The organism is Lysobacter sp. A289, assembly GCF_054072675.1.
In genome coordinates this window covers 454,358-569,700 of the sequence record NZ_JBSVRN010000001.1, presented here as the reverse complement: position 1 = coordinate 569,700, position 115,343 = coordinate 454,358, and the positions used below count along the sequence as shown (strand labels likewise).

Genomic DNA, 115,343 nt, shown 5'->3' with positions numbered 1-115,343 from the left:
CCAGCCCCGGTTGATCGCTTCGATGAGCCGCACTTCGTACGCAACGTTGTAGTCGCACAGCGCTAGGACATCGTGTCCGTCTTGGCGTTCCGGCGTAGCCGTCAGACCCAGCAGGAACCCCGGATTCAACTGCGCAAGCAATGATCGATACGACGGAGCGGATGCGTGGTGGAACTCGTCCACGACCACGTAATCGAAGCTCCGCTTCATCAGCTTCGCGCTACCGGTTGCCGAGCTCACCGTGGCGAATACGAAGTCGGCCTGTTCGTCGACTCGCCCACCGAACGCATGTCCAAAGGTCCGCGTCTCACCAAACACTCGTCGAAACGTGCGTTCGGCCTGCGTCAGGTGTTCCAATCGGTTGGAGAGGAACAGAACGGATTTCGCGTCCCTGGCCTTTGCGTCAAAGGCGGCAAGAAAGGTCTTTCCAATGCCCGGTGCGGCGACGATTACGGCCCGGCGTTCGCCGGTGTCACGCAGATCCTTCAGCCGCTCCAACGCTTCTGTCTGGGCTTCGTTCGGATGGGGCCGATCCGCGTAAGCAACCGGCGGATCTACGATCCCACGCGCCGGCATCGGCGGCAACTGTATGGGGATCGACCGGCTGTACGCCTCAATCAACTCTTCAGTAAGTGGCTGGGTATCGCGGCGAGACCACAATTGCTCAAACAAGTGCTGGACAGTCGAGACCTCATGCGTGCCGACGTGCCGAAGGTTCGCTTCGACGTTAGTCGACAGGCCACCCTTCGTGAAGTTGGAAGATCCAACCCAGCACTCCGCCGGATCGTCCTCAACCACGTACATCTTGGCGTGAAAGCCTTGATCATTGCCGCCCCCGTTCCGCGCCACATGCAACCGGCTCGTAACGTTAGGAAACGTGAGAACCGCGCGCAGCGCCTCCGGCTGGGTAACGCACATATAAGTCGAGACCAACAACCGCAGACTTCCGCCTCGCTGCTGGAAATTCTTGAGATCCTCGGCGACCAGACCGAACCCGCTGTAGCGGAAGAATGAAACCGCGATGGACACGTGATCGGCTGAGCGAAGCGCTCCACGAACGACATCCAGCATGCGGCGCTGGCCGGGCAGATTGGCGACGACGATATCGGACGCTGGAATGAGCATGGTTCGACTGTTTGGCCAAACCGCTGCGTGCCCCTTGCACCGGCCTGACGTTTCCCCGACATGCCCTCTGTTCGCGTAGCGTCCCTATCCAACGACGAACAACTGGCGGCGATCCCATCCAGCTGGAACTAGCTGGTGTGAGTCGAGCCGCCAGGATAGACGCTCTGCCTCCCTGACGTCGAAGCGTGCAAACCTTAGCCATCTGACCCTGCCGTCTTCGCCGCGCGCGAGAGACGACGTCGACCGCTTCGGAGACGTTGCATCGGCCTGTAAAGCGCAGCTACGCGGCGCAATCAGCGTCATCCAGGAAGACAGCCGCACGATCGATACCGCGCAGTTCGAGTCGAGGACGGCACGTGGGAGTGTCCTGTGTCCTGTGTCCTGTGTCCTGTGTCAGCATGGAGCGGATGGCAACGCAATTCAGATGAATCAGCGTGCAGGAAAAATTGACTCAACTCCTAAGTCTTCTCTGACCCGATTTTTGCCATCAGGCCGCTCGTGCTCCCCCGTGCTCTGGGATTGGTGGCTTCCACCTTGAAGATGCCGAGCGGCGATCTCCTGATACCAACTGGCAGGAGTGTGGACTGACCCGGTTTTTCGACCCCCTTTTTTCGAAGGTGGCTTTTTCCATTGGCGCGGCGCCTACGACCTCAGACGGGCGTCGGTTACGGCACCGGCAACTGCTCAGCGGCTTCGCTACGCCTGCCACGCTTAAAGCGCGTGCCCAACTGCCGACGCAGGTCGTCCAGACTGTGGTTCCCGCTGACCGCTCCAATCCAGAAACTAGTGGCCTGAGGGTTGCTTCTGCTCAAGAAACTTGAAGGGCAGCGCCTTGATATTAAACCTCTCCAACACGGCACGCTTAAGTTCATCTCGAACGGGAAACAAGTAAAACCGCCTCACAATGAAGCGCCTCAGCACAGCGTTCGGAAGATAGCCACCGCTGCGGAGCACGTCCTCTTCATAGTCCAAAATCTCCTTCTTTGGAAAATCAGCAAAATGTTCGAGATGCACAGCAAGCTTTAGCAGCTGATGTGTAGGACTATTGGAAAGCACCTGATCCAACGTCGGCGCCAAATCTTCGGAACCTATGGCATTAGCGATCTTTATCAGGGTCCCCACACTAATCGACGAGATAAATGACGGTAGATAACGCGCGAGCTCATCTGCAAGCTCGATGCCGAGAATCTCTGGCTTCTCTACGCGTATCTGTGCCCCCCGAAAAGCTATCATCTCCTCGCCATGTTCGTTGACCATATCGTAAAGGAAACCCAATAAACGCAATCCAAGTGACACACATGTCTTTGTTATGCGAACTTTTTCTTCTCGCTCAATTTCACCAGCATGATTTCTAAGAACCTGCCCTAGCACCTGCAACGTTTTAAATGCCGCGTTCATTGCTAAGGCATCATCGAGCCGTTCTCTTAGGCGGGCTTCTGCTACCGACGTAAGTTCCTTCTGCGAATTCTCGGCCTCCACCTCATCCCGCTTCCATTCGAGTAGCTGAGCCGATCGCCCTCCGTCCAAAAGGATTCCGCGAATCTCTTTGAGACTGTACTTATCGAAGGCAGAAACCTTTGCGAACAGGTTAGCCTCCTTTTCCGCAAACTTGACGAACATACCGTTTGCCTTCTTAATTATCTTCTCTGCGATTCGCGCATCACGTCCTATATGCGCGAGAAAGAGCAAAGTATTGGCCGCCCGCTCTGTATGAATTGCGCTAACTAACAAATCGATCTCAGGTTCAAGCTGCTGCCAATCCGCGATCCGAGAAAGCGCTCTCGCGACGAAATAGTAAGAGTGGAACGGATACTTGAATCTAACTGTTCCGCTTCGATCCTCTAGAATCTCGGCACTAACTATCTGCGCTTGGAACCTAGCAACTGAAAGATCCAAGGCGAAGCGTTTGCAGTGCTCTACATGGAATGCCTCAAAATCAGATTGAGCGAGACCATCTGCACCGAGAGAACGCAGCGTGCGCGCAAACTCCGTCAAGTACGTGAGAGAGGTTACGACATTACACGCCTTAACCCTTGTGCTCAGCGCCTGATGGATTAGAGATTCGTATAGAAAACCTTGGGACCCACTCTTAACGACTGTGTCAAGGTCCTGGGCCAGCTCCGCACGCTGCAGAATAATGAGAACAAACACGGGAACGGCTGGGATTAAGTTCCTTCCAAGCGTTTCATCAACAACCTTAGACAGTCGTGCAGCAGTCAACTTTAAGTCTTCGTCGGCCTGCTCTGAGTTGCCAACGCGCAACCACTTTTCAATCAACTCCAACCGGTGATGATAGCTGCTTGGAAGAAGATCAAATATATCGGAATCAATAAAGAGTTCGTCCCGCAGAAACTCATTTAGCGCCACTTCTAGTCCCGGATGCGAATCGAGCATCAGATAAATTTGCCCGAAATGTTGTCGCAACGCTCTTAGCCCGTCGAAATAGCCCTTGGTCACTTGAGACAAATCAAAATCATCTATTATCAATACCTTCTTCTGTGGTGGCAGCAGGCGGTAGTCGGTTCGGTTCTTCACTCCGTACAACGCGTCGATGGCATGGTCCACACGCTCATTCAGGCTTTTCTCACGCCATGACGACACATGAGACGCAGCTAGCAATATCGGATGTCTTCCCTTTCGGGCCAAGTTTAACGCGAGCATTTTTGCAAGGGCCGACTTCCCGGACTGCTCGCCCCCCCTTAATACTACGACGGGCGCATAGTCGTCAGGCGTATCGACCAGCAACTCTGAATCAATTTCGAAATCATCGGTAGCTGCAGCACCATTCTCCCTCTCAGGATTGACTACCCGAATCCTTGGCCAAACGAAAATGTCTGACAGTGTTATTTGGTCTTTGTTCCTGTGCGTGAAGTTCGCGCCAGCGCTATTAAGCTCTTTATACCCATCATGGGTTACACCTAGCTTCTTTCGATCTTCGCTATTCGGCCAGGCCAGATAATCATCTCTCGACCGCTCGCCCCAGGGCTCATATCTGCCGTTTTGCCAAATGTACGAGCGCAAAAGACATCCCGCTTCAGCGTCGACTTGGATTGTCTGAAAAGCGCTGTTTGCAGGGTCTTCTACGTCCTGAAGAGCATGCGCTTTTAGGTATACCGTAGTTGTGTCGTCATAGAGATCCCTTGTCGCCTGCGCTCCAAGCACATGTTCGTGCCCCATTAGAAATAAATCTGCAACCCCTGAAGCGTGCTGAGCAAGTTCCCGCGCGTTATCCGGCAGGAGCCAGTTGAAGGTATGGTGCATGACATATATCGTGCGCTTACCATCCCTTGAATCTTCGATACTGGGGATCCGGGCATAGAGCTTGCCTATCTCCTCTTTTCTCTTCGAGCTAACGGCAGAGTTTAGAAGCACATAGCGGATCGCCTGCGGTTCAGCAACTTCGGAAACTGCGAACCATTCGTCATGCTGCACAACATCTGGCATTACGGCTTTTTGCGCTGCATAGAAGCCCTGCAGAACTGACGCGAGCTCCTCTGTAATGCGAGGAGTGAGTGCGGATGGATTACTCCTAACTCTATCAATGGCGACGTCCCGAAGAGACTGATCACCTTGGAAGTTGCAGTCATGATTACCGGCACTAATAAAAAATTGTGGAGCGAAGCCACAGCGTCTCTCCACCTGTTCCGATAGCTTTCGGAACAGTTCAAGACCGAGATCGAACTCCTCCTGCAATCCCCAGTTGGCGAGATCGCCGCTGACCACGATATGCACAGCCTCGATCAAGGCAGTCGGAGATAATGCCGCATCGACAATTTTGTCGGCACGCGTTAAGACCGATTGGTTACCTACCCCAAGGTGAATATCACTTAGGTGAACAATCAGAACTGCCATTTTCTCCCCACCTTGTTTTATGTGATTAAAAATGTCGTAAAAGTAAGACCCGCTCCTACGGGCCTTATTTTTTACATATTCCGCCGATACTCCCCACCCACGTCATACAACACATGGCTGATCTGCCCCAGGCTATGCGTCTTCACCGCCCATCACCGCTTCGAACACGTTCTGGCGTTCGCGGGCTCTGTAGAGCGCGCAAGCCCTCCCCGGCCCGTACGTTGCGGTTGTTCTGGTAGCCACCTTTACAGCACCCGATCACGCAACGCCAGACGCTCGGGCGAGAGCGCTCCGCTCCAATAGGCCAGTTCAATCATCTCTTCAAAGAAGTCGATCTTTGCGCTAGTGCTCAACCCGACCCACGCCAACAGTTGGGCGCGCTCGGCCTCCTCGAAGGAGAAGAATGTCCGGTCATCGGTACGCTTGACGCTACTCATTGCTCATGTCGTAAGGCGTAACGGCGTCAGGCTACATATTCCGGCGGTATTCGCCGCCGACTTCGTAGAGGGCGTGGCTGATCTGGCCGAGGCTGTGGGTCTTGACCGCCTGCATCAGCGCGGCGAAGACGTTCTGGCGGTCGCGGGCGGTTTTTTGGAGGTAGGCGAGGCCTGGGACGTTGGTGGTGGTGGGTTCGTCGGGAGGGGCTGAAGCCCCACCTACGGGAGCGGGGGCGGCTGGGGTTAGGGCGTTGCGGAGCTGTTGGAAGTTGGCGACGTTGTCGATCTGCTGGCCCTTCTCTTCCGGGGTCGAGCGGATCAGTTCGATCTCGGTGGTCACTTCGCCGGCGTGCTCCTTCGGCAGGAAGGTGTTGACGCCGACCAGCGGCAGGCTGCCGTCGTGCTTCTTGTGCTCGTAGTACAGGCTTTCTTCCTGGATCTTGCCGCGCTGGTACATGGTGTCCATGGCGCCGAGCACGCCGCCACGCTCGCTGATGGCCTCGAACTCCTTGTAGACGGCTTCCTCGACGATGTCGGTGAGCTTGTCGACGATGAAGCTGCCCTGCCAGGGGTTCTCGTTGAAGTTCAGCCCCAGCTCCTTGTTGATGATCATCTGGATGGCGACGGCGCGGCGCACGGACTCTTCGGTCGGCGTGGTGATGGCCTCGTCGTAGGCGTTGGTGTGCAGGGAGTTGCAGTTGTCGAACAGTGCGTACATCGCCTGCAGGGTGGTGCGGATGTCGTTGAACTGGATCTCCTGCGCGTGCAGGGACCGGCCGCTGGTCTGGATGTGGTACTTCATCATCTGGCTGCGGCTGGACGCGCCGTAGCGCTCGCGCATCGCGCGGGCCCAGATGCGGCGGGCGACGCGGCCGATGACGGTGTACTCGGGATCCATGCCGTTGCTGAAGAAGAACGACAGGTTGGGCGCGAAGTCGTCGATCTTCATGCCGCGTGCGAGGTAGTACTCGACGATGGTGAACCCGTTGCTCAGGGTGAAGGCGAGCTGGCTGATCGGGTTCGCCCCGGCCTCGGCGATGTGGTACCCGGAGATCGACACCGAGTAGAAGTTGCGCACGCCGTTGTCGACGAAGTACTGCTGGATGTCGCCCATCATGCGCAGCGCGAACTCGGTGCTGAAGATGCAGGTGTTCTGGGCCTGGTCCTCCTTGAGGATGTCGGCCTGCACGGTGCCGCGCACGGTCTTGAGGGTGTAGGTCCTGATGCGCTCGTAGGTGTCCGCGTCGACCACCTGGTCGCCGGTGACACCGAGCAGGCCGAGGCCGAGGCCGCCGTTGGTTTCCGGCAGCTCGCCGCTGTACGCGGGGCGGCGCTTGCCTTCGAACATCGCGTCGATTTTCGCCTTCGCGTCGTTCCAGCGCGCATCGTCCTCGCGCAGGTATTTCTCGATCTGCTGGTCGATGGCGCAGTTCATGAACATCGCCAGGATCATCGGTGCGGGGCCGTTGATGGTCATCGACACGCTGGTGGTCGGCGCGCACAGGTCGAAGCCGGAGTACAGCTTCTTCATGTCGTCCAGCGAGGCGATGTTAACGCCGGAGTTGCCGATCTTGCCGAAGATGTCCGGGCGCGGCGCGGGGTCCTCGCCGTACAGGGTGACCGAGTCGAACGCGGTGGACAGGCGCGCGGCGGGCTGGCCGACGGACAGGTAATGGAAGCGGCGGTTGGTTCGCTCCGGCGTGCCTTCGCCGGCGAACATGCGGATCGGATCCTCGCCGGTGCGGCGGTACGGGTAGACGCCCCCGGTGTAGGGGTAATGGCCGGGCAGGTTTTCCTTCTGCAGGAAGGTCAGCAGCTCGCCCCAGGACTTGTAGGTGGGGGCGGCGATCTTGGGGATCAGTTGGTGGCTGAGCGACTCGCGGTAGTTCTCGACCCGGATCTTCTTGCCGCGGACTTCGTATTCGGTGATCTCGTCGGTGATTGACTTCAGCCGCTCGGGCCATTGGCGCAGTAGCTTGCGGGAGTCGGCCGAGAGCGAGTGGATAGCGTCGTTGTAGCGCTGGCGGAGGGTGAGCAGGGTGCGGTCGACTGCTCCTTCATTCGCGCCCGCATCGTTTGCCCCGCCCTTCCCGTCATCGTCGTCGTGGCGGGTTGAAACCCGCCCTACGAGGTCGTCGGCTTGGTAGAGGTCGAGCTGCTTGGGGAGCGCGGGGTCTTCGAGGTCGTGCAGGCTCTGCCAATAGCTCTGGGCGCGGTCTGCGGTCTCGGACTGGGTGTCGATGGTGCTGTTGATCGCCCGGCCCTGTTCGGCAATTTCGGCCAGGTAACGGATGCGTGCGCCGGGGATCAGCACGGTGGCGCGCGGCTCTTTCAGCGTGGTGTCGAGTTCGGGGCGGAAGTCGCAATGGGCCGGTGCGGCGTGGGGGGCATTCGCCTTCGACGTCCCACGCGGGTGTCCTGCCTGTGTAGAAGCCGCTTCAGCCGCGCCTACGACCGAAGGAAGTCCCCGTGGGACAGCAGCGTCACCATCCAGCAGCAGCTTCTCTCGCATCAGGCGACACAGGTTGGCGAACATCCAGCTGATGCCGGGGTCGTTGAACTGGCTGGCGATGGTCGGGTAAACCGGGACATCCTCGTCCTTGGTCTGGAAGGCGACGCGGTTGCGCTTCCACTGTTTGCGGATGTCGCGCAGGGCATCTTCGGCGCCGCGCTTGTCGTACTTGTTCAGTACCACCAGCTCGGCGAAGTCGAGCATGTCGATCTTCTCCAGCTGGCTGGCGGCGCCGAAGTCGCTGGTCATGACGTACATCGGGAAGTCGACCAGGTCGACGATCTCCGAGTCGCTCTGGCCGATGCCGGCGGTCTCCACGATCACCAGGTCGTAGCCGAGGCCCTTCAGGAAGCCAATGCTGTCCTTGAGCACGATGTTGGTCGCCGCGTGCTGGCGGCGGGTCGCCATGGAGCGCATGTAGACGCGCTTGGAGCGCAGCGAGTTCATGCGGATGCGGTCACCCAGCAGCGCGCCACCGGTGCGGCGGCGGGTCGGGTCGACCGAGATCACTGCCAGGCGCATGTCGGGGAAGTGGGCGAGGAAGCGGTTCAGCAGCTCGTCCGTGACGGAGGACTTGCCTGCCCCGCCGGTGCCGGTGATGCCGATAACCGGGGTTCGGCTGCCGGCTAGTTGCCATTGTTTGCGGAGGTGGGTTAGCTCGGTCTCGTCGAACTCGCCTTCTTCGATGGCGCTTAGCATTCTGCCGATTGCGATTTCGTCGGTGATGGAGGGGGCGGTGGCGTCGGGGGTGTGGGGGTGGGGGGTGGCGTCGTGGCGGGTTGAAACCCGCCCTACGGGGGCGTGGGCTTCGGCGGTGTCGGGGTGGCGGGTTGAAACCCGCCCTACAGGGTCGGTTGAGGCCGGCCGTGCGGGGTCGGTTGAGGCGTGGCGTACGGCGTCGCGGGCGTCGTGGGTGCGGCGGACTACGTCTTCGATCATCTCCACCAGGCCCATCTTCATGCCGTCGTTGGGGTGGTAGATGCGCTCCACGCCGTAGGCCTGCAGCTCGCGGATCTCCTCCGGGGTAATGGTGCCGCCACCGCCGGCGAAGATCTTGATATGGCCGGCGCCGCGCTCCTTGAGCATGTCGACCATGTATTTCAGGTACTCGACATGCCCGCCCTGGTAGGACGACAGCGCGATGGCGTCGGCGTCCTCCTGCAACGCGGCGCGGACGACGTCCTCCACCGAGCGGTTATGGCCCAGATGGACAACCTCCGCGCCCTGGGACTGGATCAGCCGGCGCATGATGTTGATCGCCGCGTCGTGGCCATCGAACAGGCTGGCGGCGGTAACGAACCGCAACGGCGTGTTGTCGGGGCGGGCTTCGGGCAGGCTGGCGGCGGACGTACTCATGCACTTTCCATCGGAGAATCGTTGACCCTCGATTGTAGCGCCGGGGCGCCAATGAAGCCCGCCGCTGCTATCGGCCCCGTGCCGCTGCACTGCACGCGACAAACCGCCGATTCCTTTAGACTGATGCGGCTGCGGCGGGTGTCTCGACGACCTCTCACGCCCCAGATTTCAGCATTTTCAACAACTTATCAACCAAAGCTGGGACGGTTGCGCTACGCAATACGGCTACCAGCGTGCGGAGTCCGCAATGATTTTCGAAACCCTCGATACCTTCGGCCACGAGCAGGTCGTGTTCTGCCACAACAAGGATGCAGGCCTGAAGGCCATTATCGCCATCCACGACACCACGCTGGGTCCCGCGCTGGGCGGCACCCGCATGTGGCCGTACAAGTCCGAGGCCGAAGCGCTGAACGACGTGCTGCGCCTGAGCCGCGGCATGACGTACAAGAACGCGGTCGCCGGACTCAATCTGGGCGGCGGCAAGGCAGTCATCATCGGCAATCCGGCCACCGACAAGTCGGAGGTGCTGTTCCGCGCGTTCGGCCAGTTCGTCGAGTCGCTCGGCGGCCGTTACATCACCGCCGAGGACGTCGGTATCGATGTCAACGACATGGAGTTCGTGTTCCGCGAGACCGAGTACGTCACCGGCGTGCACCAGGTCCACGGCGGCTCGGGCGATCCGTCGCCGTTCACCGCCTACGGCACCCTGCAGGGCCTGATGGCGTCGCTGAACAAGCGTTTTGGCGACGAGGAAGTGGGCAAGTACAGCTACGCCGTACAGGGCCTGGGCCACGTCGGCATGGAATACGTCAAGCTGCTCAAGGAGCGCGGCGCGAAGATCTTCGTGACCGACATCAACCAGGGCCTGGTCGACAAAGCCGTGTCCGAATACGGCGCCGAAGCCGTGGGCCTGGACGAGATCTACGACGTGGCGGCCGATGTGTACGCGCCGTGCGCGCTGGGCGGCACCGTGAACGAGGAGACCGTGCCGCGTTTGAAGGCGAAGGTCATCTGCGGTTCGGCCAACAACCAGTTGGCCACCGATGCGATTGGCGATGAAGTGCAGAAGCGCGGCATCCTGTACGCCCCGGATTACGCGGTCAATGCCGGCGGCGTGATGAACGTCTCGCTGGAAATCGACGGCTACAACCGCGAGCGCGCGATGCGCATGATGCGCACCATTTACCACAACCTCGGCCGGATCTTCGAGATCTCCGAGCGCGACGGCATCCCGACCTACAAGGCCGCCGACCGCCTGGCCGAGGAGCGCATCGCCGCCGTCGGCAAGCTGAAGTTGCCAATGGGTCGCGGAACCCCGCGCTTCAAGGGCCGCGTTCGCGGCAGCTGATTACCGGCTGTAGTACGCGACAAACACGACGGGGCCGAGTGCCCCGTCGTGCTTTCAAGACAAAACCTATGGAGCTCCAATGCGACCTTTTCCGCTGGGCGACGAGATTGATGCACTGCGCGATGCCGTGCGCCGTTTTGCCGAGGTCGAGATCGCGCCGCGCGCGGCGAAGATCGACGAGGACAATGTATTCCCGCAGGATCTGTGGCCAAAACTGGGCGAGATGGGGTTGCTGGGCCTGACCGTCGACCCGGAGTACGGCGGTAGCGGCATGGGTTACCTGGCGCACCTGGTGGCGATGGAAGAGATATCGCGCGCCTCCGGCTCGGTCGGGTTGTCGTACGGCGCCCATTCCAACCTGTGCGTGAACAACCTCTACGCCAACGGCAGCGACGAGCAGCGTGGCAAGTACCTGCCCAAGCTGTGCACCGGCGAATGGAAGGGCGCGCTGGCGATGAGCGAGCCGGGCGCGGGCTCGGACGTGGTCGGCTCGATGTCGTGCCGCGCCGAACTGAAGGGCGACGTCTGGATTGCGAACGGCAACAAGATGTGGATCACCAACGGTCCCGAAGCCGACGTGCTGGTGGTCTACATGCGCACCGCGGGCAAGGAAGCGGGCAGCAAGTGCATGACCGCCTTCATCGTGGAGAAGGGCATGCCGGGGTTCAGCACCGCCCAGAAGCTCGACAAGCTGGGGATGCGTGGGTCCAACACCTGCGAGCTGGTCTTCCGCGACTGCGAAATCCCGGCCGCCAACGTCCTGGGCGAGGTCAACCAGGGCGTCAAGGTCTTGATGAGCGGTCTGAATACCGAGCGGTTGGTATTGACCGGCGGCCCCCTGGGACTGATGCAGGCGGCACTCGATATCGCCCTGCCCTATGTGCGCGAGCGCAAGCAGTTTGACGTCGCCATTGGCACCTTCGGCATCATGCAAGCCAAGATCGCCGACATGTACACCTCACTGCAGTCCAGCCGCGCGTTTGCCTACCAGGTGGCACGCGACTACGACGCCGGCCACCGCAGCCGGGTGGATGCCGCCTCCTGCCTGCTGCACGCCAGCGAGGCCGCCGTGCAGGTCGGCCTGGAAGCCATCCAGACCCTTGGCGGCAATGGCTACATCAACGACTACCCCACCGGCCGCTTCCTGCGTGACGCGAAGTTGTACGCCATCGGTGCGGGCACCAACGAGATTCGGCGCATGCTGATCGGGCGCGAGTTGTTCAACGAGCAACACTGACCAGCAAGCCATGCCACGCAGAAACAACAACGCCGCGGATGTCCGCGGCGTTGTTGTTTAAAGCGTCGACCGGGTCAGAACCCGACCGACCAGTTGGCAGACGCGCCGGTCCAGGTCCTGCCGAGCTCATGACGGGCATCCAGGTCGAAGCCGAGTTGGCCGAGCGGCAGGTCAGCGCGCACGCCGACGCCAAATACGGCCGCTTCCCGAGCCAGCCCGGTGCCACTGATCGGCGCCCAGGCATCGATCCCGGTAAATCGCGCATCAATCAGGTTGCCGGTCTGCGACAGCAGGCGCTGCCACTCCAGGCGGCTGCTCACCGTCATCACGGATGATCCCACCCGCAACTGCTGTTGCACGCGAGCGCCCACCAGTGCACGAGTCGCCTCGAGGCTGGATCCGGTGGTGCTCAGGCCAAAGCCCGCGGCACCGTTCTCGCTGAAGCCACCGCGCTCCAGTTGCATGGTTTCGGTGCCGATATACGGGGTCAGCGTGCCACCAGCGAAGTCAAAGCGATGGCCGGCCTGCAGGCCGAAGCTGGTGTAGCGGTTGTCGTAGTCAGCGCCGACGCCGAAGCGATCCGCCCCCAGGGTGATTTCGCGCTGCATCCTCCGGTCCATTTGTCCAATGGCGAAGCGTCCGAGCACGTAGTTTCCGCCGGTGCTCCAAGCGGTGTAGAGCTGGCCTTCGAACTGACGGTTGTGCTCACGGTCCCGGCGCAGGTCGTGATTGGCGTAGCCATCGGTCTGGCCGAACGCGGCGCCGACAGTCCAGTGCGGGCCAAACCGCTGGTCCTGACCGATCAGCCAGCCATTGGCATCGACCCGGGTATGCGAGTGGATCGAACGCTCGCCGCCAAGGCGGTCGGCCCAGGCGCCGTTGCCGGCACCGCGGCCCAGTGCATCCAGTCGCGATTCCAGCGCGTGGCGGCTGTCTTCCATCGCCATCATCGCGAACGAGGTATCCGCGCCGTGCAGCTCGCCCGACAGGCTGGCCAGCGAACGCTCGGCGGCGGCGGCGGTTTGGGTGCGTTGGAGTGCCGCGGCACCGTGGATGAATCCACTCGCTCCGCCGGCGCCAACGGGGCCGCCGACCGGCAATGTTCCTGCGCCGTTGCCATCGATGATCTGGAAGGCAGTCTCGATCCGCAACGCCGATCCGACGGAAGCCGCGGTCAAACCCATCGACTGTGCGACCGCGCTGACATCCAGTCGGTCGATGTCCAGCCAGGCGCTGTTGGTGTCGTAGCCCAGGGTGGCGTCCAGGAATACGCCGCTGGCGGCCGAAAGCACGTCGAACGTCCCGTTCACGCCTTGCGCCGCCTCCAGAAAGGTCTCGCGTGCGGAGTACACATAGCCATCGGTGACGCCGGTGACCAGCACCTCGCCGTCGATGTCGGCGCGCCCTTGCACCTGCAACTGCGAGCCAACTTCCAGCGCCAGCCTGCCGGTGGCGGTCTGGGTGAAATCGCCGTCGATCAGGTGCACGGCCCCGGTCGGGTCGGCTCCATAGATCGCGGTCGCGCCTTCGTTGCGCAGCGTCCCATGCACCCCGACTTCGTCCAGCAGCAACAGCCCGTCAGTCCGCACCGTGGCGTCACCCGGTAAGGCGTGCAGCGTGGACAGCGTGCCGGCCTCCACGACGGTCTCGCCGGTGTAGCTGTTTTCACCGGTCAGGTCGAGGTGGCCGGTGCCGCTTTTGGTGATGCCGCCAGCGCCCGAAATCGGGTTGGACCAGACCGACATGCCACCATCGAATGCGGCCGTGACCTGCCCCCAGTCCAGCTTGGCCGGCCCCTGCACGGCTTTGCCCGCATCAAGCAGTCCATGCCCGAATACGTTGTCCACGCCGGCAGCCCCAATGTCGGTCGCCGTGCCCAGCAAGGTCTGACGTACCAGGTCGTTGTCGAAATAAGGGAAGGCTTCCCACACCAGCGCCGCTGCACCCGATACCTGCGGCGCGGCGAAGGATGTCCCGCCGCCGACCCAATACGTCGGATTACCCGCGGTATCGTCCAGACCGGTGAATACCACGTCGCCCGGTGCCACCAGGCAGTAGTCCATCGCGATGCCACAGGCATTGGAATAGGAGGCCAGTTGGGTCGGCGAAAGCGTGTCCAGCGCGGCCACGGCGAGCCAGCCCTGCTCCAGGACCGCCGCGCCGGCGCCTTGACTGGGCAACGAGGCGGTATCGGTCGGGTTGGCCCCGGACTCGTTGCCGGTGGCAAACACCACCAACCCGCCCCCGTCCACCACGAATGGCGTCATCGCATCGATGAAGGTCCTGGTCACGTTATCGCCATCCCAGTACAGGCCGCCCCAGGAGTTGTTGGAGATCTGTACGCCGGCGCTCATCAGGTCTTCGTGGACAAACCCCAGCCAGGAGCCGTCGGTGACGCGGTTGCCCTGGCCGGACCCGTCGTCCTCGGGCGGGTCGTCGGCAATGATCCGGGCGGAGACAAACGTCGCTCCGGGGGCAATGCCACCGGGCCATTCGCCAAACGCGGTGCCACCAGCCAGTTGCGCCACGGTGGTGCCGTGACCCAGAACGTCGTCGGTGCCGAGATCGTTCTGAGAAGCATCCAGGTACACAAACCCGGGATCGACCCGGCCGACCAGGGTCGGGTGGTCGCGGCGGATGCCACTGTCAAGCAGGCCGATGATCACGCCTTCGCCAGTGAACCCGGCATCGTGGGCCGCGACCGCGTTGGTCAATACCAGATGGGAGTCGAAGTCGGGCTGCGGACCTGGCTCTGGCTCCGGATCCGGCGCGGTGGGAGGAGGCGTCGGCTGCGGGCGGATGTTGGACGAACCACCACCGCCACCACACGCCGTCAACGCGAGCAGGCATGCGCCGCCCACCATTGCTTGCCAGCTTCCACTATCCTTTGACTTCATTCTGTCTCTTCCTCCGGCTGGTCCCGGTGTCGCCCGGGTGCGTCATAACGGCTGATTCAACCCCACCCTTTCTAGCCGATCGCGACACAGGCCACAATGGCCGGCACTGCGCCCCCCGCAACGGCAGCTGCGACCCGCGGTTTGCCGCAATGCAGCACGCGGCGCCATAATCGGAGAGGTTCGGGCAGCTCAAGCCCCCATTTAACCGGAGTCCCCCATGAGCGACGTCGTCATCGTTGGTGCCAAGCGCACCGCCATCGGTTCCTTCCTCGGCCAGTTCACCGGCGTGCCGTCACCGGCGCTGGGCTCTGCTGCAATCACCGGCGCCCTCGAGCATGCCAGCCTCGCGGCCGACCAGGTCGACGAGGTCATCATGGGCTGCGTACTGCCCGCTGGGCTGGGCCAGGCGCCGGCACGGCAAGCCTCGCTGAATGCTGGCCTGCCCGCCTCCGCCGGCTGCACCACCATTAACAAGGTGTGTGGTTCGGGCATGAAAGCGATCATGTTTGGACACGACCTGATCAAGGCCGGCTCGGCGAAGGTCGTGGTGGCCGGCGGCATGGAGTCGATGACCAATGCCCCGCACCTGTTGAACGGCAGCCGCACGGGCGTCCGCTACGGCAGCGCCGAGTTCCTCGACCACATGGCCCACGACGGCCTGACCAACCCGTACGACGGCAAGGCAATGGGCGTGTTCGGCGACATGGCGTGCAACAAGTACCAGTTCGATCGCGCCGCGCTGGACGCGTTCTCCACCGAGAGCGTGAACCGCGCCAAGGCTGCCCAGACCGAGGGCAAGTTCAAGGACGAAATCGTCCCGGTCACCGTCAAGACCCGCAAGGGCGAGACCGTGGTCGACACCGACGAAGAGCCGGGCAAGATCGACGTGAGCAGGATCCCGGGCTTGCGTCCTGCCTTCGGCAAGGAAGGCGTGTTGACAGCGGCGTCATCGTCGAAAATTTCCGATGGTGCTGCCGCCACCGTGTTGATGTCGGCCGAGGACGCCAGCGCACGCGGCCTGAAACCGCTGGCGCGCATCGTCGCCCACGCGACCCATTCCCAGGCGCCGGAGTGGTTCACCACCGCGCCGGTCACGGCGATCAGCAACGTGCTGGAGAAGGCGGGCTGGAAGGTCGAAGACGTCGACCTGTTCGAGATCAACGAGGCGTTTTCCTGCGTCGCGATGGCGCCAATCAAGGACCTGGGGATCCCGCACGAGAAGGTCAACGTGCATGGTGGTGCGGTGGCGCTGGGACACCCGATCGGCGCCAGTGGCGCACGTCTGGTGGTGACGCTCATCAATGCACTTCGCTCGCGCGGAGGCACCCGAGGCGTCGCGTCGCTGTGCATCGGGGGCGGCGAGGCGACAGCGATCGCGATCGAACTGCTCTGACTCTTTTCCCCAACGGCACCCAAACGCCAACGTTTCGTTAACGAAAAATGCACTACGTGGCGCTTGACACGCGTCGCTCGGTTGTCATCATGTTAATGCGCGCACTAGCGCGTTGCCTAACCCTATTAACGACGAGGACTACACCATGACTTTCAACAAGGCGCTGCTCGCTATCGCCATGGGCTTTGCCCTGGCTGCCTGCTCCAACTCCCAGCAGGCTGACGACGCTGCGGCTGAAGCGGCTACTGCTTCGTCCGAGGCTTCCGAAGCTGCTGCCAACGCCGCCGCTACCGGCGACGCGATGGCTGCCGACGCTGCCCAGGCTGCTGCCGACACCGCCGCTTCGGCTGCCGATGCCGCCGCGACCTCGGCTGACGCCGCTGCCGCCGCTACCGACATGACCGGTGCCGACGACGCTGCCGACGCTGCCGAGAACGCTGCCGACGCTGCCGAGCAGGCCCAGGACGCTGCTGAAGAAGCCGCTGCCAGTGCCGATGCCGAGACCAACTAAGACGGTCAGTAATCCGTCCTAGTTGTCAGCTGTACCGAAAGCCGCCGGGTAATCCCGGCGGCTTTTTTGATCGTCTTCACATTCCTTTACTGGCAAAACATCAATAGTGCGCCCGCCGGCAGAACCGGCGACCCAACGCAGTTTCACTGCCGACAAACCCAGGAGTCCACCATGAACTACAAGATCACCGCCCTTCTTGCTGCCAGCGTCTTCGCTCTTGCGGCCTGCAACTCGCCCAGCGCCGACCAGCAGGCCGCCGAGGCCGCTGCCCAGGCCGAAGTCGCCGGCGACCAGGCTGCAGTCGCTGCCGAATCGGCCGCAGATGCCGCCGCTGCCGGGATTGATGCTGCCGCCACCAACACCGCTGCCGCCGTTGGCTCGGCAGCTGCCGCCGCCGATGCTGCAGCGGATCCGTTGCAGCAGGCGTACGAGGAAGGCAAGGCGAATGCCGCCGGTGCGATCGGCGACGCTGCCGACAATGTCTCCGCTGAAATGAAGGACGAGCAGGCGGAAGCCGAGGCCAAGGCCGACGCCGAAATCCAGGACTGATCGCCTCGATCATCCCGTCACTCCAAACCCGGGTTCGCGTCATGCGGGCCCGGGTTTTTTCATGGCGAAATTGCGGGACGGGTATCCTGTAGCCCCTAAACCATCACCGACAGAACGCCGCATGCCCGTACTCAGTTCCGCGCTTGATCCGCGCTCGCAGGATTTCAAGGACAACGTCGCCTACCACCGCGCGCTGGTTGATGAACTGGACAGCCGGTTGCTGCGCGCTGCACACGGCGGCGGCGACAAGGCGCGCGACCGGCACACCGCTCGCGGCAAGTTGCTGGTCAGGGACCGCATCACTGCCCTGCTCGACCCGGGCTCGCCGTTCCTGGAGATTGCCCCATTGGCGGCAGGCGGCATGTACGACGACGCGGCGCCAGCGGCCGGCATGGTTTGCGGCATCGGCCGGGTGCAAGGCCTGGAGGTGGTGGTGGTCGCCAACGATGCCACCGTCAAGGGCGGCACCTACTTCCCGATGACGGTCAAAAAGCATCTTCGCGCGCAGGAAGTCGCCCGCGAGAACCATTTGCCGTGCATTTACCTGGTCGACTCCGGTGGCGCCTTCCTGCCCTTGCAGGACGAGGTGTTTCCGGACAAGGAGCACTTCGGCCGGATCTTCTACAACCAGGCCCGCATGAGCGCGGACAACATCCCCCAGATCGCCGTAGTCATGGGCAGTTGCACCGCTGGCGGCGCGTATGTGCCGGCGATGAGCGACGAGTCGATCATCGTCAAGGAACAGGGCACCATTTTCCTCGGTGGCCCGCCGCTGGTGAAAGCCGCCACCGGCGAGATCGTCGACGCCGAAACCCTCGGTGGCGCCGACGTCCACACGTCGATCTCCGGCGTTGCCGATCACTTCGCCGAGGACGATCGCCACGCGCTGCAGATTGCCCGCGGGATCGTCGGCACGCTCAACCGCAAGAAGGTCGTGCCGGTCGCGGTGCAGCCCGTGCGCGAACCGCTGTTTGCCGCCGAGGAGCTGTACGGCATCGTGCCGAAGGACACCCGCCGTCCGTTCGATATCCGCGAGGTGATTGCTCGCGTGGTCGACGGCAGCGAGTTTCAGGAGTTCAAGGCGCGCTACGGCAAGACCCTGGTCACCGGCTTCGCGCACCTGCACGGCTACCCGGTCGGCATCGTGGCCAATAACGGCATCCTGTTTGCCGAGAGCGCACTCAAGGGCGCGCACTTCATCGAGCTGTGCAACCAGCGCGGGATCCCGCTGGTGTTCCTGCAGAACATCACCGGTTTCATGGTCGGCAAGAAGTACGAGCAGGCCGGTATCGCCAAGGATGGGGCGAAGATGGTCACTGCGGTGGCCTGCTCGCACGTGCCCAAGTTCACCGTGGTGATTGGCGGCAGTTTCGGCGCCGGCAACTACGCGATGTGCGGCCGCGCCTATGGTGGCCGGTTCCTGTGGATGTGGCCGAACGCGCGGATCAGCGTGATGGGCGGCGAACAGGCGGCCTCGGTGCTGGCGACGGTCAAGCGCGACGGCATCGAGGCGCGCGACGGGACCTGGACGGCCGATGAGGAAGAGGCGTTCAAGGTACCGCTGCGCGATCAATACGAGTCGCAAGGCAGCCCGTACTACGCCAGCGCCCGGCTGTGGGACGACGGCATCATTGACCCGGCCGACACTCGCCGCGTGCTTGGACTGGGGCTGTCGGCCGCGTTCAATGCGCCGGCCCAAGGTGAGCCCGGCACCCGCGGAACCCACTTCGGCGTGTTCCGGATGTAGTTCCTGCCGTACTGGCACGAGCGCGGAAACGCTGGTTTGTCCACGGCAACGCAGTGTGATGGAATGCACTGATGAACACGGCTTTCCTGTCGGGGGCCTGAAGAAGATCCGCTTTTCAGGCCGATTTCACATCAAGAGGGCGTGAAGTCGGTGCTAGATTCGGAAGTCCCTGATTCGATGGACCTTGCAACCGATGGCTATCTGGAAAGAACCCGCCTCCTCAAAATCACCGGCGCCTGCCCCGGCTGCCCCGCCGGCGCCTGTTCAATCGGTACCGACCCCGACGCCGGAAGCGGCCCGGTTCGATGCCCCATCGACCCGTGAAGCAGCTGCACCAAGCCGCAACGAATCATCGATGAAGGAATCGTTGATTGCCGCCGACCTGACCATCGAGGGAAAAATCGAAGGTACCGGGCACGTGCGCATTGCCGGCAAGTTCAACGGCGATGTCAACGTCCAGGGCAACCTGACGATCGAGACCGGCGCCAAGCTGACCGGCGGCGTGCGCGCGCAGAAGGTCATCGTTGCCGGCGAGTTGGAAGGCAACATCGAGTCGGCGCAACGGGTCGAGGTACTGGAGTCGGGTGCGTTGATCGGCGACGTCAAGGCCGGATCGCTGATCGTCGCCGCCGGGTCGCGGATGCGCGGCCAGGTCGAGTTCGGCTGGGGTGACAAGGGCTACGACAAGGCCGAGAACAAATCCCAGAACAACTCGGGTGCCAAACCTGCCAACCAGTCCGGCACCAAGACGGGCCTCGAAAGCCTCGCATGAGCACACCGCGCCCGGGCACTGCGGGCGCGACCCGCACCTGCCCGCATTGCAAGACCACGATCCTGGAAAGCTCCAGCGTGTGTCCGCAATGCCGTGGACACCTGCGGTTTGATGCCGGCCCAGCCGCCGCAGCCGCGGTAACCGCCTTGAAGGTTGAAGGCACCATTCCGGCCCCCGCCGATGGTGCCTGCGAGTACTCGATGGTGCTGTCGATCCGCGACGGCCGCGGCAAGGAGATCAACCGCCAGGTGGTCGGCGTGGGTGCGCTGCACCCGGGCGACGAGCGGACATTCAGCCTGGTAGTGGAAGCCACCGAGAGCACCGGAAAAAAAACCCGCCGCCCTCATTAGGGCGGCGGGTACCTGTAGCACATTCCGGTCAGCGCGCTTTCAAGCTGGCGTGTTCAAGCTGGCGCGTGGCTTACCGCGCCAATGCCGCGCGACGATTGCCCCAGAACCCGATGATGATGATCGCCAGCGTCACCAGCTGCGCCAGCACGCCTTGCAGGGTTGGGTAGATCCCCAACAGCGCGATCCGCGGGAAGCTGACGACCGACACCGACAGCCAGCCGGCTTCCTGCAGCGCGGCAACACCCTTGCCCGCCAGCACCACGGCCAGTACGGCAATCAGTATCGAGCTGATTGAGAAGAAGGTGGAAATGGGCAGCTTCCGGCTGTAACGCAGCATCGCCCAGGCGATACCCGCCAGTACCACCGCGCCGGCGGCACCACCGGCCAGGATGGCACTGCCATTACCCTGGCTCCACAGCGCGGCGTAGAACAGCACGGTCTCGAAGACTTCGCGGTACACCACCACGAATGAGAGCAGGAACAGGAACCATGCCGAGCGCTTGGACAAGGCGTGGGAGAGCTTTTCGTTGATGTAGCGCTGCCATGCACCGGCCTGGCTCTTGCCATGCATCCAGATGCCGACGAACAGCAGCACCGCCGCGGCAAACAGGGCCGCGAACCCTTCGGTCAGTTCACGGCTGGCACCGCTGATGCTGACCAGGTAGGTCGCCACCACCCACGTCAGCCCGCCCGCCAGCAGCGCGGTAACCCAACCGGCATGCACGTACGGCATGACTTCGGTGCGATTGGCCTTGCGCAGGAACGCAATCATGGCAATCAGCACCAGCAACGCCTCCAGACCCTCTCGCAGCAGGATGGTGAAAGACCCGACGAAGGCCGTCATGTTGCTCGCCATCCCCGGGGCGAGCGCCGCCTCGGCCCTGACGAACAAGCCGTCGACGACCTCGACCTGCGCCTGTATGTCTTCCACGCTCGCCGAGCGGCCGATGCGCGAACGCAGCTCGGCCATGGCGGTTTCGATCTCCACCATCAGCGCGCCATCACGCGCCGCCAGCAACGGTTCCACCGGCTCGAACCCATCCAGGTAGGCGGACAGCGCCAGATCGCGCGCCTTGCGCTGATCGCCTGCCGCATACGCCTGGGTGCTCTCGAGCAGGCGCGAGCGGGCCAGGGCCAACGAGCCTTCCGGCTTGGCCTGCACCGCCTCGGGATGCCGACGCAGGTAAGCCGTCACCGCCTTGGCATCGTCCTCGCCAATGCTCTGGGCAAGGGCGGCCGGGGTTACCTGGGTCAAGGTTCCCAGATCCGGAAACTGCGCACGCAGCGACTCATCGCCGTTCCACAGGCGCTCGCCCGATGCCGCCAGCTCATCCGGATACGCGTACTGCCCGATATAGAACGACAGCGCCCAGCGGTCTTCCGATGGCAGGTGCGCGTAGCTGACCATGCCGGTGCCTTCAAGGCCCTGTTCGATCACCTGATAGAGCGCGAACACACTGCGCTCGCGGGCGCGCGACTCATCGGTGAAATCGATCGCCGGCGGGTCCAGCGCGACCCCTGCCGGGCCATCGCCGGCACCGGTCGTGCCATGGCAACTGGCGCACTGCTGCTGGTAGAGGTCCGCCGCCCCGGCCAGGTCGGGCACGCCGGTCGGTGCCAACGGCATGGGATGGGCCGCCAGCAACTCGCCGGCAAGATTGCGCGCCAGCGAGGCGACCTGCTCGGGGGCGGTCTTCTCCGCAATGGCGAGCTGCAGGGCTTGGGCCGCGTCCATCAAACCGGCTTGGCCGTCGGTCGGCGGCAACGCTTCCAGACGCTCGCCCACGGCCGCGGAAAACTCCGTCATCTCCGCGTATTCGGCTTCACTCACGACCTGCCCGTCTTGCACCGCGACCGGATAATCCACTGCGATGTAGTCGAGCAGGCGCCAGGCGGTCTGTGCATCCTGGTTCACGGTGTCGGCGGCGTACGCAGGCAGCGTGAAGGACAGCATCAGCGTGACGGCAAGCAGGCGCAGGGTAATAAGCATCGGATTCAACGCGGTAAAGGGACTGGCGGATTCTACTTCATAATGAGAATTGATCGCATCCCGAACGTCATGGCTGCCCGCCTCGGCGCGACCGCTATCATTCCATCAGTCCCGCAACCGCCGAGTACCGATGACCAACCCGCTGCTGAACCTGCGCGAGGGCCCTGTCGCCCGTCTGCGCATGAACCGTCCCGAGATCCACAACGCATTCGACGCCATGCTGATCTCGGCGCTGACCGGCGCACTGGAGAGCCTGGCCGGTGACGACAGCATCCGGGTCGTGGTACTGGAAGGCGAAGGCGCGTCGTTCTCGGCCGGGGCCGACCTCAACTGGATGCGCGGCATGGCCGCCGCCAGCGAGGCAGAGAACCGCAACGACTCGCTCGCACTGGCCCGGCTGATGCGTACCCTCGACGAGATACCGAAGCCGACCATCGCCAAGGTCCACGGCGCGGCGTTTGGCGGCGGTGTCGGGCTCGTCGCTTGCTGCGACATCGCCATCGGCGTGCCGGAGGCGAAGTTCGGGCTGACCGAGAGCAAGCTGGGCCTGCTGCCGGCGGTGATTTCGCCGTATGTGATCGACGCGATCGGCGCGCGCCAGGCGCGGCGCTGGTTTGCCACCGCCGAGATTTTCGACGGCCGGCAAGCCTGCGCGATGGGCTTGCTGCACGAAGTGGTCAACGCCACCGCCCTGGACACCGCGGTGCAACGGCAGATCGACTTGCTGTTGAAGGCCGGTCCGGTGGCCTCGGCGCAAGCCAAGGCCCTGGTACGCCAGGTCGCGTCCCATCGTGATGGCGCGCGCCACGACGCCGACAACGCCAGCCTGATCGCCGGGCTGCGGGTATCGGCGGAGGGCCAGGAGGGGCTGTCGGCATTCCTCGACAAGCGCAAGCCGGGCTGGTGCCAATGACCGCCCGTGCGTCCGTCACCCTTCCCAGCAACCCCCTTGTCGCGAGCCCCCGTATGTTCACCAAGATCCTGATTGCCAACCGCGGCGAGATCGCCTGCCGGGTCATCCGCACCTGCCGCGAGCTGGGCATCCGTACCGTCGCGGTGTATTCCACTGCGGACGCCGATGCCCAGCACGTGCGCCAGGCCGACGAGGCGTATTGCATCGGCGGGCCGACGCCTGCGGAGAGCTATCTGCGTGGCGAGGCGATCATCGAAGTCGCAACGCAGACCGGCGCACAGGCGATCCACCCGGGGTACGGCTTCCTGTCGGAAAACGCCGATTTCGCCGAGGCCGTCGAAGGCGCCGGCATGGCGTTCATCGGGCCCAAGGCCGCCTCGATGCGCAAGATGGGCAGCAAGGCCGGCGCCAAGGACCTGATGCAGGCCGCCGGGGTGCCGGTGGTGCCGGGCTATACCGGTGAGGACCAGACGCCTGCCCACCTGCAGGCCGAAGCGAACCGGATCGGTTACCCGCTGATGATCAAGGCCGCACACGGCGGCGGCGGCAAGGGCATGCGGATCGTGCGCGAGTCGGCGGAGTTCCTGTCCAATCTGGAATCCTGCCAGCGCGAGGCGAAGAACGCATTCGGCCGTGACCGGGTGCTGCTGGAGCGCTATGTCCAGCAACCGCGTCATATCGAGTTCCAGGTATTTGGCGACGACTTCGGCAATGCAATCCACCTCGGCGAGCGCGAATGCTCGGCCCAGCGGCGCTACCAGAAAGTGCTGGAGGAAGCGCCCTCGCCGTTCCTGACCCCGGCGCTGCGCGAACAGATGGGCGAGGCCGCGGTCATGGCGGCGCGGGCCATCGACTATGTCAATGCGGGCACGGTGGAGTTCATCGTCGGCCAGGATGCCGATGGCAAGCCGGCAGGCTTTTACTTCATGGAGATCAACACCCGCCTGCAGGTCGAGCATCCGGTGACCGAGTTGGTAACCGGGCTGGACCTGGTCGCGTGGCAATTGCAGGTCGCCGCCGGTGAACCGCTGTCGCTGACGCAAGACCAGATCGAACGCCACGGCCATGCGGTCGAAGTACGCCTGTACGCGGAAGACCCGGAGGCCGGTTTCCTGCCCGGCTCCGGCAAACTGGAGCGTCTGCGGCTACCGGCACCCGGCCCGCATGTCCGGATCGATTCGGGCGTGATCGAAGGCGATACGGTGACGATTTTCTACGACCCGATGATCGCCAAGCTGATCGTCCATGACGTCGACCGTCCGCGCGCGCTGGCGCGGATGCGCGATGCGCTGGCGCAGTGCGAGATCAGCGGCCCCAAATCCAATATCCCGTTTCTCGAGCGCCTCGTGCGGCACCCGACGGTCGTCGCCGGCACCATCGACACCGGGTACCTGGATCGCCACCTCGAGCAATTCATACCAGCCAACGACGAGATCGATACCGACTTGCTGCTGGCCGCCACGGTAACCAGCCTGCTGGGACAGGAACGAAACGCCCGCATGCTGGCCGAAAACTCCGGCGACCCGGGTTCACCGTGGGCAATCGCCGATGGCTGGCGCCTGGGTCACGGCAGCCTGCGCAGCCTCGCCTTCGAGTACCGGGAACAACGCATCGAGGTTCGCGCCAGCGGCAGCGATGGCGACTATCGTGTCGATATTGGCGGCGACACCCACCAGGTCACTGGCGCGCGACTGGCAGGCGGGTCACTGAGCCTGCGCATCGCCGAGCGCGCGCGACGCTTCCAGGTTCTCGACCAGGATCGTCATGTCATCGTTCACGACGGCGACCAGCGGCTTCGCCTGCAGCCATTGGCGATGTATTGTCATCAGGAAAGCGGCTCAGGCACCGGCGCGGACAACGTCGTTGCACCGATGCCGGGGCGCGTCGTGGTAGTGAAGATCGCGGCTGGCGAGGTCGTCCAGGCCGACCAGGAGGTGATGGTGATCGAGGCGATGAAGATGGAGCTCAGCCTGAAGGCACCGCGCGACGGTACCGTTGCCGAGGTTCGCGCGCAGGCCGGCGAGTTTGTCGACGCCGATGCGATCCTCGTCACCCTGGATCCGGTGGAATGAAGTCCGCGGTCCGCATCGTTGAGGTCGGCCCGCGCGACGGCCTGCAGAACGAGAAGGCGATCGTCGCCACCGCCGACAAGATCGAGCTGATCGACCGGTTGTCAGCGACCGGCCTGCAAAGCATCGAGGCCACCAGTTTCGTCAGCCCCAAATGGGTACCGCAACTGGCCGACGCGGCCGAGGTTTTTGCCGGAATCGTCCGCAAACCGGGCGTGGATTATCCGGTACTGGTGCCCAACGAGAAAGGCTACGAGCGTGCACTCGCCGCCGGCGTGCGTGAAGTGGCGGTGTTCACTGCGGCCTCGGAAGCGTTCAACCAGAAAAACATCAACGCCTCGATCGCCGAATCGCTGATCCGTTTCGATCCAATCCTGCAGCGGGCCAGGGCCGATGGCATCAAGGTGCGCGGTTACGTGTCCACGGTGCTGGGCTGCCCCTACCAGGGCGACGTGCCATTGGCCGATGTTGTCCGGGTTGCACGTGAGTTACATGTTATGGGCTGTCATGAAATCTCCTTGGGGGACACCATTGGCGTAGGCACGCCGGGCAAGGCGCGTGCGATGCTCAAGGCGGTCGCCGGGGAGGTTCCGATGGACGCACTGGCCGTGCATTTCCACGACACCTACGGCCAGGCGCTGTCCAACATCCTGGCGTGCCTGGAAGAAGGTGTCGCGGTGGTCGACTCGGCGGTTTCCGGCGTGGGTGGCTGTCCTTACGCAAGGGGTGCCAGCGGCAACGTCGCCAGCGAGGACGTGGTCTACATGCTGCACGGCCTGGGCATCCATACCGGCATCAATCTCGAGCTGCTGGCCGAAACCGGGCGCTGGTTGTCCACCCTCCTGGGACGGGAGACCGGCAGTAAAGTCGGCAAGGCAATGGCGGTGTAGATTGAAGCGCAAGCCACCCGCACGAAGTCCATCCGCACCGCTCGACCCGGTGGATGCATCGGCGGTGTTGGCGGCGTTGGACCAGGCCGGCCAGGACACCAGCCTGCCCCCCGCGCTGGCGACCGTTCTGCAGCAGGCCCGGGCCGCACTGCAGCAGTCACTGGGCAACGAAGCGTCCACGCAGCAGCGCTACCGGGCGTTGTTTGACGCCGTGCCAGACCCGATCAGCATCATTGCCTGGGACGGCACCGTACTGGACCTCAACAAAGCCGGGGTCGCCGCTTACCAACGCCCCCGTGACGAGATTGTCGGCCAGCCAATCGAACTGTTGAACCCCGACCTGCCGCCCGGCCACATGGGCCCGGTGCACGACGCGCTCTCGCGCGGGCGTAGCTATGTGATTGAAGTCACCAACCGGCGCGCCGACGGCAGCCGGTTCCCGGTCGAAGTCCATTCGGCCAACTTCGAATACGACGGCCAGCGCTGCCTGGTTGCGGTCGCGCGCGATCTCAGTGCCCGCGTCGACGCCGAAGTCCGCTTCCGTGAACTGACCGAGATGGTCGACAAGGGCATCGTGGTGCGCAATGCCGATGGGAACATCAGCTATGCCAACGCGGCCGCGATCCGGTTGATGGATGCCGAACAGAGCACGAGCATCGACGAGGTGCTCAAGGACGGTCGCTGGCTGATGGTGGATGAGGGTGGCAAGGCCTTGCCCGACTATGCCCTGCCATCGTCCCGCGCCTTGGCCAGCGGCAAGCCGGTTGGCCCCGAAGTGATCGGCTTCTTCAACCAGCGGCGACACGAGCTGATCTGGCTGTCGGTGATCGCGGTGCCACAATTTGTCGCCGGTGCGGACAAGCCACACCAGGCGTTGTCCGTACTCCACGACGTCACTGCGCTCAAACGCGACAGTACGCTGTTCGAGCGCGCACAGGCACTGGCCCACATCGGTGGCTGGCAGTGGGACACCGGACGCAACCACCTGTACCTGACCAACGAGGCACAACGCATCATCGGACGCGATCCGGCTCCAGACACGATGGAAGGCTTGCTGGATTGCCTGGTCGAATCCGACCACCGACGCTTGCGCCAGGCGCTCGACCAGACCATGGAAAGCCGGCGAGGCCTGCAACTTGAACTGCAAGGCAGGCGTGGCGATGGGCATCAGTTCTGGATTCGCGTGATCGGGGAGGCTCAGGTCGCCTCGCCCTTGAGTGCCACCCTGACCGGTACCGTGCAGGACATCACCGAGGACAAACAGGATGAGGAAACCCTGCGCGTGGAAGCACGCACGGACCCGCTGACCGGCCTGTTGAACCGCGATGCACTGCGCATCGAGATTGAAGCGCGCCTGGGTGATTCATGCCAATCGGCGTTGGCCCTTTTGTACATCGACCTGGACCGGTTCAAGGTCGTGAACGATGTGCTCGGCCACGCGGCGGGTGACCGGCTGCTCTCGTCTGCCGCGCGGCGCATCCAGCGTGCGGTCGGCACCGAGGGACTGATCGCACGCTTTGGCGGCGACGAGTTCCTGGTGCTGTGCTCGCTTGAGGACGACCCTGTCCGTCCGGCACGATTGGCCGACCGCATCCTGGAGATATTTGCCGATGCGTTCCGCATGGACGGCGAGGAGTTTGCGATCACCGCCAGCATCGGCATCGCCCAATCGCCGCAGGATGGCGACCACGCCCAGCAACTGATCAAGAATGCGGACGTGGCGATGTATGCCAGCAAGCGCCGCGGCCGCAACAGCTGGCAGGTATTCAGTCCCGAGCTGGCCGCCGAGCAACAACACCGCCAGCAACTGGAAACCCAGCTACGCCATGCCATCGACAACGACGAGTTCCGCCTCGTCTACCAACCCCAGGTTGAGCTGGCCAGCGGCCGGCTGGTCGCGGTCGAAGCGTTGATTCGCTGGAACAACGAATTGCTGGGGGAGATCCAGCCGGACCATTTCATCAGCCACGCCGAAACCACCGGCGACATCATCGGAATCGGCAGCTGGGTCATTCGCCAGGCGTGCTGGCAACTGAGCCAATGGCGCAGCCGCGGGCTGGAGATCAATCGCGTCGCGGTCAACGTGTCCTATCGCCAGTTCCTGGGCAAGGACCTGGCAATGGCGGTGGCGGCCGTGTTGCTGGAATTCGACCTGCCGGGCAGCGCACTGGAGCTGGAATTCACCGAACGGGTTTTGATCGAGGATGAGCCCGACACCCAGCGCGCCTTCGCGGCCTTGCGCGAGATGGGGGTGACGCTGACGATCGATGATTTCGGCGAAGGCTACAGCGCCCTCAACTACCTGCGCCGGCTGCCGATCCATGGCCTCAAGCTGAGCCAGGTGTTCGTCCAGGGCATCCCCGGGAACGCCTCCGACGTTGCCGTGTGCGAGGCGGTCATCGGCATTGCCCGCAGCCTCGGGCTGGAGCTGGTGGCCGAAGGCGTGGAGACACCGGAGCAACGCGATTTCCTGATCAAGCTCGGGGTCGGCGTCGGGCAAGGGTTCCTGTTTGCTGAAGGCTTGTCCCCCGAGGCGCTGGAAGAGTTGTACGCATCGGCGGCGGTGCCAGCGAAATAACTCGCGGCAGCCATTCGCCGCCCCCGCGCCGCTGGCCTAGAATTACGGCTTTCTTATTCGGGGTTTCCCATGCAGCTCTCCACTACCCTCGCCATCATTACCGGCGGCGTCTCCGGCTTGGGCCTGGCCGTCGCGCAGCACCTGGTCAAGCATGGCGGCAAGGTCGCCCTGTTCGACGTCAACGAGGACAAAGGCGCGGCGGCGGTGGCTGGGCTGGGCGAAGCCAACGCACGGTTCTTCAGCACCGACGTGTCCGACGAAGCCGCGGTGGTGGCCAGTGTCGCGGCGGCCCGGGAGTTCCTTGGCGGCCTCAACGTCACGGTCAACTGCGCCGGCATCCTGGGTGCCGGCCGCGTGCTGGGCAAGGAAGGGCCGATGCCGCTGTCGCGCTTCCAGGCCACGGTGATGGTCAACCTGGTCGGCAGCTTCAACGTCGCCAAGGCCGCCGCCGACCTGATGCAGCACAACGAAGCCGGCACCGATGGCGAGCGCGGCGTGATCATCAACACGGCGTCTGTGGCCGCCTACGAGGGCCAGATCGGCCAGGCCGCCTACTCCGCATCCAAGGGTGGCGTGGTTGGCATGACCCTGCCGATGGCGCGCGAGCTGGCCCGCTTCGGCATCCGGGTGATGACCATCGCCCCGGGCGTGTTCTGGACCCCGATGGTCGACGGCATGCCCGAGTCGGTACAGCAATCGCTGGCAGCGACCATCCCGTTCCCCTCCCGGCTGGGCAAGCCGGAGGAATATGCCGACCTGGTCGCCTACATCCTCGGCAACACCTACCTCAACGGCGAGACCATCCGTCTCGATGGCGCAACGCGCCTGGCACCCAGGTAACTACGGAAGAACCCAATGAAAGCCGCAGACGTCAAGAAAGGAAACGTGGTCGAGTACAACAACACCATCTACCAGGTGCGCGACATCGAGCGCAGCTCGCCGCAAGGCCGGGGCGGCAACGTCAAGTTCCGTTTCACCATGTACTCGGTGCCGGGCGGCAACAAGTTTGATCTCAGCCTGGGTGGTGACGACGACCTCAAGGAAGTCGATTTGACCCGCCGCCAGGCGACCTATTCCTACAGGGATGGCGATGCATTCGTGTTCCTCGACGACGAGGATTACAGCCCCTACATGCTGGACGCGGCGGTGGTCGGCGACGCATCTGGCTATATCGTCGATGGGCTTGCCGGTTGCCACGTGCAGATCATCGACGACTTGCCGGTCGGGCTGCAATTGCCGGCCAGCGTTGCGATCGAGGTCATCGAGACACCGCCCGAACTCAAGGGCGGCACGGCGACCAAGCGACCCAAGCCCGCCAAACTGTCAACCGGTCTTGAGATCATGGTTCCCGAGTACATCGCCAGCGGCGAGCGGGTGCTGGTGAGCACGACCAGTGGCGAGTTCGCCGGTCGCGCAGATTGACTATCTGAGCAGTGCCCGGCCAGTACGGTTACGGCAGTTCCAGCCCCGCATCGCGCTGGTTCAACATCCGCAACCGTCGGCCGAGCGCATCCACGTTGTCCCGTGTGCGCTCCAGGTTGGCGCGCATGTCGGGATCCAGCAGCGCTTTGACTTCATCACGCAGTTGCAGGTTGAGCTCGTCAAGACGTGCCTTCCGGCGCCCACTCTCCAGCGCCAGGCGTTGGATCTCCGCGGGCTGCGGCAAGCCATAGCCATCGCTCGCGGCCAGCAACCCGGCCGGGCGGCTGAGGAACCCGCTGTGCTGCAGAATCTGGCGAAGCCTTGCACCGGCATCGGCAGGCTCTCCACCTGGCGCCGCCTGGCCCGCAGGCAAGGGTTCCTCCGCAGCGTTCGGCTGCCTGTTCGGTCCGTCGTCGCGTCCGGCCATCATCGCGCCCAGGTAGCGCCGTTTTAGATCTTCCTGGGCCAGCAATACCTGCCGACGCAATGCCGCTTGTTCCAGCAACAGCAACGCGGCACTGGCACGCATCCCGGCCTGATCGAACCAGGCGTGCCGCTCGCCGGGCGGCAATCCCAGCCAGTCTTCGACCTTGCTTTGCGGCAGCCCCAGCTCTTGCCGCGCAACCACGAACATCACCTGGAAACGCTCGCGAAACGAGTCGAAGCGGTAACCCAGCCGGCGCGCCTCGTGCGGGTCGTCCAGTACCGAGGTATCGGCCAGGTCGCGCCGATCCAGCTTTTTCAGCAGACCGGTCGGCGTGATCGCCGCCAACCCCGCCTGCGCCAGCTGCGGGACGCCGTCATGCAGCAGCTTGAATGTCTCCACCGCACAGTTGTTGCTGACGAAGTAATAACGGCCGTCGTAACTCCAATGCAGTTTCGCGGCGCGCTGCAGCAGGCCCTCGACCTGGCTGCGATCCAGCGCCAGCGGAATCGATTGCAGCGCGCGCAACTGGTCTTTGGTGTACTCCTCCACCACCTGCTCCAGCGGCAGCACGAACAGCCGGGATGGATACGAGCCGGTCAGTCCACGCCAACTGGACAGTTGCACGTCATTGACGAAGGCGCGGAACGAGAGCACCAGGTGATGCTGCAGGTCCAGCCGGCAGTCCGGCCCAAGCGGCCGCCCGGGCGCACAGACCACCAGCCGCAACATGCTGTGGCCCCAACGGCTCATGAACTGCTGGTTGCCCTCGGCCAGCAGGTATTCGACCGCGTAGACGCGTTCCGGGTCGAGCACGTTCAGAACCTGCGGACTACCGGAGGCGTCATCACCTGCCGCGTTACCCGCGTTCAGATAGACAAACCCCTGCGGGCACTCCGGGTGCGGCGGCGCCCAGCCAAAATGATCCCGGAAGAACCGGTGCAACCCCGGCCGCCGACAGGCATAGAACGGGTCGAGCAGGAAGTACTCCAGGTTGACCGCGACGAACTCGCGTGGGCTGGTGAGTTCGTACGGATCCGGGCTGCGATCGACGAACCGGTTCTCCGACTGTCGCGCACCGAACCACCGGGCCTTGACCTGCCAACCTGCCAGGTCCAGCAAGCGAGGGTCATCGGACAGCCCGTGGACGCGGTCATGGAAGTGGGCAAGTTCGTGCAATACCGTGGCGATCAGTTCATCGCGCTGGCTGCGGTCGGTGCGAGTGGCATCGCGGCGGCTCGCGCGCCCCGCAGCCGTACCGTCGGTCAATCCATCCAGCAGCCGGCGGTTGAGTAGCAGTTCGCGATGTTCCGCCCGGCCCCAGGCGTCATGAGGCAGCACCTCGCTCCAGCGAACCACGACCTGTTGGTCCATCGAGTCCGTGAAGCCTGGCGGCAACCGCGCGAGGGCCTGGTCCAGCAGTTCCTGACTGGCATCGACCTGCGCCGGCCCCAGCTCGCTGGTTTCCAGTTGCAGGCGTAGCGCGGCGTGCGCGGGTGCCCATCCCGATAGCAACAACAGTGCGGCGCAGCAAAAACGCGACCGTGCCGCGCGCCAATCCTTCATGTATCGGAACCCGCGACCACCGGGTTCACAACGCGAGGATGGCCAGTGCCAGTTCAAGATCGCTGGCGTCACGCGCCTGCTGCAACTGCCCGCGCAACCGCACGAACGCCGCTTCCAGGTGCACGCCACGGATATCGCCATCGGTCGCCACGAAGCTTGCGGCATCATCACGCGCAGCGATGACGATCTTGTCGTCACCGGCCGAGCTACTGGTCGCGGACGTGCCACCAATGGCGCCGCTTATCGCTTCGGAGAGCGTGTAGAAGCTGGATGCCGAAGCGATCGAAGAGGCGCTGGCAAGCAGCAGGACACAAAACAGACGAGTGTGAATGGTCATCGATTGGGTTCCATTGGGGGTGAGCAAGAGAATGGCGGTTGCAGATTACCCGTCTGGGGCACGATCGGTCGTGTCGACCGGCAACGCAGGTGTTGTAAACGTTCAGCTAGTCCTTGTACATCGCTTGGGCGGTCAAGGATCGAACAACTTGCCCGGATTCATGAGACCTGCCGGATCCAGGACGCGCTTTATGCCACGCATCACTTCGATTTCCGCCGTCGACCGGGTGCTGTCCAGCCAGGGCTTCTTGACCAGGCCAATGCCATGCTCGGCAGAAATGCTGCCGCCGTGGCGCTGCAGGCACGCCGCCAGCAGGTCGGTCACCCGCGTGCACTGGGCCACGAAATCATCGGTCGCCATGCCATCAGGCGCCAGTATGTTGATATGCAGGTTGCCATCGCCGATATGGCCGAACCAGACCACCTCGAAATCCGGGTATTCGCGCGCCAGCAGTGCCTGGATTTCGGTCAGGAACGGCTGCATCGCGGAGAGCCTCACCGAGACGTCGTTCTTGTATGGCCGGTGGCGCGCCAGGCTCTCGGTAATGCCTTCGCGCAGTCGCCACAACCGGGCGGCCTGGGCATCACTCTGGCTGATCGCGCCATCGCTGACCCACCCGGCGTCCAGGCAGTACTCGAATGCTCCCAGCGCGGCAGCCTGTCGGGCTTCGTCACCGACGGCGAATTCGGCCAACACGTAATACGGGTACGACTCATCAAACGGGGCTTGCGCTCCAGCTTCAACGACATGCTGCATTGCCACGTCGGTGAAAAACTCGAACGCTTCCAATGGCAGCCGCTCGCGGAAGGCCGTAAACACCTGCATCAATTTCCCGAACGATGGCAGCGCCAGCAACATGACGCTTGACGGCGGCGGCAGGTCGGTCAACCGCAAGGTCGCCTCGACCACGATGCCCAAGGTGCCCTCGGAGCCGACAAACAGGTGGCGCAGGTCGTAGCCACTGGAATTCTTTACCAGGCCGCGGTTGAGCTCCAGCAACTCGCCACGACCGGTTACCACCTTCAGCCCGGCGACCCACTCGCGTGTGTTGCCATGGCGGACCACCCGGATACCGCCGGCGTTGGTGGCGATGTTGCCGCCGATGGAACACGAACCACGTGCGGCGAAATCGACCGGATAGAGCAGGCCCTGCTCGCGTGCCGCCTCGTGCACTGCTTCCAGCGCGATGCCCGGCTGCACGGTCAAGGTGCGGTCGATGGGGTCGAACTCCAGCACCTTGTTCATCCGTTCGAGGCTGACTACCAGCTCGCCATTGGCCGCGACTGCGCCACCCGACAGACCGGTGCGTCCGCCCGACGGCACGATTCCCACGCTGTGCTGATTGGCCCAACGCACGACCGCTTGCACCTGCTCGATGCTCGTGGGCAAGACGATTGCCAGCGGCGACGGCGTCCACCGCCGGGTCCAGTCGCGACCGTAGTACTCCAGGTCGTGCGGATCGGTCTTGACCTGCAAACCGGAAATGCCGGCCAGCAAGCTGTTCAGGCGTGGGTGGTTCATCAATGGTCGCGGCAGCCGATGGGACTTCAGCCTGCCAGCAGCACCAGCCGCACGTCCAGTGGTGCGACGCAGCAAGACGCCCGGATTTCTGCGATATTCGGTTCTCTGCCCAACGATCCCGGCCCGTGACCCAGACGACCTCGTATCCGAAGAACGACATCCGCGTATTGCTGCTGGAAGGCGTCAGCCAGAATGCCGTGGAGAAGTTCCGGGCGGCCGGCTACAAGCAGATACAAGTCCATGACAAGGCGCTGCCCGACGACGAGCTCAAGTGCCAGATCGCCCAGGCCCACATCATCGGCATCCGCTCGCGCACCCAGTTGACGGCCGAGGTACTGGGCCAGGCGCGGCGACTGATGGCAATCGGCTGCTTCTGCATCGGCACCAGCCAGGTCGACCTGGAGGCGGCCGAAAAGCTCGGCATCCCGGTGTTCAACGCGCCCTACTCCAACACCCGCAGCGTGGCCGAACTGGTCATTGCCGAAGCAATCATGCTGATGCGCGGGATCGCGCAGAAGAGCACGGCCTGCCATCGCGGCGGTTGGTCGAAGTCGGCCGCCGGTAGCCACGAGATCCGCGGCAAGACCATCGGCATCGTCGGCTATGGCCACATTGGCACCCAGGTCGGCGTGATCGCCGAGGCACTGGGAATGCAGGTGCTGTTCCACGATATCGAACCCAAGTTGACGCTGGGCAACGCACGCGAAGCCGCCAGCCTGGAGGATTTGCTGGCGCGCAGCGAGGTGGTGACGCTGCATGTGCCGGAGACTCCGGCCACCCGTGATCTCATCGGTGCGCAGCAGATCGCCCGGATGCGTCCGGGCGCCCACCTGATCAACGCTTCCCGGGGCAAGGTGGTCGATATCGATGCGCTTGCCGATGCCCTGAAATCCGGCCACATCGGCGGCGCGGCGGTGGACGTATTCCCGGTGGAGCCGAGCAGCAACAACGATATTTTCAGCTCGCCCCTGGTCGGCATCGACAACGCGATCCTCACCCCGCACATCGGCGGCAGCACGCTGGAGGCGCAGGACAATATCGGGTTGGAGGTCGCCTCCAAGCTGATCCGCTACAGCGACAACGGGTCAACCTTGTCGGCGGTCAACTTCCCCGAGGTCACCCTGCCCGAGCACACCGGAAGCCTGCGTTTGCTGCACATCCATCGCAACGTGCCGGGCGTGATGTCGCAGGTCAACGAGATCTTCTCCCGGCGTGGCGTCAACATCGACGGCCAGTTCCTGCGCACCGACGCGGACGTGGGTTACGTGGTGATCGACATCAGCGCCAGCGAAGCGCAGGCGGCAGAACTGAAGACGCTGCTGTCGGCGATTACCGGCACCCTGCGCACGCGCGTGCTGTACTGAACTGATCGTTCCAGTGCCGCGGCCCTAGCCGCGGGCGCTCACCGGCGCTGCAGCCACTTGCAGGCCATGCGCCTCATCGACGGATCAGTCGATGCTTCGCCGGCAATGCCGGCGATATCGCGCCATTGCAGGTCGAGCGACTCGGCGCTGATGACGTAGTCCTCATCCACGCCGGCATGGACGATGTATCGCGCGTCGTAATGCCAATGCCCGGGCACGCCCTGGCGCTCTCCGATCCAATGACGGTCCAGGTCGAACAACGCGGGTTCGACCCGCAGACCGGTCAGGCCAGACTCCTCTTCGGCCTCGCGCAGCGCGACCTGCGACAGGTCACGATCGCCATCGGCGTGGCCTCCCAGCTGCAGCCAGCGACCCAGCTTGCGATGGTGGGTCAGCAGCACCCGCGTGCCGGTGCGGTCCACCAGCCAGCTCGAACCGGTGAAGTGACCCGCCAGCCGGTCGCGCACGAAGGGATCGTCCGCGTCGTCCAGCAGTTGCTGGAACCGCCCGACCAGCTCGGCTTCGTCGGGGCAACGTTGGCGGTAATGGTCCAGTTCAAGCCGAAGCGCGTCGATGGCCGGGTCGGCAGATGGATGTATTTGGGGGCTTGCGTGCATACGCTGGGGTACGTCGTGAGGGTGGTTGCAAGGGGATGTTATCGGCTGCGTTGAGCGCCGCAACCCCCCGCTTGCCGCACGTTTCTCCGCTGGGGTAAGGTGGCCGGTCACTATTCGCCGGGCCTTCCACGTCGCGGCCATTGCGCTCCAGAGCGAGCACCATTGCGGGGATCCGATGTCCAACCCAGCGTTCCACCCTCCGCGCGCCGCGCGCCCGTTATTTCAAGGCACGGCGCAATGACCGAACGCCCGGTCCGTCCGCCGTCGCTGCTGCAGGCGCTTCTGCCCCTGGTTGTGCTGGCCGTCATGCTTGGTGTCGGCGTTTACCTGTTTGCCGACGATGCCTCCTACGGCGCCAACCAGGTGTCGCTGATGCTGGCCACGGCGGTGGCCGCGATCATCGGCATCCGCAACGGTCTGCGCTGGGAAGACATCCAGCGCGGCATGGTCCACGGGATATCGTTGGCGATCGGTCCGATTTTCATCCTGCTGGCGGTCGGCGCCCTGATCGGTACCTGGATCCTCAGCGGCACCGTGCCACTACTGATCGTGTACGGGCTGGAACTGCTGCACCCCTCTTTTTTCTACCCGGCCGCCTGCCTGATCTGCGCCGTCGTCGGTCTGGTCATCGGCAGCTCGTGGACGGTCGCCGGCACTCTGGGCGTCGCCCTGATCGGCGTCGCGCAAGGGTTGGACATGTCTCCGGCAATCACAGCCGGCGCGGTGATCTCGGGCGGCTATTTCGGCGACAAGATCTCGCCGTTGTCGGACACCACCAACATCGCCCCCGCAGCCGCCGGCAGCGAGTTGTTCCCGCACATCCGCCACATGCTGTGGACCACGGTGCCCAGCATCCTCATCGCCCTGGCGCTGTTCACCGTGATCGGCTTGAACGATGCACGCGAGATCACCACCGGACAGGTCTTCGGCAATCTATCGGAGGTGCTCGCGGAGCAGTTCAACCTCGGTCCCCACCTGCTCATTCCTATGGTGGTGGTCTTTGCCCTGGCGATCCGCGGCTTCCCCGCCTACCCCGCGATCCTGGTCGGCGCCTTGCTGGGCGCGGTGTTCGCGGTGGTGTTCCAGCCCGAGTTGGCGCTCAAGCTCGCCAGCAACGACGCGCTCTCGCGCCCGATGGCCCTGCTGGCGGGAGCGTGGACGGCACTGTTCAGTGGCTATCAGGCCGACACCGGGATGACGGCGGTCGATGAGCTGCTCACCCGCGGCGGCATGATCAGCATGCTCAACACCATCTGGCTGGTCATCTGCGCGATGGGGTTTGGAGCGGTGATGGAACACGCCGGCCTGCTGGAGCGGATGATCCGCAGCGTGCTGAAAGCCGCGAAGTCGGCGGGGTCACTGATCGTCGCAACCCTGGGCACCGCTATCGGCGCCAACATCGTCGCCGCCGACCAATACATGACCATCGTCTTGACCGGACGGCTGTTCGCACCGGAATACGCCCGCCGCGGCCTGGCGCCGGTCAACCTGTCGCGGGCGCTTGAAGACGGCGGCACGATCACCTCGCCGCTGGTCCCGTGGAATACCTGCGGCGCCTACATGGCCGCGACCCTGGGTGTGGCGACGCTGGATTACCTGCCCTACGCCTTCTTCAATCTCGTCGGACCGCTGGTGGCCGCGGTTTCCGCCTACGCCGGTTACAAGATCCTCTACCTCCCAAAGGGAGCCAAGTCTGTGGCCCCCGCTCCATCACCGGCCCGGTAAGCGCCGAACCGCAAGGGACTCGTTTCAATGGAAAAGACTTCGATCCACGGCATGTGGTCCTCGCGTACCGCCTTCATCCTGGCCGCGACCGGCTCGGCCGTGGGGCTGGGAAACATCTGGCGGTTCCCGTACCTGGCCTCGGACAACGGCGGCGGTGCCTTCGTTCTGGTGTACCTGCTGTGCATCGCGCTGGTGGGCCTGCCCATCCTGATCGCCGAGATCCTGATGGGTCGGCACGGCCGTCGCAGCCCGATCACCACGCTGGTCGCATTGACCCGCGAAACCGGCGTGAACCGTGGCTGGATCAGCATCGGCTGGATCGGCATCATCGCCGGCATCCTGATCCTCAGCTTCTACAGCGTGGTGGGAGGCTGGACGCTCCACTACACCTGGCTCTATCTGGTGCAGCTGTTTGGCGGCGCGCGCATCACCGACCCGGCGGCGACCTTCCAGGCGCTGCTGTCGAGCCCGTGGGAACTCGCTGCCTGGCACGCCGTGTTCATGGGTCTGACCGTCGTCATCGTCGGTCTCGGGGTGGAAAAGGGTCTGGAGCGGGCGGTACGTTTCCTGATGCCAGCCCTGCTCCTCACCCTGCTGCTGCTGGTCGGCTACGGTGCGACCACCGGCCATCTCGGCAAGGCGGCGGCGTTCCTGTTCCAGCCCGACTGGTCCAAGGTCAATGCCGGCGTGGCGATGGCGGCAATGGGCCAGGCGTTCTTCTCGCTCAGCCTGGGCATGTGCACGATGATGACCTACGGCGCTTACCTGCCCAAGGACATCTCCATTCCCAAGACCGCCGGTATCGTCGCGGTCGCCGATTCCGGCGTCGCTCTGCTGGCCGGACTTGCGATCTTCCCGATCGTCATCGGCTTCGGCATCAATCCCCAGGGTGGCGGCCCGGGCCTGATCTTCACTTCGCTGCCGCTCGCTTTCGATGTCATGACCATGGGCGTCGTCTACGGCCTGTTGTTTTTCGGCCTGCTGTTCGTGGCGGCGTGGACCTCGTCGATCTCGCTGCTGGAGCCGGCGACTGCGTACCTGGTCGAGCGCCGCGGCATTGCCCGCAGGCGCGGTTCACTGCTGGTCGCCGGACTGTGTTGGGTGATCGGTCTGGCGACGGTGTTTTCGTTCAACATCTGGTCGCATGTCCGCATGCTGGACCGGGACCTGATGGGCCTGATCGAACTGCTCGCCAACGACATCATGCTGCCGCTGGGCGGCCTGCTGATCGCACTGTTTGCGGGCTGGGCGCTGAAGGAAGCGGTACTGCGCGAACAGCTCGCCGGGATGTCTCCGTGGCTCTTCACCGCCTGGCGCTGGGCTGTCAGGATCCTCGCTCCGGTACTGGTGCTGGCAGTGTTGCTGAACGCGGTGCTCTGACCGGATCGGGACTGGCGGCCGCTGGGTTCCGATAAACTGGCGGCATGACTCACCTTCCCTACGACCCACAACAGCTGAAGCAATGCGCCGGCGAGATCATCGTCAACGTGCGCGAGCTGGCAGCCGCCGGCTGGACCCCCGCGACCAGCAGCAATTTCTCGCGCCGGCTGGACGCCCGGCACGTCGCAATTACCGCCTCGGGTGGCGACAAGGGCCGGCTGACCGAGGCTCAAATCATGGTCGTCGACCTGGAGGGCCGGCCGGTCGCCACCGACCAGCGCCCGTCGGCCGAGACCCTGCTTCACATCCGGCTTTACCAGCGCTCCGCGCAGATCGGTTGCGTCCTGCACACCCATTCGCAGAACCAGACCGTCGCCTCTCGACTGTATGCCGGCAGCGGCCACGTGCGTCTGGAAGGCTACGAGATGCTCAAGGCGTTCAAGGGCAACACCACCCACGACACCATGCTGGACTTGCCGGTGCTGCCCAACAGCCAGGACATGCACACCCTCGCCGCCCAGGTCGATGCGCTGCTCGACAGCCGTGAGATGTGGGGCTATCTGATCGATGGCCACGGCCTGTATGCCTGGGGGGCCGACATGGCCGAGGCGCGACGCCATCTGGAGGCGTTCGATTTCCTGCTGGGGTGCGAACTGGAGCTGAGGAAACTGCAACGATGAGCCGACTGCGGATATTCGACCACAACCAACCGGCCACGGCGTTGCTGGCCACCAGCGACCAGGCCGCGATCACCCGTGAGTTGGCGACCATTGGCGTCGCCTTCGAGCAGTGGGAAGCCAGCCATCCGGTCAAGCCCGGCGACCCGCCGGAAAAGATCATGCTGGCCTATCGCACCGACATCGACCGGCTGGTCGCGCAACACGGCTTCAAGAGCGTGGACGTGGCCAGCGTGGGTGCGGACAACCCCAAGCGCGAGGAGATCCGGAAAACCTTCCTGGATGAGCATTTCCACAAGGAGGACGAGGTCCGTTTCTTCGTCGCCGGCTCGGGACTGTTCACCCTGCACGTGGGCGAGAAGGTCTATGAGGTCTTGTGCGAACGGGGTGACTTGATCTCGGTGCCCGATGGCACCACCCACTGGTTCGACATGGGCGCAGAGCCGGACTTCATCGCGATCCGTTTCTTCAAGCAGCCCGACGGCTGGGTCGGCCATTTCACCGGCACCGACATCGCCCAGCGCTTCCCGCGCCACGAACCCGGTGAGGCCCGATGAGCACGCCGATGAAAGCCATCCTCACCGACATCGAAGGTACTGCCAGCAGCATCTCGTTCGTCCGCGACGTTCTTTTCCCGTATGCGCGGCGGGTACTGCCCGGCTTCGTCAAGGCGCGAGGCCATGAACCCGCGGTGCGCAGATGGCTGGACATGGTCGCCACCGAGATGGGCGGCATGTGCCAGGACGCAATGATCGCCGAGGTGTTGCAGGGCTGGATCGACGAGGATCGCAAGCACACCGCGTTGAAGGCGCTGCAGGGAATGATCTGGGCCAATGGTTACCAGTCGGCCGACTTCACCGCCCACATCTACCCCGATGCCGCCGATGCGCTACGTCAATGGCACGCCGAGGGCATGCCGCTGTATGTGTACTCGTCCGGTAGCGTGCCGGCGCAACGGTTGTTCTTCGGCCACAGCGATGCCGGAGACCTGACCGGTCTGTTCTCGGGCTGGTTCGACACCGAGGTCGGTGGCAAACGCGAGGCCGACAGCTACCGCGAAATCGCCAGCTCGATCGGCCTGCCCGCGTCGGAGATCCTGTTCCTGTCCGACGTGGTCGCCGAGCTGGATGCCGCGCGTGATGCCGGCATGGACACCGTGCTGATCGACCGCATCGAGGACTACCCGCAGCCGCGCACGGCCGCACAGGCCAACGGCCACCGCCGCATGGAATCGTTCAGCGCCGTCTTGCCGACGCTTTAGGCGCGCCGACCAAACGACTGCCCCCCACGACGCCGGTTACTCGGTAGCGTCCTGCAGCTGGTAGCGGGTTTCAGCCCGCTGCTCGCCTTGCCACGGGTCGAACACGCGGACTTCGATCCGGTGCTCGCCCAGCGGCAGGTCGGTCGGCAATGCACCACGCCACAGGTGCCGGCTGGGCTCGGCTTCCGGCGAGCGGTCGAAGCCGCGCAGGGCACTTGCCTCGTCGTCGCGGACGTTCTCGGCCAGCAGGCCCGGATCGGCCTGTCCGACGCGCCGCATCGACTTCCATTCGCCCTCATCGACCCGGTATTCGACCCGGCTATCGTCCATGCCCATGAACACGTTCGCGTAAACCCCCCAAGCCGGGTACGCGCCGCGACGCAGCACTTTCGGCGCGTGAAGGGACATTGCGGCCGTGCGTGCCGGATCATCGGATGCCAATCGCGCCGGATGCCAACTCAGCGCGTACTCGCCGCCCTGCCCGACCTTCAACCTTGCGTAGCCGTTGGGCGTGCCATCGGCCATGGTCGCATCGGGAATGCCGGCCGCGTCCTTCGCCCCGGACCAGAACGCGCCGCAGGCGGCACCCAGGTTGTACTCGTGCAGTGGCTGCTGGCCATGCCAGCCGTCGGCGGCAACGTGATCGACATGCCGTTGCGCATGTCCGTGACCGCTGAGCAGCAACACGTTCGGAAAATCCTTCAGCAATGCGAACAAACGTTCACGATCGCGGGAACGGAACGTCTCCGCACCTGGCACCGATGAAGCATTGAAGAACGGGATATGCGCGCCGATCACCAGCAGGCCATCCTTCGCCACCGTCGGCAGGTAAGCCCGGAGGAAGGCGAACTGGTCCTCGCGCAGGCCGCCGATATAGGACGGCTTCTGTCCCGGTTGATAGATCACGTCGTCCAGCAGGACGAACGCGGCCCCGTGCTCTTCCCACGCCAGTGTGTCAGGGCCGAAAGTCTGGCGAAAGCTGAGCAGTGAGTCCTCATCGTGACTCGCATCAAAATCCAGGTCGTGATTGCCCGCCGCATGCAGCCACGGCACCCCGAGCGACGCGGTGTGGGTGTTGATCGACGGATACAGCGAGAGATCGTCATTGACGATATCGCCCAAGCTCAGGCCCAGTTGCGCCGGGGGTCGGGCCAGCGTGTCGCCATGGAGCGTGCCGCCGCGGATCGAGGCGATGATGTCGCGGGCGTAATAGTCGACATCGGCCAGCGACTTGACCTGCGGATCGGCCAGCACCACGACCTCCAGATCGCCGGCCGGCGCCTTCACCGGTTGCAGGGCCACGTCCATCCGCCTGCTGGACTGCTTGGGAACACCCGCGTACTTCAGCGCCGGCGACCCATCCGGAAAGTAGTGTTGCCAGAACGCGGGCAACCCATCATCCCGCTTGGCGAACGCATACCCGGAGGGCTTGATCGCAAATACGGTGTCGCCTGGTCTGGCCGGAATCGAGTAGCTGCCATCGACGGCGCTCAGGACAATGTCGCGCCCGTTGGACAACTTGACACCCGCGACACCGGCTTCACCCGGATCACGTATGCCGTTGCCATTGCCGTCGAGGAAAGTCTCACCGGAAACATCGGTAGCCGGTGTCGGTGCGGCATGGCTGGGTATCGCCGCAATGACGATGGCAGCGGCAACACAAACCACCGGCAACCATCGCCTCCATGACGACATCGATGACGATTGAACGGGCAGCAAGTGCGATTCAGGCATGACGCGGTTTCCGAGGCGTGGTTCGTGAAGCCTAGCAGCGCGGTGGAATGAGCCACGTCAGTCGCGCCGTTCATCAAGGTTTGTGGCGGGCGCGCAGAACATCCACGGCGTCGCTTAGCGAAAGGCCGCGCGCGCGCAGCAACACCTGCAGGTGAAAAATCAGGTCGGCGGCCTCACCGACCAAGGCGGCGTCATCCTGGGCAACGGCCGCCAGTGCAGTTTCCACGCCCTCCTCGCCGACCTTCTGGGCGATCCGACGCAGGCCCGATTCAAACAAGCCGGTGGTGTAACTGGTCTCCGGACGCTCGCGCTCACGCTGCTTGATCAGCTGATCGAGATCGATCAGGAAATCACCGGGGGCGTCCGGGAAGCAACTACTCCTGTCCAGATGGCAGGTGGGGCCTTGCGGGTGGGCTTGCACCAGCAAGGTGTCAGCATCGCAATCGGTCTGGATCGAGACCACTTCCAGAAAATGCCCGGAGGTCTCGCCTTTCAACCACGCCTTTTGCCGGCTACGACTGAAAAAATTCACCTTGCCGGTGTCATACGTCGCCCGCAACGCGGCGCGATCCATGTAGCCAAGCATCAGCACACGCAGATTGGACGCATCCTGCACTACTACCGGCAATAAACCGCTGCGCTCGTCCCAGGCCAAGGAGTCGGGATCAACTTCGGTCATGACGAACCTCGATATCCTGTGATTGCAGGTACTGCTTCAGCGCGGGAATCTCGACTGAGCCGGAATGAAACACGCTCGCGGCCAGCGCGCCGTCCACGTCCGCCTGATGAAATACCGCCGCAAAATGCTCACTCGTCCCAGCGCCACCAGAAGCGATCAGCGGTACGCGACAAACCTCGCGAACGGCGCGTAGTTGCTCGATGTCGTACCCCTCGCGCACGCCATCACTGCCCATGCAATTGAGGACGATCTCGCCCGCGCCCAGACGCTGCGCCTCGACCACCCAATCCAGCGTGGGCATCGGCAGAGCCTCGGTACGTGCAACGTCGCCGGTGAACTGGCGCACGCGCCACTGGCCATCGGCGTCCAGCAAGCTGTCGATGCCGACCACCACGCATTGCACCCCGAAGGCGTCGGCGAGTTCGGACACCAGTCCAGGCCGCTGCAATGCCGGGGTATTGATCGAAATCTTGTCCGCCCCCGCATGCAGCACCACGCGCGCATCGGCGACGCTGCGGATGCCGCCGGCGACACAGAACGGAATGTCGATCACCCGTGCGACACGCTCTACCCACGTGCAATCCACGCTACGTCCTTGCGGACTGGCCGTGATGTCGTAGAACACCAGTTCGTCCGCACCCTGATCACGGTAGTACTGCGCCAGATCGACGATATCGCCCATGTCGACGTGGTCACGGAAACGCACGCCCTTGACCACGCGGCCATCGCGAACATCCAGGCAGGCAATGATGCGACGGCTCAGCACCCGCGTTGCTCCGCGAGCGTATCGGCCAGCGCCAGGCGTCCATCCAGCAGCGCCTTGCCAAGGATCACGCCGGCGCAGCCCGCCTCGCGTGCAGCGGCGATGTCGGCGACATCACGGATGCCGCCTGATGCCTGCAACTGCACGCCGGGAGCCAGCGCGCGGATGTGGCGGTACAGGTCCAGGTTGGGGCCACCGAGCATGCCGTCGCGATCGATATCCGTGCACAACAAATGCCTCAGGCCGGCATCGTCGTAACGCCGCAGTAAAGGTTCCAGTTGCGCGCCGCTGTCCTGTGTCCAACCGGCCGTCGGCAATTGCCAACGGCCGTCGGCAGTCTGGCGTGCATCCAGCGCCACCGTCACCCGCTCGTTGCCGAACCGCTGCAGCCAGCCAATCACCAGTTCTGGCTCGCGTACCGCCAACGAACCGATCACCACCCGGTCGGCACCGGCAGCAAGGATGGCCTCGACATCACCCTGGTTACGTACGCCGCCGCCGGTTTGTATCCGCAACCCTGTTTCGAACTTCAGTGTTCGTAACAACGGGAGCAAGGTGTAGCCGCCGGCCCTTGCTGCGTCTAGGTCGACCAAATGCAGCCAGGCCGCACCGGCTTCGGCATAGCGGTCGGCCACGACCAGCGGAAGCCCCGCATAGCGCGTCTCTTGCGCGTAGTCGCCTTGTCGGAGGCGCACCACATGGCCATTGCGCACATCGATGGCGGGATAGACGAGAAACGCCGCGGCACCCGCGTTGGGATCCGGTGTGGCGTTGGCAGACAGGAAGGGGTTTGCGTGGTTCATCACGATGACATCGCCAGGAAGTTGGCCAGTAGGCGCGCGCCGACCGCCGCGGATCGCTCGGGGTGGAACTGCACGCCGTGGCGGTTGCCACTGCGCACCACGGCCGAGAATTCCTGGCCGTTACGGCTGCTCGCCAAGGTGGCGTTGCCAAGCGGCGCGGCATAGCTGTGCACGAAATACACCTGGGCACCGTCATCGATGCCCGCCAGCAGAGGTTCCTCTCGTCGGATCTGAAGGCGATTCCATCCCATGTGGGGTACCCGGCGCACGAGGTTGTCCGGGGTCAGCTTGGCGATGCGGCCCGGAATCAGCCCCAGGCATTCCACCTCGCCTTCTTCGGATGAGTCGTACAGCAACTGCATCCCCAGGCAGATGCCCAGCAGCGGTTGCCGCAGGTCACGCAGCACCTCCACCAGACCCAGCTCACGCAGTCGCGCCATGCCGCCAGCCGCGGCGCCAACGCCGGGCAAGATCACCCGCTCGGCCGATGCGATGTCCTCGGCGCGGGAGGTGACCTGTACCTGTGTGCCCAATCGCTCCAACGCGTAACGTACCGACCCCAGATTGGCACCACCGGCATCGATCAGTACCACCTTGCTCACAGCAGACCCTTGGTGCTGGGCAGCTCGCTGCCTTCGCGCTTGATTGCCTGGCGCAGCGCGCGTGCGACGACCTTGAAACAGGCCTCGACCTTGTGGTGATCGTTGTCGCCACGCACCTGCAGGTTGAGGTTGAGTCCTGCGCTTTCACACAACGATCGGAAAAAATGCGCCACCAACTCGGTCGGCATATCGCCGATGCGCTCACGCTGGAATTCGCCATCAAAGACCAGGTAGGGACGCCCGGAAAAATCCAGTGCCGCCGTCGCCAGCGCCTCGTCCATCGGCAGGGTGAATCCGTAACGGCCGATCCCGCGTTTGTTGCCCAACGCCTCGCGCAATGCCTGGCCGAGCGCCAGCGCGCTGTCTTCGATGGTGTGGTGCTCATCGATATGCAGGTCGCCATCACAGTGCAGGCTCAGGGCAAAGCCCCCGTGCTTGCCGATCTGTTCCAGCATGTGGTCGAAGAATCCCAGTCCGGTAGCGATGTCCGGCTCGGCAATGCGATCCAGATCGACCTCGACGCGGATGCGGGTCTCCCGGGTGTTGCGCTCCACGCTCGCCGTGCGCGGCGCATCGGCAAGTACATGCGCAATTGCCGGCCAGTCCCAATCGCCGCCGAATTGCGGGGTGCGCAACTGGAACGCGCGAACACCCAGGGTGCGTGCGAAGCCATTGTCGGTCTCGCGGTCGCCGACCATCGCCGAGCGCGACCAGTCGATGCTGCGATCTTTCAGATAATGCAGCGCCAGACCAATGCCCGGCTTTCGCGTAGGCGCGTTGTCGGATGGCAGACTGGTGTCGATCAGCACTTCGCGGAAGCTCACGCCCTGGCTCTCCAGCACCTGCATCATCAGCTCGTGCGGGCCGTCGAAATCCGCCTGCGGGAAGGCCGGCGTGCCCAGTCCGTCCTGATTGGTCACCATCACCAACTGGTAGCCGGCGTCGCTCAGCTTCAGCAGCGCCGGGATCACACCGGGGATGAAGCGCAGCTTGTCGAGACGATCAAGCTGGAAGTCTTCCGGCTCCTCCACCAAGGTGCCATCGCGATCAATGAACAGGATCGGCGTCAACACGCTCATGCGCCCGCCTCCAGCGAGTTGATCGCGTCGATGACACGGGTGTTCTGTGCGTGGCTGCCGACGGTGATTCGCAAGGCGTCCTCCAGTCCTGGTGTCGCGCGCTGGTCGCGCACGACAATGCCGGCCGCAAGCAGTCGCTCAAAGGCGGCTTGGGCATCGTTGAACCGCACCAGCAGGAAGTTGGAACGGGACGGATAGACCCCGCGAACTTCGGTCGCGGCCTGCAGTGCGGCAAACAGTCGTTCGCGCTCGCCGATCACACTCACCACACAGGCGTCGGTCGCCGCGCATGCCGGTGACTCCAGCGCGCGACAGGCCAGGTCGATGCACGGAGAGGGCAATGGGTACGGTGCCTGGCAGCGCTGCAGGACGGTGATCAGTGCGGCATCGGCGATCACGCTGCCAATGCGTGCGCCGGCCAGGGCATGCGCCTTGGACAAGGTCCGCAGCACCGCGATGTTGCGTCGTCGGGCGAGCAGCGACATCGCCGACGGCGCTTGGGTGAACTCACCGTAGGCTTCATCGACAACCACCAGCGCGCGGCCTTCAAGGGTGCGGGCCAATGTTTCGACGGCATCCAGCGGCAACCGGTTGCCGGTCGGATTCCCGGGTGAGCACAGGAACACCAGTTTGACCGCTTGTGCCTGGGCCGCTTGCGCGATCGCCTCGAAATCACAGGCGAAACCGTCCGCACCATCGATCAGCGGCACCTTGACTACCCGGGTGCCATGCAAGCGTGCACACACCGCGTACATGCCGAAGGTCGGTGGCGTGACCAGCACCGTATCGCCGCCAGGCCGGCACAAGGCACGTACGAGCAGATCGATGGCCTCGTCGCTGCCTCGGCCCACCAGTAGCTGCGATGGGGCACATCCATACCGCTGTGCCAGCGCGGCGCGCAATCGGTTGGGCTGTGGATCGGGATAGCGGCGCAGCGTGTCTCCCCCATCGACCACATTCGGCCACGGCGATTCGTTCGCGTTGAGCCAGACATCACCATCCAGTGCTGCCGTGCGAGCCGAGGAGTAACCGGAAAAGTCCGTCAGGTCACTGCGTACCAGCGCGAGTGGATCGGAAGGCATCGTTACGGTGCTCATGCCACGTCCAACCGTCGCGTCACCGCCAAGCGATGCGCATCCAGGCCTTCGGCGCGGGCCAGCTCCACCGCACACGGGCCGATGGCACGGAGGCCTTGCTGGTCGACCTCCTGCACGGTGATCGCCACCTGAAAGCTGGCGACATTGAGGCCGCCGACGAAGCGCGCCGCGCCACTGGTCGGAAGTACATGGTTGGTCCCACTGCAATAGTCGCCCAGCGCCTCGGGTGCCCAGTCGCCCAGGAATACCGAGCCGGCGGCTTGCACCCGAGGCAACCAGGCGCGCGCGTCGCGCAATGCCAGAATCAAGTGCTCCGGTGCGTAGTCATTGCTGATCGAAAATGCCTCGTCCAGTGCCTCCACATGGATCATGCGTGCGCCCTGCAACGCACGACGGGCGATGTCTGCGCGGGGCAAGTCGGCCAGCTGGAGCTTGATTTGGGCGGCGACGCGGTTGATCAAGTCGGCATCGTCGCTGATCAGGATCACTTGCGAGTCCGGCCCATGCTCGGCCTGCGACAACAGGTCGGCGGCGACGAACACCGGGTTGGCACCGGCGTCGGCGATCACCAACACCTCGGACGGGCCGGCCGGCATGTCGATCCCGACGCCGCCCTCCAACCGGGCCACCTGGCGCTTTGCTTCGGTCACGAAGGCATTGCCGGGGCCGAACAACTTGTCACATGGCGGCACGCTGTCGGTGCCCAACGCCATCGCCGCGATCGCCTGCGCGCCGCCGATCTTGAATACCTTGCGCACCCCGCAGCGTGCTGCGGCCACCAATACCGCCGGATCGACGCTGCCATCGGCTCGCGGAGGCGTGCACAACACCACGTCCCGACAACCCGCAAGCCGCGCCGGAATGCCGAGCATCAATGCGGTTGATGGCAATGGCGCCGACCCCGCCGGCACATACAAGCCAACCCGTCGGATCGGTCGCAACACCCGCTCGCAGCGCACGCCCGGTGCCGTCGCCACGGAGTATGGCGAAGTCATACCGGCGGCATGGAACTGTTCGATACGACCGGCGGCCTCGTCGATCGCCGCGCCCAAGGCGGGCGATATGGCGGTTTCGGCGGCAGAGAACTCGGCCTCGGTCACGGCAAAATCATCCAGCACCACACCATCGAAGCGTGCCGTCAATGCACGTAGCGCGACATCGCCACGCGTGCGGACATCCTCGATCAGCGCTGACACCACCTCGGCGGTTTCAGCGCCGCTGACCTGCGCCGGCCGCCGCAATGCCTGGTGACGCTCGGCCGGACCCAGCTCGCCCCATCGCAACGTGCTCGATTGCACGCGGCCACTGTCCACCACGCTCATGTCAGCATGCCCTCCACCGGCAGCACCATCAGTCCGCAGGCACCGGCACGCTTGAGCTCCTCCAGCCGTTGCCAGGTCAACGCGCCGTGGCATAACGCCTGCAACGCGAGATGGTCGGCGCCATCCACCTGCATCACCGTCGGCGACTCGGCATCGGGCAACAGCGGCAGCAACCCCGGCAGCAACTCCCGCGAGGTCTGGAACAGCAACAGCTTGCTGTGGCGGATGCGTAGTGCGCCATCCAGCCGGCGTAGCAGCAGCTCGACCAACTCGCCGCGCGCTGCGTCCAACTCGTGGACAGGACCGGCCAGCACGGCCTCGCTTTCAAACAAGGTCACCACCGGCTTGAGCTGGTTCGCCGCGAGGGTTGCGCCGCTGGATACCAGATCGCAGATCGCGTCCGCCTGACCCAGCCGCGGCGCGATCTCGACCGAGCCGGACAGCAATGCGACCTGCGCATCCACGCCTTCGCGCGTCAGCCATTGTCCCAGCAGCGCCGGGTAGCTGGTGGCGATACGCTTGCCGGACAGCTGCGCCGGGGACTGCCATTCCCAGCCTTCCGGGACCGCCAGCGCCAGCCGGCAAGCACCGAAACCCAAAGCGCGCCATTCGCGAAATGCCGAGGCACGACCGGCGCAGATCCGCGCGCCATCCTGCTCGGCCAACACGTTGCGGCCAACGATGCCGAGGTCGCACACACCGTCCGCAATCAAGCCCGGGATGTCGTCGTCGCGTACCAGCAACAGATCGACCGGCAAGCTCTCGCCATAGCAAAACAGGCGATCACGACTCTCGCGCCAACTCATGCCACATGAAGCGAGCAGCGCTCGTGCGGGTTCGGCTAGGCGGCCGTTTTTCTGGATCGCGATACGCAAGCGGTCGCGGATGGTGGGATTGGGGGGATTCATCAAGGAGTCCAACAAAAGTGATTGCACGTACACGGCCTGAGCGGCTCTGAGCCGCAGGCGCGGTCCATCAGCAGGCGTGGTCGTGTCAGGCGGTGCCGGTATCGGTACGTCGAATGGCAGCGGCGTACCCGCCTGCGCCGTATTCGATCGTTCGCGCAACGCGGCCAATGGTGGTCACGCTGACCTGAGTGCGTTCGTGGATTTCACGGTAGGGAATCCGTTGCAACAACAACGGCACCACCAGCCAGCGGTCAGTCATGGCTTCCAACTCGGCAGGCGTGCACAGATCCAACAGAAATGCCCGAACCTCGGCAGGACCGCGCAAGGCGGAAAACGCTGATGCCAAGGGATCCAACTCGTCGGGTGCATCCTCGGTTTCCGCAATGCGGCGCTTCATCTATCTTGTACCAATGTATTAACGTGCTAGTACGTTAATACGACACAGTCTATCCGTCAACCAAAATAGAGCGCTACGATACGGGCCACCGTCCACGCGCTAGGCTGTCTTGGCGACAGCTGCCACAAAACGCGAAGGCGGGGCAGTGTTTCCGCGGGGGCCAACGATGAAGTGGAACCGGATGGGGATCGGCTATGGATTGCTGCTCTGGTTGGTATTCGCCGGCCAGTGCGCTCACGCTTTTTCCGCCACGCCCGCCGATGCCGCCATACCCACCCTCGAGCTGGACGCCCAGGTTTCCCGGCTGGAGCTGGCGCCATACATCGGCTACTACCACGACACTTCCGGTGAGGCCGATCTTGCCGAGGCTCGTGACATGTTGCGGGACGGACGTTTCGCACCGCTGCCAGACGGTAATACGACGTTCGGCTTCCAGCCCGGCGCCTATTGGTTCCATGCCCGGATCAGCAACAACAATCCGCTCGAGCCGCGCTGGTTGCTGGTACAGAAATATGCCCTCAGCGACCACGTCGACGTGTATACGGTGCATGCCGACGGGCGTGTAGACCATCACGCCGGTGGGGACTGGCTGCCGTTCGATGCGCGCAGCATCCGCTACCGGATGCCCAATTCCTGGATCCACATGGCCGACGGCCAGCCGGTCGACCTGCTGGTGCGGGTGAGCAGCCAAAGCTCGATGCAGGTGCCGTTGTGGCTTTATACCCCGGCCGCTTTTGCCGAAGCCTCACGCGACGGCCAGTTCGGGATCGGGCTCTACTACGGCATCCTGCTGGCGTTGTTCGTCTACAACCTGGTGCTGTGGCTGCGGCTGCTTGACTCGGGCTACTTCTGGTACCTGCTGCATATCTCGGCGTTTGGGCTGGTCCTGTTTACCCTCAACGGACTGGGCTTCGAGTACCTGTGGCCCGACTCGCTCTGGCTGGCCGACAAGTCGGTACCGCTGTCCATCTGCCTGGCACAAATCGGCATGCAGCAATTCGCGCGGCACTTCCTGGAGCTGCGGCAACGGTGGCGGTTCGGCGACTACATCGGTTTGGCGATGATCGGGTTTTTCGTCCTGCTCGGGATCGCCTCGTTGTGGCTGCCCTACCGCATTGCCACCCCGCTGGCGTCGGCCTCGGTGTTCATCAGTATTGGCTGGATCGCCGTCGAGTCGATCGTGGTCATGCGCACTGGCTACAAGCCGGCGCGGTTGTTCCTGCTGGCATGGGCGTTGTTCCTGCTCGGCACTGCCATGTTCGCAGCGGTGGCATTTGGGCTGTTACCGAAGAACTTCTTCACCGAATACGGCGTGCAGATCGGATCGGCCAGCGAAATGCTGCTGTTGTCGATCGCGCTGGGTTACCGGTACGCCGTGCTGCGCACCGAAAACGAGCGCATCGTGCGCGAGGCAGGCCAGGAGCTGGAACAGACTGTCAGGCGCCGTACCACCGAGTTGCGCAACGCCTTGAGTCAATTGGGCGATGCGCATGCACGCCTGCGCGAGACCAGCCAGCGCGACGGACTGACCGGGCTGCACACCCGCGCCTATTTCATCGAGCGGTTCCAGCACTTGATGCTTGAATCCCATCACCAGCGCCAGCCGCTATCGCTGCTGCTGATGGACCTGGACCTGTTCAAGCACATCAACGATAACCATGGGCACCTGGTCGGCGACGAATGCCTGCGCTGGACCGCCCGCACGATCGGGCAAACCCTTCGGCCCCATGGTGCGTTGCTGGCGAGGTTCGGAGGGGAGGAGTTCGTGGTGGGATTGCCGGGGCTGAGCCTGCAGGACGCCATCGTCATCGCAGAAGAGATTCGCCAGAACCTGCGTGATGCCTCCTGCTTGAATGAAGGCCAGAAGATTCGCCTGACCGTCAGCATTGGCGTCCACCAGTTGGAACTGGATGGCGGCACGAGTATCTCCCCCGCCCTGAAGCGTGCGGATGAAGCACTTTACCGGGCCAAGGGCGATGGCCGTGATTGCGTGCGCTGGCGATCTTCCCCGCTGGCGACGGTGGACTGAGCCACCGCCACCGCATATCCCAGGGAATGCCTGGACAATTGTCGTCATCCCACAACAAACCGTCATCCGACAATAAGCCGTCATCCCCGCGAAGGCGGGGATCCATGGACGCTAAGCCGCTGAACTGATCCGACCTTCCCTAGAGCATGCGCGCCGCCGTCAGCACGTCGCCATCGACGACCAGCTGAACGGCTGCAGCCACATCACCGTCCAGCGCCCGGTCACGTTCCAGGAACGGAATGCGTGCGCGAATTGCCGCATGCGCTGCCGCCACCGCGTTGCCGGGGCGGAACGCTTCGGCCTCGACCAACTGCACGCGTAGCGCCTCAACCTCGGCGATGAAGCTGGCCTGGTCGCTGCCATCGTTGCGCGGCCCGCCCTGGATCTTGGTTGCCAGCGCGGTGGCGTCGCCGCGGCGCGCCAACTCGCAGGCGGCGTTGATCATGCCCAAGCGCAGGTCCAGCGCCTGCGCGGCGGTGAACAGCTCCAACCCGAGCACCTTGCCCAGGTCGTCCGCCATCGCCAGCACATGACGCGCCTCGTTGGCGCCCATCGAGACATGGTCCTCGGCGTTGGCGCTGGTCGGTATCGAGTACACCGACGCCGGCATGGCGCGGCTGGTCAGGTCATTGACGATCGCCGCGGCGGTGTACTGGACAATCATGAAGCCAGACTCGGTTGCATCCTCGTTGCCGATCAGGAAGCCCGGCAGGCCGTCGTTGGTGGCCGGATCGACCAGCTTGTTGAGGCGGCGCTCTGAAATGCTCGCCAACACCGGGATGGATGCCTTCACATAGCTCATCACCAGCGCCAGCGGCATGCCGTGGAAGTGCCCGGCAGAGATCACCTGTTGCTCGACGTGCTCCGCCTTCGCATCCGGGAACACGATCGGGTTGTCGGTCAATGCATTGAGTTCGATCTCCAGCACCCGCGCAGCTTGCGCGACCGCATCGCGCACCGCGCCGTGCACCTGCGGGATGCAACGCAAGGAATAGCTGTCCTGCGGCTGGTGCTTCTTGCCGCCGCGGAACGGACGGAACCGGGTGTAGAACTTTTCCCTGCCGTGGCGCTGATCCAGCGGCACCCAATCCCAGCCAATATCGAAACGCAGTGCCTGCGCGTCAGGCGTGTCCCAAGCGCGCGGCGACCACGGTTTGAACCGCGGCACCAGATGATACGGAATATCGGCCAGGGTCGAGCCATCCAGCAGCCGGCGCAAATGGGCCGCGACCTCGACCTGCCCCGGATGCGGACGCAAGGCGTGGACTTCTTCGGCGAAGGCGCCCAGGCGTCCCGCAAACGCATCGATCGTCATCGCCGCGGCGAGGTCGGCGGTGTCCAGCAGGTCTTCCAGCTTCGACAGCGCGAGCACGCCGCACGCCAGCATCTGCGCGGTGCCGTTGTTGAGCGCCAGACCTTCCTTGTAGGACAGCGTGACCGGCTCAAGGCCAGCGCGCTCCAGTGCGTCCGCGCCGCCGACGCGCTCGCCCTGATAGAACGCCTCACCGCCGCCCAGCAGCACGATGGCCAGATGGGACAACGGCGCCAGGTCACCCGAGGCACCCACCGAGCCCAATTGCGGCACCACCGGAACGATGCCGGCATTGAGCATCGACACCAGCGCCTGCAAGGTCTGCACCCGGATACCCGAATGCCCGCGCATCAACGTGTTGATGCGGATGCACAGCATTGCGCGCACGACTTCCGGCGCGAACGGCTCGCCCACGCAGACGGCATGGGTGACGATCAGATTGCGCTGCAGTTCCGCATGCAGCGTCTCGCCGGTCGGCTCCTCGCCGGGCAATGCCTCGCGCACCCGGTGCGCGCCCAACAAGCGGTCGGCGTTGCTGCCGAACCCTGTGGAAACGCCATAGATCGGCTCCTCCCGACGCACCTGCTCGGCCAGGAAGTCGGCCGCGCGGGCCACCGCGGGCAACTGCTCCGCGGCCAGTTCGACCTGCGCACCATGGGCGACGGCAACCAGTCCGGCACGTGTCAGCGAACGGCCATCCAGGCATACCGGCTTCATGGCTTCACCTCCGGTTGCGCCAGTTCGACCCGAAGCGTGCGGGCCAGATCCGTGCGCGCCACCTCGAACTGGTCGGCGCGCCGCAGGTCCTTGATCGTCACGGTGTCCTTGGCGATCTCGTCCGCGCCCAACACCACCACGAAACGGATGCCGGACCGATCCGCGTACTTGAACTGCTTTGCCAGCTTCGACGATTCCATCACCACCTCGGTATTGAGCCCCGCCTGTCGCAACTCGTGGGCCACTGCCAGGCAATGCGGCAACGAGTCCGCGTCCATCTGGGTTACCAGCACCTGCACCGTGCTGGCCGCACTGTCGACAAGACCCGCATCACGCAATTGCCAGAACAGCCGGGTCAGGCCGATCGAGATCCCCACGCCCGGCAACTTCGACTTGCTGTATTGACTGGCGAGGTTGTCGTAACGCCCGCCCGAGCAGATCGAGCCGATCTGCGGATAATCATCCAGCGTCGTCTCGTACACGGTGCCGGTGTAGTAATCCAGCCCGCGCGCAATCGAGAAGTTCAGCGCGTAATCGGATTCGGGCACGCCCATCGCGCGAACCAGCCCGAGCACCTCGCGCAACTCCTCACGACCTTCGCGCAGCGAGTCATTGCCCTCGCCCAATGCGTCCAGCTGCGCCAGCGCATCGGCATGGGAAGTCGAGCGCACCTTGACGAAATCCAGGATCGTATCGACCGCCTCCGTAGACAGGCCAAAACCCTCGCCCGTCAGCGTCTCGCGCACATGATCCGGACCACGTTTGTCGAGCTTGTCGACCTCGCGCAGCACCCGCGCCTGCAGCTCGCCATCGGCCACGCCCTGTGCCTCGAAAAAGCCGCGCATCAACTTGCGGTTGTTGAGCTGGATGGTGAACTTGCCGATCGCCAACGCCGAGAACACCGCGTGGATCACCGCCGGCATCTCCGCGTCGAAACGCACGCTCAGCGTGTCCTTGCCGATTACGTCGATATCGCACTGGTAGAACTCGCGGAAGCGTCCACGCTGGGCGCGCTCACCGCGGTAGACCCGCTGCATCTGGTAACGCCGGAACGGGAAAGCCAGGTCGTGCTCGTGCTCAGCGACATAGCGTGCCAGCGGCACGGTCAGGTCGAAGCGCAGCGCCATCTCGGGCAAGCTCCCGGCGTTCTTCTCCAGCGAACCGGTCGATTGCACGAAGTACACCTGCCGTTCGGTTTCGCCGCCCGACTTGGTCAGCAGCACCTCCGACAGTTCCATCACCGGCGTCTCCACCGGCAGGAAGCCAAATCGCTCGAAATTGCGGCGGATCGTGTCCAGCATGCGCTGGAAGGCGATCTGGTCGGGGGGCAACAGCTCCATGACCCCGGGCGGCGTGCGCGGCTTGATCAAGCAAGACTCCTGGTGACGACGGTCGTGAAAAGTTCGGCTCACAGTTTAGCGGCCCGGCTCTCTTTCCGCCCGCAGCGGTACTTGCCCCTTGCGTACTACCGGCCGCGGTCCTACAATTTGCGGCTCTGCAGTCGGGGTGTAGCTCAGCCTGGTAGAGCGCTACGTTCGGGACGTAGAAGTCGCAGGTTCGAATCCTGTCTCCCCGACCAATCAGATCAATGTCTTGGGCCACCCTCGCCGGGTGGCCTTTTTCGTTGCGAGTGCGCCGCGTGGCGTGCCGGTTCGCAGGGCGACACCGGTAAGTTGGCATGTATTTTGCATAATCATTCCTGAATTACTGGGACGTCCATCACACTATCAAGATGGGCGATTGCGCACCAGAACACGGAATGTCCATGCCCAACGCGAAATATCTGTCGCTGCTTATCGCTTTTGCCGTTGTAGGCTCGCTCCACGCCTCCCCGCAAAGCGCATCCGTCGCTCCTGCCGCGGGCGCCAGCCTGTCGCAGATTGATGCGATGCGCTCCCGGGGTCACTGGCTCGGTGCCTTGTCACTGATTGAAAGCGGCCTCGCCCTGCAGCCGGACTCCCCGGCACTGATCCGCCTGAAGGCCTTGAGTCTTCTGGATCTTGGCAGCAGTCACCGCGCCTGGATGGTGTATCGCAACCATCCGGCACTGTTCGACGCCGATCAGATCACCCGTCTGGAATCCGCACAGTTGGCACGACTGATCGTCTGGGGCGGCCTGTATGCAGAGTCCACCAAAGCGCGTGCGCAGGAAATGCAGTTGGCCGAGGACGCCATGCGGGCCCGCATCCGCCAGCAGGACGGGGACGACCTGGTGGGCAGCGACCTGCGTACGCGTCTGGACCAGGTTGTGCTGTACAACCAGTTGGAGCAACACGCAGACGCGGTCGCTGCCTACCAGGCCCTGGTCGCGGAACAGGCGCAGGTGCCCCCTTATGTACTGCTGAGCGCGGGCGAATCACTACTGGCCGAACGCCAGCCGGAGCAGGCCGCCGTGCTGCTGGAACAGGCACTTGCCGCGCTGCCCGGTGAGCATGACGCCAAGCTGCTGCTGGCCTACGCGTACTCCGAGAGCGAACACTTCGACCGGGCCATTGCCTACCTGGAGCAGCAACTGGCTGACGAGCCGGCCTGGCAGCGGGTGGCGGACGCCAAGCTCAGCCACCCCAACTGGCGCCACTACGATTTCGACACCAACCTGGCATTGATCCGCCTGTACGGACACGACACCGAAGGTGCGCAGGAACGGCTGGAAAAGTTGGCCAGGATCGGGCCCAACAATGCGGGCCTGCAATCCAGCCTGGGCGCGGTGTACCAGCAGCGCGGATGGCCGGAACGCGCCCTCGAGCGTTTCCGCATTTCCGACACTCTGGACCCGAACCACATCGGTGCGCAGCTTGGCCAGATCGGCAGCCTGCTCGACCTGCAGCGAGTCGACCTGGCGCGGCCACTGCACACCCGGCTTCTCGACACCCATCCCCTGAATGTCCAGGTCATGCAGATGCAACGGGACTGGGACAACCACCTGGGCTGGCAGTGGCAACTGGGTCTCGCCAGCGGCCGCAGCGACAGTCGCAACAATGGCGCTGCCACCGCATCGCCGCTGGGAAGCCGGGGCGGCGAGTACCGCTTCGCCATCCAGAGCCCGTTGCTGGCCGATCGCTGGCGCCTGACCGCGCAGGCACGGGACGCCTGGGCGGACTACCAAGGCGAGCGAGTGCACGATCGCCGGACCGGCGTCGGCGTGGCCTACGCCTTCGACCGGCTGCAGGCGACGGCCGGAGTCAACCGGGCCAACGACACCTGGGTTCACGACCGCACCGGTTATCACGTCGATGCCGGATGGCGCTTCAGCGACACGTGGGCCGCCAATGCGGGCTGGAGCGGGAACACGCCGGATGCCTCCTTGCAGGCACGTCGAGCCGGTATCGGTGCCGATGCACTGAGCCTGGGGGTCAGTTGGGTGCCTTCGGAACAGGCACGCATGGATCTGTCCGCGCAACAGCTGCGATACGAGGACGGCAACCGGCGTGATGCGCTATCGGTCGACGCTGAGCGGCGCTTGTTGACGCAACCCCACCTTCTGCTGGATGGATTGCTGAGCGCCTACACCAGCCGCGGCAGCCTTGACGACGTGCCCTATTTCAATCCGGCACGCGATGCCTCGTTGCGCCTGGGCGCGCGGCTGGATCACCTGACCTGGCGTCGCTACAACCACCACTTCCGCCAACGCGTCACCGCCAGCGTCGGCCCGTATTGGCAGCGAGACCATTCCAGTGCGTGGGTACCGGAGCTGCGCTACGAGCACGAGTGGCGGTTCGGTACCGGTCGCTCGCTGCAATACGGCATCGGCTGGTCGCGACCGGTCTACGACGGGGTGCGCGAAGAGCACCTCGGCTTCGATCTCGCGTTCGGCTGGGGGGAATGACATGGAACGTACGATGACGAAGCTGCTTTCACTATTGGCGCTGGTACTCGCCCTGCTGGCCGCACCGGCCGCGCAGGCCGCCAACCTGCTGGTGCTGAGTTACCACGACATCCGCGACGATGTCGCCCGCAAAGGCGACCCCGACGCGTATGCCGTCAGCACGCAGAACTTTGCCGCCCATCTGGACTGGCTGGCCGGCCACGATTACCAGCCGGTGTCGCTCGACGACGTCATCGCCGCTTCCCGCGGCGAACGACAGCTGCCGGACAAGCCGGTACTGCTGACGTTCGACGACGGTCTTCGCAGCGTCTACACCAAGGCGTTCCCGCTGCTGCGCGCCTACGGCTATCCGGCACTCGTCGCGGTGGTCACGGGCTGGGTCGACCTTCCGGAAGGACAGCAAGTCGACTACGGCCCGCGCCCGTTCACCCGCGACGACTTCCTGACCTGGGCGCAATTGCGCGAAATGCAGGCCTCGGGCCTGGTCGATGTCGCCTCGCACAGTCACGACCTGCATCACGGCGTGAATGCCAATCCGCAGGGTAATTCCACCCCGGCGGCAGTCACCCGCATCTTCGACCCCGGACTTGCCCGCTACGAGAATGCCGGTGAGTACCTGGCACGGATCCGCAGCGACCTGGACACCAGCGCGGGCATTATCCACCGCGAAATCGGCCAGCCGCCGCGCGCGATGGTCTGGCCCTACGCCGCCTACAACAGCCAGACCAACCGCGTCGCCGACGAGCTGGGCATGACGGTGACCTTCGATCTGGAAGGCCGCAACCAGGTGCTCACGGCCGACCTGCACGGCCTCGCCCGCCTGCTGTTGTTCGGCAACCCGACCATCAACGAGTTGGTCTACGAACTGCGCCACGACGAGGAATTGGAGGGCATACGCGCCCTGCAGATCGACCTGGACTACGTCTACGACGCGGACCCGGTGCAATCGGCGCGCAACCTCGATCTGCTGATCGAACGGGTCAAGCAGATCGGGCCGAGCCATGTGTTCCTGCAGGCGTTCGCCGACCCCGACGGCAACGGCTCGGCGGATGCCCTGTACTTCCCCAACCGCCACCTGCCGGTGCGCGCGGATCTGTTCAACCGCGTCGCTTGGCAACTCAAGAGCCGGGCCGAAGTGAAGGTGTTCGCATGGTTGCCGGTGCTGGGCTACGAGCTGGCCGACCCGGTATTGCGACAGGCCCTGGCCATCCGCAGCAGCAACCCGGCGGAAACCTTCCGTCTGGATCCGTTCCAACCCGAGACCCGCCGCATCGTCTCCGAGATCTACGAGGATCTCGCAGCCAACAGCTACATCGAGGGACTGCTGTTCCACGACGACGCGCTGCTGCGTGAGGACGAGCTGAGTGACACCGCACCGGACGATCCCGCCGCACGCACCCGGGCGCTGATCGATTTCACCCATGAGCTGCGTCGGGCGGCCGGCACCTGGCGTCCAAAACTGACCACCGTCCGCAACCTGTTTGCGCAGCCGGTATTGCAGCCGCACAGCGAAGCCTGGTTTGCCCAGAACCTGGAGGCGTTCAACCGTGCCTACGACTACACCGCGCTGATGGCAATGCCCTGGATGGAAGGCAGCACCCGCCCGCAGGCCTGGATGGATCGTTTGGTCGAACGCGTGGCGCAATCGCCTGACGGCATGAGCCACACGGTATTCGAGTTGCAGACCGTGGACTGGCGCACCCGCCAGCCCGTTCCAGCGGTGCAACTGAAGGCACAGGCCCGACGACTGCTGGCCCAGGGCGCACGTCATATCGCCTGGTACCCCGACAATTTCATCGACGACGTGCCACCGCTGGACGATGCACGCGAAGCCATTTCCGCGCGCTCATACCCGTACCTGGAGCAGTAGGCACGATCATGGACAACCTCTTGAAATGGCTGTTTGGCTACGCCTTCTACTACCCGATGGTGATGTCGTTCTTCTGGGTTTCCGGTGGTCTTTACTACTACTGGCGACGGGAGCGGAAACAACGCGAGCGAACCGATCCACCGCCGCTGGAAAACGTGCCGTTCGCCTCCATCCTGATCCCCTGCCACAACGAGGAGGCGCAGTTGGATGAAACCTTCGCTGCCGCCCTCGCCCAGCGCTATCCGGCGTTCGAAGTCATCGCGATCAATGACGGCAGCAGCGATGGCACCGCAGCCAAGCTCGATGCACTGGCGCTGCAACACGAGCGACTGCGCGTGATCCACCTGGATCGCAACCTGGGCAAGGCCAACGCCCTGCGCATGGGCGCGCTGGCGGCGCGCTCGGAGTACCTGATCTGCATCGACGGCGACGCTTTGCTGGATGAGTACGCCACGCACTGGATGGTCTGGCACCTCACCTCCGGGCCACGGGTCGGCGCGGTCACCGGCAACCCACGCATCCGCAACCGCTCGACGCTGCTGGGCAAGCTGCAGGTCGGCGAGTTCTCCTCGATCATCGGCATGATCAAGCGCGCCCAACGCGTGTATGGCCGCCTGTTCACGGTCTCCGGCGTCATCAGCGGGTTCCGCCGCACCGCGCTGCACCGGATCGGTTACTGGGCCGACAATATCGTGACCGAGGACATCGACATCAGCTGGCGGTTGCAGATCGACCACTGGGACATCCGCTACGAACCCAACGCACTGTGTTTCATCCTGATGCCCGAAACCCTGAAGGGATTGTGGTGCCAGCGCCTGCGATGGGCGCAGGGCGGTGCGGAAGTGATGCTCCAGCACAGCAAGAGGCTGTTTTCCTGGCGAAAACGACGCATGTGGGGCGTACTGCTGGAGTACCTGCTGAGCGTCGCCTGGGCCTATACGATGCTGCTGATCATCGTGTTGTGGGTACTGCGCTACTTCATCGTCCTGCCGCCCGCGCTGCATATCAGCACGCTCCTGCCCACGTGGCATGGCGTGATCCTGGCGATGGTGTGCCTGCTGCAGTTCGCCGCCAGCATCGTCATCGACCGCCATTACGAGACCCGCGTGGGCCGCAACTACTACTGGATGATCTGGTACCCGCTGGTGTACTGGCTGGTCGGCCTGACCACCACCGTCACCGCACTGCCCAAGGCACTACTCAAACGACGCAACACCCGGGCCACCTGGGTGAGTCCTGACCGGGGTCTGCGATGAAATACGACTCACTACTGATCGAGAATCCGCATTCGCAACCCCGTGCCCAGCGCGCGGCATGGAGCATGGTCACCGCCGTGTTCTGGCTGGTCTACCTGTACCTGTGGATGCCGCTGGCCACACTGGTCCTGTGGTTTCTCGGCGTGCGCCTGGCCGTGTTCGAGCTGTACCTCAGCAAGCACCAGGTCGAGCCATTCCTGCTGTTGCTGCTGCCGCTGCTGGCGCTGACCGCCGCCGCCATGCTGATCAGTTGGGGGGAGTTCAACCGCTGGCGCTTCCGGGGAAAGGACAAGCGCGAGGGAATGGCCAACATCAGTCACCGGGAGGTCGCACAGGCATTCGGTGCGACTGCCGAACTGGCGACAACGCTGCAGGGTGGCAAGGTCGTCATGCTGACGATGGACGAGACCGCCACGCCCCGCATGGCCACGGTCACCGCCTTGCCGATTGGCAGGGCGTTCGAGCCTGTCGACAAACCGCAGGGGCACAAGCCGGCCGAAGTGATGCCCTGACGGTGGCTGAAATGAAATGGCCGCAGGCGACACGCGCGGTGCAGCCGGCATCTGCAAGCGTCGTGGTCACCAGCTACCGATAACCTGCTGCGTGGCCAGGCTGGACAGCGCGACGGCGACCCAGACCCCGAACCCCAGGCCTATCGGTCGCCAGCCGGTGGCCGCCATGCGGCGCAGGTTGGCCGACAGGCCGATGGCGGTCAGCGCGATGATGATCAGGAACTCGGCGCCGTCATGGATCGCCGGCTGCCACGCTTCAGGAATCCACCCCATCGTGCGCACGGCCGACGCCACCATGAACCACACGATGAACCAGGGAATCACCTTTCGCAGGTCGAAGTCGCCGCCGCCCTGCTGCTTGTGGCGCCATGCCTCGATTGCCGCCAATACCACGCACAGCGGAATGATCAGGGTGGCCCGGGTCAGCTTGACGATGGTTGCGTAGTCGCCCGCCACCTGGCCGTAGCTATAGCCGGCGGCAACCACCGACGAGGTGTCGTTGATCGCGGTCCCGGCCCACAGGCCAAACCCCTCCGGACTCATCTGCATCCAGTGTCCCAACGCGGGAAACACCAGCACGGCCACCAGGTTGAACAGGAAGATGGTGGAGATGGCGAACGCGGTTTCGTGCTCGTCGGCCTTGATGATCGGCGTCACCGCGGCGATCGCCGAACCACCGCAGATCGCGGTGCCGGCACCGATCAACATCTTCAGCTTCGATGGAATGCCCAGCAGCCGGCCCAGCAGCAGCGCCGAGACGAAAGCCGCGATGACACTGACAACGGTGACCGACAGCGACTCCATCCCGGTCTGCGCCACTTGGGTAAGGCTCAAGCCAAGCCCGAGCGCGACAATCGACCACTGCAGGATCTTCTTGCCGGCAAACCGGATGCCGGGCTGGCAGGCGGCCGGCGGTGGCGCACCCAGGTTGCTCACCATCACGCCCAGGATGATGCCGAATACCGGCCCGCCCACCAGCGGCAGCCATTGGCCCAGGCCAAACGCAACCACGGATATCACCACCGACAGCAACAAGCCCGGCCACAGGCCCGTGGCCGGTGGCGGAGCAGCATTGGTGGCGATGTTGTCGGAGCTGGCGGCTTGGGTGGTCATGGTTGTCCTGACAGTGGATCCGAATCAAACCGCGTCAGGATAACCAGTAGACCGATATAAGCCTATTTGAAACCACTCCTTTGCTGGGGTGCTACGCAGCAACCTTGGGTACATCCTCGTGGCGAGTCTGGCCATCGCCGCGGACGACATAGCGTTCGATCGTCAGCGATTCCAGCCCCATCGGCCCGTAGGAATGCAGCCGGGTGGTGGAGATGCCGATCTCGGCACCCAGGCCCAACGCACCACCATCGTTGAAGCGCGATGACGCATTGACCACTACCGCCGAGCTGCGGATCTCGCGGACGAAGCGATCGCACGCCGCAGCATCGGTGCTGACGATGACCTCGGTATGGTCGGACGTGTGGCGCTGGATGTGGGCGATCGCCTCGTCGATGGAGTCCACCACCCGCACACTCAGGATGGGCGACAGGTACTCGGCGTCGTAATCCTCCGGCGTCGCAGCCACGGCATCCGGGAACAGGGCGCGGGTTCGCTCGCAACCCCGGATCTCCGCGCCACGGGCGGTCAACTCTGCCAACGCACCGGGCAGCCATTTTTCGGCGATATCGGCGTGAACCAGCATCGTCTCCAGTGCATTGCAGACGCCGGGGCGCGAAAGCTTGCCGTCGATCGCCAACTTCACGGCCAGGTCCAGATCCGCGGCGCGATCCACATACAGGTGGCACACGCCCTTGTAATGCTTGATCACCGGAACCCGGGCGTTCTCGGCCACGAAGCGGATCAGCTTCTCGCCGCCACGTGGAATCGCCAGGTCAATCAGATCGCTGAGCTGCAGCAGTTCCAGCACGTGCTCGCGGGCCGTGTCCTCGACCAGCGCCACCGCTTCGGCCGGCAGGCCTTGCTGGCGCAGCGCGCGGTGCAGGCAGGCGGCAATGGCGATATTGCTGTCGCGCGCCTCCGAGCCGCCACGCAGCAGCACCGCGTTGCCCGCGCGCAGGCACAGGGCCGCGGCATCGGCGGTCACGTTTGGACGCGCTTCGTAGATCATCGCGATCAGCCCCAGCGGGATGCGCACCTTTTCGACCAGCAGACCGTTCGGGCGGGTTTCGCTGCGAGTCACCTGGCCAACTGGATCGGGCAGCTGGGCGATCTCGCGGATCGCGGTGACGATGCCGGCGATACGCTCGTCATCCAGGCGCAGGCGATCCAGCATCGCACCGGTAGTCCCGGCCGCTTCGGCGCGCTGCATATCCGCGCGGTTGGCCTTGAGGATGTCATCGCTGCCGGCCGCAACCGCGTCGGCCATGGCGTCCATCAATGCCACCCGTTGGGCGGAATCGAGGCTGGCAATGACCTGGGAGGCGGCGCGTGCGCGCTCGGCTAGTTTGCGGACATATCCATTCGTGACTGTTCCACTCATGACTGTTCCACTCATAACGTTACTCCTTGAATTATTCACAGGTTCCGACCGCCGCGGCGGCGCTCAACAGCACCAGATCGTCGCGGCGGATGACCGAATGGCCGTTATTGAAGCCCAGCATCGGCTCGATATCGCGGCTGTGATGCCCGGCGATGCGCTCCAGGTCGCTGGATTGGTACTGGACAAGTCCGCGCGCCAGGCGGCGTTGGCCGGTCGCGGGCAACACATCGACCATCGCCGAACGCGAAAAATCGCCTTCAACCGCCACTACTCCACCGGGCAGCAACGAAGCGCCGTTCTTCGACAGCGCCTGGACGGCACCGGCGTCTACCCGCACCACGCCGCCACTGGGCGGAGTGTGTCGCAGCCACATCTTGCGTGCGACCAGTCGATCGCCATGGGCCGGGATGAAAGTGCCGTGCAGGCGGTCTTCGCCGAGCGCCGAAATGGTCTGGGCATCGTGGCCGCAGAACAGCGCGGTCGCGATACCCGCAGCGGCGGTCTTGGTCGCCGCTTCCAGCTTGGTGTACATGCCACCGGTGCCCAGCAAACCCGCCCCACCCTGGGCCATGCGCATGATGTCGGGCGTGATTTCCTCGATCCGCGGTACCGGGCGCGCACTCGCGTCTTCGCCTGGATGCGCGGTGTAGAGACCGCCGGTATCGGTGGCGATCAACAGGATGTCGGCCTCGACCAGGGTCGCCACCACGGCGGCCAGGTTGTCGTTGTCGCCCAGTTTCAGCTCGTCGATGGCAACGGTGTCGTTCTCGTTGACGATCGGCAGCGCGCCGATGCGCAACAGCTCGCGCAACGTGGCCTGGGCATTGAGGTAACGGCGTCGGTTGCACAAGTCGTCGTGGCTGAGCAGCACCTGGGCAACGGGCTGCTCGACCAGGCCTTGCCACAACGCCAGCATCGGGGTCTGCCCGATCGCCGCCAATGCCTGGCGCTGGGTCACGCCCATGCCGTGGTTGGCCAGCAAGCCACGGCCGGCGGAGACGGCACCGGACGAGACCAGAAGCACCTCGCGTCCCTGGTCACGAAAGCGGGCAATCAATCCGGCCAGTGCGGCGGCGTTGCGCTTGCCCAGCCCGCCCTTGCCATCGGTCAGGAGACTGCTGCCGACCTTGATCACGGCGCGCTGCCAGGGTGGTAGTGGTTGTTCGGGAAATATGGAAGTCATCGTTCTGGGTGGCTCTCCAATGGAATGTTCGCGAGTTGGCGATGGACGCGACAGCGCGGCTGGCTTCAACATCGCCAGACAGCAAGGCATCGACGAATCAAGCGCTTCCCGCAATCATCCGACCCGTGTGGAACGGGTACTGCCTGCATTGGGGAGCAGCTCTGCGGAAGGCAACCCTGCGGTGCCATCGCCCCCGACCAGCGGGCCGGGGAAGAAATGCGGATCCGAACATCGGAACGTCGTGGTGACGCCGGAAAACCGGATCCGCTAAGCTGAGAAGCCTAACACTTCCGCCACGCCGACCCCAGCCGGCGGTTCATCGTGGAGTGGGACACGCTCACTACGGCAGTTGTTGCAACCGCTCTTGCAGCAGTTGCAAACGCAGGTCGCCAGCAGCACCGGGCGACACGCGGGCCGCGAGGCTCGCGTCCGGATCGCCGTGAACCCAGCGAGTCGGATCGGCTGCCTGCTGGTAGGCATTGCGGAACGGCACGCCGTCGCGCGCCAGTTCGACCGCCAGATCGGTCGCGTACATCGACGGCTCCAATGCTGTGCGCATGGCGCCTGGTTTCCACTCCAGGTTACGCAGCAGGTCAGGCAGCAATTCCAGCGCCCCCAGGCCACGGCCAAACGCATGGAAGATCGCACCCTTGGTGAACTGCAGGTCACGGTGGTAACCCGACGGCAGCGACAGCAGCTGTTCGACCTCGGTTCGCCCGGCCGCAACGCTGGCGTAGCTGGCGCGCATCAACTCGATGACGTCCGGGTTGCGCTTGTTCGGCATGATCGAACTGCCGGTCGTGTACTGCGCCGGCAGCGCGACGAAGCCGAATTCGGCACTGGTGAACAGGCTCAGGTCCCAGGCCAGCCGACGCAGGTCGAGCATCGCCGAACCGAGCGCTTCGATCGCCGCCATCTCGAACTTGCCGCGCGAGAGTTGGGCGTAGGTGGCCGACAGTTGCATCCGGCCGAAACCGAGCGCCTGGGTGGTGTGCTCGCGTGCGAGCGGCAGGTTGACGCCATAACCTGCGGCGCTGCCGAGCGGATTGGCATCGACCCAGGCCAAGGTGTCGCGCGCGCGCGTCGCGTCATCGATGAAGCCCTCGGCCCACGCCGACCACCACATCCCGACCGACGACACCACTGCGCGTTGCAGGTGGGTGTAGCCAGGCAGTGGCAACGAGGCCTCGGCCTCGGCTCGGGCGAGCGCGACCTCGGCGCTTTCACGGCACAGCGCACTCAACTTGAATAGCCGATCCTTCAGCCACAGACGGGTCGCGACCAATACCTGGTCATTGCGGGAACGGCCGGTGTGGATCTTGCGGCCGGCATCCCCAAGCCGTTCTATCAGGCGCGCCTCGATCGCGGAATGACCGTCCTCGTAGTTGGCGTCGAGCACGAACCCGCCGCCCTCGAAATCCTTAGCCAGCACATCAAGTTCGCGGATGATCCCGGCCAGTTCTTCCGCGTCGAGGATCCCGATCTGCTGCAGGCCTTCGGCATGCGCGACGCTGGCCTGGATATCGAACCCGAAGAACTCGCGGTCGAGAATAACGTCGTCGCCGGCGCAGAACTGCTGGATGCGCGCGTCGACCTTGACGCCGGGCTTTTGCCAGAGGAGGTCAGTCATGATGTCGTTACCGTAGATGGAAGGGATCCTGCCGGAATTCCGCTCAACTCGGGCAAGCCGAACGCCCGGTTGAGGTTCTGCAGCGCCTGCGTCGCAGCGCCCTTGAGCAGGTTGTCTTCGGTCGCGACCACCACCAGCCGTCGCCCATCGTCGGACAGGGTAAACCCGCCCACTTCCACATGATGCGCGCCGGCGATCGCGCTTACCCACGGTGCTTCGTCGAGCACGCGCACCAGCGGTTCATTGGCATAGCGCTCGCGGTAGCGCTCGATCACTTCATCGCGATCGAACGCCTGTGCCAAATGCAGGTTGGCGGTGATCGTGATGCCGCGGAAATGAGGCGCCACGTGCGGCATGAACTCGATCGGATGACCGAGGCGAACCGCCACCTCGCGCTCGTGCACATGACCTGTCAGCGCGTACGGCATCAGGTTGTCGCGTAGTTTCTGCGGATCATTCTTGTCCGATGGCGTGGTACCTGCACCGGAATAGCCGGAGACACCGAAGCACTGCACAGGCCCGTCCAGGACGTCGAGCATCGGCGCGATCGCCAACTGCATCGCGGTGGCGTAACAGCCCGGGTTGCTGATTCGACGTTGGCCTTGGTAGCCATCGCGGGTCAGCTCGGGCAAACCGTAGTACCAACTGTTGTCAAAGCGATAGTCCGCTGACAGATCAATGATCACCGGGCCAGCCGCCGCATCGCCGGCCGCCTTGTCGAAAGCCTCGACGCATGACGCGGCCTTGCCATTGGGTAGCGCCAGCACCACGGCGTCAGCACCCAATGTCGGCAGCTGCTCGAAACTCGGCGCACTGAAGCGAAGATCGCCGGTGTAGGTATCGCCATGGTCAGCAACACGCTGACCATCAAGTCCGCGCGAGCACACAAAGGCCAGTTCGAACCGCGGGTGCACGGCGACCAGCCGGATCAGTTCGACGCCGACGTGGCCACGCGCACCGACGATACCAATCTTGATGGATGGTTCAGTCATGAAAATACCGTCCATGCAGGAACCAGTTGCTCATGCGGCCTCCAATGGGTCAAGCAGCGTCGGCGCGCGGTCGCGGCAGTGGGCGACGCAGCGGGCGACGTCGTCGAAATCATCAAGTCCGTACCAGAACACCTTCCACTGCTCCTGCTTGTAGTGGCCATCGGCCTCGGCGTAGTAGAAGGAATTGACCGAGTTGCCATGGCGAGAGCGCCAGAACAGCCTTGGGTTCTGCTCGCGCATCAGCAGCCAGACCGCGCGGCCGAGTCCCTCGCCCTGGGCCTCGTCGAGCACGGCGAACTTGTCCAGGTAGGCACGGCCATCGACGTCGGTGAGGATGACTGCGGCGCGATAGTTCTCGCTGACATACGCGCGATGCAGCGCGGTGCGCTCGAAGTAGTCCGGCGCCAGCCGGCGGCCGAACGCGGATTCGATCAGCAAACGCAAGCGCGGCAGGTCAAGCGCGTCCCAGCCACCGGCCTGCAGCACCCGCTCGCCACGCCGCACCAGCGTTCCCGAGCCCTTGTGGGTAAACAGTTCCTTGGCCAGCTCGGCCGGCTTGGTGATCGACACCGAGGAGGACAATGGCAACCGGTCGAGCAACTGCTTGATCTGCTCGATCTTGACCCGCATGCCGCCGTTGACCCAGGGCTGCGACATCAGTTGCTCGTACTCGGTCGACAGGTTGATCGAGTCGATCACCCGCCCCTGCGCGTCCAGCAAGCCGCCGGTACCGGTCAGGAACACGATCTTGTATGGCTGCAGCACCTGCACCAGCTCGTTGGCAGCGAAGTCGGCGTTGATGTTGACGATCTGCCCGCCGACGGTCTCGCCGAGGCTGGCGATCACCGGGATCGAGCCGGCCTGCAGGCTGGCCTGGATCGGCGCCAGGTCGACCCGCTTGACCTCGCCCACCAGCCCGTAGGTGTCGCGGTCGAGGTAGTCGGCCTCGAACACGCCCGACACGATCGAGGTCGCGCGTGCGTCGCCGCGCTGCAGCGCCTCGACCAGTTTCAGATTTTGGCTGTGGAACACCCGGCGCACCACTGCCAGCGCCTCCGGCGAGGTTACCCGCAGACCGTTGACGGTCTGCTTATCGATGCCGGCGGCGACCATCGCCTCGTCCAGTTGCGGACCGGCACCGTGGACCACGATCGGGGTCAAGCCGACGTCCTGCAGGAACGCCAGCGACGAGGTCAGCGCATCGAGGTCGTCGCGCAAAACCGCGCCACCGACCTTGACCACCGCGAAGCGCGCCGCATCGAGCTGCGAGAAGCGCTTAAGGTACTGGCTGATCTCCTTCGCGCTGGCCATGCTGGAGAGCAGCCGCACGATGGTCTGGCGGGTCTGGATGTCGTGGGTGGTAGGGGGAATGGTCATCGGGGCGTGTCGACGCCAAGGATCCGGGCAACCGACTCGCCATAACGCTGCAACTGCTCCAGCGCCACCCATTCGTCGGCCGTGTGCGCCTGGGCGATGTCGCCGGGACCGTAGACGATCGCGGTCATGCCGGCGGCGGAGAACAGCGAAGCCTCGGTCCAGAAATCGACCGCGTTGCCGATCGGCAGGTCGAGCGCCTCGGCGAGGTCGCGTGCCTCCAGCCGGCGATCCTCGGCCGTCGCGATGTCGCCGGAGGGCAGCGACGGACCGCGGAAGGTCTCCTCGTAACGCTCAACCGCCCCGGCCTCGACCAGGCTGCCGAAACGCGCATGCAGCCCGTCGATCGACATCGACGGCAGCGGCCGGAAGCCGAACCGGACCTCGGCGCTGGGCGCGATCATGTTGGCCTTGATCCCGCCCTCGACCCTGCCGATGTTGAAGCGCAACCCGGTCAGGCCGCCGAAACGCTGGTGCGACTCCGCCTCGACCAGGTCCAGCGCTCGATCGCCCCAGCGCATCACCTGGTGCAACGCGCTGGCGTCCATCGCGTTGGCGCCGGAGGCGTGACCGGCGCTGCCGCGGAACCGCATCAGCACCGAGCTGATACCGCGATGGGCCAACACTGCTTCGCAGCGGGTCGGCTCGGCCACGATCGCCTCGGTAAAGCCATGTGCGCTGGCGAGGAAGGCGGGGATGCAACGCGCGTCGTTGGCCTCCTCGTCGGTGCCGAACAGGAATGCGGCATCGCCTTGGGTCATTGCCGCAGCGGTCAGTAGCCCCGCCGCGGCACCCTTGATGTCGCAGGCACCCAGACCGATCGCGCGGTCACCGGTGACACGCAGCACGTGCGGATCAGCGGTCCATGCCGGTGAGTCCGGCACCGTATCCAGGTGGACGTTGAACAGCCGGCGCGGGTTGCCGCGCACCGCCAGCATCGACACCGCGCCATCGCCGTGGTCGGTGACCTCAATGCGGAAATCGGACAGCTGGGCGCGCAGGTAGTCGAAGATGCCGTCGCTGCCGATCCGGCGCGGCGGATTGCGGGTGTCGAATGAGACCAGGGCTTCAAGGTGGCGGAGGATGTCGGGGAGCAGGTTCACTTCCGGTTGACCTCCGCCCACAGTGTGCTGCTCATCCCGAACAGCTTGATGAAGCCCTCGGCCTCGGCCACGCCCCAGTCGGCGGCCTGCGCGTAGGTTGCGCCCTTGGCGTTGAGGATGTGCGGTGAGTCGATCGCCACCGCGTTGACGATGCCACCAAAGGTCTCCAGCACCACTTCGCCGTTGACGGTCGACTGGCTGGAAGCCAGGAACGCCTCCAGGTCGGTCTTCAGCGGGTCATGGAAGAAACCCTCGTAGACCAGCTCGACCCACTTGCGCGCGACCTCGGGCTTGAAGCGGTTCTGCTGCTTGCTCAGCACCGCCTCCTCCAGCGCACGATGGGCGACCAGCAACGCGGTCAGGCCCGGCGCCTCGAAGATGATCCGGCCCTTCAGGCCGATGGTGGTGTCGCCGGTATACAGACCACGGCCGACGCCGTATTGCGCGAACAAGGCGTTGAGCCTGGCGAGCATCACGTGCCCGGCGACCTTCTCGCCATCGAGCGTGACCGCCTCGCCGTTCTCAAAGCCGAGCCTCACCCGCAACGGCTGGTCCGGCCACTCGTTGCGCGGCTGGCACCAGCCGGTCGCGCCCTCGCCCGGGGCCTGCCAGCGATCGATCTCGCCGCCGGACATGGTCAAGCCGAGCAGGTTCTCGTTGATGGTGTATGCCTGCTGCTTGGCGCGCACGCCAAAGCCGCGATCTTCCAGGTATTTCTGCTCGTAGGCGCGGACCTGGGTGTGCTGTTTCTGGATCTCGCGGATCGGCGCGACGATCTCGTAATCGCCCAGCGACTTGACCGCCAGATCGAAGCGGACCTGGTCGTTGCCCATCCCGGTGCAGCCATGCGCGATCACACGCGTGCCCAGCTCGGCGGCGCGCGCCAGCGTGGCCTCGACGATCAGGTAGCGGTCCGACACCAGCAGCGGGTACTGGCCCTGGTAGCCCTCGCCGGCCCACACGAACGGCTTGACGAAGCCGTCCCAGATCGCCGGGCCGCCGTCGACGGTGACGTGGGAGGCGACGCCCAGTTCGGCCGCACGTTGCTCGATGAAGGCGCGCTCGTCATCGTCCACGCCGCCGGTATCACCGAATACGGTATGCACGGCGTACCCCTGCTCTTGCAGGTACGGCACGCAGAAACTGGTGTCGAGCCCTCCGGAAAACGCGAGGACGATGTTCTTGTCGGTCATGGTTTGTCTCGTGGCAATGGCAGGGCGGCTCAAGACCCGCCCTACTGGTTTATGAGGGTGGTCATGATGGATTTTTGTACATGCAGGCGGTTCTCGGCTTCGTTGATGGCGATGCACCGCGGCGAGTCCATCACCGCGTCGGTCGCCTTGACGTTGCGGCGCAACGGCAGGCAGTGGCTGAAGACAGCGTCGTTGGTCAGCGCCATCTTTGCCTCGTCGACGATGAAGTGCTGGTACTGGTCGCGAATGGGTTTTTCCGGCGCCCAGTTACCGAAGTACGGCAGCGCGCCCCAGCTCTTGGCATAGACCACGTCGGCACCGGAATAGGCGCTTTCGATGTCGTGGCTGACCGCCAGCGAGCCGCCACTCTCGGCCACGTTGTGTTCGGCCCAGCCCATGTAGCGCTCGTCCAGCACGTACTCCGGCGTCGGGCACAGCAAGGTCACGTCCATGCCCATCCGGGTGGCGATGGTCAGCGCCGAGTTGGCGACCGCTGTGTTGAGCGGCTTCGGATGGTACGTCCAGGTCAGTACGAACTTCTTGCCGCGCAAATCGGTCGTTCCGAACCGTTGCTGCAGTGCCATCACGTGGGCCAGCTCCTGGCACGGGTGGGTGATGGTCTCCATGTTGATCACCGGCACCGGGGAGTACTTCGCGAAACCCTTGAGCACCCGATCCTGGCGGTCCAGCGACCAGTCGGTGAATTTCGGAAAAGCGCGCACGCCAATCAGATCCACGTAGCGGCCCAGCACCTGCGCGACCTCGGCAATGTGCTCCTCGGTATCGCCATCCATAACCGTGCCCAGGTCGAATTCGATCGGCCAGGCGTCCTTGCCCGGCTGCAGCACCACCGCATGACCGCCAAGCTGGAATGCTCCCAACTCGAAACTGGTGCGAGTGCGCATCGAGGGGTTGAAGAACACCAATGCGATCGACTTACCGCGCAACTGGTCGCCGAGTTTGCTGGCCTTGAACCCGGCCGCCTGCGCAAGCAGCGCATCGAGCTCGGGGCGTGACCAATCCTGGGTGTTGAGGAAGTGCTTGATGGGCATGACTGAGGGATCCGTGGGACAGAAAAACAAAAAGCCCAGCTCGGAGGCTGGGCTTGTTCGTGTTGCGCCGGATGCGGCGTGCGTGCGAGCGGCTACCCAGCCAGGTCAGTGGGCAACAGTCGGCGCGCACGCGAGGTCATCCCCGCCGCCATGTAGGCAGAAGTCAGGATGTCGGCAGGGGCGCGAAGCTGGTTCATTTATGGAGGGCATGCTGGCACGTGACGGCCAGCGGAGCAAGCATCCGTCACTGACTGCGCGAGCCGGTCACCACCGGAGTCACCCCGATCCGGATCCGCAGCCGGTTACCCGGATCATCGGGCAAGCGCGAGCGGTATTTCGAGCCCTTGTACACATAGTCGACGTCGTAGGCGATCGGGCGGCGGAATTCGCGCTCAACGGACACCGTCTCACAATCCGCCGCGGCCGTTTCATCCCGTGTCTCCGCCGGCTGCCGGCTGAGCGCATCCTTGACCGCTCCCACCACGCGCGCCAAGCGCGACTCGCCATCACCCTCATCCGCTGGGGTCGGCACGCATTGCTCCTCGACGCTGGTAGCGGTCAGGGTCTGATAGATCGGGGTTACCCGCAGCACCTGGGCATACGCAAAACGGACGTTCTCGGCCTGGATCACCGTGGTGTCCTGCGCCCACGCCGGGCCCATCACCAAGGCACACAGCAGGATCGGCAGTGAAAGGCGCAAACGCTTCATCGTGTCGCTGGACTCGAAGAACACAAGGGGACAAGTGTATTCGCCCGCCAGGGCAGGCGGCTGAATCAATGCTGTCGTGCGGCGCCTTCCGGGCGGACGGGTGAACGCGCAGGCTAGAATGGAGCAACGCCATTGATCTGTCTCCATGAGCCTGCACCTCTACAACAGCCTGAGCCGACGGGTCGAACCGTTCACGCCGCTCGATCCTGCCCGTCCGACGATGTATGTGTGCGGCCCGACCGTCTACAACTACGTCCACATCGGCAACGCCCGCGGGCCGGTGGTGTTCGGCGTGCTGGCCGAACTGCTGCGACGGCGCTACGGCGCGCTGGCCTACGCCCGCAACATCACCGACGTGGACGACAAGATCAACGCCGCGGCAAACGCCCAGGGCGTGCCGATCTCGGTCATCACCGATCGATTCTCGGCCGCCTACCGCGACGACATGGCGGCCCTGGGCGTCGCGCCGCCGGATATCGAGCCAGAAGCGACCGCCCACATTGGCCAGATCGTCACGATGATCGGGCAATTGATCGACTCCGGCCATGCCTACGCCGCCGAGGGCCACGTGCTGTTTTCCGTCGCCAGTTTCGGCGGCTACGGCAAGCTGTCGCGCCGCCACATCGAGGACATGCTGGCCGGCGCACGGGTCGAGGTTGCCCCCTACAAACGCGATCCGGGCGACTTCGTGCTGTGGAAGCCCTCTGGCCAGGGCTCGGGATCCGGCTCTGAATCAGCACCAGGCCAGGCCCTGCCCGGCTGGGAGTCGCCATGGAGCTACGGTCGCCCCGGCTGGCACATCGAGTGCTCCGCGATGGCGGCCGCGCACTTGGGCGAGACCATCGACATCCATGCCGGCGGTGTCGACCTGCAGTTTCCGCACCATGAAAACGAGATCGCCCAGAGCGAATGCGCCCATGGCGGCAAGCCGTTCGCACGGTGGTGGCTGCACAACGGGATGTTGAATTTTGGCGGCAGCAAGATGTCCAAGTCATTGGGCAACATCGAGAAGATCCACGACCTGGTTCTCGCCCACCCACCGGAAGCCCTGCGTTACGCGTTGCTGTCGGCGCACTACCGGCAGCCGCTGGACTGGTCGGACGGCTTGATCGAGCAAAGCGTGCGGACGCTCGACCGGCTGTATGGGACGCTGCGTGCGCTGGCCGATACCGAGGCGACGGCCACGATCCCGGCGAGCCTGGAGGCCATCCTCGACGACGACCTCAACACCCCGCAGGCGCTGGCCGAACTGGCCCGGATCGCCGGCCAGGCGCGCAAGGCGGTATCGGTCGACGACAAGGCCCGGCTCAAGGGCGACCTGTTGGGTGCTGGCCTGGCCTTGGGGCTGTTGCAGCAAGACCCCCAGGCCTGGTTCGTCGGTGGCGCCGATGACGACGGCGACGATGCGCGTATCCAGGCGCTGGTCGATGAGCGCGGCGCGGCCAAGCAGGCCCGGGACTTCACACGTGCCGATGCCATCCGCGACCGGCTCGCGGACGAGGGGGTACTGCTGGAAGATACCCCGGCCGGCGTGCGCTGGCGCCGTGATACCAGTATCCGCCACCAGGATTGATGCCGTGATTGCCACACCGTTCCCGCTTGAACCCACTACCACCGAGGCTCAAGACGCCATCCGTGACGAGTTCGCATTCTTTGACGACTGGTCGCAACGCTATCAGTACCTGATTGACCTGGGCCGCAAGCTGCCGGACCTGCCGGCTGAATGGAAGACCGAAGAACACCGCCTGCATGGCTGTCAGTCGTTGGTCTGGATCGTCGCCCAAGGCGATGCCGACAAGCTGGATTTCCACGCCATCAGCGATTCAGCCATCGTCTCCGGCCTGGTCTACCTGGCGCTGCGGGTCTACTCGGGCCGCAGTGCGGCCGAGATCGCAGGGACTGGTGCCAGCTACATCGCCGACATCGGCCTGGCCAAGCACCTTTCACCCACGCGAAGCAACGGCCTGGCCGCGTTGCTTGGCTTCATCCAGGCACAGGCCATGGCACAACTTGGCGAGCCAAAGCGTTGACGCGCACAAGCCAGCCTGGCTGCACACGCCATCCGCACTGACATGAAAAAACCCCGCATTGGCGGGGTTTTTTCTGGATCAATCCAATGCCTCAGTCGCCCATTTGCTTGCGCAAGTGCTCCCAACGCTCCTGTGCATCGAGCGTCCGCTCGGCGGTAAGCCGGGCGTCCATGCGCTCCAACCCGATCTCCTCGCCGGTGTCGGCGCAAAAACCGTACTCACCCGAGTCGACACGCTTCAACGTACTGTCGATCTTGCTGATCAGCTTGCGATAGCGGTCGCGGGTACGCAGTTCCAGGGAGTTTTCGGTTTCGCGGGTGGCGCGCTCAGCTTCGTCACCGACATCCCGGACTTCGTCCTTCAGGTTTTCGATGGTCTGCTTGGACTCCTCAACCAGGTCTTCCCGCCACTGCAACAGGCGCTGACGGAAATACTCCAACTGCAAGGGACTCATGTACTCCTCGTCTTCACTGGGCGTATAGCCCTTGGGGACGATCGGACGGCCACTGCCTTTTTCTGTTTTATATGGCACGACTTTGACTTTACCTCGGGGGATGGGGGTTTGCGACTTGGCCGCAACGGCTACGGCAACCTTCCCCAGACGTCGCCTGACTGGCACGGCTGAACGGGTTACCGGCGCCTCTGCCGCCTTCTTCGCGACGGGCGCCCTGGATTTGTTTACGGCCGCCGTCTTGGCGGTTGGCTTTTTCACTGCCGCGACCTTCTTGGCGGCCGGCGTCTTCACCGCGACTTTCTTGACGGCTGCTTTTTTCACCGTCGCGGCTTTCTTGGCGACCGGCTTCTTCACTGCCGCGGTCTTCTTGGCGACTGGTTTCTTCACCGCCACAGCCTTCTTGGCAGCCGGTTTCTTCACCGTCACGGCCTTCTTGGCAGCCGGCTTCTTCACTGCCACAGCCTTCTTCACAACGCCTTTTTTCGCCGCCGCGGATTTTTTCACGGCAACTGTTTTGACGGTCTTTTTACTGCTTTTGGCGACCTTCGTCGCGGTTTTTTTCATTGCCACGAGCAACTGTCCTTGATGTTGGTTCCCTTGTGACGGGAAAGCGCGCTGTTATACCCTGCTCCGGCACCTGCGGCAACCTCGTCACAAACAAGGCGTTTCAGGTTTACCCAGGGTCTGACGGCAAACTGCCATCGACCCCGGCCGGGTCGGGCACGGATCCGGCCCATCCTACCCTCCATCCGTTGTTCGTGCCCGTATTCGAGAAACCGTGATCGACCGTCTGCTCATCGCCTTGCTGCGAGGCTACAAACGCTGGATCAGCCCGCTGCTGGGACCGCGTTGCCGGTTTCATCCCACGTGCTCGGAGTACGCCATGCAGGCCATCGCCCGGTTTGGCGCCTTCAAGGGCAGCTGGCTTGCATTGAGGCGGATACTACGCTGCCACCCGCTGCATCCCGGCGGCAACGACCCGGTGCCGCCCGCGCGCTGATTCGCCCTCCCGACAACTCGCCCCAAAAGGATCCCCATGACCGCGTCATCAACGCTTATCGTCAATGCCCGTCTCGTCAACGAGGGCCGTGAATTCGACGGCGACCTGCGCTTCGAGGAGGGACGGATCACCCAGATCGGCAGTGGCCTTTCCGGCCGGGCCAACGAGACCGTGGTGGATGCAAACGGTCGCCGGTTGCTGCCTGGGATGATCGACGACCAGGTCCACTTCCGTGAGCCGGGTCTGGAGTACAAGGCCGACATGGAAATTGAATCCGGCGCCGCGGTTGCCGGTGGACTGACCAGCTTCATGGACATGCCCAATACCAGCCCGCCGACCCTGGATGCAGCAGCACTGGAGAACAAGTACCAGCGTGCGGCCGGCAGGGTGCGCGGCAACTATGGTTTCTACATGGGCACCAGCACCACCAACCTGGAGGCCATCCAGCGCCTGGATCCGCTGAGCGCGCCCGGGGTCAAGGTGTTCATGGGCGCGTCCACCGGCAACATGCTGGTGGACGATCCGGTGGTACTGGACGCGGTATTCCGCGACGTGCCTACCCCGATCATCACCCACTGTGAAGACACCCCGATGATCGAGTCCGCCACCGCGGTCTACAAGGCGAAGTACGGCGACGACATCCCGGCAGAGTTCCATCCCGACATCCGCTCACGCGAGGCGTGCATGAAGTCGACCCAGTTGGCTATCTCGCTGGCGCGCCGGCACGGCACCCGGTTGCATGTTCTGCACATCTCGACTGCCGACGAGCTGGCGTTGTTCGAGTCCGGCCCGCTCGTCCGCGCCGACGGAAGCCGCAAGCAGATCACTGCCGAGACCTGCATCCACTTCCTGCGTTTTGACCGCAACGACTATGCCCAGCTCGGCCACCTGATCAAGTGCAACCCGGCGATCAAGGATCCGGCAGACCGCGAGGCACTGGTCCGCGCCCTTGCCGACGATGTCATCGATGTGCTCGCCACCGATCACGCGCCGCACCTGCTGGAAGAGAAACAACGGCCCTATACCAAGGCGCCCAGTGGCCTGCCGCTGGTCCAGTACGCACTCAATGCGGCGTTGGAACTGGTGCACGAGGGTCACCTGAGCACCGCCCAGGTGGTGCAGAAATTCGCCCATGCGCCGGCGCAGCTGTTCGACGTCAAGGGTCGTGGCTTCCTGCGCGAAGGCTACGCTGCCGACCTGGTCCTGATCGACGACAAACCGCTCACCGTTCGGCGTGAAGACGTGTTGTCAAAATGCGGCTGGTCGCCGTTCGAGGGCCGCACCTTCCATACCCGGATTGCATCGACCTGGGTCAATGGCGTGCTCGCATGGGACGGCAACCAGCTGGTGGGCGCCGCCAACGGCCAGCGCCTGGTTTTTGATCGATGAGGGCAATGCCACTGGTGGTTGCGCTGGCGTTTATTGTCGGTGCCGGCAGCACGACAAGGCCAGCCTGCGCCGCCGATTCATCGCAGGACACCCGGTTGCCCGCTGCGGAAGCGGTGCATGCCGATCGCCGCGTCGTGTTTCCCGAGGCAGTCCCCCAGGGCTCGCTCGTCATTGGCAAAGTGCCGTCCGGCAGCACCGTCCACTACGCCGGACGTGACCTGCGGGTCACGTCCTACGGAACCGTTGCATTCGGTATCGCCCGTGACGAGGCCGGCCCGGCAAGCGTGCAGGTGTCAGGAGCCGATGGTCGGCAGCAATCGGTCAGCATCACCATCACGCCGCGTGATTTCCCGACCGAGCGCGTCAACGGTGTGCCCGGCAAGACGGTCACACCTCCGCCCGCAATCGCCAAGCGCATTGCCCGCGAACAGGCCGCCGTCGCCGCGGCGCGGGCCCGTGACGATGCCCGTACCGGCTTCGCGCAAGAGTTCATCTGGCCGGTTCGCGGGCGGATCAGCGGCCGGTTCGGCAACCAGCGTATCTACAACGGAACGCCCGGCTCGGCCCATTCGGGCATGGACATCGCCGTTGCCAGTGGCACGCCGGTCAAGGCGCCGGCCGCCGGCGTGATTTCGTTCAGCGACGACCTGTACCTGACCGGTGGCACCATCGTGCTGGATCATGGCCACGGCATCAGCTCCAACTTCCTGCATCTGTCGCGCATGGATGTCTCGACCGGCGACAGGATCGAGCAGGGCCAGGTCATTGGCGCCGTCGGCGCGACCGGGCGTGCCACCGGGCCACACCTGCACTGGGGGATGAACTGGCTGGACGTGCGGATCGACCCGTTACTGGTTCTCGACCGGGGCAAATGATCGCTGCACGGATTGCGTGCCAACCAGTTTCGCGTTGCTCACGATGACGTCGTTCGCGCCACATGCAACGACCGGCTGCCGGTCACCCGGTTACGGCCGGCGGACTTGCTCGCGTACAGCGCCGCATCCGCGCGCTCCAGCAGCTGTTCAGCGCTCTCGTCACCGACAAGCTCGACCACGCCCAGGCTGAGGGTGGCGTCGAGCAACTGGCCGTCGATCGACAGCGCCCTTGAGCTGACCGCCGACCGCAGGTTCTCGGCGACGCCCACCGCCTCAGCCAAGCGGGTGTTGGGCAGCACTACAAGTAATTCGTCACCACCCCAACGGCCGAGCAGGTCGTAGGTACGCAAGCGATTGCGGATACGCAGGACGATGACCTTCAGGCAAGTGTCGCCAACACCGTGCCCAAATCCGTCATTGATCTGCTTGAAATTATCGACATCCAGGAACAACACCGATAGGGGAAAGCCATTGCTGCGCGACTCCGAGACGCAAGTCCACAATCGCGTCTCTATCGCCTGGCGCGACATCGCACCGGTCAATGCATCAAACCCCGCCAGCTGGCTGGCATGGTCACGATCGCGCCGCAACTGCTGCATGGTATCGCCGAGCCCGATCAGGATGATCAGCCCGGACATCGCAATCGTCATCGGAAACACGTGATCCAACCAGGGCGGCGCTGGCCAAAGGCCGGCCATCGTGCCAATTTCAAACAGCATCACGGTTGTCATCGGCAATATCGATAGCAACAACACATAGGCCGGCCGATAGCGGCGCAGGCAGCCGACCATGGTGGCAATCCATACCAGCCCAGTCGCAAACAGCAAGGCCAGATTGATGGCCGTGGCGATCCAACTGGCGGCGTTGGCCAGTGCGGCCAGTGCCAGTGCGCCGAACAACGCGCCGCACAGTGCAAGCAATTGCTGCATCACAGGCTGGCGCGCGCGCAGATCCAGATACCTGCCAACGAAGACCAGGCTGGACAAAACCGCAACGACGGCAAACAGGCGCGGAATCCGGGGATCGTGACCGAGTAACGCGGCCAAGCTTGGGAGCAGGCGGATCTCCCCGCCGGAAGTCGCAAAATAAGCGGCCTGCGCAAGCAGCGTCAACAGCAGGTAGGCGTAACTGCGCTCGCCAATGCCGATCCACAGCCCCAATGCGAGTACCGCCAACAGCATCAGGCTGCCCAGCAGCGCCGTCCGCCATGCCACGTGGACCAGGTCGGCCTCGTGAACCGCCCCCAGCGTATCTATCGAGACCGGTATCGAGACCGTCGCGGGAGCATGGACCCGCAGGTAGATCGAATCCCCGGCTGTCACCCCGTCCGTCAGGGGAAACACCAGCGCCCGGGTCGAGTAACCCAGGTCGGCTTCCGGCCCCACCCGTGCATGGATCGACGGTGTGGCGTGCCCCGGCCGCCAGACCTCGATACGGGTCATGTACGGCGATCGCATTACCAAAAGCGGTGCATCGAACATGCCGGCTGCAGACAATCCGGGGGCAACGCGGTCCACCGTTACCCGCCACCAGCGCGGCGATCGCTCTGACGCATGGATGATGTCGTCGGGAAGTGTGACGAAATCTCCATCCCACTCACCGGTACTGACTTGCATGGCCGTCGGATCGGCGTCCAGTCGGGCGACCGTCAGCGATGCCAAACCTGTCTGGATGTCGGGATTCAACGCCGGTGCAGCGGCCCCGGAGGCGACTGACGGCAGCGACAACAACGCAAACAGGCAGGCCATGGCCAGACCCGGCCATGCTGCCCTGCGATAGCGCTGCCCCCAGCAAAACCCCATGCCGCCCCCTAGCCTGCACATGCTCCGAGCATAACGCCGAATCGACTCAGTGGCGTGCCGCGCTCCAAGCCAGCCACAACGTCGCCCAGGCCGATAGCGGCCGGTCGGGATCAGACGCCTGCAGGCGCGCTTTCGCCAATCCTGCCCACAAGCGCCGGCAACGGCTCGCGGCGCGGTGGTCCGGCCATCGCCTGGCCAGCTCGTTCGTCCATGCCGCCCGCGGGTCGCCCGTACCCGCCAGGGCCAACATGTCCAGTGGTACGTGTGCATCACCGGGCTGCGCGAAACGGGCATGCAGCAGGGTTGCCGCCACCACGTCCCCATCGCCATCGTCGCGCGCGACGGCAAACAGCACCGCATCGATGTTGGCGATCGTATTGGCGACCGACGACAACCCATCGAACGCTTCGTCGATGCTGACGGGCCGGTCGCGGCTATTGGCCAGCGCAGGCAGTTCAGCCGCCAAACCGTCCCATGGCGCCGGGTAGCGCTGCAACACCACGCCCAGCGGATGCCGGCGCGCACCGCGGCCCCAACCCATCAGTTCTTCCTGCCACCAGGACAGTTTGGCAGCGCCTGGGCGCGGGTCGCTGCCGCCCCATGCGGCATCGGTCAGTTCTTGTTGGAGCGTGGCCCAGGCCAGCGCGCGCGCGCGTTCGGAACGCGTCACGAAAACCTCAGCGACGCTCCATTCGGGCCAGCGAGCGCGCCATTTCCCGATGAAATTGTCCAGTGTCTGGGCCTCACCTTCGTCGGCGACGGGCCGTTGCGCGTCCGGATCAGCCTTGATGCTCATGATGTCGATGGCCATGCAGACGCTTCCCACAACTGTTCCGGGGACGCGACCATCACGTCGCCCCGCCAGGCCGCGGGATCATCACCGGGCAAACGATAGCCCCATAACGCCACCACCGAAGGCATGCCGGCGGCGCGCGCCGCGATGATGTCGCGTTCGTCGTCGCCGACATACACGCAATCGGCCGGGGCAATGCCCATGCGCTGCGCAGCAGTAACCAGCGGCAAGGGATCGGGCTTGCGCGCCGGCAGCGTGTCGCCACCAATCAACACCGTGCAACGGTCCTGCCACTCCAATAACGGAATCAACTGGGCAGCCAGGTACTCGGGCTTGTTGGTGACGATGCCCCAGCTACTGCCTGCCGACTCCAGCTTCGCCAGCATCGCCTCGATTCCCTCGAACGGTTGGCCGTGACGGCCGAGCTGGCGCTGGTAGTGATCCAGGAAAGCCGGAATCCATGTCTCGCGTTGCGCCGGATCGACATCGGGAAACGCGGCGGCGGCCATCGCACGGGCACCTTTTGATACGTGCGGGCGCAAGCCGTCCATGGGCATCGGCGGCAAACTCCGCTCGGCGCGCATCGCGTTGATCGCCGCCAGCATGTCCGGCGCACTGTCAAGCAACGTGCCGTCAAGGTCGAACAGGACGGTCGCGGGAAATTTTGCGGTCATTCGGGTTTTCGTGCGCAGGCCAGGTAGTTGATGTCCGTGCGCTTCACCACCCGCGCCGCGTTGCGCCACGGCTCATACATCAAGCCGCTGACATCCTCCAGTTGCAGCCCCGCCTCACGCAACCAGGCGCCCAGCTCGGACGGCTTGATGAAGTCACGGTAGCGGTGGGTGCCCTTGGGCAGCAGCCGGGCCACGTATTCGGCCCCGACGATCGCCAACGCAAACGCGGCCGGGGTCCGGTTGAGCGTGGACACGAACAGGCGACCACCCGGTTTGAGCAGGCTCGCACAGGCCTGGATGATCGCGCCCGGGTCGGGTACGTGCTCCAGCATCTCCATGCAGGTCACCGCGTCGAACCGCGCCGGCATTTCAATTGCCAGTGATTCGACCGACTGCACCCGGTAGTCGACCTCCACGCCGCTCTCCAGCCCGTGCAACCGCGCAACCTTGACCAGCTCCGGCGCCAGATCGATCGCCGTCACCCGCGCGCCCTCGCGTGCCAGCGCTTCGCTGAGCAAGCCGCCACCACACCCCACATCCAGCATGTCGGCGCCCGCCAGTGGACGACGCGCAGCGACATAACCCAGACGCGCCGGGTTCAGCGCATGCAGCGCCTTTTGCGGGCCCTGCGGGTCCCACCAGCGGTTGGCCAGCGCACCGAACTTGTCCAGCTCGGCCTGGTGGAAGTTGTCATTGGGCGTGGCGGATGGTGCAGTCATCGGACTCGGTTCCCGGATCGTGTTGGCTCAAGGGCGGATCGCGGCGATCCGTTGACGCCATTGTCGCGCATTGGCGATCAGCGCCGCCGCGTCGAGCCCGACCAGCTCGCGTTGACGCAGTTTTGGTTTGCCGCCGATCCACACGTCAGTCACCTGATGCCGGCCGGTGGCATAAACCAGTTGCGAGACCACGTTGAACAACGGCTGGCTCTCGATCTGGCTCATGTCGACGCACACCAGGTCGGCCTGCTTGCCGATCTCGATCGATCCGATCTGCGTATCCAACCCCATCGCCTTCGCGCTGCCCAGGGTCGCGGCGCGCAACGCACTGGGGGCACTGAAGGCCGCGGCATCGCCGGCCACGGCCTTGGCCATCTGGGCTGCCGTGCGGGTCTCGCCGAACATGTCCAGGTCGTTGTTGCTGGCCGCACCATCGGTGCCGATCGCAATATTGACGCCGGCCTGCTCCAGCTTGCCGATCGGGCAGAAGCCGGACGCCAGCTTGAGGTTGGATTCCGGGCAATGCACCACGCTGACGCCGCGCGCCGCACACAACTCGATCTCGGCGTCGGTCAAATCGGTCATGTGCACCGCGATCAGGCGATCATTGACCAGGCCGAGCCGGTCCAGCCGCGCCAGCGGACGCTGGCCGTACTTCAGCTGAGACTCGGCAATCTCGTGCGCGGTCTCGTGGCAATGCAGGTGGACCGGAATGTCGAGCTGGTCGGACAGCATCCGGATCCGCTCGAAACTGGCATCGGAGACGGTATACGGCGCGTGTGGGACGAACGCCATCGACACAAGTGGATCATTGCGCCACTGGTCGTGAACCTCCCCGGCACGATCGAAGTACTCATCGTCACTGGCCGCCCAAGGCGTGGGGAAGTCGATTACCGGCAAGCCGACCCGGGCCCGGAAACCATGTTGCTTGTAGACCGCGGCCTGGACGTCGGGGAAGAAGTAGTTCTCGTTGGCGCAGGTGGTGCCACCACGCAACATCTCTGCAATGGCCAGGGTCACGCCGTCCGCCACGAACTCCGGCCCGATCACCTCTGCCTCGATCGGCCAGATGTGGCCTTGCAGCCACTCCATCAGGGGCAGGTCGTCGGCAACGCCGCGCAACAACGTCATCGGGTTGTGGGTGTGGGCATTGACCAGACCCGGCATCAGCACCGTATCGGGGCGCGAGACGGTTTCCTTCGGGCTATAACGGGTGCGGGCCTCGGCTGTCGGCAAGACCGCCATGATGACGCCACCGGTCACCGCAACGGCATGGTCCTCAAGAACGACGCCATGCGGCTGGATCGGCACGACCCAGCCGGCTTCGATCAACAGGTCGCAGGGCTGGGACGGGATGTCAGTGTGCATGGGCCAATGGGTCACTTGACGCGGCTGACGTACTCGCCGGAGCGGGTATCTACCTTGATGATCTCGTCCTGGCCGACAAACAGCGGCACGCGCACGACTGCGCCGGTTTCCAGGGTGGCCGGCTTGCCGCCGCCGCCCGAAGTATCGCCGCGCACGCCGGGGTCGGTCTCGGCGATCTTCAGCTCGACGAAGTTGGGCGGGGTTACGAAGATCGGCGTGCCGCTGAGCAGGGTCACGATGCAATCCTCCTCGCCCTTCAACCACTTGGCGGCGTCCCCGACGCCGTTCTTGTCGGCCTGGACCTGCTCGAAGTTGGTCGGGTCCATGAAGTGCCAATGCTCGCCGTCGGCATACAGGAACTGCATGTCGGTATCCATCACGTCGGCGGCCTCGAGCGCGTCGGTCGCCTTCATGGTGACTTCCTGCACGCGACCGGACTTGATGCTGCGGTACTTCACCCGGGTGAACGCCTGGCCCTTGCCCGGCTTGACGTACTCGGTATCGACGATGACGCACGGGTCATTGTTGACCATGATCTTCATCCCGTTTTTTACGTCGTTCATGCCGTAAGAGGCCATGCGGAAACTCCTGCGCTGTAGATGGCAATGATGACTCGGCCCGTGCTGTGCCGCGGGCCGCTAGAATATCTGGCTGTCTCCGGTCACGCCGGTCACAAGCGAAACTGGAACCGAATGATACCCGCAGCCCCCATCGCCATGCAGCCAGCCCCTTCGCGGCCACCTCGCTGGCAGCAGTTGTGGCGCGACGCGGTGCGCGACCCGCGCGAGCTGCTCGACCTGCTCGGCCTGGATCCCGCCGCAATGGGCATCTCCGACGCCGCCGCGAGCCAGTTCGCGCTCCGCGTGCCGCGTGGGTTCGTCGCCCGCATGCGCCACGGCGACCCGCATGACCCATTGCTTCGCCAGGTCCTGCCGCTGGATGCGGAAATGCGGCCAAGCCCCGGTTTCAGCCTGGATGCAGTGGGCGACGGTGCGGCCAAGGCCGGCAGCGGGGTGATCCGGAAGTATCGCGGGCGGGCCTTGCTGGTCAGCACTGGCAGTTGCGCAATCAATTGCCGCTATTGCTTCCGACGCCATTTCCCGTATGCGCAGGAAACCGCCGCGGCCGGTGGCTGGTCCGAGGCCGTCGCGCTGATTCGCGCCGACCCCACGATCGACGAGGTGATCCTGTCGGGTGGCGACCCGCTGTCGCTGTCGAGTGCAAAACTCGCCGAACTCACCGCCGCGCTCACCGACATCGCCCATATCAAGCGCCTGCGGATACACACCCGGTTGCCGGTGGTGCTGCCGGAGCGTGTCGACCAAGCGCTGCAGGATTGGCTGCGCGCCCTGCCCTGGCCGGTAGCGGTGATCCTTCACGCCAACCACGCCAATGAATTTGATGCCCATGTCGATGCGGCCGTGGCACGAATGCGCAGCACCGGCGCCACGGTGCTCAACCAGGCGGTGCTGTTGCGCGGAGTGAATGATTCGGTCGACGCCCTGGCCGCACTGAGCGAGCGCGGGTTTGCCGCCGGGGTGTTGCCGTATTACCTGCACCAACTGGATCGCGTCCAGGGCGCGGCCCATTTCGAGGTCAGCGACGAAAGCGCCCGTGAACTGCACGCGGCCCTGGGCGCTCGACTCTCGGGTTACCTGGTCCCGCGACTGGTGCGGGAAACTGCCGGCGACAGCGGCAAAAGGCCGTTGTAGAACGCAACCGACGTCTCAACCCGGCGCGCCTGCGTGGACGCATGGGACAAGTTCTGGCATAAGCTGTCACAAGCTGACCGGATCGAGCCCATGTTGCGGCACTTCGCCATGCACGGGTGCCCAGCCACCAAAGGGCATCAAGTCACGCGTCCGGCAGCGCAGGGGGCATCATGCTGGTACAAATTGACAACAATGCCATGGCTGCTGGCAGCACTTCCACGGCCGGGGCACCATCCGATTTCCATGCAACTGTCCGCTTGGCTGCGCGACAGTCGTCGATCCATCCGGACCAAGGGGACAACATGCAGGCGGTGAAGAACACCATGCTCAGGCTGCTGATCGTCGACGACAGCGTGGAGGCTGCCGAAGGCATTACCAACGGCTTGCGCAACAGTGGTATTGCCGTGCGCCCCAGCCGTCCGGAACACGAAGCGGATTTCGCCGCCCTGCTGGCCAATCAACCCCACGATCTGGTCCTGGTGGCCAACGATGCGCATATCGTTCCGCTGGCCCAGGTGATGGCGCAGGTCGACGCCACCGGCAAGGACCTGCCGGTGGTCGTGTTACTGGACTCCATTGACGACGACAGCCTGGTCAATCTCATCGCGACGGGCGTGCGCGCGGTCGCGCTGCGCAACCGCCTGGCACATATCGAGACCGTCGTGCGCCGCGAATGGTCCGACCTGGAAGCGCGTCGCGACCTGCGTCGACTGGAATCGCAGGTACGCGAAACCGAACGTCGCTGCGATGCGCTGATCGACTCGTCGCGCGACCCCATCGCCTACATCCACGAGGGCATGCACATCCGCGCCAACGATGCCTATCTCGAGGCGTTCGGGTTTGACTCGTTCGAGGACATCGAGGGCATGTCGCTGCTGGACATGATTGCCCCACAGCGCGTCGACGAGTTCAAGCAACTGCTGAAGCGACTGGGCAAGGGCGAGTCCGCACCACCACGGTACGAGACCGAAGCCTGCGCCATGGACGGCAGCAGTTTCCCGGCGGTGATGGAGTTCACGGCGGCCAGTTACGAAGGCGAGACCTGCCAGCAAGTCGTATTGCGCCGCCAGGAGCTGGATCCGGAACTGGCGCGGGAGATGGAAGCGCTGCGCCACCGTGACCAGGCCACCGGCCTGCTCAACCGGGCGACGTTCCTGCGGGAGCTGGAGGACACGGTTGCCGATGCCGCGCGCAACGCGACCAGCCACGGCTTGCTGCTGGTGGAGCCTGATCATTTCGCCCACCTGGTCCAGGACATTGGCCTGGACGCCGCCGACGACCTGATCGCCGCCTGCGCCCAGCGCCTGCAGGGCGTACTGAGCGAGAATGACATCGCCGCGCGCTTTGGTGAGCAGCAGTTGGCGGTCTTGCGACGCGGGAGCGATTTCAACGCGACCCTGGCCCTGGCGGAATCGGTGCGCAACGCATTCGCCAACCATGTGCTGGAGACCCGGGAACGATCGCTCAACGCAACCGTCAGCATTGGCGGGGTCCAGATCGGGCAGAAGATCGCCAGTGTCACCGAGGTGCTGGGCAAGGCACACCAGGCCGTGCAATCGAACGTCGGTGTCGGCGGCAATCGGGTCGATATCTTCGATCCCGGCGCGGTTGACCGCGCCGAGCAAGAGCGCATTGATGTCTGGGTCGACCGCATCCGCCAAGCCATTGACAGTGACGACTTCGTCCTGCATTACCAGCCGCTGGTGAGCCTGCACGGCGAGCCCCGGCAGATGTACGACACCTACCTGCGCATGCGCGGTGAACACGACGAGCTGATCCAGCCACCGGCGTTCCTGCACATTGCAGAAGAGCACGGCCTGCTATGGGAAATTGACCGCTGGGTCGTCGCCAATGCGATCGCCAGCATTGCCCAGCAGCTCAAGGCCGGCCAGCGCACTACCCTGCTGGTGCGTATCACCGAGGTATCACTGCAGGACGACAGCCTGTTGCAACACATCCAGGAGCAGCTGGCCAGGCACGCCGTGGACGGTGAATTGCTGGTGCTCCAGTTATCCGAGTCAAAGGTGTTTACCCACCTCAAGGCCGCCCAGGTGTTCCAGCAACAGGTCGCGAAGATGGGCGTGCGAGTCGGACTGGAGCAGTTCGGCAGCGGGCTCAACTCGTTCCAGCTGTTGAGTCATTTTGACGCCGCATTGCTGAAGTTCGATCCCAGCTTCATGGAAGACCTCCCCGCGAACCCGGAGTCCCAGCGCCGCATCCGCGAGATTGCCGACAAGGCGCGTGAGTCGGGAAAGCAGACCATCGCCGAGATGGTCGAGGATGCCGCCAGCATGACGGTGCTGTTCAGCGCGGGTATCGACTACGCCCAGGGCCACTTCCTGGCCAAGGCCGGACCAAAAATGGATTACGAATTCAACTAGCGCTGCGTTGCACAACAGGAGTTTCATGATTGCCTACTAGACTCTTCCACCAAGGGCGCACTATTCCGATTGCACCCGCCATTGAGGGGAGACAGGACATGCAGTCACGCGTCGCATTGGTCACCGGTGGTACCGGCGGCATCGGAACCTCGATCGTCAAGCGATTGGTCAACATGGGCCACAAGGTCGCGACCAACTTTCGCGATGAGGCCCGTGGCGCTGCCTGGCAAGCCAGGATGAAAGACGCGGGCATCGACGTCACGCTGGCACCGGGTGACGTGTCCAGCCCGGAACAGGCCGCCGCATTGATCCAGGAGGTCGAGCGCAAACTCGGCCCGGTCGACATCCTGGTCAACAACGCCGGAATCACCCGCGATTCGACCTTCCACAAGATGACGTCGCAGCAATGGAACGACGTCATCTGCACCAACTTGAACTCGTGTTTCAACGTCACCCGGCCGGTGATCGAAGGCATGCGCGCGCGCAAGTGGGGCCGGATCGTCCAGATCAGTTCGATCAATGGCCAGAAGGGACAATACGGGCAGGCCAACTACGCCGCCGCCAAGGCCGGCATGCACGGCTTCACCATTTCGCTGGCCCAGGAAAACGCGAAGTTCGGGATTACCGTCAATACCGTCTCGCCGGGTTACATCGGCACTGACATGGTGATGGCGGTACCCGAGGAAGTGCGCGAGAAGATCATTGCCCAGATCCCGACCGGACGTCTCGGCACGCCCGATGAGATCGCCTACGCGGTGAGCTTCTTCATGCCTGACGAGGCGGGCTGGATAACCGGCGCCAACCTGTCCGCGAACGGCGGTCAATACATGGGCTGGTAACGTCGCAGCGCCGACCGACCTTGTTGCAAGACCTCACCTGCTGGGCCATGCTGCAAAGCATCATGGCTTCCGGTCCGATTGTCCCATGTCATCCAATCGCGTCATCAAGAAATATCCCAACCGCCGGCTCTACGACACCGAGATCTCCAGCTACATCACGATCGAAGATGTGCGGCAACTGATCATCGATGGTGAGGATTTCGAGGTGCGTGACGCGCGTTCGGGCGATGACCTCACCCGCCAGGTGCTGTTGCAGATCATTACCGAGCATGAGCAGAACGGCGAGCCGATACTCTCCACGCAGCTGTTGAGTCATGTCATCCGCTTTTACGGTGACTCGATGCAGGGTTTCATGGGCAATTACCTGGAACGCTCGATGCAGACCTTCCTGGAGCAGCAGCAACAGTTGCGCAAACAACTCGGCGACTCCGTCGGGCAGACGCCATGGTCGATGATGAACCAACTGACCGAGCGCAACATGGCGCTATGGAAGGAATTCCAGCAGAACCTGTCCGGCAGCGTCGGGCAAGCGCCGACGCCACCGGGCAAGAAGACCGGTGACAAATCCAGGTCCAAGTCCTAGACGCCGGTAAGCTCCGCGCGCTGCGGTTACCTGGCCGTCCCCTGGCAATATTTCTCATAGAACCCAATGGCCTGCGGCATCAGGGCTTGCAGCGTCTGGATGCGGTTGGCGGGGTCTGGATGGGTCGAGGCGAACTCTGGCGGACGTTCGCCGCCGCCCAGTTGCGACATCCGCTCCCACAGTGGTATCGCCGCACGCGGGTCATAGCAGGCCGCAGCCGCCAACATCAGCCCGACCTCGTCCGCCTGGGTTTCGTGGCTGCGGCCATACGGCAGGATCAGGCCGTACTGGGCCCCTGCCCCCAACGCCGCCATCACCGCCTGCTGTTGTTGCGGGTCCATCCCGCCCACCGCCATGCCGGCGGCCACCTGCCCCAGCTGCACCAGGTTCTGCTGGGCCATGCGCTGTGAGCCATGCCGCAACAATGCGTGCGCAATTTCGTGGCCCATCACCACCGCCATTGCGTCTTCGGTCTGGGTGATCGGCAGCAGCCCGGTATAGACCGCCATCTTCCCGCCGGGCAGGCAGAACGCGTTGGCCTGGTCGGACTGGATGACGCTCACGTCCCACTGGAAATCCTGATACGACGTGGGGGCTGGTTGCTGGTGTTGCGCGGCCAGGTCGGCGGTGACCTGCGGCACCCTGGCCACAAGCCGTTGGGCGATGCCGCGGATCTGTCGGCTCACCTGATTGTCTGCCGGCAGCAATGCACCTTGTGCCTGCGCATCACCCAAGACTTGCTGGTAGGCGTTGGCGCCGAGCTCCGACTCTTCAGCCGCGCTGGCGCCATAGTGCGCGGTCTGGCCGGTATAGGGATCGGTCTGGGCACTTCCAAACCATTGCCAGGCCGCGTAGCCGGCGAACAGCAACAATATCCACCAACGGATGCCACCGCCGCGACGCTTGCCAGCCGGCGCTGTACGGCGCCGGGAACCCAACAGGGAACCGATATTCATTCCACGCTCCTTATTTCCCGGAACTCGTTACGTTAGATCTCGCGCACCACCCGGAAGCCAACCCGGGCGTTGGTGGTGTTGGCGTCGCTGCCAAGCCGCCACGCCGAACGCGTCTGGCTTGGCGAGCTTGCCCACGAGCCTCCACGCACCACCCGGTCCCGGCAGCCTGGATTGATCCAGGCGCGGCCGTCAGACGGCGCGCGCCGGTAGCTGTCATGCCAGCAATCGGCCACCCACTCGCTGACATTACCGGCCAGGTCGTGAAGACCGTAGGCGTTGTCCGCATACGAGCCAACCCGCGCAGGCCCCCATGAACCGTCGCCATAATCGTCAAAGGCGTTGCGCCAACCACGCCCGGTGGGCGACTTGTCGAGTCCGCCGGTAAAGTTCCCGGCGTTGGCTGGCGGAGCACCGTCGCCCCACGGAAACCATGTCTGGCTGCCCGCACGCAACATGTATTCGAACTCCGCCTCGCTCGGCAGCCGGTAGTGATGCCCCGTCTGCTCCGACAACCAGCGGGCATAGGCTTCGGCGTCCTTGGCACTCACATGCACGACGGGCTGGTCATCGGCCGCCGAAGCGCCGGTGTAGTCCGAGCGCCAGTCCACATGGCTTCGGTGCACCAGGTTGCCGCTGCGCTCGTCGTACACCGTGGAGCCCTGCCGCCGACTGGCGCGTGATTCATAGCCGGTCGCAGTGACAAAACGGCGGAACTCGCCGACGCTGGTTTCATTGCGCGATACCGCCAACCCGCGGTCAAAACGGATGCTGCGCACTGGCAGTTCCGACTCGCTCGCGTCCGGCTCGTTGTCACCGGCACCCATCCGGAACGCACCATGCGGAATCACCACCATCTCCGGGCCACGGCCGCCGTGCTCAAGCGCTTCGGTGAACGCCTGCCCCGGCCGAAACAGCCCGTAGTGCGTCACCAGCTCGATTTGCTCGCGCAACTCGATTGCCGCCGGGTCGCCGGCCGGTGCGATCCGCAGCAAGGTTGCCAACTTGCCGCGCGCGACGTCGAGGCCGTCTTCCTTCGACAACGCAGCAATGCCCTCGTCGCGCAGGTTGCCCACCCGCGCGCCCCGCTGGCGCGCTATCCGTTGGCGGGCCTGCTCCACCGTGTCCATGTCCGGGCGCACCTGGGCGGCATGTCCCAACCAGGTTTCGGCAGTGGCATAGTCGTCACCGCTGGCTGCCAGCTCGGCCTTGCGGATCAAACCGCTCTCGGCCGCGGCCAGCCCCTGCCTCGCACGTGCATCCGCGGGACGCAATACCAGTGCCTGGCGGAAATAGCCGATCGCACCGTCCTGACTGTATTGCCCCTGATCCTGATCCAACGCGCGATTCTGGTTCAACGCGCGCTCGCCGCGCAGGTTGGCTTGCCGAGCCTGGTCGGCGCGATCCAGCAATTCCAGATACTCGATCACGCCCTCATCGGTCGGCGCAACCGCCCGGGCAACCGCGGCGATCTGATGGGCATGACGTAACTGCGCCGGGTCGGAATCGATCCCCCCCAGTGCGGCGCTGCCCTGGGCCAGCAGGGCCTCCAAGGCGCGCTCCAATCCGGCCAGGACCTCGGGATCCTCCGGTGCGATATCACGCAATGCCAAGTACGACGGAATGGCATCGCTCGCGTCGCCAAACAATTCGCCCTGCTCCAACGCCAGTTGCGCGCTTTTTTTCAGGTCGGCGGCACTGTCGGCATCCACTTCGACCGGCGGTGCCTGCCAAGCGGGTACGGGCGAGACTTGCTGGTCATCGCTGATGGTGACGACCGGCACCCGCGGGCCGGCAGCGGCTTCCGGATCGGTTGATGCAGAACGCTCCGTGTCCGGCTCGTTCGCACAGGCCGCCAACAGCAGCGCGAGCACCGTGGCCGCTACCCACCGCACGGGTCGTGACGCGGGTGACTGAACTGGCAATCGTGCTTGCAATCGTCCTCCTGCCCTGCGAACCATCGGTGCCGCGCCAAGGGGCACGGTGAAAGTAGGCTATTGTCACCCGCCCCGGCAATCTGTGTATCGGAGCCGTCCTCACGTGCCAAGTCCCGCCATGCCTCCATCATCCACTCCCGTCTGGATCACCGATCCCGCCGAGCTGACCGCCCGCCTCGCCGATCGCCCGGTGCGTATCGGTCTGGACACCGAATTCATCCGCGAACGCACCTATTGGCCACAGTTGGCACTGGTGCAACTGGCGCTGGAGCGCGACGGCGTACTGGAGATCCTTCTGCTGGACACGCTTGCGCCGGGCATTACCCAGGCACTTGCGCCGATCCTTGTCGACGAGTCGGTCCTCAAGGTCATGCACAGCCCCAGCGAGGACCTGGTGGCCTTCCAACACGCCTGCGCCGTGGTACCGCAGCCGTTGTTTGACACCCAACTGGCGGCCGCGCTGGCGGGCATCGCCGGTGGCATGGGCTACCAGAAGCTGGTCGAGAACCTGACCGGGATTGCCCTGGCCAAGGGTGAGACGCGCTCGGACTGGCTGCGCCGGCCGCTGTCACCGTCGCAGTTGGAATACGCCGCGGACGACGTGCGCCACCTGTTCCCGATGCACGATGCCCTGGCCGGCATGCTCGACCAACTCGACCGCAGCCAGTGGCTGGCCAGCGACGAGGCGCGCACCGTTGCCAATGCCCGCAACGCCGGACTGGAGCAATGGCCGCATCTGTCAATGCGCAGCGCCCAGTTCCTCGACCTTGACGCCCAGCGCCGTCTGGTGCGCCTGCTACGTTGGCGCGAGGCCTACGCTCGCGAACACGACCGCCCGCGCAGTTGGATCCTCGACAACGAGCTGGCGGTTGCGCTGGCCCGTACCGTGCCGGCGGATCCCGCCGCGCTGCAAGCCGTGTTGGACGCCCACCCCAAGGCACCGCGTAAGCTGGGCGAGCCCATCTGGCAGGCGCTCACCACCCCGCTGCCCGACGAGGCCGACCTGCCCGACGCGGGACTGGCGGAAAAACGGGACAAGAATCGTTTGCGGCAACTGCAGGATGCCGTCACCGCCCGCAGTGCCGAGCTGGGCCTGCCTGCCGGCGTGCTTGCATCGCGACGCTATCTGGAGGCACTGCTGGATCATGGACAGTGGCCCGATGCACTCGCTGGCTGGCGCCGTGAAGTATTGGAACCCAGTCTCGCCCCGTTGCTGCAAAAATAGTCGCGGGTACTGGCGCTGGTGCCCGCACGCCGCTACAATTTCAAGCTTCGTGGGGCGGTAGCTCAGCTGGGAGAGCGCCACGTTCGCATCGTGGAGGTCAGGGGTTCGATCCCCCTCCGCTCCACCACGAAACAATCCGGATAGCCGCCGGATACAAAAAACCTCGCCCAGTGCGGGGTTTTTTGTATCCGGCGCACCACCCATGCCTAACGTCACTTGACGGCATAAAGCATGGCCACCACAGTCGATTGACACGTTTTTTTTCTCCTCGCCCCCGAAGCTTTGGCCCAAGCCGAAGACCATGGGGCGCATATGGGGCGCGTTAACGATGGATAGACGACAGTTCCTTACCCTCGGCAGCCTCGGCGTCGCCGGCCTGGCACTCCCGTCATGGGGGCACGCCATTGCCGCCGAGGCGCTGTTGGACCCGCTCGACGTGGCAGTCAACAAGGCGCTCGCCGACACCGCGCTGCAGGCGGCCACGGATGCTGGCGCGTCCTACTGTGACGTGCGCATTGGCCGCTACCTGCGCCAGTTCCTGAGGACCCGCGAAGACAAGGTCGAGAACATCGTCAACACCGAATCCACAGGCGTTGGCATCCGCGTGATCGCCAATGGCTCCTGGGGCTACGCGGCAACCAATGACCTCACTGCGGCGGGCATCTCCGATGCGGCCAGGCAGGCCACGGACATCGCCCAGGCGAACGCCAAGACCCAGACAGCGCCGGTGCAACTGGCCAAGACCCCGGGTCTGGGCGAAGTGTCCTGGAAGACACCGATCCGCAAGAACGCGATGGCGGTGCCGATCAAGGAGAAGGCCGATCTGTTGTTGGGAGTCAACGCCGATGCCATCCAGGCCGGCGCCGACTTCGTCAACTCGATGCTGTTCCTGGTCAACGAGCAAAAATACTTCGCGTCCACCGATGGCTCCTACATCGACCAGGACGTGCATCGGATCTGGGTACCGATGACCGTCACTGCCATCGACCGGGCCAGCGGCAAATTCCGTACCCGCGATGGGTTGTCCGCACCGATGGGCATGGGTTACGAATACCTCGACGGGAATGCCGACGACCGCTTCGTCCTGCCCAATGGGGTGGTCAGCTACGGCCAGTCCTACAACCTGCGCGATGACGCGATTGCCGCAGCGAAGCAGGCGCGCGAGAAGCTCAACGCGCCCTCGGTCAAGCCAGGGAAATACGATCTGGTGCTGGACCCCTCGCACACCTGGCTGACTATCCATGAGTCGGTCGGCCACCCGCTCGAACTGGACCGTGTACTGGGCTACGAGGCCAATTACGCCGGTACCAGCTTCGTTTCCCTGGACAAGGTCAGGGATCACTTCCAGTACGGCAGTGAGCACGTCAACATCATCGCCGACAAGCTCGAGCCCGGCAGTCTGGGTGCGGTCGGGTACGACGACGAGGGCGTCAAGACCAGGCGTTGGGATCTGATCCGCGATGGCAAGCTGGTCAACCTGCAGGGCACTCGCGACCAGGTACACCTGCTCGGCCAGGATGCTTCGCATGGCTGCAGCTACGCCGACTCGTGGTCGAGCGTGCAATTCCAACGCATGCCCAATGTCTCGCTGGCCCCCGGCAAGGACCCGCTCAGCGTCGCCGAGATGATCAAGGACGTCGAAAACGGCATCTACATCGTCGGTGACGGCTCGTTCTCGATCGACCAGCAACGCTACAACGCGCAGTTCAGCGGCCAGTTGTTCTATGGCATCAAGGACGGCCAGATCACCGGCATGCTCGAGGACGTGGCGTACCAGATACAGACGCCCGAATTCTGGAATTCCTGCGCCGGGGTCTGCGACAAGAGTGACTACCGCCTTGGCGGCACGTTCTTCGATGGCAAGGGCCAGCCATCGCAGTCATCGACCGTCTCTCACGGATCCAGCACGGCGCGCTTCAATGGCGTCAATGTGATCAATACAGCACGCAACCTGGGCTGATGGAGAACCCTGCACGATGATGCACCGTCGCGATTTCCTGAAAGCATCCAGCGCTGGCCTGGGCTTGTTGTTGCTGCCTTCGTTCGGCCATGCCATTGCCGCTGAAGAGCTGACCAACCGGATCGACGCCGCCGTGAACAAGCGTCTCGCCGACGCCGCGCTCAACGCGGCCAGATCCGGCGGCGCAAGCTATTGCGACGTGCGTATCGGGCGCTACTTGCGCCAGTTCATCACTACCCGCGAAGACAAGGTCGAGAACATCGTCAATACCGAGTCGGCCGGCATCGGCGTCCGGGTGTTGTCCAACGGTGCGTGGGGCTTTGCCGCAACCAACGAGTTCGGTACCGACGCGGTGGTCGCAGCCACGCTGCAGGCGCTGGCGGTCGCCAATGCCAACGCGAAGATGATCACCACCCCGGTCCAGCTGGCGCCGGCGCGCGGCGTCGGCGAAGTGTCGTGGGCGACGCCGATCCAACGCAACGCCATGGCAGTACCGGTCAAGGACAAGGTCGAGTTGCTGCTGGGGGCCAACGCTGCAGCACTGTCCGCCGGCGCCAGCTTCGTCGCGTCGCGGATGTTCCAGGTCAACGAGCAGAAATACTTCGCGTCGACGGACGGCTCTTACATCGACCAGGACATCCACCGCATCTGGACGCCGTTCACGGTCACCGCGATCGACCAGGCCAGCGGCAAGTTCCGTACCCGCGACGGGCTGTCCTCGCCGATGGGCATGGGATACGAATTCCTCGACCCTCAGCCGGAGCACCGTTTCGACCTGCCCGGCGGCGTGGTGATGTATTCCGATTCCTACGACATCGTCGCCGACGCCGCCGCGGCGGCGCGCGATGCCCAGGCCAAGCTCAAGGCGCCGTCGGTGAAACCGGGCAAGTACGACCTGGTGCTCGACCCCAGCCACCTGTTCCTCACCATCCATGAGTCGGTCGGCCATCCGCTGGAACTGGACCGCGTGCTCGGCTATGAAGCCAACTACGCCGGCACCAGTTTTGCCACGCTCGACAAGTGGCGCTCCGGCGATTACCACTACGGCAGCGACCAGGTGACGATCGTCGCCGACCGGACCCAGCCGCATTCGCTGGGCGCGATCGGCTACGACGACGAGGGCATCCCGGGCAAGCGCTGGGACCTGATCAAGGACGGCGTCCTGGTGAATTACCAGGCCACGCGTGACCAGGCCCATATCATCGACGAGGCGCACTCGCAGGGCTGCTCCTATGCCGACTCCTGGTCGAGCGTGCAGTTCCAGCGCATGCCCAACGTGTCACTGGCGCCTGGCAAGGCCGAATTGACCCCGGCGCAGATGGTCAAGGACATCGACAACGGCATCTACATCTTCGGTCGCGGCTCGTACTCGATCGACCAGCAGCGCTACAACGCCCAGTTCGGCGGCCAGTTGTTCTACGAAATCAAGGACGGCCAGGTCACCCGCATGATCGAGGACGTGGCGTACCAGATCCGCACGCCGGAGTTCTGGAATTCGTGTTCGGCCATCTGCGACCAGCGCGACTACCGCCTCGGCGGCTCGTTCTTCGACGGCAAGGGCCAACCCTCGCAGGTCTCGGCGGTCTCGCACGGGTCCAGCACCACACGCTTCGACGGCATCAACGTCATCAACACGGCACGCAGCCTCGGCTAAACGAGCCAGGCACGCATCAACCAGGAGTTCCGCAGATGGGTATGCTCACCGAACAGGAGGCCAAGGCGATCCTCGACAAGGTCATCGCACTGTCGACGGCCGACGAATGCACCGCGACCTTGGACGGCTCGATCGATGGAAACGTCCGTTTCGCACTGAACAACATCTCCACCAGCGGCGTGGTCAGCGATACCAGCCTGGCGGTGCAGGTGGCGTTCGGCAAACGCGTGGGCGTGGCGACGATCAACGAATTCGATGACGCCGCATTGAAACGCGTGGTGGAACGCGCCGAGGAATTGGCGAAGCTCGCCCCGGAAAATCCCGAGTTCATGCCCATCATCGGCAAGCAGGACTACAAGCCGAGCCCGACCTTCACCGCCGCGACCGCCGCGATCACCCCGGCGTATCGCGCCAAGGTCGCTGCCGATTCGATCGAGCCGTGCAAGGCCCAGGACCTGGTCGCCGCCGGCTTCCTCAATGATGGCCAGGGCTTCCATGCCCAAGCCAACAGCAAGGGCAATTTCGGCTACCAGAAGACCTCGGCAATGGATTACACGTGCACCGTGCGCACCGCCGACGGCACCGGCTCGGGCTGGGTGGCGCGCAACCTGGCGGATGTCAGCCAGTTCGACGCCAGCAGCGACATCAAGACCGCGATCGCCAAGGCGCGTGGTTCCGCCGATGCCAAGGCGCTGGAGCCGGGCAAGTACACGGTGATCCTGGAACCGGCCGCGGCCGCCGGCCTGGTCTCGTTCATGATGCGATTCTTCGATGCGCGGCGCGCCGACGAGGGCCGCAGCTTCCTGTCGCAAAAGGGAGGCGGCAACAAGCTCGGCGAGCAGGTCTACGACCCGCGCGTCAACATCAGTTCCGATCCATGGCACCCGGAGGTGGCGGTGCTGCCGTGGGACGGCGATGGCCTGCCGCGCGAAAAGGTCTCACTGGTGAAGGATGGCAAGATCGCCAACCTTCAATATTCGCGTTACTGGGCCGACAAGCACGGTAAACGCGCGGTGGGCCAGCCAGGCAACCTGCTGATGGAAGGTGGTGACAAGTCCACCGCCGAGCTGATCAGGAGCACCCAACGCGGCGTGCTGGTCACGCGCACCTGGTACATCCGCATGGTCGACCCGCAGACCGTCCTGTTGACCGGCCTGACCCGCGACGGCACGTTCTACATCGAGGACGGCGTCATCAAGTATCCGGTCAAGAACTTCCGCTTTAATGAGTCGCCAGTGATCATGCTCAACAACATCGACGAACTCGGCCGATCCGTGCGCGTGGGTGACGAGTCGGACTTCGTGATGATGATCCCGGCGATGAAGCTGCGCGATTTCACCTTCAGTTCCCTGTCGGACGCGGTCTGAGCCACCATCGAAAAAAAGTGGTCGCGGCCGGCCGTAGTACCCGCATGAACAGTCCTGTCCACCGCCGCGATTTCCTTCGTTTACTGGCTGGCAGCGCCCTCGGCGTCCTGATCGCTCCATGGTCACGGGTCGCGGTGGCGGCAACTGACAACTACGATTTCTGGTTCACGCGATTGCGTTACGAATCCGGCGACTGGGATGTCGACCAGCGCATGCCGGCCAACATGATCACCTCGTTGATCGACTACACCAGCCTGCGGGTGGACCCGGAAGAGCACGTGCTCGACCTCGCCGATCCGAAGATGCTGATGGCACCGTTTTGCTACCTCGCCGGCCACAAGCTGGTCGAGTTCAACCCGGCCGAGCGGCGCAACTTCGAGCGCTACGTCCGCAACGGCGGCTTTGTTTTCGTCGACGACTGCAACCACGACATCGATGGGCTGTTCGCCAAGTCGTTCGAGGCCCAGATGGCATCGATCTTCGGCAGCAAGGCGCTCAGGAAACTACCCAACAGCCACGCGTTGTACCGCAGCTTTTTCACGTTCAAGGACGGCCCACCGGCGACCTCGTTCGAGCTCAACGGCTGGGGTGATGACCTGATCCACGATTACCTCAAGGGCATCGAAGTGGATGGCCGTTTGGGAGTGCTCTACAGCAACAAGGATTACGGCTGCGAATGGGACTACGACTGGCGCAACAAACGCTTCCTGGCCGAGGACAACACCAAGCTTGCCGTCAACATCGCGATCTATGCACTGACTGCATGAGGCAACCGGAACAACCATGAACGATACGCCGAACGAAACAGACATCCAGGCCGAGCTGGCCCAACTCGAGACCCTGCGTCGCGCCATCGCGCAGGCGATCGTCGGCCAGGATGAGGTGGTGGAGCAGTTGCTGATCGGCCTGCTCGCCGGCGGCCACTGCCTGCTGGAGGGAGTGCCGGGACTGGGCAAGACCTTGTTGGTGCGCTCACTGGGTCAGGCGCTCGACCTGCAATTCCGACGCGTGCAGTTCACTCCAGACCTGATGCCCAGTGACATCATCGGCACCGAGATACTGGAGGAGGATCACGGCACCGGACAACGCCACTTCAAGTTCCAGCGCGGCCCGGTGTTCACCAACCTGCTGCTCGCCGACGAGCTCAACCGCACGCCGCCAAAAACCCAGGCAGCGCTGCTGGAAGCCATGCAGGAACGTACCGTCAGCTACGCGGGCGTCACCCATCCACTGCCGTCACCATTTTTCGTGTTGGCAACGCAGAACCCGCTGGAGCAGGCCGGCACCTACCCGCTGCCGGAAGCGCAGCTTGATCGCTTCTTGTTGCATGTGCGGGTGGAGTATCCGACCCAGGCGGAAGAACGCGAGATCCTGGTCCAGACCACCGGCACCCACCAGGCCGAAGTGCCGCAGGTGATGCACGGTGAAGCGGTATTGGCCTTGCAGGCGCGCGTTCGCGAAGTGCACCTGGGCGACGACCTGCTGGACTGGATTACCCGGCTGGTGCGTGCCAGCCGTCCCGACGACAACGCCCCGCCCGAAATACGTCGATGGGTGAAATGGGGTGCCGGTCCACGTGCCGGGCAATCACTGGTGTTGGCCTCCAAGGCCCGTGCGCTGTTGCACGGACGCCTGGCCGCTACCCGCGAAGATGTCCTCGCACTCGCCGCGCCCGTGCTGCGTCACCGCCTGTTGTTGTCCTTTACCGCCGAAGCCGAGCAGACCCATGGCGACGAGGTCATTGCGGCCCTGCTGACCGCCGTGCCATTCGCGCCGCGCTGAGGCAGGTGACGCCGTGGCGCATTCGCCGACCCCTCTGCCAGACCTGATCCCACCGGATGTCCGTGCGCGGCTGAAGAATATCCAGCTTGCCGCGCGACAGGCTGCCGGCGCACAGGGCTTCGGCCAGCATCGCAGCCACCACCGCGGCGCCGGCCTGGAGTTCGCGCAGTATCGTGCCTATGAGCCCGGCGATGAGTTGCGCCAGATCGACTGGAAGCTCTATGCGCGCTCGGACCGCTTCTTCGTGCGTGAATCCGAGCGCGACAGTCCGCTCGACCTGTGGCTGTTGATCGACACCAGCGCCTCCATGTCACAGGAAGATGCCGCCCGCCCCGGCTGGTCGCGGCTGGCCGCAGCCCAGTCGCTTGCCGCCTGCCTGATCGAACTGGCGGCGAGCCAGGGCGAGCGTTTTGGCCTGGCCATCATTGGCGGCGGCCAACTCCGGGTGCAAGGCATTGGCGCAGGGCCACGCCACCGTGATCGCTGCCTGCTTGAGCTCCAGTCCCTGGCCGCCACTGGCACCTGGCCCGGCGAAGCGCGATTGCGGCCGCTATGGCAACACGTCGGGGCACGTACTTTGGTTGTGTCGCTCAGTGATGCCTTCGACGAAGCGGTCGCGCACCTGCTGGAACGCCTTGCCACGGCGCGGCGCGAGGTGCTGAGCGTGCAGATACTGACCACCGAAGAACGCGACTTTCCGTTTCGCGGCGGCTGCCGCTTTCAAGACCCCGAAAGTGGCGAGGAAATGCTTGGCGACGGCAATGACATCCGCGACGGCTTCATTGCCCGCTTCGCCGCGGCACGTGCCGCCCTTGCTTCGCGCCTCGCCGCCAACGGCATCCGCCATGTCGAATACATGCTCGACGAACCACTCGACCTGCCGCTACGCCGGCTGTTCATGGGCCAGCCCCGCCCATGACGCTGTCGCTGCTGCTACCACTCGGTCTGGCAGCTCTGGCCGCGTGTCTGGTACCGCTGCTGATCCACCTCGCGCGACGCAGCGAGCAACGGCTGGTGATGTTCGCCGCGTTGCGCTGGCTGCAGGCAAAACCGCAACCCCGGCGCAAGTACCGTTTCGAGGAAATCCTGCTGCTGTTGTTGCGCCTCTTGCTGCTGATGGCTCTGGCGTTGCTGCTGGCCGAGCCGGTGGTGTTCGGCCGGCCGGACCGTATACCGTGGGTCGTGGCCGCACCCGGCGTCGACGTCGAAGCGGCTCGTCGGGATATCGGCATGGCCGATGCCCAGTGGCATCGATTGGCGCCAGGGCTTCCGCTGCTGGATGAGCAGGACACGCACAGCACCGACACGCCTGCAACAAACCCGCCCTCCTTGAGCAGCCTGCTACGCGAAGTCGACGCGACGATCCCCGCAGGCACGGCACTGACCGTGCTGGTACCGCCGGTGATTGCAGGTGCCGATGCCGAGCGCCCCGTACTCAGCCGCAATGTCGACTGGCGCATCGCGCCGGGATCCCGTACCGCAACGCCCGTTCGTCCGGTGCCCACCGCGACACCCTCGCTGATGGTGCGCCATTCGCCAGAGCGTACTGCCGCGTTGCGTTATCTGCGTGCCGCGGGCGAGGCGTGGATGGCACTGGATCGGGACACTGACCCGGAAACCGACCTTCCGGCCACCACGCCAGTCTCGCCAGTGACCATCGCGCTCGCGTCCCAGCCAATCGATGTCGACAAGCGATACCTGGTCTGGCTGGTACCCGGCCCACTCCCCGACAGCGTCCGTGAGTGGATCATCGCCGGCGGCAGTGCACTGCTGGACGCCGGCGCCACCACACCTGACCTGGCGGATGCCGCCGTCCTGTGGCGTGGCCCGGGTGGCCCGATCGTGCGCGGTACGAGCCTCGGCCGTGGGCGCATCATGCGCCTGGAGCGCGAACTGGTGCCGGCAGCAATGCCAAGTTTGCTTGAGGCTGACTTTCCGATTCGCCTGCGACGGGTGCTGGTCGGCGAACCAACGCGACCGACGCTGGTGGACGCCACCGTTCACACGCCCCGGAGCGGTCGTGCGGACTATCCTGAAGTACCGCGCCCACTCGCACCGTGGCTGGCGATGCTGGTGGCGCTGGTGTTCCTGATGGAGCGCTGGGTGGCCGGCGGCCCGCGTCGCAAGCCCGTCGCATGAGTACCGTCAACGCCCGCTTGCAGCATGCCCGTGGCATCGCCCGCCGTCGCGCGATGGGGGCGGCGGTGCTCGCCACGTTGCCATGGCTGCTCGCGGCCATCGTCCTTGCCTGGCACGTGGACGCATCGGTCTGGTCGCAGCTGCTGGTCGCCGCGACGCTGATCGCCTCGCTTTGGCATGTCTGGCGCAGCGGACGCGGCTTTGATGATCACTGGTTGGCACGGCTTCTGGACGCACAGCGCGCCGACATGGAGGACAGCGCCGCCTTGCTGCTCCCGCAGGCCGCGCCAACAAGCGCGCTCGGGCGCCTGCAACGCGAACGCCTGCGCCAACGCATACAAGATCAACCGATCCCGGACCTGCGAGCCCCGTGGAAAACACGCCAGTTACTTGGTGGCGCGGTATTGGCCGGCGCCTGCATCACCGCGATCGTGCTCTATCCCGGGCTGCCGCAAGCCACGCCCCACCCTGCCGCGCCTTCGGTAAAGCGCGCGGCCACGCCCCCCACGGCGCGCCTGCTCGACCAGCACATCGGCATTCGCCCGCCGGCCTATACCGGCCTGCCGGTGCGTACCGTCGATACCTTGGCGGCCAAGGTGCCGGAGGGCTCGACGCTGCAATGGACATTGCACTTCGCGCCGGTGCCGGAACAGGTGGAGCTGGTCTTCCACGATGGCCGGCGCCTGGCCCTGGAGCGTGACGGCGATGATTGGAAAGGCACGCTTCGCATCGACAAGCCAACCCTGTATCGTATTGAAACCGATCAGCCAATGCCACCGGCCCATGCAGGTCCGCATCGCCTGGACGTGGTCAACGACAATCCTCCCCAGTTGCACGCACTGGAACCGCAGCAAACGCTCACCCTGGCCACACCGGGGCAACGGACGTGGACGCTGGAGTTCGAGGCCAGCGACGACTACGGACTATCCCCGGACGCGCGACTCCAACTCACCCGGACCGAAGGCGGCGGCGAGAACATAACTGCCCGCCACCACGTCATCACCGTGCACGGACGTGGCGACGCCAGGCACAAGCGCTACCGCCACCAGATCGACCTCACCACACTCGGCCTGGCCGCAGGCAACGATGTCATCGCCAAGCTCAGTGTCAGTGATCGCCGCTCCCCAAAGCCCCACACCACCGAAAGCCCCAGTTACATCTTGCGCTGGCCGGCGGACTCCATCCCCAGTTCCAGCGATCTTGAGGGCGCGGTCAAAAGGGTAATGCCCGCCTACTTTCGCAGCCAGCGCCAGATCATCATCGACGCGGAGGCGTTGCTGGAGCAGGTGCACGGGCTCGCGCCGGACGTCTATCTCGAAAAATCCAACACCATCGGCGTCGACCAGCGTCTTCTGCGACTGCGCTACGGACAGTTCCTGGGCGAGGAGACCAGTGGTGAGCCGCGGCTGATGGTGACCGCCGACGCCCAGGATGAGTACCTGGCAACGCTGGAGGGCGACGACACCGATGCGTCGGCGGCGGCCGGCCACGATGAGCACGGCGATGAACACGGTGACGCGCCCGACGTGTCGCGACCGGCCACGTTCGGCGAAGAACAGGACATGGTCGAGCAGTTCGGCCACACCCACGATCATGCTGAAGCCGCGACCTTGCTCGATCCGACTACGCGCAAGCTGCTCAAGTCCGCGCTGGATGAAATGTGGCAGTCGGAGCTGAACCTGCGACAGGGCCGGCCCGAACTCGCCTTGCCCTACGCCCGCCGCGCGCTCGGCTTCATCAAACAGGTGCAACAGGCCGAACGGATCTACTTGCCGCGCGTCGGCAGTGAACACCCACCAATCGATCACGACCGGCGCCTGAGCGGCAAGCGCACCGGCTTGGCCGATCGCGGCGACCCGCTGGAACAGGCGGCCGGCATCGATACCACCGTCATCAATGCGTGGCGCGCGCTGGCACCGGTTCCGGCAAACCAGGACGCGACCGTGGATCTCGACGCGCTTGGCCAGTGGGTCGAATCAAACACCATCGACCCCGCCGATCCGTTGCAGTTGGTCGCTGCCATCGACGCACTGCGACGCGACCCCGCTTGCGCGGACTGTCGCGAGCAGCTTCGGCGCTTGTTGTGGCCGTTGTTGTCGCGGTCGCCCGCTGCCACCGGCGAGCGCCCCTCGCCAGGACGCAAGGGCGACGCTTATCTGGATGCGCTTGGGCGCGCGGGTGAGCAATGAACATCTCGTCACTCGACTTCACTGCTGTCATTGCCTGCGTTCTCGCGCTTGCCGTCGTGCTCGCCAGCGCACGCAGCCTGTGGCACCGGCACCGCCAGCCGCCGTCTGCACGCCCCCTCGTCTGGCGCACTGTGGTGTTGCTGTTGGCGCAAGTTGCCAGCGCCTGGCTGCTCTACCAGGTACTGTGCCCGCCTCCCATCGCACGCACCACCGACATGCTGGTCGTGCTGACCGCAGGTGCGAGCAAGGTGACCGGGCAGGCGCCTGCCGGTGCACGCGTGATCGCGTTACCCGAATCACACGCCGACACCGACACCCGATCCGATGCCGAACGCTTCGGCGATCTCGCCAGCGCATTGCGTCATTACCCTGCCACCAAGCGACTCCGTGTGGTCGGTGCCGGCCTGGTCGCACGCGACCGCGATGCAGTGCGCGGATATACGGTCGAATTCCACCCAGCACCACTCCCCGAAGGCCTGCTCGAACTGCACTCCCCGACGCAGGTACCCGCCGGCCGTCAGTTCGCCATTACCGGGCGTGCGCTGGCGCGCGATGGCGGATCGGCGGAACTGCGTGACCCCGCAGGCGGCCTTATGTCGCGCGGCACCATCGGTGACGACGGTCGCTTCGAACTGCACGCCCGCACCCGCAGCGCCGGGGTGACGTCCTATCGGCTGCAAATACGCGACGCCGATTCGCAGGTGGTCGATGACGTTATCGTCCCTGTGCAGACAACCCCCGCCCACCCGCTGCGGGTGTTGATGATGGCGGGCGCACCGAATCCGGAGTTGAAGTTCCTGCGCCGTTGGTCGCTCGACGCCGGGGCCGAACTCGACACCAGCATCAGTCTGGGCGCGGGCTTGCAGATTGGCACCACCGCCGTCGATTTGCGCGCCGCCACGCTGGACCAGCTCGATCTGCTGGTGCTCGACCATCGCCGCTGGCGTGGACTGGGCAGCCGCGACCGCAGCGCGATTGCCGCCGCGATGGAACGCGGACTCGGTGTGTTGCTCCGCCTGGACGGGCCGGTCAACGGCGCGGATCGCAACCATCTGGAGACGCTCGGCTTCTCGGCATCAAGCACGGCTACGCCACGTGAGATCCGACTGCGCAGCAACCTCACCGAAATTGGCACAGACACTGCCACCGTAACCACCGCCGGCAACGACACCGCCGCATCGCCAACCTTGCATACCAGGTCGCCACAAATATCCGCCGCCGATGGGGTCGCGCTTCTGGCCGACGCGTCTGGCGCGCCCGTGTCCATCTGGCGCGCGCATGGGCGCGGCCGCATCGGCGTATCCATACTCAATGACAGTTATCGACTGGTGCTGGCCGGGCGCGACGATGTCCACGGGGATCTGTGGAGCGATGCGTTCACCACCCTGGCTCGTCCGGCCCCGGTCGGCGCCCCGCCGACGGTGGACGCCGCCGCTCCGGGCCAACGCAGCGTGATCTGTGGCATCGGCGAGCAGGCCAGCGTTCTGGCGCCGGGCGGGCATTCCGTCCCGTTGACGCCTGATCCGGCCAGCGACAGCGGCCATTGCGCCGGATTCTGGGCGGAGACCGGTGGCTGGCACCAGCTACGTGACGCGGACCGTACGTTGCCGTTCCACGTTCGCGAGCCGTCCGATACACCCGGTCTGGCCGCCTTCACATTGCACGAAGCCACCCGCGCCTTGGCCACGCCTGCCATCGTCAACACCGATACCTCAACGTCGCCCCATGAATCGGCGCCCCGATCGGCCCGGCCCGGCCCGCGCCTGCCGTGGTTTTTCGCGTGGTTGCTGCTGGTAGCGGCGTCCTGGTGGCTGGAGCGTGCCCGTTGGGGCCAGCCCAGACCCCGCCGGGGATCCACCTGAGTTCCGGCCCGCCGTCCATTCGTGCGAAAATTACCGTTTTACGGCCCCGTAGCTCAGCTGGATAGAGCGGTCCCCTCCTAAGGGACAGGTCACACGTTCGAATCGTGTCGGGGTCACCAGGTTTTTTCCAAGGAGTTTTTTCATGACCCACCCCGTCCTCACCGCACTCGGCCTGACCGATAACGAATCAGGCACCTATCTCGGCAATGGCGAATGGGCCACGTCCAGCGATGCCGGCATCCTGGAGCCGATCAATCCGACCAATGGCGAGTCGCTCGCGCGGGTCAATGCCACCTCGCAGGCTGACTACGACAAGCTGGTCGAGCGCGCCCAGGCGGCGTTCCAGGTCTGGCGCACCACCCCGGCGCCGCGACGTGGCGAGGCCGTGCGCCTGTGCGCCGACGCGCTGCGCGAGCACAAGGATCAACTGGGTTCGCTGGTCGCGCTGGAAATGGGCAAGTCCAAGCCCGAAGGCGATGGTGAAGTCCAGGAAATGATCGACATCGGCGAGTTCGCTGTCGGCCTGTCGCGCCAACTGTATGGCCTGACCATGCCGTCCGAGCGTCCCGGCCACCGGATGTACGAGCAGTGGCATCCGCTGGGTGTCGTCGGAGTGATCTCGGCGTTCAACTTCCCGGTCGCGGTGTGGGCCTGGAACGCGCTGGTCTCGGCGGTCTGCGGCAACATCACCATCTGGAAGCCGTCGCCCAAGACCCCGCTGTCAGCGATCGCCTCGATCAAGATCTGCAACGAGGCGCTGAAGAAGGGCGGCTTCCCGGACATCTTCTTCCTGTTCAACGACGACGATAACAAGCTGGCCCAGACCTTTGTCGACGACAAGCGCATCAACCTGATCAGCTTCACCGGTTCGACCAAGGTCGGCCGCCATGTCGGTGAACGCGTTGCCAAGCGCATGGGCCGCTCGCTGTTGGAGCTGGGCGGCAACAACGCGATGATCGTGGACGCCAGTGCGGACATGAAGCTGGCGATTCCGGCGATTGTGTTCGGCGCAGTCGGCACCGCCGGTCAGCGCTGCACCAGTACCCGCCGTGTGTTCATCCACGAGTCGATCTATGACGACGTATTGGCCAAGCTGGTGACCGCGTACAAGCAGGTTGAAAGCAAAACCGGCGATCCGATGGACACGGCCAACCTGATGGGTCCGCTGAACAGCGCCGAAGGCGTGAAGGGCTACCTGGCAGCGATCGAGAAGGCCAAGGCGGCCGGCGGCAAGGTTGAAACCGGCGGCGCGGCCATCGACCGCAAGGGCAACTTCGTCCTGCCGACCCTGATCACCGGCCTGGCCAACAGCTCCGAGGTCGTCCAGACCGAGACCTTCGCACCGATCCTGTACGTGATGAAATTCAGCACCTTGGACGAAGCCATCGAGATGCAGAACGACGTACCGCAAGGCCTGTCCTCGGCGATCTTCACCGAGAGCCTGAAGGCGGCCGAGCAGTTCCTGACGGCGCGCGGATCCGATTGCGGTATCGCCAACGTCAACATCGGCACCTCGGGTGCGGAAATCGGCGGCGCGTTCGGTGGCGAGAAGGAAACCGGCGGCGGTCGCGAGTCGGGTTCCGACGCGTGGCGCGCCTATATGCGTCGCCAGACCAATACCATCAACTACTCCGACGAACTGCCGCTGGCGCAGGGCATCAAGTTCGACCTGTAAGACAAACCCACCGAGACCAGCACGATGAACAGTCCGGACCATCCTTCGTCGCTGCCCCCGCCCGCACCCGTTGCGGGCGGTAGGCGAACCAGTGTCCTGGCCGTCATCAGCCTGGTCGCGGGCCTGCTCGGCTGGACGGTATTGCCGTTCGTCGGCAGCATCGTGGCGATCGTTACCGGCCATCTGGCCCGCAGCGAGATCCGCAATGATCCCGGGATGATGGAGGGCGATGGATTGGCTTTGGCCGGGCTGGTGCTGGGTTATGCGATGGTCGTGGTCGCGGTCTTGTCAGTGATCGCCATGTTGCTATTTTTTGGCGGGCTCGCCGCGTTCTTCGCCATCGCCTCCAACTGGGGGTGAGCATGTACGGGTTGGCACGCCCGCTGTTGTTCAACATGGACGCCGAACGCGCCCATGACCTGAGCTTGCGGGCGCTTGACCTGGCCCATCGCAGCGGCGCAACCGGGATGCTGGCACGCTCACCGGAACCGTTGCCGACTCGTGCCTTCGGGCTGGAGTTCCCCAACCCGGTCGGCCTGGCCGCCGGGCTGGACAAGAACGGCGAGCATATCGATGCGCTGCTGGCGCTGGGTTTCGGTTTCGTCGAGATTGGTACCGTGACCCCGCGGCCGCAGGTCGGCAATCCAAAGCCACGCATGTTCCGCCTGCCCGGTCAGGAGGCGGTGATCAACCGGCTGGGGTTCAACAATGCCGGCGTGGACGCGCTGGTGCGCAATGTCGAACGGGCGCAACGCACGGGCAAGGGCTTGCTGGGCATCAATATCGGCAAGAACAAGGAAACGCCCAACGAGATTGCCGAAGGCGACTACATGTATTGCCTGTCGCGGGTCTACGAACTGGCCGACTACGTAACGGTGAACATCTCCTCGCCCAACACCGCCGGCCTGCGCGAGCTTCAGGAAGAGCAGATGTTGCGCCGGCTGGTGAGCATCCTGCGCGACGAGCAGGAGCGCCTCGGCGCCAAACACGGCCGACGCATCCCGATGCTGGTCAAGATCGCGCCGGACTTGTCGGATCACGATATCGAGGCCTGCGCGCGGGTGCTGGCCGAACTGGAAGTCGATGGCGTGATCGCGACCAACACCACCGTGTCGCGGATTGCGATCGAAGGCAGCCGCCATGCCGAACAACAAGGAGGCCTGTCGGGTCGTCCGTTGATGGGGCCGTCGACCACGGTATTGCGGATGATGCGCACCCGGCTGCCCGAATCGATCCCCTTGATCGGCGTCGGCGGCATCCTGTCGGGCGCCGATGCGGTGACCAAGATGGCCGCCGGGGCGAGTCTGGTGCAATGTTATTCGGGCCTGGTCTACCGCGGTCCGGCGCTGGTGCGCGACTGCGTGGAGGCGATCCGTCGGCGCAAGTTCGCGCCCAGCAGTGGGCCGATGCCGCCGGTCGCATGAAGCAATCCATCCGTATCCTTCGCCAGGTACCGCTGCAACCGCGTAATACCCTGGGCGTGACCGCCTGTGCGAGCTTGCTGGCGGAAGTCGGTGATGCGTCAGCGCTGCCGGGATTGTTCGAGAACGACGAGTTTGCCGGCCGCTCACCGCTGGTGCTGGGTGGCGGCAGCAACCTGCTGTTCGTGGAAGATCCGCAGCCACCACTGCTGGTGTTGACCGGTCGCGAGATCCGGGTGGTCGACGACGCAGCTGGCGAGGTGATCTTGCGTGCCGACGCCGGGGTGCCGTGGCATGGATTCGTGCTGGACACGCTCGCTCGCGGCTATTGCGGGTTGGAGAACCTCGCGTTGATCCCGGGCAGCGTGGGCGCGGCGCCGATCCAGAATATCGGCGCCTACGGGGTCGAGGTGTGCGAGTTGATCAACGCGGTCGAGGCGTTCGAGCCGGCGACCGGGTCATGGCATCGCCTGGATCGCGACGCCTGTGCGTTCGCCTACCGCGACAGCGTGTTCAAGCGGCAGCCAGACCGTTTCATCGTCACCGCAGTGGAGTTCGCGCTATCGCGTACGTCGACACCGCGCACGTCGACAGCACGACTGGACTACGCCGGAATCAGGGAAGAGCTCGCCGCAATGCACGTTGATGTGCGCGACCCGAGCCCGCGCCAGGTCGCCGATGCCGTGATCGCGATTCGCCGTCGCAAGCTGCCCGACCCGGCGGTCATCGGCAATGCGGGCAGCTTTTTCAAGAATCCCATCGTGCCGACGTCGCAGGCGCAATCGCTGCTGGCGGAGCACGACGCACTGCCGGTGTTTCCGGTCCGCGACAACGACCCCGACAATGACTGCCGCAAGCTATCGGCCGCGTGGTTGATCGATGCCTGTGGCTGGCGGGGGTATCGCGACGGTGACGCGGGTATTTCCGCATCGCATGCATTGGTCTTGGTCAACCATGGCCATGCCAGTGGTCGTCAGTTGTTCGAGCTGGCGCGGCGAATTGCCGATTCGGTGCACGCTCGCTTTGGCGTGGCGCTGGAGCCGGAGCCCCGCGTGATCGGAGCACGATGGTGAGCACTCCCAAGGCGCCCATGCCGGTACATACGCGTGCAGCGCTGTTGATGCTTGGCAGCACCGGCTTCTTCGCGCTGATGGTGATCACCATCCGCCTGGCCTCTGAATCACTGCATACCTTCGAGGTCGCATTCTTCCGCAGCTTCTTCGGCATGCTGGCAGCACTGCCACTGGTGCTCAAACATGGGCCCGGGCTATTGCGGACGCAACAACTACCCCGCTACCTGGTGCGTTGCGTGCTGGGCACGCTGTCGATGTTTTGCGGCTTCTGGGCGATCGGCAACCTGCCACTGGCCGAGGCGGTATCGCTGTCCTATTCCACCCCGTTGTTCGTGACTATCGCGGCGGTGTTGTGGCTGGGCGAGCAGGTGCGGGTACGCCGCTGGAGCGCGGTCGTGCTGGGTTTCATCGGCGTGCTGGTCATCGTGCGCCCCGGCACGGCGGAGTTCAGTGCCGGAACCCTGGTGGCGGTCTCGGCGGCGGTCATCAGCGCCATCGTCGCGATCCAGATCAAGCAGTTGTCGCATACCGAACCGGCGGATCGGATCGTGGTGCTGACCACCATTTTCTGGGTGCCGATGTCACTGGTACCGGCACTGTGGGTGTGGGAATGGCCGCAGGGCATCACCTGGTTGTGGGTGATCGCCGCCGGCATCCTGGGTACTGCGGGACACATGTTGTGGACCCGTGCACTCAAGCTTGGCGATGTCTCCGCGCTGACGCCGATCAGCTTCGTGCAGTTGCCGATCGTGGTGGTGTTCGGCTTCTTCCTGTTCGGTGAGAGCCTGGATCGCTGGACCGTGATTGGCGCGACGATCATCCTGGTTGCAAACGGCTACATCGCCCATCGCGAGGCAAGTCTCGCGCGTCGCGCGGCGACCTCGGCACCGAGTACTGCGGTCAAACCGGGCCAGTAAACGGCCTGTGTTGCAGGCGGAATACCGCCAGGTACGCGACCACCGCCCAGATGCTGGCCGCGGCCCAACCGGCAAGGATGTCGGAGGGATAATGCACGCCAAGATAGATTCGCGAGAAGCCGACCAGCAGCACGAACGGCACCGCGCATGCCACCATCGGCCAGCGCCAGCGGGTGTGCCACGACAACAACACCAACACCCAGGCCAGGGTGGCCGACCCCATCGCGTGGCCGCTGGGGAAACTGTAGGTGAGCTCGGGCGTGATCGACTCCCACAGTGACGGTCGATCGCGCGCGAACATGAGCTTGGTGCCGACGTTGAGCAGACCGGATCCCGCCAGTGCGATCGCGGCAAAGGTCGCCGCCCGCAACCGCCTCAACAGCAGTAGCGCCACCACCAGCATGATGTCGAACGGCACCACCCCATGCAGGTAGCCGATATCGGTAATGGCAACGAAGAAACGATCCAGGTCCGGTGTCGCCAGCGCGTGGGCGAAACGCAGGATCGGCTCGTCGAAGCCGATCACCTCGCGCTCGTGGATGTCCCCGGCCAGCTCGGCAAAACCCCACAGCGGCAACAGCAAGCCGATAAACACCAGCAGCAACCGCCAACCGTATCGCCGCGACAGGTCGGTAACGAGGTGCCGCTCCGCGCGGAGCGTCTCGCCGACCGCGGGAAGCTTGCGCTCAGTCGGCCCTGGTGCCGCCATAGTGTCGCTCAACGTAGGTGTCGATCAGCCCGACGAACTCATCGGCGATATTTTCACCACGCAGGGTCACGGTCTTCTGGCCGTCCTCGAACACCGGCGCCGCTGGCGCCTCGCCGGTACCCGGCAGCGAAATGCCGATGTTGGCGTGGCGTGATTCCCCCGGCCCGTTGACGATGCAGCCCATCACCGCGAGGGTGAGATTCTCGGCTCCTGGATGGGTGACTTTCCACTGCGGCATCTTCGCGCGTACATGTTCCTGCACGGTCTTGGCCAGCACCTGGAAAAACTCGCTGGTGGTGCGACCGCAGCCGGGGCATGCGGTGACCATCGGGGTGAATGCGCGCAGGCCCATGGTCTGCAACAGCTCCTGGGCGACGATGACCTCGTTGGTCCGCGACTGGCCGGGGTCGGGCGTCAGCGAAATACGGATCGTGTCGCCGATGCCCTCCTGCAGCAACACTGCCAGCGCTGCGCTCGAAGCGACGATGCCCTTGCTGCCAATACCGGCTTCGGTCAGTCCCAGGTGCAATGCGTAGTCCCCGCGGGTGGCCAGTTCGCGGTACACCGCGATCAGCTCCTGCACGCCGCTGACCTTGGCGCTGAGTACGATGCGATCGGCAGCCAAGCCGATATCGACGGCCCGCGCGGCCGAGTCCAGTGCCGAGCGGATCAGCGCCTCGCGCAGCACCCGTCCAGCGTCCCAGGGCTTGGCGCGCAGCGCGTTCTCGTCCATCAAGTCGCGGGCCAACGACTGATCCAGCGAGCCCCAGTTGGCGCCGATCCGGACCGGCTTGTGGTACCTGATCGCCAGCTCGATCAACGTCGCGAACTGGCTGTCGCGCTTCTTGCCAAAACCGACGTTGCCCGGGTTGATGCGGTATTTCGCCAACGCCTCGGCGCACGCCGGCTCTGCGGTCAGCAATTGGTGACCGTTGTAATGGAAATCGCCAATCAACGGGACCGGGGCACCGATCATCGCCAGCTTGTCGCGGATCCGCGGCACGGCGGCGGCGGATTCCGCGTTGTTGACGGTGATGCGCACCAGTTCCGAGCCCGCGCGCCACAACTCGGCGACCTGCTTGACGGTAGCGGCGATGTCGGCGGTATCGGTATTGGTCATCGACTGCACCACCACCGGTGCACCGCCGCCAACGGATAGCCCGCCGATCCTGACGGCACGCGTCTGCAGGCGCGGTCGCGGCCCAAAGGCAGCGTGGGAGCAAGGCAAGGCGACATCCTGGTTCATGCGCTCATTGTACCGCCGTAGGCAGGCGCTAGATGGCAACCGCCGACGGCGGCAATGCCGTTTGCCCGTGATTCGCGTGACCCCTCCCGACCGCTGGGTTACCTTGTCCAGCCACCCTGCCCTGTTGCCATGACCCTCGACGATCCCAACCACGTCCTGACCCCGAGCCAGCTCAACACCCTGGCGCGCGACCTGTTGGAAGGGGCATTCCCGCTGGTGTGGATCGAGGCAGAGCTGGGCAACGTGGCGCGTCCGTCTTCCGGACACCTGTACTTGACCCTCAAGGACGCGCGGGCGCAGGTGCGTTGCGCGATGTTCAAGCCCAAGAGCACCTGGCTGAAGTTCATCCCGCGCGAAGGCATGCGCGTGCTCGCGCGGGGCCGGCTGACCTTGTACGAGGCCCGCGGCGAGTACCAGATGGTGCTCGACCACATGGAGGAAGCCGGTGAAGGCGCGTTGCGCCGGGCATTCGACGAGTTGAAGGCGCGGCTGCAGGCCGAGGGCCTGTTTGACGACGCGCGCAAACGGCCATTGCCGGCGTTTGCATCGCGTATCGGCGTGATCACCTCGCCCAGCGGCGCGGCGGTGCGCGATGTCCTGAGCGTACTGGCACGCCGTTTCCCCCTGGTCCAGGCCGAGGTCTTGCCGGTACCGGTACAAGGTGCGACCGCCGCGGCGCAGATCACCCGGATGCTGCAGCGCGCCGCCGCCTCCGGCCGTTACGACGTGCTGGTGCTGGCCCGCGGCGGTGGCTCGATGGAAGACCTGTGGGCATTCAATGACGAGCAACTGGCGCGCGCGATCGCCGCCTGCGAGGTGCCGGTGGTGTCCGCGGTTGGCCACGAGACCGACTTCAGCCTGGCCGACTTTGCCGCCGACGTGCGGGCACCCACGCCATCGGTCGCGGCGGAATTGCTGGTTCCCAACCGGGATGACCTCAATCGCCGCCTGCGCGCGCTGGATGCACGCCATGCCAACCTGCAGGCACAGCGCCTACGCGAAGCCATGCAACGGGTGGATCGCGCCGGGCTGCGGCTGAACGCACAGCGCCCGCAAGCGCGGCTGGACGGGTTGCGTCGACGCCAGCTCGATGCGCTGCGCCGGCTCAGCGTCGCATGGCAGCAGCGGCTCGAGCGCGATCAGTCCCGCCTGCGCCATG

General features: G+C 64.5%; 93 protein-coding genes and 3 tRNA genes (2 of these 96 running past the window's edge). 53 read left to right on the top strand and 43 right to left on the bottom strand.

Annotated features, from left to right (window positions below; translation table 11 throughout):
* From ACW5DN_RS02660 to ACW5DN_RS02645, 4 genes are all read right to left on the bottom strand, one after another.
* A protein-coding gene (locus ACW5DN_RS02660; protein WP_456961211.1) for a DUF3427 domain-containing protein crosses the window boundary here: on the bottom strand, window positions 1–1,125 show its 5' portion. 1,671 nt of this gene lie to the left of the window's left edge; only the first 1,125 of its 2,796 coding nucleotides appear in the window; the start codon lies at window positions 1,123–1,125; its stop codon lies off the left edge, out of view.
* Window positions 1,126–1,908: 783 nt separating this feature from the next.
* Entirely contained in the window at window positions 1,909–4,977 is a 3,069-nt protein-coding gene (locus ACW5DN_RS02655) for a metallophosphoesterase (RefSeq protein ID WP_456961210.1), read from the bottom strand.
* A gap of 245 nt (window positions 4,978–5,222) precedes the next feature.
* Window positions 5,223–5,414 (bottom strand): hypothetical protein, encoded by a 192-nt coding sequence (locus ACW5DN_RS02650; protein WP_456961209.1) that lies wholly within the window; start codon window positions 5,412–5,414, stop codon window positions 5,223–5,225.
* 31 nt (window positions 5,415–5,445) lie between these two features.
* Window positions 5,446–9,282, bottom strand: coding sequence for a methylmalonyl-CoA mutase family protein (locus tag ACW5DN_RS02645; RefSeq protein ID WP_456961208.1), 3,837 nt, complete (start codon window positions 9,280–9,282; stop codon window positions 5,446–5,448).
* A 247-nt stretch (window positions 9,283–9,529) separates the two neighbouring features.
* Here ACW5DN_RS02645 and ACW5DN_RS02640 point away from each other — a divergent pair, with 247 nt between their 5' ends.
* The gene (locus ACW5DN_RS02640) at window positions 9,530–10,630 is read left to right on the top strand and encodes a Glu/Leu/Phe/Val dehydrogenase dimerization domain-containing protein (protein ID WP_456961207.1); all 1,101 of its coding nucleotides are present in this window, start codon (window positions 9,530–9,532) and stop codon (window positions 10,628–10,630) included.
* A 79-nt stretch (window positions 10,631–10,709) separates the two neighbouring features.
* A complete protein-coding gene (locus ACW5DN_RS02635; protein ID WP_456961206.1) occupies window positions 10,710–11,867 on the top strand; it encodes an isovaleryl-CoA dehydrogenase in 1,158 nt (385 codons plus the stop codon).
* Between the two features lie 74 nt (window positions 11,868–11,941).
* Here ACW5DN_RS02635 and ACW5DN_RS02630 read toward each other — a convergent pair whose 3' ends face one another.
* A complete protein-coding gene (locus ACW5DN_RS02630) occupies window positions 11,942–14,764 on the bottom strand; it encodes a S8 family serine peptidase (protein WP_456961205.1) in 2,823 nt (940 codons plus the stop codon).
* Between the two features lie 217 nt (window positions 14,765–14,981).
* Between ACW5DN_RS02630 and ACW5DN_RS02625 the strand changes: the two genes are divergently transcribed.
* From ACW5DN_RS02625 to ACW5DN_RS02600, 6 genes are all read left to right on the top strand, one after another.
* Entirely contained in the window at window positions 14,982–16,157 is a 1,176-nt protein-coding gene (locus ACW5DN_RS02625; protein ID WP_456961204.1) for a thiolase family protein, read from the top strand.
* Window positions 16,158–16,302: 145 nt separating this feature from the next.
* Window positions 16,303–16,668 carry a hypothetical protein gene (locus ACW5DN_RS02620; RefSeq protein WP_456961203.1) on the top strand — a complete coding sequence of 122 codons (366 nt, stop codon included), beginning with the start codon at window positions 16,303–16,305 and terminating at the stop codon, window positions 16,666–16,668.
* Window positions 16,669–16,839: 171 nt separating this feature from the next.
* Entirely contained in the window at window positions 16,840–17,217 is a 378-nt protein-coding gene (locus tag ACW5DN_RS02615) for a hypothetical protein (RefSeq protein WP_456961202.1), read from the top strand.
* 121 nt (window positions 17,218–17,338) lie between these two features.
* Window positions 17,339–18,964: a carboxyl transferase domain-containing protein gene (locus tag ACW5DN_RS02610; RefSeq protein WP_456961201.1), complete on the top strand. Its 1,626-nt coding sequence runs from the start codon at window positions 17,339–17,341 to the stop codon at window positions 18,962–18,964.
* Between the two features lie 193 nt (window positions 18,965–19,157).
* A complete protein-coding gene (locus ACW5DN_RS02605) occupies window positions 19,158–19,736 on the top strand; it encodes a bactofilin family protein (protein ID WP_456961200.1) in 579 nt (192 codons plus the stop codon).
* Window positions 19,733–20,086, top strand: coding sequence for a hypothetical protein (locus ACW5DN_RS02600; RefSeq protein WP_456961199.1), 354 nt, complete (start codon window positions 19,733–19,735; stop codon window positions 20,084–20,086). The genes ACW5DN_RS02605 and ACW5DN_RS02600 overlap by 4 nt, the downstream gene beginning before the upstream one ends.
* A gap of 70 nt (window positions 20,087–20,156) precedes the next feature.
* Here the strand turns inward: ACW5DN_RS02600 and ACW5DN_RS02595 are convergent, their stop codons facing one another.
* Complete coding sequence (locus tag ACW5DN_RS02595) at window positions 20,157–22,076, bottom strand: FTR1 family protein (RefSeq protein ID WP_456961198.1); 1,920 nt, start codon at window positions 22,074–22,076, stop codon at window positions 20,157–20,159.
* 130 nt (window positions 22,077–22,206) lie between these two features.
* On the opposite strand from ACW5DN_RS02595, the gene ACW5DN_RS02590 reads away from it, so the two are divergent.
* From ACW5DN_RS02590 to efpL, 6 genes are all read left to right on the top strand, one after another.
* Window positions 22,207–22,989, top strand: coding sequence for an enoyl-CoA hydratase-related protein (locus ACW5DN_RS02590; RefSeq protein WP_456961197.1), 783 nt, complete (start codon window positions 22,207–22,209; stop codon window positions 22,987–22,989).
* Between the two features lie 53 nt (window positions 22,990–23,042).
* Window positions 23,043–25,061: an acetyl/propionyl/methylcrotonyl-CoA carboxylase subunit alpha gene (locus tag ACW5DN_RS02585; RefSeq protein ID WP_456961196.1), complete on the top strand. Its 2,019-nt coding sequence runs from the start codon at window positions 23,043–23,045 to the stop codon at window positions 25,059–25,061.
* Window positions 25,058–25,948 (top strand): hydroxymethylglutaryl-CoA lyase, encoded by an 891-nt coding sequence (locus ACW5DN_RS02580; protein ID WP_456961195.1) that lies wholly within the window; start codon window positions 25,058–25,060, stop codon window positions 25,946–25,948. The genes ACW5DN_RS02585 and ACW5DN_RS02580 overlap by 4 nt, the downstream gene beginning before the upstream one ends.
* Before the next feature lies 1 nt (window position 25,949).
* A complete protein-coding gene (locus tag ACW5DN_RS02575) occupies window positions 25,950–28,526 on the top strand; it encodes a sensor domain-containing protein (protein WP_456961194.1) in 2,577 nt (858 codons plus the stop codon).
* A 69-nt stretch (window positions 28,527–28,595) separates the two neighbouring features.
* Window positions 28,596–29,366, top strand: coding sequence for an SDR family NAD(P)-dependent oxidoreductase (locus tag ACW5DN_RS02570; RefSeq protein WP_456961193.1), 771 nt, complete (start codon window positions 28,596–28,598; stop codon window positions 29,364–29,366).
* Between the two features lie 15 nt (window positions 29,367–29,381).
* Window positions 29,382–29,948 (top strand): elongation factor P-like protein EfpL, encoded by a 567-nt coding sequence (efpL, locus tag ACW5DN_RS02565; RefSeq protein WP_456961192.1) that lies wholly within the window; start codon window positions 29,382–29,384, stop codon window positions 29,946–29,948.
* 28 nt (window positions 29,949–29,976) lie between these two features.
* Here efpL and ACW5DN_RS02560 read toward each other — a convergent pair whose 3' ends face one another.
* The 3 genes from ACW5DN_RS02560 to ACW5DN_RS02550 form a co-directional block, all read right to left on the bottom strand.
* Window positions 29,977–31,938, bottom strand: a complete 1,962-nt coding sequence (locus ACW5DN_RS02560) for a DUF7844 domain-containing protein (protein ID WP_456961191.1) — start codon at window positions 31,936–31,938, stop codon at window positions 29,977–29,979.
* Between the two features lie 25 nt (window positions 31,939–31,963).
* Window positions 31,964–32,275 carry a DUF2388 domain-containing protein gene (locus tag ACW5DN_RS02555; RefSeq protein ID WP_456961190.1) on the bottom strand — a complete coding sequence of 104 codons (312 nt, stop codon included), beginning with the start codon at window positions 32,273–32,275 and terminating at the stop codon, window positions 31,964–31,966.
* Between the two features lie 132 nt (window positions 32,276–32,407).
* Entirely contained in the window at window positions 32,408–33,796 is a 1,389-nt protein-coding gene (locus ACW5DN_RS02550; protein WP_456961189.1) for an FAD-binding oxidoreductase, read from the bottom strand.
* A gap of 125 nt (window positions 33,797–33,921) precedes the next feature.
* On the opposite strand from ACW5DN_RS02550, the gene serA reads away from it, so the two are divergent.
* Window positions 33,922–35,160: a phosphoglycerate dehydrogenase gene (gene serA / locus ACW5DN_RS02545; RefSeq protein ID WP_456961188.1), complete on the top strand. Its 1,239-nt coding sequence runs from the start codon at window positions 33,922–33,924 to the stop codon at window positions 35,158–35,160.
* A gap of 38 nt (window positions 35,161–35,198) precedes the next feature.
* Here the strand turns inward: serA and ACW5DN_RS02540 are convergent, their stop codons facing one another.
* A complete protein-coding gene (locus ACW5DN_RS02540; protein ID WP_456961187.1) occupies window positions 35,199–35,777 on the bottom strand; it encodes an NUDIX hydrolase in 579 nt (192 codons plus the stop codon).
* A 237-nt stretch (window positions 35,778–36,014) separates the two neighbouring features.
* Here ACW5DN_RS02540 and nhaC point away from each other — a divergent pair, with 237 nt between their 5' ends.
* From nhaC to mtnC, 5 genes are read left to right on the top strand one after another with little or no spacing between them, the layout of a single operon-like run.
* Window positions 36,015–37,502, top strand: a complete 1,488-nt coding sequence (gene nhaC, locus ACW5DN_RS02535; RefSeq protein WP_456961186.1) for a Na+/H+ antiporter NhaC — start codon at window positions 36,015–36,017, stop codon at window positions 37,500–37,502.
* Window positions 37,503–37,529: 27 nt separating this feature from the next.
* Complete coding sequence (locus ACW5DN_RS02530) at window positions 37,530–38,882, top strand: sodium-dependent transporter (RefSeq protein ID WP_456961185.1); 1,353 nt, start codon at window positions 37,530–37,532, stop codon at window positions 38,880–38,882.
* A gap of 44 nt (window positions 38,883–38,926) precedes the next feature.
* Window positions 38,927–39,562 carry a methylthioribulose 1-phosphate dehydratase gene (locus tag ACW5DN_RS02525; protein ID WP_456961184.1) on the top strand — a complete coding sequence of 212 codons (636 nt, stop codon included), beginning with the start codon at window positions 38,927–38,929 and terminating at the stop codon, window positions 39,560–39,562.
* Window positions 39,559–40,116, top strand: coding sequence for a 1,2-dihydroxy-3-keto-5-methylthiopentene dioxygenase (locus ACW5DN_RS02520; protein ID WP_456961183.1), 558 nt, complete (start codon window positions 39,559–39,561; stop codon window positions 40,114–40,116). The genes ACW5DN_RS02525 and ACW5DN_RS02520 overlap by 4 nt, the downstream gene beginning before the upstream one ends.
* Before the next feature lie 8 nt (window positions 40,117–40,124).
* Window positions 40,125–40,820, top strand: coding sequence for an acireductone synthase (gene mtnC, locus ACW5DN_RS02515; RefSeq protein ID WP_456961182.1), 696 nt, complete (start codon window positions 40,125–40,127; stop codon window positions 40,818–40,820).
* Window positions 40,821–40,856: 36 nt separating this feature from the next.
* Here the strand turns inward: mtnC and ACW5DN_RS02510 are convergent, their stop codons facing one another.
* From ACW5DN_RS02510 to ACW5DN_RS02465, 10 genes are all read right to left on the bottom strand, one after another.
* A complete protein-coding gene (locus tag ACW5DN_RS02510; RefSeq protein WP_456962937.1) occupies window positions 40,857–42,515 on the bottom strand; it encodes a calcineurin-like phosphoesterase C-terminal domain-containing protein in 1,659 nt (552 codons plus the stop codon).
* Window positions 42,516–42,627: 112 nt separating this feature from the next.
* Window positions 42,628–43,233, bottom strand: a complete 606-nt coding sequence (gene hisIE / locus ACW5DN_RS02505) for a bifunctional phosphoribosyl-AMP cyclohydrolase/phosphoribosyl-ATP diphosphatase HisIE (RefSeq protein WP_456961181.1) — start codon at window positions 43,231–43,233, stop codon at window positions 42,628–42,630.
* Complete coding sequence (gene hisF, locus ACW5DN_RS02500) at window positions 43,220–43,999, bottom strand: imidazole glycerol phosphate synthase subunit HisF (RefSeq protein WP_456961180.1); 780 nt, start codon at window positions 43,997–43,999, stop codon at window positions 43,220–43,222. Before hisF ends, hisIE begins: the two co-directional genes overlap by 14 nt.
* Window positions 43,993–44,799, bottom strand: a complete 807-nt coding sequence (hisA, locus tag ACW5DN_RS02495) for a 1-(5-phosphoribosyl)-5-[(5-phosphoribosylamino)methylideneamino]imidazole-4-carboxamide isomerase (RefSeq protein ID WP_456961179.1) — start codon at window positions 44,797–44,799, stop codon at window positions 43,993–43,995. Before hisA ends, hisF begins: the two co-directional genes overlap by 7 nt.
* Complete coding sequence (hisH, locus tag ACW5DN_RS02490) at window positions 44,799–45,401, bottom strand: imidazole glycerol phosphate synthase subunit HisH (RefSeq protein WP_456961178.1); 603 nt, start codon at window positions 45,399–45,401, stop codon at window positions 44,799–44,801. The genes hisA and hisH overlap by 1 nt, the downstream gene beginning before the upstream one ends.
* Window positions 45,398–46,471 (bottom strand): bifunctional histidinol-phosphatase/imidazoleglycerol-phosphate dehydratase HisB, encoded by a 1,074-nt coding sequence (hisB, locus tag ACW5DN_RS02485; protein WP_456962936.1) that lies wholly within the window; start codon window positions 46,469–46,471, stop codon window positions 45,398–45,400. The genes hisH and hisB overlap by 4 nt, the downstream gene beginning before the upstream one ends.
* A gap of 5 nt (window positions 46,472–46,476) precedes the next feature.
* A complete protein-coding gene (gene hisC, locus ACW5DN_RS02480) occupies window positions 46,477–47,577 on the bottom strand; it encodes a histidinol-phosphate transaminase (RefSeq protein WP_456961177.1) in 1,101 nt (366 codons plus the stop codon).
* Window positions 47,574–48,899 (bottom strand): histidinol dehydrogenase, encoded by a 1,326-nt coding sequence (gene hisD, locus ACW5DN_RS02475; RefSeq protein ID WP_456961176.1) that lies wholly within the window; start codon window positions 48,897–48,899, stop codon window positions 47,574–47,576. The genes hisC and hisD overlap by 4 nt, the downstream gene beginning before the upstream one ends.
* On the bottom strand, window positions 48,896–49,807 hold the full coding sequence (gene hisG, locus ACW5DN_RS02470) for an ATP phosphoribosyltransferase (protein WP_456961175.1): 912 nt from the start codon (window positions 49,805–49,807) through the stop codon (window positions 48,896–48,898). Before hisG ends, hisD begins: the two co-directional genes overlap by 4 nt.
* Window positions 49,808–49,892: 85 nt before the next feature.
* The gene (locus ACW5DN_RS02465; RefSeq protein WP_456961174.1) at window positions 49,893–50,204 is read right to left on the bottom strand and encodes a YerC/YecD family TrpR-related protein; all 312 of its coding nucleotides are present in this window, start codon (window positions 50,202–50,204) and stop codon (window positions 49,893–49,895) included.
* 166 nt (window positions 50,205–50,370) lie between these two features.
* Here ACW5DN_RS02465 and ACW5DN_RS02460 point away from each other — a divergent pair, with 166 nt between their 5' ends.
* A complete protein-coding gene (locus tag ACW5DN_RS02460) occupies window positions 50,371–52,233 on the top strand; it encodes a sensor domain-containing diguanylate cyclase (protein WP_456961173.1) in 1,863 nt (620 codons plus the stop codon).
* A 139-nt stretch (window positions 52,234–52,372) separates the two neighbouring features.
* Here ACW5DN_RS02460 and ACW5DN_RS02455 read toward each other — a convergent pair whose 3' ends face one another.
* Window positions 52,373–54,262: an HAL/PAL/TAL family ammonia-lyase gene (locus ACW5DN_RS02455; protein WP_456961172.1), complete on the bottom strand. Its 1,890-nt coding sequence runs from the start codon at window positions 54,260–54,262 to the stop codon at window positions 52,373–52,375.
* Window positions 54,259–55,632 (bottom strand): histidine--tRNA ligase, encoded by a 1,374-nt coding sequence (gene hisS, locus ACW5DN_RS02450; protein WP_456961171.1) that lies wholly within the window; start codon window positions 55,630–55,632, stop codon window positions 54,259–54,261. The genes ACW5DN_RS02455 and hisS overlap by 4 nt, the downstream gene beginning before the upstream one ends.
* A gap of 132 nt (window positions 55,633–55,764) precedes the next feature.
* Here hisS and ACW5DN_RS02445 point away from each other — a divergent pair.
* From ACW5DN_RS02445 to pgaD, 5 genes are all read left to right on the top strand, one after another.
* Window positions 55,765–55,841, top strand: a tRNA-Pro gene (locus tag ACW5DN_RS02445).
* 186 nt (window positions 55,842–56,027) lie between these two features.
* Complete coding sequence (gene pgaA / locus ACW5DN_RS02440; protein WP_456961170.1) at window positions 56,028–58,088, top strand: poly-beta-1,6 N-acetyl-D-glucosamine export porin PgaA; 2,061 nt, start codon at window positions 56,028–56,030, stop codon at window positions 58,086–58,088.
* A 13-nt stretch (window positions 58,089–58,101) separates the two neighbouring features.
* Window positions 58,102–59,958, top strand: a complete 1,857-nt coding sequence (pgaB, locus tag ACW5DN_RS02435) for a poly-beta-1,6-N-acetyl-D-glucosamine N-deacetylase PgaB (RefSeq protein WP_456961169.1) — start codon at window positions 58,102–58,104, stop codon at window positions 59,956–59,958.
* A gap of 8 nt (window positions 59,959–59,966) precedes the next feature.
* Window positions 59,967–61,214 (top strand): poly-beta-1,6-N-acetyl-D-glucosamine synthase, encoded by a 1,248-nt coding sequence (gene pgaC / locus ACW5DN_RS02430; protein ID WP_456961168.1) that lies wholly within the window; start codon window positions 59,967–59,969, stop codon window positions 61,212–61,214.
* Window positions 61,211–61,726 carry a poly-beta-1,6-N-acetyl-D-glucosamine biosynthesis protein PgaD gene (gene pgaD, locus ACW5DN_RS02425; protein ID WP_456961167.1) on the top strand — a complete coding sequence of 172 codons (516 nt, stop codon included), beginning with the start codon at window positions 61,211–61,213 and terminating at the stop codon, window positions 61,724–61,726. Before pgaC ends, pgaD begins: the two co-directional genes overlap by 4 nt.
* A 66-nt stretch (window positions 61,727–61,792) precedes the next feature.
* On the opposite strand, the gene ACW5DN_RS02420 is transcribed toward pgaD, so the two are convergent.
* The 10 genes from ACW5DN_RS02420 to ACW5DN_RS02375 form a co-directional block, all read right to left on the bottom strand.
* On the bottom strand, window positions 61,793–62,839 hold the full coding sequence (locus tag ACW5DN_RS02420) for a YeiH family protein (RefSeq protein ID WP_456961166.1): 1,047 nt from the start codon (window positions 62,837–62,839) through the stop codon (window positions 61,793–61,795).
* 91 nt (window positions 62,840–62,930) lie between these two features.
* Window positions 62,931–64,220, bottom strand: coding sequence for a glutamate-5-semialdehyde dehydrogenase (locus ACW5DN_RS02415; protein WP_456961165.1), 1,290 nt, complete (start codon window positions 64,218–64,220; stop codon window positions 62,931–62,933).
* 31 nt (window positions 64,221–64,251) lie between these two features.
* Window positions 64,252–65,403, bottom strand: coding sequence for a glutamate 5-kinase (gene proB, locus ACW5DN_RS02410; RefSeq protein WP_456961164.1), 1,152 nt, complete (start codon window positions 65,401–65,403; stop codon window positions 64,252–64,254).
* 340 nt (window positions 65,404–65,743) lie between these two features.
* Window positions 65,744–67,033 carry an argininosuccinate lyase gene (gene argH / locus ACW5DN_RS02405; RefSeq protein WP_456961163.1) on the bottom strand — a complete coding sequence of 430 codons (1,290 nt, stop codon included), beginning with the start codon at window positions 67,031–67,033 and terminating at the stop codon, window positions 65,744–65,746.
* Entirely contained in the window at window positions 67,030–68,025 is a 996-nt protein-coding gene (gene argC, locus ACW5DN_RS02400; RefSeq protein WP_456961162.1) for an N-acetyl-gamma-glutamyl-phosphate reductase, read from the bottom strand. Before argC ends, argH begins: the two co-directional genes overlap by 4 nt.
* A 30-nt stretch (window positions 68,026–68,055) precedes the next feature.
* Window positions 68,056–69,402, bottom strand: a complete 1,347-nt coding sequence (locus ACW5DN_RS02395) for an acetylglutamate kinase (protein ID WP_456961161.1) — start codon at window positions 69,400–69,402, stop codon at window positions 68,056–68,058.
* Window positions 69,399–70,502: an acetylornithine deacetylase gene (locus tag ACW5DN_RS02390; RefSeq protein WP_456961160.1), complete on the bottom strand. Its 1,104-nt coding sequence runs from the start codon at window positions 70,500–70,502 to the stop codon at window positions 69,399–69,401. The genes ACW5DN_RS02395 and ACW5DN_RS02390 overlap by 4 nt, the downstream gene beginning before the upstream one ends.
* Window positions 70,499–71,695 (bottom strand): argininosuccinate synthase, encoded by a 1,197-nt coding sequence (locus ACW5DN_RS02385; RefSeq protein WP_456961159.1) that lies wholly within the window; start codon window positions 71,693–71,695, stop codon window positions 70,499–70,501. Before ACW5DN_RS02385 ends, ACW5DN_RS02390 begins: the two co-directional genes overlap by 4 nt.
* 41 nt (window positions 71,696–71,736) lie before the next feature.
* The gene (locus tag ACW5DN_RS02380) at window positions 71,737–72,747 is read right to left on the bottom strand and encodes an N-acetylornithine carbamoyltransferase (RefSeq protein WP_456961158.1); all 1,011 of its coding nucleotides are present in this window, start codon (window positions 72,745–72,747) and stop codon (window positions 71,737–71,739) included.
* Between the two features lie 244 nt (window positions 72,748–72,991).
* Window positions 72,992–73,456: a hypothetical protein gene (locus ACW5DN_RS02375; protein ID WP_456961157.1), complete on the bottom strand. Its 465-nt coding sequence runs from the start codon at window positions 73,454–73,456 to the stop codon at window positions 72,992–72,994.
* Between the two features lie 145 nt (window positions 73,457–73,601).
* On the opposite strand from ACW5DN_RS02375, the gene cysS reads away from it, so the two are divergent.
* A complete protein-coding gene (cysS, locus tag ACW5DN_RS02370) occupies window positions 73,602–75,029 on the top strand; it encodes a cysteine--tRNA ligase (RefSeq protein ID WP_456961156.1) in 1,428 nt (475 codons plus the stop codon).
* Window positions 75,030–75,033: 4 nt separating this feature from the next.
* On the top strand, window positions 75,034–75,486 hold the full coding sequence (locus ACW5DN_RS02365; protein ID WP_456961155.1) for a SufE family protein: 453 nt from the start codon (window positions 75,034–75,036) through the stop codon (window positions 75,484–75,486).
* Between the two features lie 91 nt (window positions 75,487–75,577).
* Here ACW5DN_RS02365 and dksA read toward each other — a convergent pair whose 3' ends face one another.
* Entirely contained in the window at window positions 75,578–76,510 is a 933-nt protein-coding gene (gene dksA / locus ACW5DN_RS02360; protein WP_456961154.1) for an RNA polymerase-binding protein DksA, read from the bottom strand.
* Between the two features lie 208 nt (window positions 76,511–76,718).
* Here dksA and yidD point away from each other — a divergent pair, with 208 nt between their 5' ends.
* Genes yidD through ACW5DN_RS02345 form a run of 3 tightly spaced genes read left to right on the top strand, consistent with a single transcriptional unit; the run spans window position 76,719 to window position 79,204 of the window.
* Window positions 76,719–76,940, top strand: coding sequence for a membrane protein insertion efficiency factor YidD (gene yidD / locus ACW5DN_RS02355; protein WP_456961153.1), 222 nt, complete (start codon window positions 76,719–76,721; stop codon window positions 76,938–76,940).
* A gap of 36 nt (window positions 76,941–76,976) precedes the next feature.
* On the top strand, window positions 76,977–78,329 hold the full coding sequence (locus ACW5DN_RS02350) for a dihydroorotase (RefSeq protein ID WP_456961152.1): 1,353 nt from the start codon (window positions 76,977–76,979) through the stop codon (window positions 78,327–78,329).
* Between the two features lie 5 nt (window positions 78,330–78,334).
* Window positions 78,335–79,204, top strand: a complete 870-nt coding sequence (locus ACW5DN_RS02345; RefSeq protein WP_456962935.1) for a M23 family metallopeptidase — start codon at window positions 78,335–78,337, stop codon at window positions 79,202–79,204.
* 38 nt (window positions 79,205–79,242) lie between these two features.
* On the opposite strand, the gene ACW5DN_RS02340 is transcribed toward ACW5DN_RS02345, so the two are convergent.
* The 6 genes from ACW5DN_RS02340 to efp are packed head-to-tail and all read right to left on the bottom strand — an operon-like array spanning window position 79,243 to window position 85,138.
* Window positions 79,243–81,006, bottom strand: a complete 1,764-nt coding sequence (locus ACW5DN_RS02340; protein ID WP_456961151.1) for a diguanylate cyclase — start codon at window positions 81,004–81,006, stop codon at window positions 79,243–79,245.
* Between the two features lie 46 nt (window positions 81,007–81,052).
* The gene (locus tag ACW5DN_RS02335; RefSeq protein ID WP_456961150.1) at window positions 81,053–81,817 is read right to left on the bottom strand and encodes a phytoene/squalene synthase family protein; all 765 of its coding nucleotides are present in this window, start codon (window positions 81,815–81,817) and stop codon (window positions 81,053–81,055) included.
* A complete protein-coding gene (locus ACW5DN_RS02330; protein ID WP_456961149.1) occupies window positions 81,799–82,473 on the bottom strand; it encodes a phosphoglycolate phosphatase in 675 nt (224 codons plus the stop codon). The genes ACW5DN_RS02335 and ACW5DN_RS02330 overlap by 19 nt, the downstream gene beginning before the upstream one ends.
* Window positions 82,470–83,192 carry a bifunctional 2-polyprenyl-6-hydroxyphenol methylase/3-demethylubiquinol 3-O-methyltransferase UbiG gene (ubiG, locus tag ACW5DN_RS02325; RefSeq protein ID WP_456961148.1) on the bottom strand — a complete coding sequence of 241 codons (723 nt, stop codon included), beginning with the start codon at window positions 83,190–83,192 and terminating at the stop codon, window positions 82,470–82,472. Before ubiG ends, ACW5DN_RS02330 begins: the two co-directional genes overlap by 4 nt.
* Window positions 83,193–83,219: 27 nt before the next feature.
* Window positions 83,220–84,560, bottom strand: a complete 1,341-nt coding sequence (locus ACW5DN_RS02320) for a TRZ/ATZ family hydrolase (protein WP_456961147.1) — start codon at window positions 84,558–84,560, stop codon at window positions 83,220–83,222.
* Window positions 84,561–84,571: 11 nt separating this feature from the next.
* Window positions 84,572–85,138 carry an elongation factor P gene (gene efp / locus ACW5DN_RS02315; protein WP_456961146.1) on the bottom strand — a complete coding sequence of 189 codons (567 nt, stop codon included), beginning with the start codon at window positions 85,136–85,138 and terminating at the stop codon, window positions 84,572–84,574.
* Window positions 85,139–85,252: 114 nt separating this feature from the next.
* Between efp and epmB the strand changes: the two genes are divergently transcribed.
* The 4 genes from epmB to phaR all read left to right on the top strand — a co-directional run bounded on the left by epmB (window position 85,253) and on the right by phaR (window position 90,075).
* A complete protein-coding gene (gene epmB / locus ACW5DN_RS02310) occupies window positions 85,253–86,272 on the top strand; it encodes an EF-P beta-lysylation protein EpmB (RefSeq protein ID WP_456961145.1) in 1,020 nt (339 codons plus the stop codon).
* 302 nt (window positions 86,273–86,574) lie between these two features.
* Complete coding sequence (locus ACW5DN_RS02305) at window positions 86,575–88,653, top strand: EAL domain-containing response regulator (RefSeq protein ID WP_456961144.1); 2,079 nt, start codon at window positions 86,575–86,577, stop codon at window positions 88,651–88,653.
* Between the two features lie 98 nt (window positions 88,654–88,751).
* Window positions 88,752–89,492: an acetoacetyl-CoA reductase gene (phbB, locus tag ACW5DN_RS02300; RefSeq protein ID WP_456961143.1), complete on the top strand. Its 741-nt coding sequence runs from the start codon at window positions 88,752–88,754 to the stop codon at window positions 89,490–89,492.
* A gap of 85 nt (window positions 89,493–89,577) precedes the next feature.
* Window positions 89,578–90,075 carry a polyhydroxyalkanoate synthesis repressor PhaR gene (phaR, locus tag ACW5DN_RS02295; RefSeq protein WP_456961142.1) on the top strand — a complete coding sequence of 166 codons (498 nt, stop codon included), beginning with the start codon at window positions 89,578–89,580 and terminating at the stop codon, window positions 90,073–90,075.
* A gap of 26 nt (window positions 90,076–90,101) precedes the next feature.
* Here phaR and ACW5DN_RS02290 read toward each other — a convergent pair whose 3' ends face one another.
* Both ACW5DN_RS02290 and ACW5DN_RS02285 read right to left on the bottom strand, forming a co-directional pair.
* Window positions 90,102–91,031: a M48 family metallopeptidase gene (locus ACW5DN_RS02290; protein WP_456961141.1), complete on the bottom strand. Its 930-nt coding sequence runs from the start codon at window positions 91,029–91,031 to the stop codon at window positions 90,102–90,104.
* Between the two features lie 32 nt (window positions 91,032–91,063).
* Window positions 91,064–92,923 (bottom strand): SUMF1/EgtB/PvdO family nonheme iron enzyme, encoded by a 1,860-nt coding sequence (locus ACW5DN_RS02285; protein ID WP_456961140.1) that lies wholly within the window; start codon window positions 92,921–92,923, stop codon window positions 91,064–91,066.
* Between the two features lie 160 nt (window positions 92,924–93,083).
* On the opposite strand from ACW5DN_RS02285, the gene rnd reads away from it, so the two are divergent.
* From rnd to ACW5DN_RS02200, 17 genes are all read left to right on the top strand, one after another.
* Window positions 93,084–94,190 carry a ribonuclease D gene (rnd, locus tag ACW5DN_RS02280; RefSeq protein WP_456961139.1) on the top strand — a complete coding sequence of 369 codons (1,107 nt, stop codon included), beginning with the start codon at window positions 93,084–93,086 and terminating at the stop codon, window positions 94,188–94,190.
* Between the two features lie 51 nt (window positions 94,191–94,241).
* A tRNA-Ala gene (locus tag ACW5DN_RS02275) sits at window positions 94,242–94,317 on the top strand.
* Window positions 94,318–94,518: 201 nt separating this feature from the next.
* Entirely contained in the window at window positions 94,519–96,150 is a 1,632-nt protein-coding gene (locus ACW5DN_RS02270; RefSeq protein ID WP_456961138.1) for a TldD/PmbA family protein, read from the top strand.
* A 19-nt stretch (window positions 96,151–96,169) separates the two neighbouring features.
* Window positions 96,170–97,804: a TldD/PmbA family protein gene (locus ACW5DN_RS02265; RefSeq protein WP_456962934.1), complete on the top strand. Its 1,635-nt coding sequence runs from the start codon at window positions 96,170–96,172 to the stop codon at window positions 97,802–97,804.
* Window positions 97,805–97,839: 35 nt separating this feature from the next.
* A complete protein-coding gene (locus ACW5DN_RS02260) occupies window positions 97,840–99,171 on the top strand; it encodes a TldD/PmbA family protein (protein WP_456961137.1) in 1,332 nt (443 codons plus the stop codon).
* 44 nt (window positions 99,172–99,215) lie between these two features.
* A complete protein-coding gene (locus ACW5DN_RS02255) occupies window positions 99,216–99,938 on the top strand; it encodes a DUF4159 domain-containing protein (protein WP_456961136.1) in 723 nt (240 codons plus the stop codon).
* 16 nt (window positions 99,939–99,954) lie between these two features.
* Window positions 99,955–100,953 carry an AAA family ATPase gene (locus ACW5DN_RS02250; RefSeq protein ID WP_456961135.1) on the top strand — a complete coding sequence of 333 codons (999 nt, stop codon included), beginning with the start codon at window positions 99,955–99,957 and terminating at the stop codon, window positions 100,951–100,953.
* 13 nt (window positions 100,954–100,966) lie between these two features.
* Window positions 100,967–101,872, top strand: a complete 906-nt coding sequence (locus ACW5DN_RS02245; RefSeq protein WP_456961134.1) for a DUF58 domain-containing protein — start codon at window positions 100,967–100,969, stop codon at window positions 101,870–101,872.
* Window positions 101,869–103,092 carry a BatA domain-containing protein gene (locus ACW5DN_RS02240; protein WP_456961133.1) on the top strand — a complete coding sequence of 408 codons (1,224 nt, stop codon included), beginning with the start codon at window positions 101,869–101,871 and terminating at the stop codon, window positions 103,090–103,092. Before ACW5DN_RS02245 ends, ACW5DN_RS02240 begins: the two co-directional genes overlap by 4 nt.
* On the top strand, window positions 103,089–105,281 hold the full coding sequence (locus tag ACW5DN_RS02235; RefSeq protein ID WP_456961132.1) for a hypothetical protein: 2,193 nt from the start codon (window positions 103,089–103,091) through the stop codon (window positions 105,279–105,281). The genes ACW5DN_RS02240 and ACW5DN_RS02235 overlap by 4 nt, the downstream gene beginning before the upstream one ends.
* The gene (locus ACW5DN_RS02230; RefSeq protein WP_456961131.1) at window positions 105,278–107,143 is read left to right on the top strand and encodes a hypothetical protein; all 1,866 of its coding nucleotides are present in this window, start codon (window positions 105,278–105,280) and stop codon (window positions 107,141–107,143) included. Before ACW5DN_RS02235 ends, ACW5DN_RS02230 begins: the two co-directional genes overlap by 4 nt.
* 42 nt (window positions 107,144–107,185) lie before the next feature.
* A tRNA-Arg gene (locus ACW5DN_RS02225) sits at window positions 107,186–107,262 on the top strand.
* Window positions 107,263–107,285: 23 nt separating this feature from the next.
* On the top strand, window positions 107,286–108,818 hold the full coding sequence (gene amaB, locus ACW5DN_RS02220; protein ID WP_456961130.1) for an L-piperidine-6-carboxylate dehydrogenase: 1,533 nt from the start codon (window positions 107,286–107,288) through the stop codon (window positions 108,816–108,818).
* 24 nt (window positions 108,819–108,842) lie between these two features.
* A complete protein-coding gene (locus ACW5DN_RS02215; RefSeq protein ID WP_456961129.1) occupies window positions 108,843–109,178 on the top strand; it encodes a DUF4190 domain-containing protein in 336 nt (111 codons plus the stop codon).
* A 2-nt stretch (window positions 109,179–109,180) separates the two neighbouring features.
* Window positions 109,181–110,242 carry a quinone-dependent dihydroorotate dehydrogenase gene (locus tag ACW5DN_RS02210; RefSeq protein WP_456961128.1) on the top strand — a complete coding sequence of 354 codons (1,062 nt, stop codon included), beginning with the start codon at window positions 109,181–109,183 and terminating at the stop codon, window positions 110,240–110,242.
* On the top strand, window positions 110,239–111,312 hold the full coding sequence (gene murB, locus ACW5DN_RS02205; protein ID WP_456961127.1) for a UDP-N-acetylmuramate dehydrogenase: 1,074 nt from the start codon (window positions 110,239–110,241) through the stop codon (window positions 111,310–111,312). The genes ACW5DN_RS02210 and murB overlap by 4 nt, the downstream gene beginning before the upstream one ends.
* Window positions 111,306–112,229 carry a DMT family transporter gene (locus ACW5DN_RS02200; protein ID WP_456961126.1) on the top strand — a complete coding sequence of 308 codons (924 nt, stop codon included), beginning with the start codon at window positions 111,306–111,308 and terminating at the stop codon, window positions 112,227–112,229. Before murB ends, ACW5DN_RS02200 begins: the two co-directional genes overlap by 7 nt.
* Here ACW5DN_RS02200 and ACW5DN_RS02195 read toward each other — a convergent pair.
* Both ACW5DN_RS02195 and ispG read right to left on the bottom strand, forming a co-directional pair.
* Window positions 112,213–112,950 (bottom strand): phosphatase PAP2 family protein, encoded by a 738-nt coding sequence (locus ACW5DN_RS02195; RefSeq protein ID WP_456961125.1) that lies wholly within the window; start codon window positions 112,948–112,950, stop codon window positions 112,213–112,215. The two genes, ACW5DN_RS02200 and ACW5DN_RS02195, sit on opposite strands and share 17 nt — an antisense overlap.
* The gene (gene ispG / locus ACW5DN_RS02190) at window positions 112,916–114,184 is read right to left on the bottom strand and encodes a flavodoxin-dependent (E)-4-hydroxy-3-methylbut-2-enyl-diphosphate synthase (RefSeq protein WP_456961124.1); all 1,269 of its coding nucleotides are present in this window, start codon (window positions 114,182–114,184) and stop codon (window positions 112,916–112,918) included. Before ispG ends, ACW5DN_RS02195 begins: the two co-directional genes overlap by 35 nt.
* A gap of 129 nt (window positions 114,185–114,313) precedes the next feature.
* Here ispG and xseA point away from each other — a divergent pair, with 129 nt between their 5' ends.
* A protein-coding gene (xseA, locus tag ACW5DN_RS02185) for an exodeoxyribonuclease VII large subunit (protein WP_456961123.1) crosses the window boundary here: on the top strand, window positions 114,314–115,343 show its 5' portion. It continues 323 nt past the right edge of the window; the window shows 1,030 of its 1,353 coding nt (coding positions 1–1,030); the start codon lies at window positions 114,314–114,316; its stop codon lies off the right edge, out of view.

Coding starts and splice junctions, on each gene's coding strand:
- ACW5DN_RS02550 (WP_456961189.1), bottom strand. CDS start 33,796: ATGAACCACCCACGCCTGAACAGCTTGCTGGCCGGCATTTCCGGTTTG.
- ACW5DN_RS02420 (WP_456961166.1), bottom strand. CDS start 62,839: ATGACCACCCAAGCCGCCAGCTCCGACAACATCGCCACCAATGCTGCT.
- phaR (WP_456961142.1), top strand. CDS start 89,578: ATGTCATCCAATCGCGTCATCAAGAAATATCCCAACCGCCGGCTCTAC.
- ACW5DN_RS02240 (WP_456961133.1), top strand. CDS start 101,869: ATGACGCTGTCGCTGCTGCTACCACTCGGTCTGGCAGCTCTGGCCGCG.
- ACW5DN_RS02580 (WP_456961195.1), top strand. CDS start 25,058: ATGAAGTCCGCGGTCCGCATCGTTGAGGTCGGCCCGCGCGACGGCCTG.
- ACW5DN_RS02270 (WP_456961138.1), top strand. CDS start 94,519: ATGGATAGACGACAGTTCCTTACCCTCGGCAGCCTCGGCGTCGCCGGC.
- ACW5DN_RS02530 (WP_456961185.1), top strand. CDS start 37,530: ATGGAAAAGACTTCGATCCACGGCATGTGGTCCTCGCGTACCGCCTTC.
- mtnC (WP_456961182.1), top strand. CDS start 40,125: ATGAAAGCCATCCTCACCGACATCGAAGGTACTGCCAGCAGCATCTCG.
- ACW5DN_RS02210 (WP_456961128.1), top strand. CDS start 109,181: ATGTACGGGTTGGCACGCCCGCTGTTGTTCAACATGGACGCCGAACGC.
- pgaC (WP_456961168.1), top strand. CDS start 59,967: ATGGACAACCTCTTGAAATGGCTGTTTGGCTACGCCTTCTACTACCCG.
- ACW5DN_RS02290 (WP_456961141.1), bottom strand. CDS start 91,031: ATGAATATCGGTTCCCTGTTGGGTTCCCGGCGCCGTACAGCGCCGGCT.
- ACW5DN_RS02520 (WP_456961183.1), top strand. CDS start 39,559: ATGAGCCGACTGCGGATATTCGACCACAACCAACCGGCCACGGCGTTG.
- ACW5DN_RS02415 (WP_456961165.1), bottom strand. CDS start 64,220: ATGAGTGGAACAGTCACGAATGGATATGTCCGCAAACTAGCCGAGCGC.
- ACW5DN_RS02350 (WP_456961152.1), top strand. CDS start 76,977: ATGACCGCGTCATCAACGCTTATCGTCAATGCCCGTCTCGTCAACGAG.
- ACW5DN_RS02585 (WP_456961196.1), top strand. CDS start 23,043: ATGTTCACCAAGATCCTGATTGCCAACCGCGGCGAGATCGCCTGCCGG.
- hisIE (WP_456961181.1), bottom strand. CDS start 43,233: ATGACCGAAGTTGATCCCGACTCCTTGGCCTGGGACGAGCGCAGCGGT.
- ACW5DN_RS02385 (WP_456961159.1), bottom strand. CDS start 71,695: ATGACCGACAAGAACATCGTCCTCGCGTTTTCCGGAGGGCTCGACACC.
- amaB (WP_456961130.1), top strand. CDS start 107,286: ATGACCCACCCCGTCCTCACCGCACTCGGCCTGACCGATAACGAATCA.
- ACW5DN_RS02265 (WP_456962934.1), top strand. CDS start 96,170: ATGCACCGTCGCGATTTCCTGAAAGCATCCAGCGCTGGCCTGGGCTTG.
- ACW5DN_RS02330 (WP_456961149.1), bottom strand. CDS start 82,473: ATGACCGCAAAATTTCCCGCGACCGTCCTGTTCGACCTTGACGGCACG.
- ACW5DN_RS02215 (WP_456961129.1), top strand. CDS start 108,843: ATGAACAGTCCGGACCATCCTTCGTCGCTGCCCCCGCCCGCACCCGTT.
- ACW5DN_RS02255 (WP_456961136.1), top strand. CDS start 99,216: ATGAACAGTCCTGTCCACCGCCGCGATTTCCTTCGTTTACTGGCTGGC.
- proB (WP_456961164.1), bottom strand. CDS start 65,403: ATGACTTCCATATTTCCCGAACAACCACTACCACCCTGGCAGCGCGCC.
- ACW5DN_RS02650 (WP_456961209.1), bottom strand. CDS start 5,414: ATGAGTAGCGTCAAGCGTACCGATGACCGGACATTCTTCTCCTTCGAG.
- ACW5DN_RS02380 (WP_456961158.1), bottom strand. CDS start 72,747: ATGCCCATCAAGCACTTCCTCAACACCCAGGATTGGTCACGCCCCGAG.
- hisC (WP_456961177.1), bottom strand. CDS start 47,577: ATGAGCACCGTAACGATGCCTTCCGATCCACTCGCGCTGGTACGCAGT.
- ACW5DN_RS02345 (WP_456962935.1), top strand. CDS start 78,335: ATGCCACTGGTGGTTGCGCTGGCGTTTATTGTCGGTGCCGGCAGCACG.
- pgaD (WP_456961167.1), top strand. CDS start 61,211: ATGAAATACGACTCACTACTGATCGAGAATCCGCATTCGCAACCCCGT.
- ACW5DN_RS02230 (WP_456961131.1), top strand. CDS start 105,278: ATGAACATCTCGTCACTCGACTTCACTGCTGTCATTGCCTGCGTTCTC.
- pgaA (WP_456961170.1), top strand. CDS start 56,028: ATGCCCAACGCGAAATATCTGTCGCTGCTTATCGCTTTTGCCGTTGTA.
- ACW5DN_RS02260 (WP_456961137.1), top strand. CDS start 97,840: ATGGGTATGCTCACCGAACAGGAGGCCAAGGCGATCCTCGACAAGGTC.
- rnd (WP_456961139.1), top strand. CDS start 93,084: ATGCCTCCATCATCCACTCCCGTCTGGATCACCGATCCCGCCGAGCTG.
- phbB (WP_456961143.1), top strand. CDS start 88,752: ATGCAGTCACGCGTCGCATTGGTCACCGGTGGTACCGGCGGCATCGGA.
- ACW5DN_RS02510 (WP_456962937.1), bottom strand. CDS start 42,515: ATGTCGTCATGGAGGCGATGGTTGCCGGTGGTTTGTGTTGCCGCTGCC.
- ACW5DN_RS02540 (WP_456961187.1), bottom strand. CDS start 35,777: ATGCACGCAAGCCCCCAAATACATCCATCTGCCGACCCGGCCATCGAC.
- ACW5DN_RS02620 (WP_456961203.1), top strand. CDS start 16,303: ATGACTTTCAACAAGGCGCTGCTCGCTATCGCCATGGGCTTTGCCCTG.
- ACW5DN_RS02465 (WP_456961174.1), bottom strand. CDS start 50,204: ATGAAGCGCCGCATTGCGGAAACCGAGGATGCACCCGACGAGTTGGAT.
- pgaB (WP_456961169.1), top strand. CDS start 58,102: ATGACGAAGCTGCTTTCACTATTGGCGCTGGTACTCGCCCTGCTGGCC.
- ACW5DN_RS02590 (WP_456961197.1), top strand. CDS start 22,207: ATGACCAACCCGCTGCTGAACCTGCGCGAGGGCCCTGTCGCCCGTCTG.
- ACW5DN_RS02645 (WP_456961208.1), bottom strand. CDS start 9,282: ATGAGTACGTCCGCCGCCAGCCTGCCCGAAGCCCGCCCCGACAACACG.
- ACW5DN_RS02250 (WP_456961135.1), top strand. CDS start 99,955: ATGAACGATACGCCGAACGAAACAGACATCCAGGCCGAGCTGGCCCAA.
- ACW5DN_RS02635 (WP_456961206.1), top strand. CDS start 10,710: ATGCGACCTTTTCCGCTGGGCGACGAGATTGATGCACTGCGCGATGCC.
- ACW5DN_RS02605 (WP_456961200.1), top strand. CDS start 19,158: ATGGCTATCTGGAAAGAACCCGCCTCCTCAAAATCACCGGCGCCTGCC.
- ACW5DN_RS02320 (WP_456961147.1), bottom strand. CDS start 84,560: ATGCACACTGACATCCCGTCCCAGCCCTGCGACCTGTTGATCGAAGCC.
- ACW5DN_RS02305 (WP_456961144.1), top strand. CDS start 86,575: ATGCAGGCGGTGAAGAACACCATGCTCAGGCTGCTGATCGTCGACGAC.
- hisG (WP_456961175.1), bottom strand. CDS start 49,807: ATGAATCCCCCCAATCCCACCATCCGCGACCGCTTGCGTATCGCGATC.
- epmB (WP_456961145.1), top strand. CDS start 85,253: ATGATACCCGCAGCCCCCATCGCCATGCAGCCAGCCCCTTCGCGGCCA.
- ACW5DN_RS02630 (WP_456961205.1), bottom strand. CDS start 14,764: ATGAAGTCAAAGGATAGTGGAAGCTGGCAAGCAATGGTGGGCGGCGCA.
- ACW5DN_RS02560 (WP_456961191.1), bottom strand. CDS start 31,938: ATGAAGGATTGGCGCGCGGCACGGTCGCGTTTTTGCTGCGCCGCACTG.
- ACW5DN_RS02335 (WP_456961150.1), bottom strand. CDS start 81,817: ATGGCCATCGACATCATGAGCATCAAGGCTGATCCGGACGCGCAACGG.
- ACW5DN_RS02395 (WP_456961161.1), bottom strand. CDS start 69,402: ATGACCATTCCCCCTACCACCCACGACATCCAGACCCGCCAGACCATC.
- ACW5DN_RS02655 (WP_456961210.1), bottom strand. CDS start 4,977: ATGGCAGTTCTGATTGTTCACCTAAGTGATATTCACCTTGGGGTAGGT.
- ispG (WP_456961124.1), bottom strand. CDS start 114,184: ATGAACCAGGATGTCGCCTTGCCTTGCTCCCACGCTGCCTTTGGGCCG.
- argC (WP_456961162.1), bottom strand. CDS start 68,025: ATGACTGAACCATCCATCAAGATTGGTATCGTCGGTGCGCGTGGCCAC.
- ACW5DN_RS02640 (WP_456961207.1), top strand. CDS start 9,530: ATGATTTTCGAAACCCTCGATACCTTCGGCCACGAGCAGGTCGTGTTC.
- ACW5DN_RS02200 (WP_456961126.1), top strand. CDS start 111,306: ATGGTGAGCACTCCCAAGGCGCCCATGCCGGTACATACGCGTGCAGCG.
- hisD (WP_456961176.1), bottom strand. CDS start 48,899: ATGAGCGTGGTGGACAGTGGCCGCGTGCAATCGAGCACGTTGCGATGG.
- murB (WP_456961127.1), top strand. CDS start 110,239: ATGAAGCAATCCATCCGTATCCTTCGCCAGGTACCGCTGCAACCGCGT.
- nhaC (WP_456961186.1), top strand. CDS start 36,015: ATGACCGAACGCCCGGTCCGTCCGCCGTCGCTGCTGCAGGCGCTTCTG.
- hisA (WP_456961179.1), bottom strand. CDS start 44,799: ATGAACCACGCAAACCCCTTCCTGTCTGCCAACGCCACACCGGATCCC.
- ACW5DN_RS02610 (WP_456961201.1), top strand. CDS start 17,339: ATGCCCGTACTCAGTTCCGCGCTTGATCCGCGCTCGCAGGATTTCAAG.
- ubiG (WP_456961148.1), bottom strand. CDS start 83,192: ATGACTGCACCATCCGCCACGCCCAATGACAACTTCCACCAGGCCGAG.
- efp (WP_456961146.1), bottom strand. CDS start 85,138: ATGGCCTCTTACGGCATGAACGACGTAAAAAACGGGATGAAGATCATG.
- ACW5DN_RS02340 (WP_456961151.1), bottom strand. CDS start 81,006: ATGGGGTTTTGCTGGGGGCAGCGCTATCGCAGGGCAGCATGGCCGGGT.
- efpL (WP_456961192.1), top strand. CDS start 29,382: ATGAAAGCCGCAGACGTCAAGAAAGGAAACGTGGTCGAGTACAACAAC.
- ACW5DN_RS02460 (WP_456961173.1), top strand. CDS start 50,371: ATGAAGTGGAACCGGATGGGGATCGGCTATGGATTGCTGCTCTGGTTG.
- ACW5DN_RS02235 (WP_456961132.1), top strand. CDS start 103,089: ATGAGTACCGTCAACGCCCGCTTGCAGCATGCCCGTGGCATCGCCCGC.
- ACW5DN_RS02570 (WP_456961193.1), top strand. CDS start 28,596: ATGCAGCTCTCCACTACCCTCGCCATCATTACCGGCGGCGTCTCCGGC.
- ACW5DN_RS02600 (WP_456961199.1), top strand. CDS start 19,733: ATGAGCACACCGCGCCCGGGCACTGCGGGCGCGACCCGCACCTGCCCG.
- ACW5DN_RS02375 (WP_456961157.1), bottom strand. CDS start 73,456: ATGAAGCGTTTGCGCCTTTCACTGCCGATCCTGCTGTGTGCCTTGGTG.
- ACW5DN_RS02555 (WP_456961190.1), bottom strand. CDS start 32,275: ATGACCATTCACACTCGTCTGTTTTGTGTCCTGCTGCTTGCCAGCGCC.
- ACW5DN_RS02525 (WP_456961184.1), top strand. CDS start 38,927: ATGACTCACCTTCCCTACGACCCACAACAGCTGAAGCAATGCGCCGGC.
- cysS (WP_456961156.1), top strand. CDS start 73,602: ATGAGCCTGCACCTCTACAACAGCCTGAGCCGACGGGTCGAACCGTTC.
- ACW5DN_RS02595 (WP_456961198.1), bottom strand. CDS start 22,076: ATGCTTATTACCCTGCGCCTGCTTGCCGTCACGCTGATGCTGTCCTTC.
- ACW5DN_RS02615 (WP_456961202.1), top strand. CDS start 16,840: ATGAACTACAAGATCACCGCCCTTCTTGCTGCCAGCGTCTTCGCTCTT.
- argH (WP_456961163.1), bottom strand. CDS start 67,033: ATGACTGACCTCCTCTGGCAAAAGCCCGGCGTCAAGGTCGACGCGCGC.
- ACW5DN_RS02455 (WP_456961172.1), bottom strand. CDS start 54,262: ATGAAGCCGGTATGCCTGGATGGCCGTTCGCTGACACGTGCCGGACTG.
- ACW5DN_RS02625 (WP_456961204.1), top strand. CDS start 14,982: ATGAGCGACGTCGTCATCGTTGGTGCCAAGCGCACCGCCATCGGTTCC.